At 50.2% G+C, this 115,343-nt stretch carries 95 protein-coding genes and 1 tRNA gene; 83 read left to right on the top strand and 13 right to left on the bottom strand.

Annotation, left to right across the window (positions count from 1 at the left end; translation table 11 throughout):
* Nucleotides 1-131 precede the first annotated feature (131 nt).
* From KTH89_RS03965 to KTH89_RS03940, 6 genes are read left to right on the top strand one after another with little or no spacing between them, the layout of a single operon-like run.
* Nucleotides 132-998 (top strand): class II fructose-bisphosphate aldolase, encoded by an 867-nt coding sequence (locus KTH89_RS03965; RefSeq protein ID WP_158342312.1) that lies wholly within the window; start codon nt 132-134, stop codon nt 996-998.
* 28 nt (nt 999-1,026) lie between these two features.
* Entirely contained in the window at nt 1,027-2,502 is a 1,476-nt protein-coding gene (locus KTH89_RS03960) for a rhamnulokinase (RefSeq protein ID WP_158342311.1), read from the top strand.
* A 59-nt stretch (nt 2,503-2,561) separates the two neighbouring features.
* On the top strand, nt 2,562-4,010 hold the full coding sequence (locus tag KTH89_RS03955) for an L-fucose/L-arabinose isomerase family protein (protein ID WP_158342310.1): 1,449 nt from the start codon (nt 2,562-2,564) through the stop codon (nt 4,008-4,010).
* Between the two features lies 1 nt (nt 4,011).
* Nucleotides 4,012-6,276, top strand: a complete 2,265-nt coding sequence (locus KTH89_RS03950; protein ID WP_158342309.1) for a glycoside hydrolase family 3 N-terminal domain-containing protein — start codon at nt 4,012-4,014, stop codon at nt 6,274-6,276.
* 25 nt (nt 6,277-6,301) lie between these two features.
* A complete protein-coding gene (locus KTH89_RS03945; RefSeq protein WP_158342308.1) occupies nt 6,302-7,018 on the top strand; it encodes a sulfite exporter TauE/SafE family protein in 717 nt (238 codons plus the stop codon).
* A 32-nt stretch (nt 7,019-7,050) separates the two neighbouring features.
* Complete coding sequence (locus KTH89_RS03940; RefSeq protein WP_238720700.1) at nt 7,051-8,559, top strand: alpha-L-fucosidase; 1,509 nt, start codon at nt 7,051-7,053, stop codon at nt 8,557-8,559.
* A 221-nt stretch (nt 8,560-8,780) separates the two neighbouring features.
* Here the strand turns inward: KTH89_RS03940 and KTH89_RS03935 are convergent, their stop codons facing one another.
* From KTH89_RS03935 to KTH89_RS03925, 3 genes are all read right to left on the bottom strand, one after another.
* Nucleotides 8,781-9,533, bottom strand: a complete 753-nt coding sequence (locus tag KTH89_RS03935; RefSeq protein ID WP_158342307.1) for a hypothetical protein — start codon at nt 9,531-9,533, stop codon at nt 8,781-8,783.
* 230 nt (nt 9,534-9,763) lie between these two features.
* A tRNA-Ser gene (locus KTH89_RS03930) sits at nt 9,764-9,851 on the bottom strand.
* 115 nt (nt 9,852-9,966) lie between these two features.
* Nucleotides 9,967-13,380 (bottom strand): UvrD-helicase domain-containing protein, encoded by a 3,414-nt coding sequence (locus tag KTH89_RS03925; RefSeq protein WP_158342306.1) that lies wholly within the window; start codon nt 13,378-13,380, stop codon nt 9,967-9,969.
* Nucleotides 13,381-13,860: 480 nt separating this feature from the next.
* Between KTH89_RS03925 and KTH89_RS03920 the strand changes: the two genes are divergently transcribed.
* Together KTH89_RS03920 and KTH89_RS03915 are read left to right on the top strand one after the other, a co-directional pair.
* Nucleotides 13,861-14,439 carry a sigma-70 family RNA polymerase sigma factor gene (locus KTH89_RS03920; protein ID WP_158342305.1) on the top strand — a complete coding sequence of 193 codons (579 nt, stop codon included), beginning with the start codon at nt 13,861-13,863 and terminating at the stop codon, nt 14,437-14,439.
* Nucleotides 14,420-15,442: a DUF4179 domain-containing protein gene (locus KTH89_RS03915; RefSeq protein ID WP_238720699.1), complete on the top strand. Its 1,023-nt coding sequence runs from the start codon at nt 14,420-14,422 to the stop codon at nt 15,440-15,442. The genes KTH89_RS03920 and KTH89_RS03915 overlap by 20 nt, the downstream gene beginning before the upstream one ends.
* 98 nt (nt 15,443-15,540) lie before the next feature.
* Here the strand turns inward: KTH89_RS03915 and KTH89_RS03910 are convergent, their stop codons facing one another.
* Complete coding sequence (locus KTH89_RS03910) at nt 15,541-16,245, bottom strand: helix-turn-helix domain-containing protein (RefSeq protein WP_158342303.1); 705 nt, start codon at nt 16,243-16,245, stop codon at nt 15,541-15,543.
* Between the two features lie 219 nt (nt 16,246-16,464).
* Between KTH89_RS03910 and KTH89_RS03905 the strand changes: the two genes are divergently transcribed.
* From KTH89_RS03905 to KTH89_RS03885, 5 genes are all read left to right on the top strand, one after another.
* The gene (locus KTH89_RS03905; RefSeq protein ID WP_158342302.1) at nt 16,465-17,541 is read left to right on the top strand and encodes a 6-phosphofructokinase; all 1,077 of its coding nucleotides are present in this window, start codon (nt 16,465-16,467) and stop codon (nt 17,539-17,541) included.
* Nucleotides 17,542-17,677: 136 nt separating this feature from the next.
* Nucleotides 17,678-19,249, top strand: a complete 1,572-nt coding sequence (gene dnaX / locus KTH89_RS03900) for a DNA polymerase III subunit gamma/tau (protein ID WP_158342301.1) — start codon at nt 17,678-17,680, stop codon at nt 19,247-19,249.
* A 13-nt stretch (nt 19,250-19,262) separates the two neighbouring features.
* The gene (locus KTH89_RS03895) at nt 19,263-19,619 is read left to right on the top strand and encodes a YbaB/EbfC family nucleoid-associated protein (protein WP_158342300.1); all 357 of its coding nucleotides are present in this window, start codon (nt 19,263-19,265) and stop codon (nt 19,617-19,619) included.
* Between the two features lie 89 nt (nt 19,620-19,708).
* Nucleotides 19,709-20,305, top strand: coding sequence for a recombination mediator RecR (recR, locus tag KTH89_RS03890; RefSeq protein WP_158342299.1), 597 nt, complete (start codon nt 19,709-19,711; stop codon nt 20,303-20,305).
* A 763-nt stretch (nt 20,306-21,068) separates the two neighbouring features.
* On the top strand, nt 21,069-21,986 hold the full coding sequence (locus tag KTH89_RS03885; protein ID WP_238720697.1) for a penicillin-binding transpeptidase domain-containing protein: 918 nt from the start codon (nt 21,069-21,071) through the stop codon (nt 21,984-21,986).
* Between the two features lie 73 nt (nt 21,987-22,059).
* On the opposite strand, the gene KTH89_RS03880 is transcribed toward KTH89_RS03885, so the two are convergent.
* Nucleotides 22,060-23,889 carry a BlaR1 family beta-lactam sensor/signal transducer gene (locus KTH89_RS03880; protein WP_158342297.1) on the bottom strand — a complete coding sequence of 610 codons (1,830 nt, stop codon included), beginning with the start codon at nt 23,887-23,889 and terminating at the stop codon, nt 22,060-22,062.
* 81 nt (nt 23,890-23,970) lie between these two features.
* A complete protein-coding gene (locus KTH89_RS03875) occupies nt 23,971-24,387 on the bottom strand; it encodes a BlaI/MecI/CopY family transcriptional regulator (protein WP_158342296.1) in 417 nt (138 codons plus the stop codon).
* Between the two features lie 238 nt (nt 24,388-24,625).
* On the opposite strand from KTH89_RS03875, the gene KTH89_RS03870 reads away from it, so the two are divergent.
* From KTH89_RS03870 to KTH89_RS03820, 11 genes are all read left to right on the top strand, one after another.
* Nucleotides 24,626-25,990, top strand: coding sequence for an ABC transporter substrate-binding protein (locus tag KTH89_RS03870; RefSeq protein ID WP_238720696.1), 1,365 nt, complete (start codon nt 24,626-24,628; stop codon nt 25,988-25,990).
* Between the two features lie 97 nt (nt 25,991-26,087).
* Entirely contained in the window at nt 26,088-26,963 is an 876-nt protein-coding gene (locus KTH89_RS03865) for a carbohydrate ABC transporter permease (protein WP_238720694.1), read from the top strand.
* Entirely contained in the window at nt 26,963-27,796 is an 834-nt protein-coding gene (locus KTH89_RS03860; RefSeq protein WP_158342295.1) for a carbohydrate ABC transporter permease, read from the top strand. Before KTH89_RS03865 ends, KTH89_RS03860 begins: the two co-directional genes overlap by 1 nt.
* A gap of 93 nt (nt 27,797-27,889) precedes the next feature.
* A complete protein-coding gene (locus KTH89_RS03855) occupies nt 27,890-29,662 on the top strand; it encodes a sensor histidine kinase (RefSeq protein ID WP_158342294.1) in 1,773 nt (590 codons plus the stop codon).
* A 49-nt stretch (nt 29,663-29,711) separates the two neighbouring features.
* Nucleotides 29,712-31,247, top strand: coding sequence for a response regulator transcription factor (locus KTH89_RS03850; protein WP_158342293.1), 1,536 nt, complete (start codon nt 29,712-29,714; stop codon nt 31,245-31,247).
* 105 nt (nt 31,248-31,352) lie between these two features.
* Nucleotides 31,353-34,523: a type 1 glutamine amidotransferase family protein gene (locus tag KTH89_RS03845; protein ID WP_158342292.1), complete on the top strand. Its 3,171-nt coding sequence runs from the start codon at nt 31,353-31,355 to the stop codon at nt 34,521-34,523.
* 10 nt (nt 34,524-34,533) lie between these two features.
* Nucleotides 34,534-35,553: a sialidase family protein gene (locus KTH89_RS03840; protein ID WP_158342291.1), complete on the top strand. Its 1,020-nt coding sequence runs from the start codon at nt 34,534-34,536 to the stop codon at nt 35,551-35,553.
* Nucleotides 35,554-35,600: 47 nt separating this feature from the next.
* Nucleotides 35,601-36,521, top strand: a complete 921-nt coding sequence (locus tag KTH89_RS03835; protein WP_158342290.1) for a dihydrodipicolinate synthase family protein — start codon at nt 35,601-35,603, stop codon at nt 36,519-36,521.
* A gap of 23 nt (nt 36,522-36,544) precedes the next feature.
* A complete protein-coding gene (locus KTH89_RS03830; RefSeq protein ID WP_275061747.1) occupies nt 36,545-39,766 on the top strand; it encodes a glycosyl hydrolase in 3,222 nt (1,073 codons plus the stop codon).
* Complete coding sequence (locus KTH89_RS03825; protein WP_158342289.1) at nt 39,756-40,226, top strand: YhcH/YjgK/YiaL family protein; 471 nt, start codon at nt 39,756-39,758, stop codon at nt 40,224-40,226. The genes KTH89_RS03830 and KTH89_RS03825 overlap by 11 nt, the downstream gene beginning before the upstream one ends.
* A gap of 99 nt (nt 40,227-40,325) precedes the next feature.
* Nucleotides 40,326-41,279 (top strand): phosphoglycerate dehydrogenase, encoded by a 954-nt coding sequence (locus KTH89_RS03820; protein ID WP_158342288.1) that lies wholly within the window; start codon nt 40,326-40,328, stop codon nt 41,277-41,279.
* A 28-nt stretch (nt 41,280-41,307) separates the two neighbouring features.
* Here KTH89_RS03820 and KTH89_RS03815 read toward each other — a convergent pair whose 3' ends face one another.
* Nucleotides 41,308-41,799: a helix-turn-helix domain-containing protein gene (locus KTH89_RS03815; protein ID WP_158342287.1), complete on the bottom strand. Its 492-nt coding sequence runs from the start codon at nt 41,797-41,799 to the stop codon at nt 41,308-41,310.
* A gap of 305 nt (nt 41,800-42,104) precedes the next feature.
* On the opposite strand from KTH89_RS03815, the gene KTH89_RS03810 reads away from it, so the two are divergent.
* Nucleotides 42,105-42,458: a hypothetical protein gene (locus KTH89_RS03810; protein WP_238720691.1), complete on the top strand. Its 354-nt coding sequence runs from the start codon at nt 42,105-42,107 to the stop codon at nt 42,456-42,458.
* A 37-nt stretch (nt 42,459-42,495) separates the two neighbouring features.
* On the opposite strand, the gene KTH89_RS03805 is transcribed toward KTH89_RS03810, so the two are convergent.
* Nucleotides 42,496-42,858 carry a helix-turn-helix domain-containing protein gene (locus KTH89_RS03805; protein WP_158342285.1) on the bottom strand — a complete coding sequence of 121 codons (363 nt, stop codon included), beginning with the start codon at nt 42,856-42,858 and terminating at the stop codon, nt 42,496-42,498.
* Nucleotides 42,859-42,983: 125 nt separating this feature from the next.
* Between KTH89_RS03805 and KTH89_RS03800 the strand changes: the two genes are divergently transcribed.
* From KTH89_RS03800 to KTH89_RS03740, 13 genes are all read left to right on the top strand, one after another.
* On the top strand, nt 42,984-43,157 hold the full coding sequence (locus KTH89_RS03800; protein ID WP_238720690.1) for a hypothetical protein: 174 nt from the start codon (nt 42,984-42,986) through the stop codon (nt 43,155-43,157).
* A 48-nt stretch (nt 43,158-43,205) separates the two neighbouring features.
* Nucleotides 43,206-44,084 (top strand): class II fructose-bisphosphate aldolase, encoded by an 879-nt coding sequence (locus KTH89_RS03795; protein WP_158342284.1) that lies wholly within the window; start codon nt 43,206-43,208, stop codon nt 44,082-44,084.
* Nucleotides 44,085-44,102: 18 nt separating this feature from the next.
* A complete protein-coding gene (locus KTH89_RS03790; RefSeq protein WP_158342283.1) occupies nt 44,103-45,047 on the top strand; it encodes a carbohydrate kinase family protein in 945 nt (314 codons plus the stop codon).
* On the top strand, nt 45,037-45,978 hold the full coding sequence (locus KTH89_RS03785) for an aldo/keto reductase (RefSeq protein WP_158342282.1): 942 nt from the start codon (nt 45,037-45,039) through the stop codon (nt 45,976-45,978). The genes KTH89_RS03790 and KTH89_RS03785 overlap by 11 nt, the downstream gene beginning before the upstream one ends.
* A 16-nt stretch (nt 45,979-45,994) precedes the next feature.
* Nucleotides 45,995-47,038, top strand: coding sequence for an NAD(P)-dependent alcohol dehydrogenase (locus KTH89_RS03780; protein WP_238720688.1), 1,044 nt, complete (start codon nt 45,995-45,997; stop codon nt 47,036-47,038).
* Nucleotides 47,039-47,052: 14 nt separating this feature from the next.
* The gene (locus KTH89_RS03775) at nt 47,053-48,234 is read left to right on the top strand and encodes an iron-containing alcohol dehydrogenase (RefSeq protein ID WP_158342280.1); all 1,182 of its coding nucleotides are present in this window, start codon (nt 47,053-47,055) and stop codon (nt 48,232-48,234) included.
* Nucleotides 48,235-48,322: 88 nt separating this feature from the next.
* Nucleotides 48,323-48,733 (top strand): VOC family protein, encoded by a 411-nt coding sequence (locus KTH89_RS03770; RefSeq protein ID WP_238720687.1) that lies wholly within the window; start codon nt 48,323-48,325, stop codon nt 48,731-48,733.
* An 87-nt stretch (nt 48,734-48,820) separates the two neighbouring features.
* Nucleotides 48,821-49,189, top strand: coding sequence for an alcohol dehydrogenase catalytic domain-containing protein (locus tag KTH89_RS03765; RefSeq protein WP_158342278.1), 369 nt, complete (start codon nt 48,821-48,823; stop codon nt 49,187-49,189).
* Nucleotides 49,190-49,216: 27 nt separating this feature from the next.
* Complete coding sequence (locus KTH89_RS03760; RefSeq protein WP_238720685.1) at nt 49,217-49,879, top strand: zinc-dependent alcohol dehydrogenase; 663 nt, start codon at nt 49,217-49,219, stop codon at nt 49,877-49,879.
* A gap of 30 nt (nt 49,880-49,909) precedes the next feature.
* Nucleotides 49,910-51,412: a sugar ABC transporter ATP-binding protein gene (locus KTH89_RS03755; protein ID WP_158342276.1), complete on the top strand. Its 1,503-nt coding sequence runs from the start codon at nt 49,910-49,912 to the stop codon at nt 51,410-51,412.
* Nucleotides 51,409-52,389, top strand: coding sequence for an ABC transporter permease (locus KTH89_RS03750; protein WP_158342275.1), 981 nt, complete (start codon nt 51,409-51,411; stop codon nt 52,387-52,389). The genes KTH89_RS03755 and KTH89_RS03750 overlap by 4 nt, the downstream gene beginning before the upstream one ends.
* Nucleotides 52,389-53,381, top strand: coding sequence for an ABC transporter permease (locus KTH89_RS03745; RefSeq protein ID WP_158342274.1), 993 nt, complete (start codon nt 52,389-52,391; stop codon nt 53,379-53,381). The genes KTH89_RS03750 and KTH89_RS03745 overlap by 1 nt, the downstream gene beginning before the upstream one ends.
* A gap of 66 nt (nt 53,382-53,447) precedes the next feature.
* The gene (locus KTH89_RS03740; RefSeq protein ID WP_158342273.1) at nt 53,448-54,692 is read left to right on the top strand and encodes a substrate-binding domain-containing protein; all 1,245 of its coding nucleotides are present in this window, start codon (nt 53,448-53,450) and stop codon (nt 54,690-54,692) included.
* Between the two features lie 201 nt (nt 54,693-54,893).
* Here KTH89_RS03740 and KTH89_RS03735 read toward each other — a convergent pair whose 3' ends face one another.
* Both KTH89_RS03735 and KTH89_RS03730 read right to left on the bottom strand, forming a co-directional pair.
* Complete coding sequence (locus tag KTH89_RS03735) at nt 54,894-55,649, bottom strand: DUF3307 domain-containing protein (protein WP_158342272.1); 756 nt, start codon at nt 55,647-55,649, stop codon at nt 54,894-54,896.
* Nucleotides 55,639-56,325, bottom strand: coding sequence for a SatD family protein (locus KTH89_RS03730; protein WP_238720681.1), 687 nt, complete (start codon nt 56,323-56,325; stop codon nt 55,639-55,641). The genes KTH89_RS03735 and KTH89_RS03730 overlap by 11 nt, the downstream gene beginning before the upstream one ends.
* Nucleotides 56,326-57,123: 798 nt before the next feature.
* Between KTH89_RS03730 and KTH89_RS03725 the strand changes: the two genes are divergently transcribed.
* The 7 genes from KTH89_RS03725 to KTH89_RS03695 all read left to right on the top strand — a co-directional run bounded on the left by KTH89_RS03725 (nt 57,124) and on the right by KTH89_RS03695 (nt 65,355).
* A complete protein-coding gene (locus KTH89_RS03725) occupies nt 57,124-58,461 on the top strand; it encodes a putative ABC transporter permease (RefSeq protein WP_158342271.1) in 1,338 nt (445 codons plus the stop codon).
* 729 nt (nt 58,462-59,190) lie between these two features.
* A complete protein-coding gene (locus tag KTH89_RS03720) occupies nt 59,191-60,276 on the top strand; it encodes a LacI family DNA-binding transcriptional regulator (RefSeq protein ID WP_158342270.1) in 1,086 nt (361 codons plus the stop codon).
* 248 nt (nt 60,277-60,524) lie between these two features.
* Nucleotides 60,525-62,201 (top strand): ribulokinase, encoded by a 1,677-nt coding sequence (locus tag KTH89_RS03715; protein ID WP_158342269.1) that lies wholly within the window; start codon nt 60,525-60,527, stop codon nt 62,199-62,201.
* Nucleotides 62,202-62,268: 67 nt separating this feature from the next.
* Entirely contained in the window at nt 62,269-62,922 is a 654-nt protein-coding gene (gene fsa / locus KTH89_RS03710; RefSeq protein ID WP_158342268.1) for a fructose-6-phosphate aldolase, read from the top strand.
* Between the two features lie 19 nt (nt 62,923-62,941).
* Nucleotides 62,942-63,778, top strand: coding sequence for a transketolase (locus tag KTH89_RS03705; RefSeq protein WP_158342267.1), 837 nt, complete (start codon nt 62,942-62,944; stop codon nt 63,776-63,778).
* On the top strand, nt 63,766-64,701 hold the full coding sequence (locus KTH89_RS03700; RefSeq protein ID WP_158342266.1) for a transketolase family protein: 936 nt from the start codon (nt 63,766-63,768) through the stop codon (nt 64,699-64,701). Before KTH89_RS03705 ends, KTH89_RS03700 begins: the two co-directional genes overlap by 13 nt.
* A gap of 132 nt (nt 64,702-64,833) precedes the next feature.
* On the top strand, nt 64,834-65,355 hold the full coding sequence (locus KTH89_RS03695) for an HD domain-containing protein (RefSeq protein WP_158342265.1): 522 nt from the start codon (nt 64,834-64,836) through the stop codon (nt 65,353-65,355).
* Here the strand turns inward: KTH89_RS03695 and yyaC are convergent.
* Nucleotides 65,310-65,930, bottom strand: coding sequence for a spore protease YyaC (gene yyaC / locus KTH89_RS03690; RefSeq protein WP_158342264.1), 621 nt, complete (start codon nt 65,928-65,930; stop codon nt 65,310-65,312). The two genes, KTH89_RS03695 and yyaC, sit on opposite strands and share 46 nt — an antisense overlap.
* A 288-nt stretch (nt 65,931-66,218) precedes the next feature.
* Here yyaC and KTH89_RS03685 point away from each other — a divergent pair, with 288 nt between their 5' ends.
* The 6 genes from KTH89_RS03685 to KTH89_RS03660 all read left to right on the top strand — a co-directional run bounded on the left by KTH89_RS03685 (nt 66,219) and on the right by KTH89_RS03660 (nt 72,252).
* Nucleotides 66,219-67,349 carry an alpha/beta hydrolase gene (locus tag KTH89_RS03685; protein ID WP_158342263.1) on the top strand — a complete coding sequence of 377 codons (1,131 nt, stop codon included), beginning with the start codon at nt 66,219-66,221 and terminating at the stop codon, nt 67,347-67,349.
* Nucleotides 67,350-67,363: 14 nt separating this feature from the next.
* On the top strand, nt 67,364-68,170 hold the full coding sequence (locus tag KTH89_RS03680) for an alpha/beta hydrolase (RefSeq protein WP_158342262.1): 807 nt from the start codon (nt 67,364-67,366) through the stop codon (nt 68,168-68,170).
* Nucleotides 68,171-68,180: 10 nt separating this feature from the next.
* Entirely contained in the window at nt 68,181-68,927 is a 747-nt protein-coding gene (locus KTH89_RS03675) for an MBL fold metallo-hydrolase (RefSeq protein WP_158342261.1), read from the top strand.
* 143 nt (nt 68,928-69,070) lie between these two features.
* Nucleotides 69,071-70,447, top strand: coding sequence for an ABC transporter substrate-binding protein (locus tag KTH89_RS03670; RefSeq protein WP_158342260.1), 1,377 nt, complete (start codon nt 69,071-69,073; stop codon nt 70,445-70,447).
* Between the two features lie 96 nt (nt 70,448-70,543).
* Entirely contained in the window at nt 70,544-71,425 is an 882-nt protein-coding gene (locus KTH89_RS03665; RefSeq protein WP_158342259.1) for a carbohydrate ABC transporter permease, read from the top strand.
* Nucleotides 71,422-72,252, top strand: a complete 831-nt coding sequence (locus KTH89_RS03660) for a carbohydrate ABC transporter permease (RefSeq protein ID WP_158342258.1) — start codon at nt 71,422-71,424, stop codon at nt 72,250-72,252. Before KTH89_RS03665 ends, KTH89_RS03660 begins: the two co-directional genes overlap by 4 nt.
* On the opposite strand, the gene KTH89_RS03655 is transcribed toward KTH89_RS03660, so the two are convergent.
* Nucleotides 72,249-73,076, bottom strand: a complete 828-nt coding sequence (locus KTH89_RS03655; RefSeq protein WP_158342257.1) for a helix-turn-helix transcriptional regulator — start codon at nt 73,074-73,076, stop codon at nt 72,249-72,251. The genes KTH89_RS03660 and KTH89_RS03655 overlap by 4 nt on opposite strands.
* A 115-nt stretch (nt 73,077-73,191) precedes the next feature.
* Between KTH89_RS03655 and KTH89_RS03650 the strand changes: the two genes are divergently transcribed.
* From KTH89_RS03650 to KTH89_RS03615, 7 genes are all read left to right on the top strand, one after another.
* A complete protein-coding gene (locus KTH89_RS03650; protein WP_158342256.1) occupies nt 73,192-74,001 on the top strand; it encodes an alpha/beta hydrolase in 810 nt (269 codons plus the stop codon).
* A 15-nt stretch (nt 74,002-74,016) separates the two neighbouring features.
* On the top strand, nt 74,017-75,000 hold the full coding sequence (locus KTH89_RS03645; RefSeq protein ID WP_158342255.1) for a nucleoside/nucleotide kinase family protein: 984 nt from the start codon (nt 74,017-74,019) through the stop codon (nt 74,998-75,000).
* Entirely contained in the window at nt 74,997-76,700 is a 1,704-nt protein-coding gene (locus KTH89_RS03640) for an alpha-amylase family protein (RefSeq protein ID WP_238720680.1), read from the top strand. Before KTH89_RS03645 ends, KTH89_RS03640 begins: the two co-directional genes overlap by 4 nt.
* A gap of 185 nt (nt 76,701-76,885) precedes the next feature.
* Nucleotides 76,886-78,253: a LysM peptidoglycan-binding domain-containing protein gene (locus tag KTH89_RS24855; RefSeq protein ID WP_275061746.1), complete on the top strand. Its 1,368-nt coding sequence runs from the start codon at nt 76,886-76,888 to the stop codon at nt 78,251-78,253.
* Nucleotides 78,254-78,265: 12 nt separating this feature from the next.
* Nucleotides 78,266-79,621, top strand: coding sequence for a DUF5711 family protein (locus KTH89_RS03625; protein WP_238720679.1), 1,356 nt, complete (start codon nt 78,266-78,268; stop codon nt 79,619-79,621).
* A 230-nt stretch (nt 79,622-79,851) separates the two neighbouring features.
* Nucleotides 79,852-81,081 (top strand): DUF5711 family protein, encoded by a 1,230-nt coding sequence (locus KTH89_RS03620; protein WP_238720678.1) that lies wholly within the window; start codon nt 79,852-79,854, stop codon nt 81,079-81,081.
* A gap of 14 nt (nt 81,082-81,095) precedes the next feature.
* Nucleotides 81,096-81,839 (top strand): CvpA family protein, encoded by a 744-nt coding sequence (locus KTH89_RS03615; RefSeq protein WP_158342250.1) that lies wholly within the window; start codon nt 81,096-81,098, stop codon nt 81,837-81,839.
* Between the two features lie 90 nt (nt 81,840-81,929).
* Here the strand turns inward: KTH89_RS03615 and KTH89_RS03610 are convergent, their stop codons facing one another.
* On the bottom strand, nt 81,930-82,688 hold the full coding sequence (locus tag KTH89_RS03610) for a DeoR/GlpR family DNA-binding transcription regulator (RefSeq protein ID WP_238720677.1): 759 nt from the start codon (nt 82,686-82,688) through the stop codon (nt 81,930-81,932).
* A gap of 478 nt (nt 82,689-83,166) precedes the next feature.
* On the opposite strand from KTH89_RS03610, the gene KTH89_RS03605 reads away from it, so the two are divergent.
* From KTH89_RS03605 to KTH89_RS03485, 25 genes are all read left to right on the top strand, one after another.
* Complete coding sequence (locus KTH89_RS03605; RefSeq protein WP_238720675.1) at nt 83,167-84,564, top strand: SLC13 family permease; 1,398 nt, start codon at nt 83,167-83,169, stop codon at nt 84,562-84,564.
* Nucleotides 84,565-84,593: 29 nt separating this feature from the next.
* Nucleotides 84,594-86,186, top strand: a complete 1,593-nt coding sequence (locus tag KTH89_RS03600) for an aryl-sulfate sulfotransferase (protein WP_238720673.1) — start codon at nt 84,594-84,596, stop codon at nt 86,184-86,186.
* 36 nt (nt 86,187-86,222) lie between these two features.
* Nucleotides 86,223-88,094, top strand: a complete 1,872-nt coding sequence (locus KTH89_RS03595; RefSeq protein ID WP_238720671.1) for an aryl-sulfate sulfotransferase — start codon at nt 86,223-86,225, stop codon at nt 88,092-88,094.
* A 62-nt stretch (nt 88,095-88,156) separates the two neighbouring features.
* Nucleotides 88,157-89,434 carry a RuBisCO large subunit C-terminal-like domain-containing protein gene (locus tag KTH89_RS03590; RefSeq protein ID WP_238720669.1) on the top strand — a complete coding sequence of 426 codons (1,278 nt, stop codon included), beginning with the start codon at nt 88,157-88,159 and terminating at the stop codon, nt 89,432-89,434.
* A gap of 12 nt (nt 89,435-89,446) precedes the next feature.
* On the top strand, nt 89,447-90,310 hold the full coding sequence (locus tag KTH89_RS03585) for an amidohydrolase family protein (protein ID WP_238720667.1): 864 nt from the start codon (nt 89,447-89,449) through the stop codon (nt 90,308-90,310).
* An 18-nt stretch (nt 90,311-90,328) separates the two neighbouring features.
* Complete coding sequence (locus KTH89_RS03580; RefSeq protein WP_158342244.1) at nt 90,329-91,168, top strand: phosphoenolpyruvate hydrolase family protein; 840 nt, start codon at nt 90,329-90,331, stop codon at nt 91,166-91,168.
* 43 nt (nt 91,169-91,211) lie between these two features.
* Complete coding sequence (locus tag KTH89_RS03575; RefSeq protein ID WP_238720666.1) at nt 91,212-92,591, top strand: Tm-1-like ATP-binding domain-containing protein; 1,380 nt, start codon at nt 91,212-91,214, stop codon at nt 92,589-92,591.
* A 91-nt stretch (nt 92,592-92,682) separates the two neighbouring features.
* Nucleotides 92,683-93,495, top strand: coding sequence for an MBL fold metallo-hydrolase (locus KTH89_RS03570; RefSeq protein WP_238720662.1), 813 nt, complete (start codon nt 92,683-92,685; stop codon nt 93,493-93,495).
* A gap of 94 nt (nt 93,496-93,589) precedes the next feature.
* A complete protein-coding gene (gene rpiB / locus KTH89_RS03565) occupies nt 93,590-94,057 on the top strand; it encodes a ribose 5-phosphate isomerase B (protein ID WP_238720661.1) in 468 nt (155 codons plus the stop codon).
* Nucleotides 94,058-94,063: 6 nt separating this feature from the next.
* The gene (locus KTH89_RS03560; protein ID WP_238720660.1) at nt 94,064-94,843 is read left to right on the top strand and encodes a triose-phosphate isomerase; all 780 of its coding nucleotides are present in this window, start codon (nt 94,064-94,066) and stop codon (nt 94,841-94,843) included.
* A 415-nt stretch (nt 94,844-95,258) separates the two neighbouring features.
* Complete coding sequence (gene tdh, locus KTH89_RS03555) at nt 95,259-96,296, top strand: L-threonine 3-dehydrogenase (RefSeq protein WP_238720659.1); 1,038 nt, start codon at nt 95,259-95,261, stop codon at nt 96,294-96,296.
* A gap of 45 nt (nt 96,297-96,341) precedes the next feature.
* Nucleotides 96,342-97,529, top strand: a complete 1,188-nt coding sequence (locus KTH89_RS03550; RefSeq protein ID WP_238720658.1) for a glycine C-acetyltransferase — start codon at nt 96,342-96,344, stop codon at nt 97,527-97,529.
* A gap of 20 nt (nt 97,530-97,549) precedes the next feature.
* On the top strand, nt 97,550-98,491 hold the full coding sequence (locus KTH89_RS03545) for an ABC transporter permease (protein WP_238720657.1): 942 nt from the start codon (nt 97,550-97,552) through the stop codon (nt 98,489-98,491).
* Between the two features lie 3 nt (nt 98,492-98,494).
* Complete coding sequence (locus tag KTH89_RS03540; protein WP_238720656.1) at nt 98,495-99,868, top strand: ABC transporter permease; 1,374 nt, start codon at nt 98,495-98,497, stop codon at nt 99,866-99,868.
* Nucleotides 99,869-99,880: 12 nt separating this feature from the next.
* A complete protein-coding gene (locus KTH89_RS03535; protein WP_238720655.1) occupies nt 99,881-100,891 on the top strand; it encodes an ABC transporter ATP-binding protein in 1,011 nt (336 codons plus the stop codon).
* Nucleotides 100,843-101,877, top strand: coding sequence for an ABC transporter ATP-binding protein (locus KTH89_RS03530; RefSeq protein ID WP_238720654.1), 1,035 nt, complete (start codon nt 100,843-100,845; stop codon nt 101,875-101,877). Before KTH89_RS03535 ends, KTH89_RS03530 begins: the two co-directional genes overlap by 49 nt.
* A 127-nt stretch (nt 101,878-102,004) precedes the next feature.
* Nucleotides 102,005-103,762, top strand: coding sequence for a peptide ABC transporter substrate-binding protein (locus tag KTH89_RS03525; protein ID WP_238720653.1), 1,758 nt, complete (start codon nt 102,005-102,007; stop codon nt 103,760-103,762).
* Between the two features lie 117 nt (nt 103,763-103,879).
* Nucleotides 103,880-105,967 (top strand): alpha-L-fucosidase, encoded by a 2,088-nt coding sequence (locus KTH89_RS03520; protein ID WP_238720652.1) that lies wholly within the window; start codon nt 103,880-103,882, stop codon nt 105,965-105,967.
* Nucleotides 105,968-106,067: 100 nt separating this feature from the next.
* Nucleotides 106,068-108,890: a glycosyl hydrolase gene (locus KTH89_RS03515; RefSeq protein WP_238720651.1), complete on the top strand. Its 2,823-nt coding sequence runs from the start codon at nt 106,068-106,070 to the stop codon at nt 108,888-108,890.
* A gap of 10 nt (nt 108,891-108,900) precedes the next feature.
* The gene (locus KTH89_RS03510; protein WP_238720650.1) at nt 108,901-109,947 is read left to right on the top strand and encodes a M42 family metallopeptidase; all 1,047 of its coding nucleotides are present in this window, start codon (nt 108,901-108,903) and stop codon (nt 109,945-109,947) included.
* Between the two features lie 34 nt (nt 109,948-109,981).
* On the top strand, nt 109,982-111,208 hold the full coding sequence (gene pepT / locus KTH89_RS03505) for a peptidase T (protein ID WP_238720649.1): 1,227 nt from the start codon (nt 109,982-109,984) through the stop codon (nt 111,206-111,208).
* 298 nt (nt 111,209-111,506) lie between these two features.
* Nucleotides 111,507-111,965 (top strand): hypothetical protein, encoded by a 459-nt coding sequence (locus KTH89_RS03500; protein ID WP_238720648.1) that lies wholly within the window; start codon nt 111,507-111,509, stop codon nt 111,963-111,965.
* A gap of 25 nt (nt 111,966-111,990) precedes the next feature.
* Nucleotides 111,991-112,350 (top strand): YccF domain-containing protein, encoded by a 360-nt coding sequence (locus KTH89_RS03495; RefSeq protein ID WP_238720647.1) that lies wholly within the window; start codon nt 111,991-111,993, stop codon nt 112,348-112,350.
* 466 nt (nt 112,351-112,816) lie between these two features.
* Entirely contained in the window at nt 112,817-114,355 is a 1,539-nt protein-coding gene (locus KTH89_RS03490) for a DUF1538 domain-containing protein (RefSeq protein ID WP_238720646.1), read from the top strand.
* A 14-nt stretch (nt 114,356-114,369) separates the two neighbouring features.
* Nucleotides 114,370-115,050 (top strand): P-II family nitrogen regulator, encoded by a 681-nt coding sequence (locus tag KTH89_RS03485; RefSeq protein ID WP_238720645.1) that lies wholly within the window; start codon nt 114,370-114,372, stop codon nt 115,048-115,050.
* Nucleotides 115,051-115,343 lie beyond the last annotated feature (293 nt).

Raw genomic sequence — 115,343 nt, 5'->3', positions numbered from 1 at the left:
ACGCAGGTGGAAATTAGCCGGATTTTGGATGATAATCATGGTTCTTACACTTTATCCACTAAATATAGACTTTTCATAGTTTTTTGAGCTTGCTATACTCCGTACTATCAAATGGACAGGAGGAAGGCAGATTGATTGTTAATCCAAGAGAATTAATGGAAGATGCGCAGCGCAACAATTATGCGGTTGCGGGTATAAACGCAACAACGCTGGAAGGGATTCAGGCGGTATTAAGTGCAGCGGAGGAATTAGGAGCGCCTGTTATACTAAGCCATGCGCAGGTGCATGAAAAGTATGCGCCAATTGACGTGTTTGGTCCGCTGCTGGCTGCTTTTGCAGAGAAGGCTAAGATTCCGGTGGTTTTGCATCTGGACCACGGAACCCAGTATTCTTATATTTTAAAAGCAATCCGCTATGGATTCAATTCCATCATGTATGATTGTGCACATCTTCCGCTGGAAGAAAATATTCAAAGGGTTAAGGCGTTTACAGAATCCGCACATGAGATCGGAATCAGTGTGGAGGCAGAGGTGGGAACAATGCCCAGCAATATAGTAGGGATGGGAGGCTGCACAGAGTACGGTAAAAAAATCGACCGCATAGAAGACTACTTTACGGATCCGGACATAGCGGGAAGATTCTGCCGTGAGACGAAGATAGACATGCTCACGGCATCCTTCGGAACCGTACACGGTTTCTACATAGAAAAACCGGTGCTGGACTTTGAAAGACTCAGGAAAATCAAAGAAGCTTCTGGGATCCCACTGGTTATGCACGGGACTACCGGTGTAGAGGAAGAACAGATAAAAAGGGCTGTAAAGGGAGGAGTAAGAAAATTTAACTACTTTACAGGAGTGGCAACTTCAGCGTCGCTGCCGATAGAAAATAAAATAAGAAACGCAGAAGGCCCCCTGTATTATCATGAGATTGCGCAGTGCGCCGCAGATGTGATGAAGGTTCAGGCAAAGCATATGATCGCTCTGTTGCAAAGTGTATAAAAAAGAATGGATAGATGAGGTGGAAGGATTGAAGAACAAAGGTGTACTGGCTTTTGACATTGGGGCCTCCTCCGGGCGTGCTGTGCTGGGGTTGTTTGATCAAGGCAGTATCAGGCTGAAAGAAATTCACAGATTCCAGAACACGCCGGTAGAAGTAAGAGGCGTTCTTTACTGGGATATTCTCAGCCTCTTTCATGAGATTAAGAATGGCATTCGGATGGCTCAGTCAGAAGGTACAATTGTAAGTCTTGGAATTGATACATGGGGACTGGACTTTGGGCTGCTGGATAAGCAGGGCAGACTTCTGGAAAACCCAATACATTACCGTGACAGCAGAACAGGAGGGATGAAAGAGGCTGGCGATGGATTGCTGGGGAATTCCGTCTCTTTGTATAAGACGACGGGAATCCAGTTTCTGGAGAACAATACGGTCTATCAGCTGCTGTCTCTCGTGCTGGAACGGCCGGATTTCCTGGAAAATGCAGAAACATTGTTGATGATTCCTGATCTTTTGGAATATATGCTGACGAATAACATACATGCGGAATACTCCGCAGCTATGACGACGCAATTGGTAAACACACATACGGGTATGTGGTCGGAAAGGATCTTGGACAAATTGGGGATCCCGGCCAGGCTTTTCCCGCCAATTATACCGTCCGGAAGTATAGCCGGAAAGTTGAGTCCAATGGTACAAAAAGAACTGGGTGTGGATGAAATTACAGTGATGGCGGTAGCTTCCCATGATTCTCAGAGCGCGGTTCTCGCAGTACCTGCCGGGGAAAAGGAATTTATTTTTATTAGTTGCGGGACCTGGTCTTTTATAGGTACAGAACTGGATGCTCCGGTTATCTCCCGGAAGGCGGAGCTATATAACATGACGAACGAGCGCGGATATAAGGAAAAGGTTACATTTGCGACCAATATTACGGGACTGTGGGTACTGCAGGAATGCCGAAGACAATGGGAAAAAGAAGGTTCTTGTTTCAGTTATGAACAATTGGAGGAAATGGGTACAAAAGCAGTGTCTGCCGGATGTTTTATAGATACAGATCACGAATGTTTCACCGGAGTGGGAGATATGCCGGAAAATGTGAGGGAATATTGTGCCCGGACTAATCAGTCCGTGCCCGGGACGCCTGGAGAATTTATCCGATGCATCTATGAAAGTTTGGCTATGAAGTACCGGCTGGCGATCGAACGTATTAGTGAATGTACCGGTAATCATTATTCGTGTATCTATGTGGTAGGAGGCGGTTCTAAGAGCGGCCTGTTATGCCAGCTGACGGCCGATATATGTAAAACGCGTGTCATATCGGGTCCGGCCGAGGCCACAGCCATGGGAAATGTATTGCTTCAGCTTATGGCGTCCAAAGAGATCAAAGATATAGAGGAAGGCAGGGCAATCATAAGAAATACTCAGGATGTAAGGATATTCGATCCGGATACGCTAAAGGATTGGGAACTGGAATATAAGAAATTTATCCAAACCATGCCGGCGTGAACTGGGAAAAGTAATAAACAGTAAGCAAAACAGGAAATTGGAAAAGAAAGGGGATTACTATGAACAAAAACAAAATCGTGTTGGGAGTGGCATCAACCAGAAGAGAAGTATTTTCACGGGAAGAAGCTATTCGTTATAAGAACCTGGTATTAGATAAATTAAAGGATTTTGATGTCAAAGTGATTGATATTGAGGATATCAACGAGGAGGGGCTGCTGTTCGAGGAAGCTCATGTGGAGGAGATCGTAAAAAAATTTGTTCAGGCTGGTGTGGATGGCGTGTTTTTCCCGCACACCAATTTTGGTACGGAATATCTCGTTGCCAGAGTGGCCAAACAGGTTGGAAAACCGGTATTGATCTGGGGGCCCCGGGATGATGCGCCGCTGGAAAATGGTGTCAGAAGCCGGGATACCCAATGCGGCCTGTTTGCTACAGGTAAAGTGCTGCGGAGGTTTCATGTACCATTTACCTATCTTGTGAACGTAACAATGCAAGATCCGCAGTTTGACAAGGGAATATCAGATTTTCTGTCGGTGTGCGCGGTAGTAAAGGCATTTCGCAGTACCCGAATTCTGCAGATATCCACCAGGCCTTCCTCTTTTTGGACGATGATCGTCAATGAGGGGGAGCTTCTGGAAAAATTCGGGATAGAGGTGGTACCGGTCAGCATGTCTGAACTGATCAGCCAGGTCAAACAGGAGAAAGAGATGAAAAGCGACCGTTATAATGAAGCGGTTGAAAAGCTCCGGAAGATTGACTGTTCGGTATTTGAGAAGACGGACGGCTTAGAGACCATGGCGGCCTTGAACAGCGTTATCAGGCAGTACTGCTCACGGCTTGGATGTAATGCGGTCTGCATACAGTGCTGGACACAGATGCAGGAAGAGATCGGGATCATGCCATGCCTTTCCAACGGCCTTCTCTGCGAGGAAGGTATTCCGGCTGTCTGTGAAACAGATATCCATGGAGCCATATCAGCCATCATGATACAGGAAGCGCTTCTGCAAACCTCCCCGATCTTTTTTGCAGATCTGACAGTGAGACACCCGTATAATGAGAATGCCGAGCTTTTATGGCATTGCGGGAATTTCCCGCCTTCTCTGGCAAAGAAACCGGAGGAAGCCATTGCAGACAAACATTTTGTGTTCCCCACACATAAGCCGGGCACCGGTAATTGGGAACTGAAGAAAGGTGATATTACCGTTTGCAGATTCGACGGAGACAATGGAAAATATTCCCTCTTTCTGGGGGAAGGAAAGGCGGTGGACGGTCCGCATACGCTGGGTACCTATGTGTGGCTGGAAGTTCCGGACTGGAAGGCATGGGAACATAAACTGGTGACCGGACCATATGTACATCATTGTGCCTGCGGGTATGGGAAGGTATCGTCCATATTATACGAGGCATGCAAATATATTCCGGGTCTAACGCCGGATCCTGCAACACCGGATGAGGAAGAGATCAAATACGAACTGATTCATGGGGCGGCACAGCAGGAGGACATTTGATATGGAAATCTATAAAGACAGTACGCAGCCGGTTCAGGACCGGGTAGAAGATTTATTGAAAAGGATGACGCTGCGGGAAAAAGTGGGTCAATTGAACCAAACTATATATGGTTGGGAAGGATATATAAAAAAGGGCACCGGATTCGAATTGACAGATACCTTTCGGAAAGAAGTGGCCTTTGGTGACGGAGTAGGCGCCATATATGCCCCGTTCCGGGCGGATGGATGGAATATAAAGGATTTTCCGGGGGTAACGGCCAAAGAAAGCGCCATGGTCGTTAATCTGTTTCAGAAATATCTGATAGAGAATACAAGACTTGGGATACCGGCATTGATCAGTGAGGAATGCCCTCACGGACATGAAGCTCTGGAAGGAACTTCCATACCGGTAAATGTAGGAATAGGCAGTACATTTAACCCAGCGCTGTATCAGGAAGCGGCAAAAGGTGTCGCAGCACAGATAAGAATCAGAGGATGTACACTTGGCCTGGTATCCTGTCTGGATATTTTACAGGAACCCAGATGGGGGAGATCGGAGGAATCTTTTGGAGAAGATCCCTACCTGGCGGCCCGTATGTGTGAAAATGCAGTATGGGGATTTCAGGGAGAACAGTTGGAGGATCTGAAAAATAATAATAAGATAGTAGCTGTATTAAAGCATTTATGTGGATTTGGAGCTCCGATTGGAGCTCATAGCGGAATCTGCAGCAATATCGGAGAACGGGAGATGCGCGAAATTCATCTTCCGGGTATGAAAGCCGGGGTACGGGCGGGGGCTCTCGCATGCATGGCGGCGTATAACGATATTGACGGCGTCCCCTGCCATATGAATGCGAAGCTGTTAAAAGATATCATACGTAATGAATACGGTTTTCAGGGAATCGTCATGTCCGACGGATGTGCGATAGATATGTTGGAGGAACAGTACGGCGGCTATGAAAATGCGGGAGCCGCATCTTTAAGTGCCGGTGTAGATCTGAATCTGTGGAACCAATCATTCCTAAAATTACAAGAAGCGGTTGAAAATAAAAAAGTGCGGGAGGAAGATATCGATCAAGCTGTGCGGCATATTCTGTATGTAAAATTTATTCTGGGGCTGTTTGAAAACCCTTATGCACAGGAAGAACTGGTGGATCAGGTCATCCATGACAGGCGCATGAAAGAAATTAATTTGCAATTGGCAGAGGAATCAGCCGTGCTGCTGGAAAATAAGAATCAGCTGTTGCCGCTTGGCAAAGATATTGGAACCATTGCGGTGATTGGGCCGAATGCCCATAGTATCTATAATATGCTGGGTGATTTTACATCCTGGAAAAAAGAAGAAGATGTATATACAATACTGGATGGAATTCGTGAGGTTTTCAGCAATTCCCAAATCTTGTATGAAAAAGGATGCGGGATCAGAAACGAAGCCCGGGACGGATTTGCCGCTGCGGTCAAGGCGGCAGAAAAGGCAGATGTAGTAATTCTGGCATTGGGCGGCAGCAGTGCCAGAAATCCGGAAGTGGTTTATGGAAAGAACGGCGCTGCGGAAATCGTGCGTTATAACACAGAAGTGGATACCGGAGAAGGCAGAGATATCGCGGAGCTGAATATAGGCGCCGTACAGAGGGAACTGGCGGAAGAAATATTTAAAATTGGTAAACCGGTTATTGTGTTAAACATCAGCGGACGTCCCTTTTCCCTGGATTGGGCAAAACAGGCCGATGCACTTCTTCAGGTCTGGTATCCCGGAGAGATGGGCGGGTTGGCCATTGCAAAGATTCTCAGCGGCGAGACCTGTCCAAGCGGACGTCTGAGCGTATCCATACCCAGAAGCTCAGGACAGTTACCTGTGTATTACAACCATAAAGGCCACAGGAATTTTACCGATATGTCCCCGGAACCGGCATATCCTTTCGGATACGGACTGAGCTATACCACATTTTCCTACACGAAACTGACAGCCGGGAATATAAGCCGGGCGGAGCTTCAAAATGGGGGCCGGATCCGTGTGTCCGTGGATGTAACCAATACCGGAACTGTCGCAGGCAAAGAGACCGTGCTTTTGTTTGTAAGAGACCTGCAGTCCTGTGTGACAAGAAGAGTAAAGGAATTGAAAGGATTTGATAAAATCGATCTGATGCCGGGGGAGACCAAAACCGTGAGTTTGTTCCTTGGAGAGGAAGAGCTTTCCATCTGGGATCTCAATATGAATTTTGTGGTTGAACCGGGGGAACTTCTTCTTATGGTGGGCACGGAAGAGATCAAGGTGGTTATCGAGTAAAATATAGGAACAGAGGAGAGAGGCTTTGACCATAGTATATATTTTTCTGACGGCTGTCTTATCGGCTACAGCCCAGTCGGTGACCGGTTTCGGATATGGAGTGGTTTCCATGGCGGCTCTGCCCCTGGTAATGTCCCCTGTCAGTGCGGTAGCCATATCAGGCCTGATCGGGAATGTCCAGTCTGTATATCTGTCACTGAAAAGCCGAAGACATATAAATTTTAGAATTATGTTAATCCCACTGATATCCTCTGTGATTAGTGCGTGGATTACGATTCGAATAGTAGTCAGACAGCCTGATGAGTTGATGAAGAAAGTGCTGGGCGTATTTCTGATCGGAATGGCCTTGTATTTACTATTTTTAAACAACCGTATTAAAATCAGAGCTAACGTAAAAACAGGGCTGATATCCGGTATTGTGAGCGGAGTGGCAAATGGACTGTTTGGTATGGGCGGTCCGGTGACAGTAATGTATATGATGGCGGCCACGAAAGATAAGGAGGAGTATTTGTCGACTACCCAGTGCCTGTTTCTGTTATCCGGTATTTTTACTACGATAGCCAGACTCTTTAGCGGAGTATTTACCGTACAGGTATGGAAATATAGTGCATTGTCCATTCTTGGCATGTTGATTGGTTTAGTATTAGGAAATTATATCTTTAAGAAGATCACACAGAAACAGTTAAATTTCTTTGTTTACGGATTTATGATGTGCATGGGCCTTATCATCATAGTCACATAATTTGCCCCAAATAAGAAAGGAATTCTAAGCGTATGATCAACGAGAAATATTATCATGTGATGAAAGACTATCAGAAAAAAATTCAGGAGGTGATTGAACGAGGGCCATACAAGGATAACTGGGAATCGCTGTCCGGTTACAAGGTACCGGATTGGCTGGAAAAATCTAAATTCGGGATTTTTATCCACTGGGGAATTTACAGTGTACCCGCATATGGAGACGAGTGGTATCCAACCTGGATGTATCAGGAAGGACGACCTGAATATGAGCATCATATAAAGACTTATGGACCACATAAGAATTTTGGGTACAAGGATTTTATTCCGTTGTTTCGGGGGGAAAAATTCAGCGCCAAAGAATGGGTTGAGCTATTCAAAAAAGCAGGAGCCAAATATGTTATGCCGGTAGCCGAGCATCACGATGGGTTTCAGATGTATGAAAGTAATCTGTCGAATTTTAATTCTGTGGAAATGGGACCGTGCAGAGATGTGCTGAAAGAATTAAAAGAGGAATTGGAGCAAAATGATATGGTGTTTACTGTGTCCAGCCACAGGATGGAACACCTCTGGTATTTTGGTGGAGGACTGGCTTTTGATTCGGATGTCAGAGATGAGCGTAATAATATGTTGTATGGGGGCTGCTATGGACCTTGTTTGCCTTTCCTTGAAGACCGGGGAAGCCTGGATGCGGTAACGCTAGACAATCCGGATTTTATGGAAGACTGGTTGGCAAGAACCTGTGAACTCGTAGACCGATATCATCCCCGGTCTGTCTATTTTGACTGGTGGATCGAAAGTGCGTGTGCAAAACCATATTTGAAAAAATTCGCTGCCTATTATTATAATCGTGCTCTGGAATGGGGAATCGAAGTTGCGATTCATTCAAAATATGATTCGTATGTACACAGCTCCTCTGTGTTTGATATAGAGAGGGGACAATTGAATAGTATTTATCCAAGAACCTGGCAGACGGACACCGCAATTGCAAAAAAATCCTGGGGGTATACGGTCGACAATGAATACAAGGAGGCAAGAGAAATTATTTGTGATCTGGTGGACATTGTAAGTAAAAATGGCTGTATGTTACTCAATGTCGGTCCAAAGGCGGACGGCACCATCACGGAAGAAGAGACGCAGGTGCTGCTGGAAATCGGGAGATGGCTTGAAGTCAATGGGGAAGGCATATACAATTCCACTTACTGGAAGATATTTGGGGAAGGACCGACGCAAATCTTACAGGGAACCTCCACGGATGATAAACGTTCCGCATTCACATGTGAGGATATTCGTTATACCTACCGTGCCGGATATCTATATGCTTTCGTAATGCAGGCGCCGGAAAACGGCGAGGTGATACGACTTCGCAATTTGAAAAAATATAAATATACGGATAATGCCTATCAGGGGCTCATCGAGCAGATAGACTTGTTAGGATTTGATAATCCGTTTGAAGTGGAGAGACTGGATGAGTTTATGGAGATCAGGATTCAGGGAAAACCGGATACGAATTGCCCGATCTGTTTCCGGTTTAAACTGCTGTAAATTGGTTTTATGTTCGCCGGAGCTCAGCAAAGGTTAACATCAACAGTGGGGAGCGGCTTTAGGGCTGCTCCTTTTCATTTGGAATACGAAACAGCGCCCCATAAAGGTAGGTACACTATCCGGGAATTCAAAAGGATTGCTCTAAAAAAATGCATCCCGGACAGAATATATAATTTGAAGTTGGCGAAGCCAAAGGCCAGCCGGCAGAGTTTGCCGGAATTTTAAATTAACAAAGTATCTAACTGGGATTCCTCTAACAATTTTTCATATAAATCTTCAATTGATTCATATATTTTATCTGAAGTAATTATATATTCACGAGTTATAATAATTCTATTTTCTTTCGTTTCATTAAGAAAATTAAGAATTAAAGCTCCCTGTAATGAAATAGCTTCTTTAGTTATATCGATAGGATAATCAAACCATCGATTACTTGCATAACACCATTTAAGAATTGCTTCTGTGTCTAAGCCTTGTTCCCATGATTTTATTTTATATGGATTATCAATTGGACTCAATTCCACTCTTTCTATACTACGGGCCTGAAAACATGCCGATATAAAAGATATCAGCTTAGGATCTGCTTCATAGTATTTTTTGCCATCAAACATATATTTGTCAGACAATTTGTAAATTACAGTTTGTTTGTCATTATTATAACCGCGTACCTCATATAGCCATACATTGTTCACAGGGGCGGAAATTATATCCCCCTTTTTTTGAAGAAGCTCGAATTCTTGTTGATAATCTGGTAATAATATTGACGTTTGTAAAATAATAGCACTTGAGTCATCGTATTGTCTATCAGAATATAGAGATATTCTAAATTCGTTTGGGATGGTTGACGAATCGGATAAATTATGAAGATTTTCAGTTTCTCTGTCAACAAGACTATCGTTTTCAACAAGCGGTGTATTACAGCCTGCTAAAGCAAGTATTAAGAAACATAATATGATCAAAACATTTAACTTCATAATATCATCTCCTAAGTATTATCTATAAATATTTTATAATATTTGGAAGTGCGTGTAAAGTTGTCTGATGGACAAGGATAGTGCTATTTATAAATGCTGAAGGAATAACATTTGAATAATTTCTATAAAGAACAACTAAGAGAGCGAGAAAAATGAAATATAGTCTTGGTTTATCAAGTACTAAAAAAATAAAAAGCTATCGATTTAATCGAAAGCTTTCTATTGCATAGCGGAGACGGTGGGATTCGAACCCACGTACCGGTTGCCCGATAACCGCATTTCGAGTGCGGCGCGTTACAGCCACTTCGCTACGTCTCCCCGGTGTGCCATCCGGTCACATCGCCCATTATAACATAATTGTAATAAGAAAAAAAGTATTAATTTTGAAAAAGAAACCCGAATTATTCCGATGGTTATACTTGTTCCAAGGATATCATAAATCAAAGAGACTCAACTGCTCCATAGCATTCCCATCTTTTCTTTTATGGACATCCCCTTTTTCTACGCAGCCCTCCGGAATATCCTCCAGAAACTCGGATGGCTCCCGGGAAGTCAGTATAATCAGCTCTTCCCTGGCCCGCGTCATCCCCACATAGAACAGCCGCCGTTCTTCATCCGGATCGGCCGGATGTGTGACGGACTCATAGGGCAGACAGCCCTTTTTCACTCCGCACAGGAAGACCACCGGGAATTCCAGCCCTTTCGAGCCGTGCAGAGTCATCAACGTAACCGCGCCGGAAGCATAAACTTTATCCGCGCTTCTTTGCAGATCCCCTTCCTGGCCCAGTAACAAAGTTTGAAGAAACTCAGGCATATCCTTGTGAAGCACGGCCATATTCAGCAGACGGCGAAGCGGCTCCGACATACCGATCTCATTGGCCTCCAGCCACTTATCGATCAATGAAGCCGGTTTTTCCCTTCGGACGGTGGGAAGGAAAAGCCGGACCATCTGCCAGCAGGAGGCCAGCTCCAGCGCGGGCGACAGCTGGCTGTCCAGTTTCCGCAGCTGTCTGGCGTCTAATTCCTTTACCTGGTTCTGCCTCAGAACATCCAAAAACTCCCCGATTAATCCGTCATCATAATTCCATACATTTTTTAGACAGATTTTCACGGAAGCCTCATCCTCCGGGTTTAACAGAAACCGGAAGAAAGCCAGGACGCCGCGTACGGTTTCATCCGCCAGAAAATCATCCCGGCCCGTTACCACATAGGGAATCCCTTCTTTGCGCAGACAGCTTTCCAGCACCTTTGCCTGCCGGTGGGTGCGGTAGAGGATGGCGATGTCCTGGAAACTGCGGGGCTTATCCGTATGGATGGCATACTGCTGGGCATCCAGCATATCGATCCCGCCCGTCATGCGGTTGATCTCTTTGGCAATAAAGATACCCTCGGACAGATCGCTTTCCGCTGTCAGCAGACTGACCGGGATACCGGAGGGCTGCTGCGCGATTAAGATCCGGTTTTCTCCCGGATTCCGGTTGATTACGGGCAGCGCACAGGAAAGAATCTCAGGAGCGGACCGGTAATTCCTGGTCAGCCGGATATCCCGGACATGGGCAAATTGTTCTTTTAACAAATGAAAACATTCGGCGTTCGAGCCGCGGAATCCGTAGATGGACTGGTCGGGATCCCCTATGACGAACAGGCTCTCATGTCCTTTGGCCCAGGCTCTTACCAGCTGATATTGAATATTGTTAATGTCCTGGTACTCGTCTACGAGCAGATAGGAAAAAGAAAGCAAAGCCTGTTCCATATCCGGGTCGGATATCTGATTATCCGGATTGCCGCCTGCGTCTATCATTTTAAGCACCTGCAAAAGCAGATCATCAAAGTCCATCAGCCCTTCCCGTTCCAGCTGTTCCTGATAGAGTGCGATTGTGTTGTCTGGCAATATATGTTCAGAGGCCAGGCCATTTTTCAGGCGGGAGATCTCCTGTACCAGCTGAGCCGGGCGCAGTTTCAGGCCGGTCTGGCGGATGACCTGCTCCGCGGCATCCCGGCACTGGTATTCATCCGCCAGCACGACTTCCCTCTTCCGGCTCTTCAGAAGGTTCAGACATATGGAGTGGAACGTACCGATCGTCATGGGGCGCACCGCCCGTTTGCCGCCCAGTTCTTTTTCCAGCCTGGTGCGCATTTCAGCGGCGGCTTTGTTGGTAAAGGTCACAGCCGTGATACGGGAGGGGTCCACCTGCTGTTCCTTTACGAGCCAGGCGATTCGGGAAACCAATGTTTTGGTCTTGCCGGTACCGGGGCCTGCGATTACAGCTACCACAGGGTCGGCTGCGGTTACGGCGTCATATTGCTCCTGGTTTAAGCCGTCAGGGAACTTGGGAAGGGCGGCAGAGGATTCACTTTTTTTGGCCTCTGCTGCTAACAAGGATCCTTTTATACCGGTCGCTCTCATGCCTGATGCCTCTTCGTTTCCGGTTGATCTATCTACCGATCCTTCTGTAACGGACATATTATTCTCGGGCCCTTCGCTTAGTCTTGGACGGCCAGAAGCCGCTATTATCCCGCTGCCCTCGTTGTCCGAAGCCTGGGATGCAGCTGTCTCAGCCGCCGGCTCCATATAATTCTCAAACAGGCTGATCTGCCCGTATAATTCATCGATCTCATCCTTGTTTACGATCATGACCGTTCCATACTCGCCGTCATATCCGGGAATCCGTGTCACATCGCCGGAGCGCAGCCTTTTGATCCCCTCTTCCACACAAGGCCCCGCCGCCCGCCGGATATCCTCCAGCGGGATATCCCGGAGTATGGAAAATTCAGATCCCAGCTTCCCAAGCATACTCTCGTACTCAGCGGCCACCTTAGCGCTTCCTGAAGATTTTCCCGTGGAGGCGGCGATCACCTCTGTCAGCGGAACGAGACTTTCATAGTGCCTGCCGTTTTCGGATACAAAGCCTTCCTCCCGGTCGGCCAGTTCCTCCACCCTGTGCAGGACGCCTATGGTGATTTTTTTGCCGCAGACCGGACATTTCCCGCCGTATGCCGCTGTCTCGGACGGATTTAGTGAGAGATTGCATTTCCGGTGTCCGTCCAGATGATATTTCCCTTCTTCCGGAAAGAATTCCAACGTACCGGCCAGCCCCTGTCCCTGCTGGATGGCCCGTGACAAATGGGTATAGCCAAGTTCCGTATCCAGCAGATTGGCCTCCCGCCCCAGTTTGCCGGGAGAATGGGCGTCGGAATTAGAGACCAGCTGATAGCCGTCCAGAGCGGAGACTCTCCAGTTCATCGGAGGATCGGAAGACAATCCGGTCTCCAGCGCGTGAATATGCGGGGTCAGATCCTCAAAACATTCCTCGATGGTATCGAAGCCGGAAAATGCGCCGAACAGGGAAAAATGCGGTGTCCAGATATGGGCCGGTATGAAAATGGCCTCCGGGCAGATATCCAGCGTGATTTCCAGAAGATCCCGGCTGTCTAATCCAAGGATGGGCCTGCCGTCGGAGTGGATATTGCCGACAGTCTCAAGCTTACAGGACAGCGCTTCCGCAGCCTCCAGCCCCGGCAGCAGAATCAGGTTATGGACCTTCCTGGTTTTGCCGTTCTTTTTATAGATAGAACTGATCTCGCCGGATATCACGAACCGGGGCTTCTTCTCACCGGAAGTAATCTCATCGCTGATCCGGTATTCTTCCTTTAATACGTAAAGTCCGTCTTCGGCCGGTTCCAGTTTGGCATTTAACTGCGCCCTCCAGGCCGGATGTGTGAAATCGCCGGTTCCCAGCAGGTCGATGCCTTTGCGCCGGCTCCACAGATCCAGAGCCTCCGGTTCACAATCCCGGCTGGTAGCCCGGGAATATTTTGAATGAATATGAAGATCCGCTATGTACATAATTTCCTCCAGAGCCGCATGAACTGCGGCATAAATTCAGGTATAATGTAATTATTTCCTCCAGGGCCGCAAGAACTGCGGCATAAATTCAGGTATGGTGTAAAATTGGTAATTAATCCCATTATACTCCAGAATCCGACAAAGTGTCCAGAATACTTGTCTTCTCTGATCTCCTCAGATTATCCTCAGATTCATCACCGGTCCGCCCATGACAACAGATCGCAACCGACCATATCAGGTCAGCCACACCTCGCTACTTGTTTTACAAGATGCACATAAACGGCCAACAAGCATCCATTAAGTATTCATTACCAGAATAAACAACATCCCCCCAAAACAAATTTAAGAAAAAGCAGTCCATAAAATTTAAAAATCTTTAAAAAATATTTGCTAAAATGATAGAAATCAGTACCACACGACCGAAGTATATAGTGTAACGAAACATTTGTAAGCTTACAAACCGCATCAGGAGTATTCATTATGAAAATAAACCAGGAAAACTTTGTGAAAGAGCTGAGACGGGGCAATGAAAAAGCGCTGCTGTACGTGATTGACGAATACGGCGGACTGCTCCGCTCAGTCATTCGAAGGCATCTGTTCGCCCTGCCGGACCGGCAGGAAGAGTGTATGAACGACGTGCTGCTGGGCATCTGGAATTACAGCCGGGACTTCGACGAGTCCAGGAATACCTTTCAAAACTGGGCGGCCGGAGTAGCCCGGTACAAATCCATCGACTATCTGCGAAAATACAAGCGGGAGCTGGAACAGCTAAGCTGGGAAGAGGTGGTTATCTCCGCAGAAGACGAAAAACTCTCAGCCGCCGTGGAACAGGAACTATCGGAAGAGGTTGGCCGGATGTTAGACTGCCTGAATGAAACCGATAAAAAGTTATTTTTAGACATCTACGGGGAAGACATGGATATCGAACAGGTCAGCCGGAATACCGGCATGAAAAAAGAAGTAATCTACAACCGATTATCCAGAGGAAAAAAGAAAATACGCCAATTATTCAGCCGAAATGGAAAGGAGAAGTCCGCATATGAAACCCAACATCTATGAACTTCTAAATAATATAGAAACCGACTGTCAAGCTTATGACTCCGCCCCTTTGCCGAAAGCGGAAGCCGACGGTTATAAACGGCAATTCCGCAGCCGGACCCAAACCGGGCGTCAAGGATTCCCGGGCAGAGGACTCGCTGTGGCCGCCTGTATCGCCGTCTGCCTTCTGGCCCTGGGCACAGGACCCTTCCGCACGGAAGTCCGCGCCGCTGCCAAAACATTAACGTACAACATCGGGGAACTGCTTGGGACCAATGAGAATCTTACCCCTTACGAAAACATCGTAAATTATTCGGTTACCAACGCAGATGTAACGATTACCCTCAACTCCGTGATCCTGGAGGATGATGTCCTGTACGTATCTACCACAGAGACCAAAGAGCCCCAATCGGATCTGAACATGGAAGAAGTATCCCTCCTGGGCAGTCTCTTCGTCAACGGAAAATACATCGAAAATTCGAGCAGCGGCGTCTTAGAGCCGTCGGAAGATGGAAATGGGCGGGAATCCCTGATCGGCTATAACCTGGGACGCCATTTTAAAAAAGAAGATATGGACGTGGAGCTGATTCTGGAGGATGCCTCCCATACCCTGGACGGCAATTGGAAATTCGAATTCCACGCGAATGGGGAACAGCTCTCCGAACAAACCCAGGAAATCGCTACCGATATTCATTACAGCCTTCCGGACGGAACCCAGGTCGACCTGACCGCCTACACTTCAAGTCCCATAGGCCAGAAAATATATTATAAAACAGCCGGTTCCAGTGACTATGACATGAAGCTGGAAGGAACCGACGATCTCGGCAACCCGGTGTCCTTCTATGTATCACACGCCACAAAATCCGAAGGACGTTTCAACATAGACCGGCTCACGGGCCTGATTTCTCCGGATGCCGGCGCCTTAACCCTTACGCCCTATATATCTCCAAGCCCCAAAAAGAGCGGCCGCACAGAAAGCAGCTGGCAGCAAGCGGGGGAAGCCTTTACCATAGGCCTGAAATAACAGCACCATGCGGCGTTTTGCAGCCGGCAATAGGTCCATAAAATGAAAATCCGAACACATTCTCCGGATCGGGGATGTGTTCGGATTCGTCTTTTTCGCTATTCCTCACTATTGTTTGCTTCATGCAGGAGCATCGGATCGTAAAGTACATTATATAAATTGTCCGTAACAATTACCTGACCGCCTCCAAAATGAAGTTCAAAATACAGGTGCCCCATCAAACTGTCACGGTGCAGCGAATCCGCAGAAAGTAACAGCGCAGATTCTCCGTCGGCAGGAGCTTTCACCTCTAACAATTCTGTTTGATCCGCGGTTTCGGATCCAGACGGAGTGAAGAACATTTTCACGGTTTCCGGAGTATCCCCGGTCCATTGAATTAGAATGCTTTCGATCCCCGCCATGTTGTACCACAACGCTTCCGGAAATACTTCTTCCTGTATCCCATCATAAAAGTGAATACTGAGTAAAGCCGGTTCGGAAGAATCCAAATCGGATTCCGTCCCTGTGTTCAAGGGAAACAAACGGTATACCAATAGAACCAGCAAAACCGCGGCAAGTCCCCATCCCGCTACGCATAGAATCCGCTGCCATTTTGATACTCCGGTTTCCGCAGCTTCGGCGGCTTCCGGTACATCTAAAGGAAGGACCTGATACAATAATCTTCTGTTCGCTCCCGTGGGTACCGAGAGATCGCTTTCCCATTTGGATACGGCCTGCCGGCTGACTCCAATCTGTTCGGCAAGCTCCTCCTGGGAAAGATTTTTTTCTTCCCGTTTCTGTTTAATCTGTTCACCTAATGTCATTTAATCCTCCACCTCTCATTGGCATAAGCCCATTTTACATGCAACCTTAGTTGCGGACAACCAATTTTGCGCAACTTCCCGGTTGCATTTCTTATATACGGACCTGCCGGGCCTCTCCACTTTAGCCCTTTACGATCCCAGGCAAATAATATATAATAAATGAGGACAAGTTACAGGATGCACCAAACAATATAAATCTAAAAGATAGGGTGTGAGTCAATGAAAAAGAGAATTGGTATGTTAACCAGCGGCGGTGACTGCCAGGCGTTGAACGCGGCCATGCGGGGAGTAGTCAAGGGGCTGTGCAGCAACCTGGACGATGTGGAAATTTTTGGTTTTGACGACGGATATAAAGGACTGATTTACAGTAAATACAGAATGCTTGGATCTTCGGATTTCTCCGGTATCCTTACCAGAGGAGGAACGATTCTGGGCAGCTCCCGCCAGCCGTTTAAACTGATGCGTGTGCCGGATGAGAACGGGCTGGACAAAGTGGAGGGAATGAAACACACCTATTACAAATTAGGGCTGGACTGCCTGGTCATACTGGGCGGAAACGGCACCCATAAGACGGCGAACCTGCTCCGGGAGGAAGGCTTGAACATAGTAACCCTTCCCAAAACCATCGACAACGACCTGTGGGGCACCGACATGACGTTCGGATTCACCAGCGCGGTCAACATAGCCACGGACGCCATCGATTGTATCCACACCACGGCAGCTTCCCACGGACGGGTATTCATCGTGGAAGTCATGGGCCATAAGGTCGGCTGGCTGACCTTACATTCCGGTATCGCGGGCGGCGCGGACATCATTCTGCTGCCGGAGATCCCCTATGATATCAAGAAGGTGGTCAATGCCATCGAGGCAAGGAATAAAGCCGGAAAGAGATTTACAATCCTGGCTGTGGCGGAAGGCGCTATTTCCGAGGAGGATGCCAAATTATCCAAGAAAGAATTCCGGGAGAAGCAGAAGAAGAACAAATACCCTTCCGTGTCCTATGAGATCGCCGCGAAGATAGAGGAGGCCACAGGCTCAGAGGTCAGAATTACCGTTCCCGGACACACCCAGAGGGGCGGAAGCCCATGTCCTTATGACAGGGTACTGGCCACCAGGCTGGGATCGGCAGCGGCCAAGCTGATCATGAATGAAGACTACGGCTATATGGTCGGCATGGTAAATGGAGAAACAAAGAAAGTCCCGCTGCAGGAAGTAGCCGGCAAGCTGAAAATGGTGGATCCCCAGTCGTCTATTATCAAGGAAGCGAAAAGAATCGGAATCAGCTTCGGCGACTGACCGGCGGGTTAAGACCGGAAGCAGAATGCCGATGGCAGAAGGTCGACAGCAGAATGCCGACGGCAGATGCCAGGAGCGGCAGACCGGGAATGACAGCCAAAACAGGAAAATGACAGCTTAGAACAGGAGTAAACTTATGTCTTATACTGCGTTATACCGGAAATTCCGTCCCGACAGCTTTGAGGATGTGAAGGGCCAGGACGCAATCGTTACAACTTTAAAGAACCAGGTCCGCACCGGGAGGATCGGACACGCCTATCTGTTCTGCGGTACGCGGGGCACAGGTAAGACCACGGTGGCGAAGATCCTTGCAAAGACCGTGAACTGTGAGAATCCGGTGGACGGGAGTCCCTGCGGCGAGTGCGCCTCCTGCAAGGCCATTGCCTCCGGGACCAGCATGAACGTGATCGAAATCGACGCGGCCTCCAACAACGGCGTGGACAATATCCGCGAAATCCGGGAGGAAGTGGCGTATTCGCCCACGGAAGGAAAGTACAAAGTATACATCATTGATGAAGTGCATATGTTATCGATAGGTGCGTTTAATGCGCTCTTAAAGACGTTGGAGGAACCGCCGTCCTATGTGATCTTTATCCTGGCGACCACGGAGGTTCACAAGATACCCATTACCATTCTCTCCAGATGCCAGAGATATGATTTTAAGCGGATTTCCATAGAAACCATATCCGCCCGGCTGATGGACCTGATGGAACAGGAGGGCGCCCAGGTAGAGGAAAAGGCGATTCGATATGTGGCGAAAGCTGCCGACGGGTCCATGCGTGATGCCCTGAGTCTGCTGGATCAGTGTCTTGCCTTCTATCTGGGACAGAAACTTACCTATGAAAATGTGCTGGAAGTGCTGGGCGCTGTGGATACCGAAGTATTCGGCAGCCTGCTGGAACAGATTATCGGGCAGGACGTGACCGGTGTCATGAAATCCATAGAAGCTCTGGTCATGGACGGACGGGAAATGGGGCAGTTTGTCACGGATCTGATCTGGTATCTGCGGAATCTGCTGCTGGTGAAGACGTCGGACCAGGCGGGGGATGTCATCGACGCGTCCAAGGAATCTCTGGCCCGTATGAGTGAGATGGCGCAGAAACTGGACGCGGAGACCCTGATGCGCTATATCCGGGTGCTGTCGGACCTGTCCAATCAGATCCGCTACGCCTCACAGAAGAGGATATTAATAGAGATCGCGTTGATTAAGTTGTGTAAGCCGGCCATGGAAAAGGACAGCGGATCTTTGCTGGACCGTCTGCGGGTGGTGGAAGAAAAACTGGAAAAAGGTGTTACCGTCACAGCGGCGCAGGCTCCTGTGAGTGCACAGCCGAACGCGCAGCCCGCTGCGGTGGAGAGGCCAAAACCGCCGATGCCAAAGGCGATTCCCGAGGATATCAAACAGGTGGTTTCCAACTGGCGAAGTATTGTAAACGAGGCTTCCGGACCTGACAAAGTATTCCTTAAAGGGGCCAGGCTAAGTCTGGGCGGCGGCAATAAACTGCAGATTGTATTTGAAAATGAACTGGGAGCTGCCTATGTGGGCTCCAAAGAACATAAAGAAGAGCTGGAAGCGTTGATTTCCAACAGGATTGGCAAAGAAGTGGAAGTCGATATGAAAATGCTTGATACAGGGCGTTCCTTTGAGGACAGCTTTGTTGATTTAGAGAAAATCATCCACATGGATATTACCGTTGAGGAAGAATAAGGAGGACATGAATATGGCAAAGCGTGGAGGATTTCCGGGCGGAGGTATGCCCGGCAATATGAATAATCTGATGAAGCAGGCGCAGAAGATGCAGCGTCAGATGGAAGAGAACCAGAAAGAACTGGAAACGAAGGAATTTACCGCGGCTGCCGGCGGCGGAGCGGTGGAAGTGACCATTTCCGGTAAAAGAGAAGTCGTTAAGGTAAAACTGGCCGAAGAAGTGGTGGATCCGGAAGATATCGAAATGCTGGAGGATCTGATCGTAGCCGCTACCAATGAGGCGCTGCGCCAGGTAGAAGAGGCTAACGGAGCAGTCATGTCGAAGCTGACCGGCGGCATGGGCGGCATGGGCGGCGGTTTTCCTTTCTAGGGATAGCCGGTACATCACTCTATAAGTGAAAAGGTTTCCCGAATTTTCGCGGAATTTATGGCGCGGTGAAAGCGCCGTTGGGAGAAAATATGGACATCTACAGCAATCAGATAAACCGTTTAATTGAAGAACTCTCCCGGCTTCCGGGAATTGGTGCAAAGTCAGCCGGTCGGCTGGCTTTTCATCTGATCCATATGCCGGTGGAGGATGTGCAGCGGCTGGCCAACACCATGGTGGACGCCAGAAATAACGTGCGTTACTGCAAACAGTGCTATACGCTGACCGATCAGGAACTGTGCCCGATCTGCAGCAATCCGAAGAGAGACCAGCACACGATCATGGTCGTTGAGAATACCAGGGATCTGGCAGCGTATGAGAAGACCGGAAAATACGATGGGGTCTACCACGTACTTCACGGCGCGATCTCCCCGATGCTGGGAATCGGCCCCGGTGATATCAAGCTAAAGGAACTGATGGCCAGGCTGCAGGGGGATGTGGACGAGGTGATTATCGCCACGAATTCCAGTCTGGAAGGGGAGACGACAGCGATGTATATCAGCAAGCTGGTCAAGCCTTCCGGCGTGAAGGTGAGCCGTATTGCCAGCGGAGTGCCGGTAGGAGGCGACCTGGAATACATTGATGAGGTGACGCTTTTGCGGGCTCTTGAGGGAAGAGTGGAGCTTTGATATGCGAAATGGAACGGCAGAGTACGTTTCATCCGTTAAGAGGAATCAAAAACCGGGTTCAGGAACCGAGCTTATTCACCAGGAGGACATGATGTGTTACCGGTGAGTAGGCTCTTGTCCGTCGGACGTGAAGTCCGTCGTGGGTTCCTGAATCCGGTTTTTTATTTTATTGAGAAATGTACAGCTTCCTATGCGCTTTCAGGTAGACGCCAAAGTGTCTGCTTGCGAAAAGCCTCCCAGGATGCCGGCGCTCCCCGGTCGAAGCAGCGGGTATACGCAACCCGAGAAAATATCCACCTCGGGGCATACGCAATCCGAGAACATATCCACCCCGGGGCATACGCAATCCGAGAACACACTCAACCCCGGAACACCCAAACTCGAGGACATACCTAATCCCGGAGAATTACCCTAACCTGGGTAAGAACCGGAAATTAAGGTTGACTTATATAACTTACAGATGTAATATTTTAATAGTAGATTTATATCAGAAATAATAAACACGGCTTCTTTTAATAATATTTATTACAATATGAAATCTTGGTTAAAAGTTTCTAATACAACGCAATAGACACGGAAATTCAGATTACATAACTATACCGGCAAAAGGGGAAAGGGACGTAGGATGAAAATATTTAGAAAGAAAATAGGTTTTATATTTATAGCAGTAATGCTGCTTATTAGCCTTGGGATATTTGGCTGGGGGTGCGGCCGGAAACATGCAGATACCGAGGCCCCTTCTGTTGCGGAATCTGAGGCAAATTTGGAGAAGGACAAGGGAATCTTATCTATAGATGGGGAAGCGGCAAAAGCAGAAGACGAGAAACAGCCAGATCCGATAGACGGGGGAAAATCAGATCAGGCGGATAAGGGAAAAGTAAATCCGGCGCACACTTCAGAGAATGGGGAATCCGTCTCGGAAAGTCCGGTGATTATAAAGGAAGATTACAGCAGATATTTTGACGGAATAAACGGGTGCGCCGTCTTTTATAACAGCAGGGCCAACACGTTTCACATCTACCAGGAAGAGATGGCTTCCGTCCGTGTTTCTCCGTGTTCCACATTTAAGGTGATTTCCACGCTGATCGGGCTGGAAGAGGGCCTGGTAGATTCAGAAGAATCGAGGATGGGTTATGACGGTACTATTTACGAGAATACTACCTGGAATCAGGACTTAAATCTAAAGGAGGCTTTTCAAAAATCCTGTGTCTGGTATTACCGGAAGCTTCTGGATCAGGTTGGAGAAGAAAAGGTCAAAAAATGGGTGGATGCGCTCGATTACGGCAACTGTGATATCAGCCAATGGAAGGGCGACGGATCCGTAAACGGAGGAGCAGAGGAATTGAATGGCTTTTGGCTTGAATCCTCCCTGGAGATATCCGCCCGGGAACAGACAGAGGTTCTGGCCAGGATCTTTGATGGAAATACGGAATTCCAGGAGAAGTATGTATCGATGCTTCGTGACATGATGAAGACCGAGGATGAGGACACGTGCGGAATTGAGATCTATGGAAAAACCGGAACAGGCCAAAACGGCAACCATGCCGACGCCTGGTACGTGGGCATGACTGTAGATGGGGAGGAAACCAACTACTTTGCAGTCCGTCTGGCTGCGGCTAAGGAAAGCCGCATTACCGGTGCTGATGCGAAAAACATTGCTTTGCGCATCATCCACAAATAAGTCTCTGACAGTCTGCCCCGCCTACCGCTATGAAAAAGGGGCAAATCTGATTTTTCATCAAATGCCCCCTCTGTTAATCTGGGGTATAGAGCCCCATATCTTCCAGTACCTGTAAAGTAATCATCGCCGAAGTATTCCCAGCGGTATTATCGGCGTTGGATATATTTGTGGCAAAGAACCAGGTGTTATCAGGAGTTTCCACATAACCGACAAACCAGGTGGATACATAGACACCGTTAATCATCGCGGTGCCGGTCTTACCGGACAGCGTGCCCAGGGAACCGGAAGAAAGCATGAGGGCTTTTTTTACGGCAGCGACATTTTCCGGTTGAAAGCCGAATTCATTCAGGTAGAAGGACTTAAGCAGTTCAGTCTGCTCAAGCGGCGATATAGCAAGCGAAGTCTCTAGCCAGTAGCGGTCAATGCCGCCGGAGAGGTCCTGATTGCCATAGCCGATTCTATGATAAAAGTTTTTCAGATTCTCAAGACCGGCTTCCTGATCCAGATCCTGAAAGTACCAATTAACACTGTACTGCATAGCGGATTGCAGGGAGTGATCGCTCTCCCAATCCGGGAAAGGATAGGACTGCCCATTCCAGGGCAGAGTGTTTTGTTCCGGGGTGATGATCCCCGCTTCCAGGGCGTTGAGCGCGGAATATATCTTATAAGTGGAGTCCGGCGGAATGCGCCGGGTACTTTTTTCTTCATTATAGATCCTGTATTGACTGGAATTCAGATCGGTCAGTACCATACAGCCGTCCAGACCCTGGAAATAGCCGTGCACATCCAAAGCGGAAGAGCCGGATACCGGGACGGAAGGAACGGTCGAACCGCCGGCTAAAGCCGGTACGGGGGCAGAAGCAGATACTGGGGAACCGGCTGCCTGGGCATTCAGTAACGGAAGCTGGATGACCAGGAAAAGAGCGATCAACAGAAACGAAACCGTGTCCCTGAGCCGGTCATGGCCGGACGGTACCCGATAAGCGGCGATCTGTTTGATTCTGCGGGTAAGCTGTTTTTTTGTGCCGGAGAAACCGGTAGTGACCGGACCATAGAGAATGCGTCCGGCTCCGGCTGCGAAATTCAGAATTGTATGGCCATATTTCAAACGGTCGCCGGGCAGCATTCCATGTAAAAGGCAGGCATCACAGTATAATTCACGGTCGGACCGAAATTCCCGGGAAATGACGTGGATCATGGGGTTGAACCAATAGGGAAGCTTAAGCAGCAACAGGATTTGATTATAAATCAGGTCATGATTTTTATAATGAGTCAGTTCATGGAGCAAAATAAAACCGATTTCGCCGTTATTTTTCTTACCACCCTTATCAACAAGAGCGGCAGGTAAAATCAGGCAGGGACGCGAAATGCCATAAATCAGCGGAGTGGATACCTGCCCGGAAACCAATAAGGTAATGTTTCTTCGGATGCCCAGCTTTGATTTGATGTCGCAATAGAGCGCCCTGACGCAAGGATCAGGAGCGTGGGCATGACGGCAGATCTTTTTTAGCTGCATATGAGCCAATAGATAAAAACCCAAGGCGGCCGCCATACCGAAACACCACAGGACCGTAATCATCTGATTCAAGCCTTCTAAGTCTGGCCGCTCCAGAGCTTCCGTAAAATCCTGAATCCAACTGCCGTCCGCTGCAGGCGTCTGCGTAAGGGCGGCCGAAACCGCAGCGGTACCTGCCTGATACTCGATTCGTGCGCCGGATTCATTCGAAGATGGGAACAGGCGGAAGGGAAGCAGAGCAATCAGAAGAGCAGCTGCCGGAATAATCCAGACCGCATAGCGGCAGCCCGCGGTCCAATAACGGGACAGAAGCCCCCGGATTCCCAGAAAAGCAAGTAATAAGACACTTATTAACAGATTCGTCATCAGAAAACGCAGGATATACATATTTCCTCCATTTGTGCGTATTTTTGCACATACAGATAAGGGTGAACGTTGTTCAACCGTTCCTCCATGTGTGGGGTTGGTTTAACCCTGATTCTCTCCGCTGTCGTTATCATATTTCCTGCTGCGGGCCTGGTTCTGTTCCAAAAGCTGCCGCAGTTCTTCAATCTCGTCCTGGGATAACCGTTCTTCTTCCAGGAAATTGACAACCATAGAACGCAGCGTGCCTCCGTAAAAGCGATGGAGAAACGATTCGCTTTCCCGGTTTACGTAATCCTCCCTGGCGACGGCCGAAGAATATACGAATACGCGGCTGCTTTTCTCATAGGAGAGGGCGCCTTTTTTAACCAGCCGCAGAAGCATGGTCTGAATGGTCTTCGGGCTCCATTTGGTGGTGGCGGTGAGGCGCTCGATCACTTCCGTAGTGCTGATCGGGGCACAGTTCCATACGATCTTCATGACTTCTAATTCGGCATCGGATATCCTTGGCAAATCTTTCATTCTGGGGCCTCCTGAATAATGATTACATATGTAATATATAATATTGTAAGCCTAATAAAAGAGACAGTCAAGAAGGTTTTATTAAAGGTTTGTACATAAAATATTCACAAAATCAGAAAAAGTTACTATAACTCATGTAGAAAAGTTACTCCACCCTATGATAACCTTAGACCATGATAAAGGAAGTCCTGCAGGCCCCTTAAAAGATCAAAAAAAGATCAGGAGGATTCAATTAAGAATGAAAAAGAAAATAGTCAGTATATTATTAGCAGCTGTTATGACATTATCCCTGGCAGCATGCGGAAGCGGAAACGACAGTAAAGCAGACAACGCAAACGCGGACGCATCCGCTGCACCGGCGGCAACCGCAGCGGGAGAGGCGGACCAAGACGCGGCGCCCGCACAGGACAGCGGCGAAGAGGTAACCTTATCCTTAATGGTAACCACAAGACCGACCACCGACAACAAAGACTTTTATCTGGACTGGCTGCCGGAACTGGTAAAAGAAAAATACCCCAACATCAACATTGAGGTAGAACAGCTCCCCACCGACCAGTACAAACAAACTGTAAAATTAAAATTCGCCAGCGGACAGGGCCCTGACATCTTCACCTGGTGGGCCGGGCTTCAGGCACAGGATCTGGTAGACGCCGGTTATGTAAGAGACATGTCCGATTTCTCCCAGTTAGGAAAATTCAGCAAATCCATCGCGGATTCCTACAGCTTTGACGGAAAGACCTACGCGATTCCTCTGGGCTCCAGCTTCCTGACCACCTGGTACAACAAAGATGCCTTTACCGATGCCGGTATCGACAAGATCCCTGAAAACTGGGACGAGTTCCTGGCAGCCTGCGATAAGTTAAAAGCAAAAGGCTACACACCGATTACCATGGGTGACAAGCAGTCCTTCGTAATCCAGTTCGGTGTATATCAGGTCGGCGCATCCGCGATCTATGCAGACAACTATGACTTTGACAAACAGTTATTCACAGGCGAAACCAAATTTACAGATCCGGCCTGGATCGACACGATCAATAAATATAAATCGCTGTATGACAATGGATATATCATTGAAAACTCATTAGGTTTATCTCAGGAGCAGAGCCGTCAGGCTTACCTGGACGGAAAAGCTGCCATGATTATCGACGGAAGCTTTGGCTATGACGCGCTGAACAAACAGGGCGCGGTAGAGTTCGAAAAAGGTATGTTCGCAATTCCTTCCAATGAGGCAGGAAAAGAATTCGTATACAACTTAACACCGTCTAACGGTATCTTCGTAAGCGCCAACTCCAAGAATCAGGAAGCCATCGACCAAGTTCTGGAATACTGGTTCACGGAAGGGACTCCCTTATTCGAGAAATGGGTAGAGTTAAGCTCTGACATCCCCTGCTACGAAGGCGTAGAAGATAAGAGACCTCTGATTCAGGAATATCTGGACCGTTACAAAGACTATAAGAATATCTATAACCTGAACAATGCATGGCCGGAAGGTGTCAGCGATATGATGTGCACGAAGTTCCAGGAAGTAATTGCCGGTGATGCAACCGCAGAAGATGTCTGCAACGCAATGCAAAGTAAATTTGAAGAGCTTACGGACAAATAGACCGATAAGTCGATAAGATAAAACGGGCACAGATGGCATTTGCAAACAGTGAGTTCACTTTTGTAAATGCCTTTCTGAATATAATAGGAGGCTATCCATGATCAATAAGAAGAAAAGAAATATTCTGCTTGCGTTCTTGATTCCTGCGCTGCTGTTTTACGTCATCTTCTGGATTTCCCCGGTTTTGATGTCATTCTTTTACGGACTGACTAACTGGAGCGGTATGGGAGATTATGATTTTGTGGGACTTAAGAACTTCAAGTATCTGTTCCAGGAGGGTACACTGACCAATGCCATGAAGAATACCATCATTTATGCGATATTCGTCGTGGTATGGGGAAATATACAGGCGCTTACACTGGCCTTAATCCTGAATATGAAGATACGGGCAAAAGGCGTGTTCCGTACAATTTTTTACCTGCCTGCCCTGTTCAGCACCATTGTGGTGGCGTTCCTTTGGAGCTATGTCTACGCTCCCTACTACGGAATGATCTCCGAAGTGCTGAGTGCGCTTGGATCCGGCGCCGTACCCAACCTGCTGGGAAGCAAAGGAACTGCGCTGCTGGCGGTGGCATTTGTGGAAACCTGGAAGACGTCCGGTACCATGACAATCATCTACCTGGCCGGTCTTCAGGGAATCGATGAGGAAATCATTGAAGCAGCCAGAATCGACGGCTGTTCGGCATGGCAGACCACCACCAAAGTACGTATCCCCATGCTGGCCAATACCATCACAGTCAACGTCATGCTGGGACTGATCGGCGGGTTCAAATCCTTCGACTATGTATTCGCATTGACGGGCGGCGGCCCTGGAAGCTCTTCCAGCACGCTTATGTATACCATCTATAAGATGGCGTTTGTGGAGGGGCAGTTCGGCAAAGCAGAAGCATTGGCGGCCTTCGCCTTTGTATTCATTCTAATTATTTCTGTAGTTGTACTGTTCTTTATGAGGAGAAAGGAGATAGAGGCATAATGAGAAAAAGTGTAAGAAAAGAAATTATTATCACCATCTGCCTGGCATTATTTTTCCTGCTGTTCCTTTCCCCTATTATTATCGCTTTGTCAGGGTCTTTCCGGCCGCTCAAAGATTCGAGCTCTTATCTGAACCTGTTCCAGAATTTTTCCCTGGAGAGTTACGGGCTGGCGTTTGACAAGATGAATTATTTCCGGTCGCTTAAGAACAGCGTTCTGATTACCTTTATCAGTGCGGTTCTGTTGCTGCTATTTACCTCTATGGCAGGTTATGCGATCGCCAGACTGAGAGGAAAATTAGGACCTTTTTTCCAGATCTTTTTCCTGGCCGGTATGATCGTGTCCGCCCAGATGTCCATCATTCCCATGTACCGGATCGTAAATGGAATCGGAATCGGCAATACGATCGCAGCGCCTATTGCCCTGTACGTGACCTCGGCCCTGCCGTTTTCCATTTTCCTGTACACGAATTTCATAAAATCCAGTGTGCCCTATGCGTTAGAGGAAGCGGCGACGATAGACGGAGCCGGAACAATCAGAACCTTCGGACAGATCGTAATCCCGCTGACCAAACCGGCCCTTACGTCGATTGTGATCACGCAGGGAGTTCCCATCTGGAATGATTTCTTCTTCAGCATGCTGTTTTTGTCCGCTCCGGAAAAGAAGACCTTGCCATTGACGATGTTAAACTTCATCGGCGACATGGAAAATGCAACCCAGTGGAATATGCTATTCGCGGCCTGCTTCCTAAGCGCGATCCCGATTCTTATTATTTACATATTCCTGCAGCGGTATTTTGTCAGCGGTCTGACCGTGGGAGCGGTCAAAGGCTGAGTGCGGCCGATGTGACAGCGGCAGTGTGACAGCGTCGGTGTTTGTATAATTACGGCTAATACGGTAGAATGGAGAACAGTTGGAGGTGCGTTTATGAAACGTTCAAAAAGTATCCGCTTTAAAATATTAGGATGCCTGCTGGCCATATCCATTCTGCCCATCGTCGTACTGTTTATCTTTACCTTAAGAAATATCACACAGTTTTACCAGGCGCAGATATCGACGGCCAGCAACAATGAAGTGAAAGTGGTTACCTCAAGGATAAACAATATTTTTGAAAACCTGGACGGCGTGATGACGTCCCTGATCTTCAGTGAGTACGACGGCCGCAATTGTATGCTGTATATCTGTGAGAATGAGACCCGGGAAAATCTTCTGACTGCCGGCCAGCGGCTGAAAAATTACCGCATGTATGAGTATGTATGCAGTAATCTGATCGGAAATAACCAGTACGCGGAGGGCGTGTATCTATTTAACGAAAGCGGGTATACCTATTCCTTCGTAAGAAACAGGGAGCTGGGGCTGGAAAAGGATTACGAGGAATCGGTCTGGTATCAGGACCTGATGAAAAGCGAAAGCCTCCAGGTTACGAAAATGTACCGGCCCGACAATTTCCCGCCGGACCAGCAGAAAATCGTGATCGCCAGACGGTTCACGGATGTGAAGGGCGAGCATTCGGCCGTATTGGCCCTGGTCTGTAACGACGATATTTTTGACAATATCCAGGACAACAGCCTGCCCTGGGGAAAGAACTTTGTCATGGACGCGGAAGGCGCCATTCTCTACGGGGATTCCGGGGATGTCAGCTTAAAAGAAAGTGAAATCCAGGAAATTATCGGGAATGAAAGCGGCGTGATCATCAAAAAGGGAAGCAATGACGCTTATATATACGGAACCTTGAACGTGGAGGACTGGAACATAGTCAATGAGGTGTCCTTTGAGACGCTGGCCCAGGTTTCCAACAAGAGTACGGTGTACCTGATTGCGATTATCGTGGCCATCCTGGTCTTTATCATCGTCCTGCTTTTATTTACGGAAAAGGTGCTGCTGACGCCGCTGGTATCACTGGCCAGTATCATGAGCAATACGAAAGACATCAAACAGTGCTTTGAGAATAAATACCGGACCCGTCAGGATGAGATCGGTGTGCTCTACCGTTGCTATGAAAATATGTTAAAGCAGATCAATCAGCTGATCGAGGAAAAATATGTCAGCGAGATCCAATTCCTGAAAAGCAGGCTTAGGAACCTGATGTCACAAATTAACGCGCATTTTATTTTCAATACGTTGGAAAATATTAATTGTCTGGCCCAGATCGAGAATAACCAGCAGATCGTCACCATGTCAAAATCCCTTGGCGATATGCTGCGCTACAGTATCGAGTACGAGCGGGACGAAGAGAAACTGAAAACCGAGGTTAAGCACATCCGCCAGTATATCAATATCCAGGAGATCCGGTTCGGGAATCAGATCCAGGTGGATCTGGATATTACCGAAGAGCTGCTGGAAGCCAAAGTGCTGAAGTTTATGCTCCAGCCTGTGGTGGAAAATGCCATAGAACACGGGCTGACCGGCCAGGAGATGCCCTGGAAGATCTCCATAAGGGCAATCCGGGAAAACGGCAGCCTGATGATTCAGGTGAAAGACAACGGAAGAGGAATGGACGGCGAGACGCTCGTTCAGGTCCGGGAGAGGATCTATCATCCCGACACGATTTCCGAAGACGCCAGATACAGCAGTATCGGATTGTCGAATATTCATAAGCGGATTCAGCTGCTCTACTGCGACAAGTTCGGACTGGCCATAGACAGCCGGCCGGGCGAAGGTGTGACCGTAACCATGACCCTGCCGTTTCATATTTCATAAACAGGGTCCGGATCAATGAATTACGATTGGAAAGGGGCTTTAGAACTATATGTACCGTTATATTATTGTAGATGATGAAGTCCTGATCAGAAAAGGGTTAATCAGCAAGATCAAAGACATAACTTCCATACAGATAGCCTGCGCGGGGGAAGCGGCCAATGGGATCGAGGGCCTGGCGCTCATAGAGGCGGAGGATCCGGATATTATCATTACCGACATGAAAATGACGAAAATGGACGGAATGGAATTCCTGGAGAAGATCGCCGAGCGCTATCCCGACAAACCGATTATTGTCATCAGCGGATACAAGGCCTTTGACTATGTCAGCAAGGCCATAGAGAAAAAAGCGGTCGGATACGTGCTGAAGCCGTTCTCCACCGAAGAGATCGAAAAGCAGCTGGCCAAGGCGATCGCACAGATCGAACAACAGAAAAATCTGATTAAGCTGGAAGAAAAAGTCGCCTTTTTTGAACTAAAACAGGAGCAGGACGTGCTGATCCAGGCGCTGCTGGAGCCGTGGAACGATACCACGGAGGAAGAACTGGCCTCCAGGAATTATAACTTAAAAAGCTGCAATCTCCTGATATCCGTGAACAGCAAGGACCAGGAAAGTATCCGCAAGGCCCGGGAGATCTGCGGGGAACATCTGAACGACATTAATTACATTATCCTGGAAAACCCGACGAATAAATTCCAGTATTTTATCCTGATGGAAACCGCCCGGGAAGATTTGCAGGAGAAAATGGAAGGGAAAGCGCAGCATATCGCCCGCTATCTGGAGAAAGCCACTCCGGCAGGCAAGCTGTTTATCTTCATCAGCGATCCGGTTCAGGGCTTTGAGAAGCTGAACCGCTGTTACCTGATAAACGAGAGGCTGAACCGCCAGATCTTCTTAAACGACCGGGTGCGGATTCTTCCGGCAAAAGCCATTTCCGATCAGAAGGGCATGGCTTATTCCGAGGACCATATGAAGAATCTGTTTCGCCGCCTGAAATATCAGAATCAGGATACAAAAGAATTGCTGGATGATTTTTTCGGCGGAATGGATCTGTCCAAACACACATTGGGCGTGATCGGGAATACCTGTGAAAATCTGATAGACAAAGTAAATGATTACGCGGTGCAGAACAACACGGAAACCGATGATATCATGAGCGTCTTCTACCGCCGCTACATGTTCCAGCCAAACCTCGAAAAGATGCAAAAAGAGATTTCCGGCTATGTGATCCTCATCCTGAATTCCATACGGATGGCCTCCCAGGAGAGCGATCTGCTGTTCGGCCGGATACAGGAGTACATCCTGAACAATTATCACCGGAAGCTGACCCTTCAGGTGCTGGCGTCCCAGTTCTATGTCCCGTCGGCCGCCTGCAGCAGCCTGATCAAAGAAAAATTGAACATGAGTTTCAATGAATATCTGGCGGATATCCGGCTGGAAAAGGCCAAGCAGCTTCTGCAGGAGACAGACCTGAGCGCGGAGCGGATATCGGATGAGATCGGCTATTCCAATCCCAAGTACTTTTTCAAAATATTCAAGAAAATGACCAACTTAACGCCGGTGGAATACCGCAACCAACACCGGTAGTTTCAATTTGGGACATGTCCATTCCAGTTTGGGACATGTCCAGAATGAAATGGACATGTCCCAAACTGGAATGGACATGTCCCCAACTGAAACGGAGGGCATTACATGTTATACAAGAAAGCACAGGAACCGGAGCTGTCAAAGTCTCTGTTCCGGAATCCGACCAGCGAGTACCGGGCGGCCCCTTTCTGGGCCTGGAACTGCGGCCTGGAGGATGAGCTTTTGTTAAAGGAGATCGGACAGTTAAAGGAGATGGGAATGGGCGGCTTTCACATGCACTGCCGTGTGGGCCTGGACACCCGCTACCTGGGAGAAGATTTCTTTCAGAAAATCAAGATGTGTGAGGAAGAGGCCAAGAAGCAGAATATGCTCTGCTGGCTCTACGACGAGGACCGCTGGCCCTCCGGCAGCGCCGGCGGTTTTGTGACCCGGGATCAGCAGTACCGCACCAGATTCCTGGTTTTCGCGCCGGACGACGCGCCGGACCCGGAGGAGGGGGCCTATATGGCCGCGGCCAAGGCGGTGCGCAGTAAGAACCGGACGGGGATTGGAAAATACCGGATTCATCTGGACGAAGAGGGATATATGACATCCTACGAAAAAGTGGATGATGAGGAAGAGGCAGGCAGCGAAGCAACCGGAGACCTGTGGAAAGCCTATCTGGAAATCTCGGGCGATACCCCTTGGTTTAATAATCAGGCTTATGTAAATACACTGGATAAAAAGGCCATTGACCGTTTTATTGAACTGACCCATGAAAAATATTATGAAGAGTTAAAAGAAGATTTTGGAACAAAGATTCCGGCAATTTTTACCGACGAACCCCAGACCAGCCATAAAGAAATGCTGCGGGAGCCGTTCTCCAGAGAACCGGTTATCTTTCCTTTCACCGATGACTTTGAAGACACTTTCCGGGAAAAATATGGCTTTTCTATTATTGAACATCTGCCGGAGCTGATCTGGGAACAGAAGGATATCCCGGTATCCCACGCCCGTTATCTCTATCATGTCCATGTCAGTGAACGTTTTTCGGAGGCCTTCGGAGACAATATCGGTAATTGGTGCCGGGAACATGGCATCGCCCTGACCGGCCATATGATGAATGAATGGACGCTGCACTCCCAGACGCTGGCCATCGGGGAAGTGATGCGCCCCATGAAGAATTTCGGCCTGCCCGGAATCGACATGCTGTGCGACCGCCGGGAATATTCCACGGCCAAGCAGGCGCAGAGCATCGCCCGCCAGGAGGGCCGGGAAGGGGTCATGAGCGAGCTGTACGGAGTGACCGGCTGGGACTTTGACCTCCGGAACCACAAACTGGCGGGGGACTGGCAGGCCGCGCTGGGAGTCACCGTGCGCGTGCCTCATTTGAGCTGGGTCTCCATGGAAGGGGAAGCCAAGCGGGATTATCCCGCCAGCATCGGTTACCAGTCCCCGTGGTACAAAGAATACCCCTACATAGAGAATCACTTTGCCAGACTGAACACGGCCCTGACCCGGGGAACGCCCCATGTGCGGGTCGGCGTCATCCACCCGGTGGAATCCTATTGGATTCATTGGGGAAATAAAGAACAGACCTCCTTAATCCGTCAGGTATTGGAACATAATTTTGAAACCCTGATCGAGTGGCTTCTGTTCGGTCTGATCGACTTTGACTTCCTGTCGGAATCCGTTCTGGAGGAGGAACAGGCGCAGACCCAGGATTCGAAATTCCATATGGGAGCAATGGCCTATGACGTGGTAATCGTACCCGAATGCCACACACTGAGAAAGCATACCGTTGACCTGCTGGAAGCATTCGCGGACAGGGGCGGCGAAGTGCTGTTTATGGGAAATCTGCCGCGCTATATGGACGCCAGAGTGAGCGGGGCGCCGGAAAAGCTGGCCTTACGCTGTACGAGAATCCCCTTTAACCGGGGAAATCTGCTGGAAGCGCTGGAGAAATACCGGGATATCGACATTACGGTACGGGGTGTCGACGGAGACGATCCCACCAGAATGAAACACAAAGAGACCGGAAACCGGGCCTCCAACCTGTTCTATCAGCTGCGGGACGACGGCAGCGGCCAGTGGCTGTTCATCTGCCATGTGAATAAGCCAAGAAACGAGCATATTACCTACACGGAGGAATGGACCATCCGGCTCAACCGGCGCTGCCGTCCGGTGGTTTACGATACCATGACGGGAGAAATATATCCCATAGATGCAAAATACCAAAACGGCAGAACCCTCATTACCTATTACGGTTCACAGCACGACAGCCTGCTTCTTCGGCTGGAACCGGTTCCTAAGGGACAGGAAGTACCGGCGAAGACCGGGCTTGGAAAACAAGTCTGTCATCTGCCCAAAGAGACCTCCGAATTACCGGAACCCAGCGGATATGAGCTGGAGGAGGAAAACGCGCTGCTGTTAGATCTGGCGGAATATGCGTTTGACGGGGAGGCATGGCAGCCGGAAGAAGAGATCCTGAGAATCGACAACAAGTTCCGGGAAAAGCTGGGACTGCCCCTGCGGATGGAAGCCCTGGCCCAGCCCTGGATATACGAAGAGGAAGAAAAGGCTGACCACACCCTGCGGCTGCGGTTTACGATCAGCTCGGAGGTGGAGGTAAACGCTCCGGTTCTTGCGATGGAACACCCGGAGCAGGCCCAAATCCGGCTGAATGGCCGGCCGGTTCCCCTGCAGGACACCGGCTGGTACGTGGATGAGTGCATCCGCAAGACAGCGCTGCCCCCGATCTGCGCCGGAAAAAATATTCTGGAGATAACCCTTCCCTTCGGCCGAAAGACCAATGTGGAATGGTGTTATCTGCTGGGAGGCTTCGGCGTTCAGGTCAGCGGCCGGAAAAAGAAGCTGATCCCCCTTCCGGAAAAGATTCAGTTCGGAGACTTCACCAGGCAGGGTCTGCCGTTCTATGCGGGGAATCTGGTCTATGAGGTTCCGTTAACCTGCGGCGAAGGTGAGCTTCATCTGGAGTTCTCCCACTACCGCGGGGCGCTGATACAGGTGGAACTGGACGGGAAAAAGGCTGGAAATGTGGTGCTGGCCCCGTATCGGATCAACTGCGGCCATGTGAAAAAGGGAGCGCACCAATTGAGAATAAAGATCTTCGGAAACCGGCATAACGCCTTCGGGCCGGTTCACAACGCGGACGCCGCGGAAACCTGGTATGGGCCGAATCTGTGGCGGACACAGGGGAACAAGTGGAGCTATGAATACCAGCTGAAAGAGATGGGAATCCTGACCACTCCTGTCTGCTGGCTGGAAGAGGAATAGAGGAAAAAGTATGTATCGGGTGATAGAGAGACAACTCATTTCCCTGGAGGGAAAAACACAGATGTGCCATGCCTCCACCCTTCTGAGAGCAGAAGAAGACCGCATGCTGGCCGCCTGGTTCGGAGGCAGCGCGGAAGGCGCGCCGGACACGGGAATCTGGATGGCCGCCCGGGAAGCAGGAACCTTCAGCAGTCCATGGCTCATAGAAGCCACGGAGGAACCCCACTGGAATCCGGTACTGTTCCGTTACAGTGAACAGGTGATCGGCCTCTGCTTTAAGGTCGGACATAAGATCAGCCAATGGAGGACCATGGTCGTGCAATCCACGGATGGCGGCCGGACCTGGACGAAATCCAGAGAACTGGTTCCCGGCGATCTGGGAGGCCGCGGGCCTGTGAAGAATAAAATGATCCGTTTATCCGACGGAAGTATCCTGGCGCCGGCATCCCTGGAAACAGATGTGTGGACAGCCTTTGTAGACAGGAGCGTGGACGAAGGCGGTCATTGGATCAGGAGCAAGGATATCTGCATACCACAGAGCGGCTATCTGCCCCAACAGGAAATAACCGGCAGCGGCATACCGGTAACCGAACAGTCTTTTGCGGGCAGAGGGGTGATACAGCCCTCTCTGTGGGAATCCGCCCCGGGAAATGTGCATATGCTGCTGAGAAGTTCGGAAGGCCGGGTATTCCGGAGCGATTCCGAAGATTACGGGCAGAGCTGGTGTCCGGCCTATGCCACGGGGCTGCCCAATAATAACAGCGGTCTGGATCTGGTGCGGATGGAGGATGGCCGGCTGGTTCTGGCGTGCAATCCGGTCGCTGAAAACTGGGGCAGGCGGTCCCCCATTTCGCTGCTGACCTCAGATGACAACGGAATCCACTGGGATAAACTGTTGGATATGGAGACCGGACAGGGAGAATTCTCCTATCCGGCGGTGATCGCGGAAGGCCGCCGTATTCATGTCACATACACCTATAAACGCGAAGCCGTCGCTTACTGGTGTCTGGAACTGGACGGATTTAAATAATTGTAAATAAAAAATAAAAAGAGAAAAGATTCAGGAGGAATAAAGTTATGAGAACAGAATTTCCAAAGGGTGTATATCCGGTTATGTTAACGCCATTCACAGAGGACAATAAGGTAGACTATGAATCCCTCGGCAGACTGATCGAGTGGTATATCGACGCAGGGGTAGCCGGTTTATTTGCCGTCTGCCAGTCCAGCGAGATGTTCTTCTTATCCCTGGAAGAGCGCGTCGAGATTACCCGCTTCGTGGTGGAAAAAGCAGCCGGAAGAGTCGCTGTGGTTTCCTCCGGCCATATATCCGATTCTCTTGAGGATCAGGCGAAAGAACTGAACGAAATCGCAAAAGCCGGCGCGGATGCGGTGATCATGTTAACGAACCGTCTGGCAAAAGAAGAGGAAAGCGATGAAATCTGGCTCTCCAATCTGAAGAAATTGTTAAAAGAGCTTCCCGAAGATCTTCCTCTGGGCTTTTACGAGTGCCCCTATCCCTACAAGAGGGTCATGACGCCCGAGCTGTTGAAGTGGTGCGCCCAGACCGGCCGGTTCTATTTCACCAAAGATACCAGCTGCGACATGGAAAATATTAAAGGAAAACTGGAAGCCATCAAGGGCAGCAAATTAAAACTATTCAACGCCAACACCTCCACCCTTTTGGATTCCCTCCGGGAAGGAGCCGGCGGCTTCAGCGGGGTAATGGCCAACTTCCATCCCGAACTCTATGTATGGCTGACGGAGAATTTCGAGAAAGAGCCGGAGAAAGCCGGAATCATGGCGGACTTCCTGACCATGGCCTCCTTCATTGAGCGCCAGGTATATCCGATCAATGCGAAATATTATCAGCGCAAGATCGGGAATTTCCGGACAATCGTATCCCGTACGAAAGACCCGGCCCTGCTCAATGACACCTGCGTGTCGGAAGTGGAACAGTTTATCCGGATGACCGAGTACATGAAAGGCATACTGCTTTAAGATGGGTTTTTTGAGGTGATAGATTGAGAACGATTGAAGAATTGAAGCTGGAGTTATCGAATCCTTCGGAAGCTTACCGGAGCGCCCCGTTCTGGGCCTGGAACGACCGGCTGGAGGAAGGGGAGCTGGCCCGGCAGATCGACGGGATGCAGGAACAGGGAATGGGAGGCTTTTTTATTCATTCCCGGGAAGGGCTGGAGACGGAATATCTGTCGGAAGAATGGATGCAGGCGGTAGGCACGGCGGTTAAAAGAGCCGCCGGGCAGCGTATGGAGGCATGGATCTATGATGAGGACAAATGGCCGTCCGGCAGCGCCGGCGGGCTGGTAAGCAAAACAGACCCCGGGAAGTATACGGCCAAGGCAATCAGCCTGGAAATATTTGATGCGGGGCATTTGCCGGAACACACGATACGGGTGGGAGATGCCTGTGAGGATGGTACGGTAGTAGCTCTGATGTCTGCCCGGATCGAAGGGCGGACGGTCGGGAAGTATACGCGGGAAGAGACGCTTAAGACCGGGCAGGAGATACCCAAGGGGTATGCCTGGCTGGTGTTCCGGGTGGAGATCTCAGGAGAGAGTGAATGGTATAATGGTTTCGCGCCGTCGGATAATCTGAATCCGGCTGCGGTCAGAACGTTTCTCGATCTGACCCATGAGCGCTATAAGGAGCGCTTTCAGAGCGAGTTCGGACGCACGGTGAAAGGCTTTTTTACCGATGAACCGAATTTTTGCGACTTTTTTAGCGTGTTCACCAAGGGGAGGCCCTGGATTCCCTGGGGAGAGGGAATGGACGAATATTTCCGGGAGAAGAGGGGCTATTCTTTTTATGACTATTTACCCTACCTGTATTATGACGGGGAAGGGTGCGAAAAGATAAGGCATGATTACTGGCATACGCTGACCGAACGGTTCAGCGAGTGTTATGCGAAGCAGCTCTATGACTGGTGTGATGCGAACCGACTGCTGATGACGGGACACATGCTGTATGAAAATGACCTGGGTTACGGGGCCCGGGTATGCGGCGCGGCCATGCCCCACTACCGGTATATGCATGCGCCCGGGATTGATATTCTGGGAGAGCAGACCCGGGAATATCTGACGGTCAAGCAATGTACCAGCGTGGCCAACCAGTATAACCGGGATATGGTTTTGACGGAAACGTATGGCTGTACGGGCTGGGACTTTACGTTTGAAGGGCAGAAATGGCTGGGAGACTGGCAGTTCGTGCTGGGCGTGAACCGCAGGTGCCAGCATCTGGCGCTGTATTCCATAACCGGCTGCCGTAAACGGGACTACCCTCCGGTATTCAACTACCAGACGACCTGGTGGGAGAATAACAGGATTCTGGAGGATTACTTCGGAAGAGTGTCCGCCTGCGTCCGAACCGGGGAAGTGGTGCGGGATATTCTGGTCATACATCCCATGTCGACGATCTGGACCATGTGCGCGAGCGCGCCGGACGAGGATCTGAATCATGTGGAAATGAATATGGGATGGCTGGATGAACATATTTTCCGCCTGAACCGGGTTGGGGAAGAGTATAACCGTTTGGCAAAAACGCTGATGGGGATTCATCAGGATTTTGATTTCGGCGATGAGATGATACTGGAAGAAGCGGGCCGGGTGCAGGAAGGGAAGCTTTTCGTGCAGGAGCGCTCTTATAGCATAGTGATTGTGCCCAGAGTAGCTACGCTGTTTTCCGGCACAGTGAAACTTCTGAACGATTTTATGGATCAGGGCGGCAAGGTAATCTGGACCGGGCCCATGATCTCCATGGTCAATGGACGATATATCCCGGAAATATCCGAGCCCGGCGCGGACGCAGACCGCTGTGAGTTAAGAAGGCTTGCGCAGCATCCCAATCTGCAGCGGGCGGAAGATTATGAGCAGGCGGTTTCCCGTCTGAACCATATCCATCCACGCTTGCTGCGGGTTAAAAATGACCGGATGCAGGAAGATACGGACATTCTGGCTATGATCCGGAAAACGGAGGACGGCTATCTGATATTTGCCGCGAACAACGACCGGGAACATCAGCACCGGGTAATGCTGCGGTTCGCTGCCCCGGGGGCGGTGCAGAGCTACGACCCGCTTGACGATGTGACACGTCCGGCTGCGGTCAGAGTCCTGGAGCAAGGCGGAATCGAATTTGTAGAAACTTTCACGCCCGCCATGAGCCGGGTATATTTCATCCGCACCGGGCAAAAACCTCTGGAAGGCGGCGCTGCGTTCCCTTACGAGCATCCCCACCGGGCGGACAGGGTATGGGCGTGCCTGGGGCCGGAAGCTATGATTACCAGAGATATGGAAAATGTGCTGACGCTGGACCGGTGCAGTTACCGGCTGGCGGATACGGAGCAGGACATCTGCGCACTCCCCTGGTCGCCGGACATGGAAGTCTGGCAGGCCCAGCGGCAGATGCGGGATGCCATGGGGCTCCGGCAGATCTACTATAACGGCGCTCCGCAGCGGTACAGCTGGATCGGCGAGGAGTGCGGCGCCGACGGCAAAGTCTTTGAACTAAAATTTACGTTTGAGGTAAATGAGATCCCGGACGGTCCCCTGTATGCGGCTATTGAAAAGCCCCTGGACTATAGCCTGACCTGTAACCGGAAGGCTTGTCAGGAGACGCAGGAATATTTCCTGGACCGGAAGATTATACGCTTCCGGGTGAACGGATTAAAGAAGGGTGTAAATGAGCTGATCCTGAAAGGAATCTACAGGAATACAACCGAATTGGAGGATATCTACCTTCTGGGAGATTTTATGGTGGATTCGGAGCGCCGGATGATACAAGATCGCGGAAGGCTGCATTTCGGGGACTGGACGATGCAGGGCCTGTACCATTATCCGGGCAGCGTTGTCTATCATTTTCAGGTGGAACAGCCGCCGGAGAGGCAAAAGCGCTACGAGCTTAAGCTGGGTGACTACCGGGGAACCCTCGGGAAAGTCACGGTCAACGGTAAAAACGCCGGGATTCTGATTGGAAATACCAGGAAAAACGTGGACATTACGGACTTTTTAACCACGGGAAGCAATGCCATAGATATTCAGATCATCGGAAGTCCCAGAAATATGTTCGGGCCATTCCACCAGAAATATACCGGATGCAGCCGGATCAGCTGGGAGGATTTTCGGACCGCCGGCGAATTCCACACGGATTCCTATGTTCTGAAGCCCTATGGTCTTCAGGGACAGATCGTGATAGCGGAGCTGGAAGGAGAGAGCGCGTATGATTATTGATAAAATAGAACACCTTCAGGCCTACGGGCTGACGGAGCGCCAGTGCGGCCTGATTCAGGATTTTATCCGGGAAGCAGGCGCAAAAATGCCGCCGGAAGGCAGGTATGAACTGGACGGCGATAAGCTTTTTGTCCTGGTCCAGTGCTATGAGACCCGGGAAAAGTCAGCCGGGAAAATGGAATCCCATAAGGCTCATCTGGATCTGCAATACATGATGGACGGGGAAGAACTGGTCTTCCTTAATTTTGCGGACGAGTTAAACGTAATAGAGGATCAGACGCCGGAGGGGGATTTTGTCTTTTACCGGACACCGGACGAATCTGTCTGCGCAAAACTGAAAACAGGAATGTTTATGCTGATGTATCCGTGGGATGCGCATCTCCCCTGCTGCCGGATCAATAGCCCTTCCCCGGTAAAAAAGCTCGTATTCAAGATCCGGCTGGATAAAACTGAAAAATAACGAAATGGACATCACGAAATGGACATGTCCCAAATTGATCGTAATAGACATGATCGAAATGGACATGTCCCCAATCGAACAGAAAGGACTCAAACGGTAATGAAAAAAATATTAGTAACCGCCACCAACTATTCAAAATATTGTCTGGAAGGCAAAAAAATCCTGGAAGACTATGGGTGCGAAATTGTGGAGAACCCTCATGACCGTCCCTATACCCCGGAAGAGTTAAAGGAAGTCATAGCAGACATTGACGGTGTGGTAGCAGGCGTCGATACATGGAACCAGGAAATCTTCGGCCTGGCTCCGAAGCTGAAAGCCATTGCGCGCTTTGGCGTGGGAGTCGACAATATAGATCTGGACGCTGCCAAAGCCCACGGAATCACGGTCAGCAACTGCCCGGGCGTGAATACCTCCGCGGTTGCGGAGCAGGCGGTCGGCCTGATACTAAGCCTCACCAGACGAATCCCGTTCCTGAATGCGGCCATCCGCCGGGGAGAATGGGTCCGCCCTATGGCCCACGAGCTGAAAAGCCAGACCGTCGGCTTCCTGGGGTTCGGGGCTATCGCCCGGAATGTAGCGGAAAAGCTGCAGGGCTTTCATCCGGCAATGATCGCGTACGACAAATATCCGAATCAGGAAAAGGCGGATGAGCTTGGCGTACGGCTTTGCAGTCTCGAAGAAGTATTGGAGCAGAGCGATATCATCTCCATCCACCTGCCCGCAACGCCTGAGACCGCACAGCTGATCAACCGGGAAACCATCGCCCGCATGAAAGACGGAGTATGCCTGATTAATACCGCCCGTGGAACCATAGTGGACGAAAAAGCGCTCTGTGAAGCTCTGGAGTCCGGAAAAATCGCGGGCGCAGGCACCGATGTATTTGCCTCAGAGCCGGTATTGCCCGACAATCCGCTGTTTGCTTTTGAACAGTATGTAGCTACGCCCCATACTTCGGCAGAGACCTATGAAAACTGCGCGACTACATCGGTCGTTACAGCGGAAGCGCTGATTGCCGTATTTGAGGGCAAAGAGCCGGTAAACAGGCTGGTTTAAGGCTGCGGATCTTCCGCGGGACTTTCCTCTAATCCTTCTCTCCCTTTTCCCTGAATTCAGGAATCCTGCCCAAAAGCTCCAGCTGTTCCAGAGCCTTTAGAAGGCCGTCCCGGTTTAAAGCCAGGAGATGCCGGAGCGCCTCGTCAATCAGCTCCTGGTTCTCCCCGTACGCAGGAAAGGACAGGTCCTGCGTACGAGAGGAAAGATTTGACAGAGAGGAGGACAGGACCGGGCCGGGGGAATAGGTGGTATCCTCCTGAATACAGGAGGCTGCATCGGAGCCTGGATCCCCCGACTCTGAAGTCGGAGGATCCAGGATGTCTTCCGGACGAAGGCCGAGCACTTTACATAAACTGCAGACCTTGTCATAGCGCGGCCGGTATTTTCCGGCTTCATAACAGCGCAGAGTCACTTCATTGATGCCGGCTGATTCAGCCAGCTGTTTCTGAGTCAATTTCTGAATATTCCGATAGTATCGGATTCGTGATCCGATGGTATTCTGATGATCGATAAGAACCACCTCCTGTGATGTTCATCGCACCCTTTTCTTTCCCAATTGCCGAGAGGTAAAGTGAATTCAAAAATAGAACATATGTTCTTGACAGAGCGCAGATGTATTGCTATAATAAGTATACAGAGTTATTTAACTCTGTAATATTTTAAAAATATTCATATCCCTTCTTATCCTTCCCATCCGAAGGAATTCCAGTAATTTCTCTGTGTAGTTCCAACACAGAAAATCCATTTAGAAAATAGAAACTGCAGTATTGATAATGTAAGAATTTGAAATGCCGGGAGGAGGATTCCGGAAAGGAGCTGTATGCTTTGAATGATATGAACATAATCCGTGTAGATAAAAACGGGCTGACAGAGGCTATGAAACTTCTGCTGTATGAAAGGTATACGATGGAGCCGGATGATTTTGTGGTTCTGTATGACTTAAATGCGGATACCCTCTTTGTAGATCCGATGGTGCCGGAGCAGGAGGTAAGCCTGTTTGCCAGGATCGCCGGAGCCGGCATTCCCTGTATAAACGACCCGGACAGCGAGCTGGCTCCGGTAAGCGAACAGATCATCCGTACTTATGGTTTTACGGTCTGGCTGATCCTCTTCGACTGCTATCAGGACAGAAGAAAATGGAAAACGGATCGAAAGAGCCGGGAGGATTTCCGGAGGTAACTCTCCGGCTGAAATCCCGGCCTTCGCTCCGGGAATCTCAGCTTTGCGTTTCCGGCGCGGCCATTCCGTACTGCCGTTTAAAACTGGCGAAGGTTTCCGCAAATGCCAGCATCGCCAAAACTTCTTCATCCGGCATTTTCCTGATTTTACGGATGAATTCTTTTTTAATTGCCGATAGGGTAGGAGATGCCATTTTGCTGCCACTTTCGTTTATGATCCATTCTGCTGAATATCCAAAACGTTCTTCGATTAATTTTGCCAATGTCTCTGAGATATTTGTCTTCTTTCCATTGACCAGCTGATTCACATAGTTGGCGCTTATCCCCAGAGTGGAAGCAAATTCCACCTGCTTCATATTTTTTTCCGACAGGATACATTTTATCCGATCACCCAGTGTCATACTATACCACCTCAATTCTTGAAGCTAGCATATCATAAAAGTATCACTTGGTCAAATAAAAATTAGCTTGACATTTGACTTTGTTCGATACATACTTTGCTTAAGTCAAAGAAAGGAGGCGGATTATGAAGATTCAGTATGATAATCGAAGAGCGCTGATTCATGTGCTGGATTGCCTGGATGAATCGGAAACAAAACAACTGCTGGCATTCGCCGCGGGTTATGAAGCCTGTAGAAAGCAGCTGCAGACAGAGGAATTCCCGGATGAGACGCAGAAGCCTCCGGTGGATCACTCATAACCACCTGACTGATTAAGGAACCGATACAGAAGAAGGAGGAGAAGGAAAATGTCACTAGTTACACTCAAAGAGGTACTTCGCGAATCTGTGGAACGAAGATACGCCGTCGGGGCCTTTGACACTGCGAGCTATCAGAACACAGCGGCGATACTGAAGGCGGCGGAACAGACCGGAACCCCTATGATCCTGATGGTTACATGGGGGATGATCGAGGAGCAGGAGAAACCCGGGGAATATGTAAAGCTGACGCTGGAAATGATCCGCAATGCCGGTGTACCGGTCGCGCTCCATCTGGATCATGGGGGAAGCTTCGAGGATTGCATGAAGGCGATTCACGCCGGTTTTTCAGGAGTGATGTTTGACGGTTCGTCTCTGCCCATGGAAGAGAACATCCGCATCACGAAAAAAGTTACGGAGGCCGCCCATGCTTGCGGTGTCAGCGTGGAAGCGGAGATCGGACATGTGGGCGGCGCAGAGGGGGGAGCGCTTCTCAAGGATGGGGCGGTCGCTGACAGCGCGAATTTCACCACGCCGGAAGAAGCCGTGAGATTTGTGGAAGCCACCGGGGTGGACGCTTTGGCCGTTGCGATCGGTACGGTCCACGGAATATACCGGGGGACGCCGAAGCTGGATCTGAAGCGGCTGTCCGATATCCGCAGCCAGGTGGACATTCCTCTGGTGATGCACGGGGGTTCCGGTTTGACACCGGAGGCTTTCCGGGGAGCCGTGGAACATGGAATTAACAAGATCAACTTTTTTACCGGCATGTCCCTGGCCGCCGCAGGCGCAGTGAAGGAGACTGTCGCCAAAGCGGGTGACCGTCCGATTCACATGCAGGAGATTCAGGAAGCGGCAGATCAGGCGGTTACAAAGATCGTCAGGGAGCATATTGAGATTTTTCAAACACAGCCGTTAATCGGATGTTGAAACGATGGAGGGAGTAAGATGCCAGATAAAGTAATATGCGTCGGGTTCTGCTGCGTGGATGTATGCATTCGCGGAGTTGCGCAGATAGATTTCAGCAAAGAGCTGATTCCGGTAAAGGAGACCTCTATCTGGATCGGCGGCGATGCGGTGAATGAGTCCTATGTGCTGAACAAGCTGGGGAAAAAGGTGGAATTGATCACCGGCCTTGGGGGAGATCCCACCGCGGACTTTATCCGTATGGTGCTGGATGAGGCCGGCGTGGATTATTCCAAAAGCGTCACGAATCCGGACAGCCCCTCCATGTTGTCGGTGCCTTTGATCCGGGAAGATGCGGAGCGCAGCTTTTTCAATGCAGCCCGCCCGGAATCACTGAGCTTCCGGGTGGACCCGGAGAAGGTCCGGGGGGCGCGGGTCGTATCGCTGGCCAGCCTCTACTTCCCGCCCTTTGATGACGTGGACAATGCGCTGGCAGTGGCAAGGGCGGCCAAGGAAAGCGGAGCCATTGTCTGCGCCGACATGATGTATTCCGAGGGATGCAGACTGGAAACCTACCGGGATCTCTGGCCCTGTATCGATTATTTCTTTCCCAACCAGGAGGAAGCCCGGGGACTGACCGGTGAAGATGATCCGGACCGGATGGCGGAGCGGATACTCTCCTTCGGGGTGTCCAATGTCATAATCAAGATCGGAAAGAGAGGCTGTCTGGCCAGAAACCGGGATACCCGCATGATCGTGCCGCCTTTCCTGGTGGAAGCGGTGGACACGACAGGAGCCGGGGATAATTTTGCGGCAGGATTTATTACGGGTCTGATGGAAGGCCAGGACCTGTATCATTGCTGCCGATACGCCAATGCGGCAGCTTCGATCGCGGTCGCTCACATAGGGGCTTCCACCGGTGTTCGGAGCCGGGAACAACTGCAGGAGGTTTTGGATTCGGAGAAGGAGGTTTCACATGCGTTATAAAAAATTCGGAAAAACTGGATTGGATGTATCCGTTCTGACAACAGGCACCTGGGCCATTGGCGGCGCCAACTGGGGCGAGGTCAATGAAGTGGACAGCATCGCGGCGATACAGGAGATGGCCGCCCAGGGAGTCAACCTGATCGACACGGCGCCCGGTTATAATGCCGGACATTCGGAACGGGTAGTGGGAGAGGCAGTCCGAAGCATTCGGGATAAGGTGTATCTGACGACAAAGACGGCGCTCTACACCGGACCCGACGGCAGCTATATCAAGGACGGCAGAGCGGCAAATATCTTGCGTCAGTGCGAGGAATCGCTCAAGAATCTGGGCACGGACTATATCGATATTTACCTGATCCATTGGCCGGACCCGAAGGTGGAGATCGGAGAGTCTATGGGAGCCATGGTAAAACTGCTGGATCAGGGGAAGATCCGCCATATCGGCGTATCGAATTTTTCCGAAGCACAGATCCTGGAAGCGGAAAAGTACGGGCCGGTGGAGGTGATCCAGCCGCCCTTCTCCATGGTAAACCGTGTGGAAACCGATCTGATGAACTGGTGCGCGCGGCGTGAGATCGGAATCATGACTTACGGGTCTCTGGGAGCCGGGATTCTGACCGGAGCGATCCGGGCCATGCCGGATTTCCCGCCGGAGGATACCCGGAGAACCTTCTATCCGTATTTTGAAGAACCCATGTTTACACAGATCATGGAGCTCCTGAAAACTCTGGATATAGTGGCGGGGAACCACCATGCGCCGGTCGCCCAGGTGGCGCTGAACTGGAGTATACAAAAGGAGTATGTACATACGGCCATTGTAGGCGTGAGAAATGAAAAAGAAGCGGCGGAAAACTGCCGTGGAATGGATTGGGAATTGTCACCGGAAGAGATCGCGATGATCGATGCGGCCATCGCGGATAATCTGGATTGAAAGGGGGATTTTTGCTATGCAGAATCAGAGTGCCTATCTGTTAAAAGCGTTTGAATTTGAGATCAGGGATGTACCTATGCCGGAGTGCGGGCCGGACGATGTTATGATTGAGATCAAACATGTGGGAGTCTGCGGTTCCGATGTGGGTTTCTTTGAAGATCCCACCTATGGGGGATTTGTGAAAGAACCGCCTCTGCCTTTTATTTTGGGACATGAATGCGCCGGAGTCGTCACCCGGACGGGGAAAAATGTGAAACATCTGAAAGAGGGGGACCGTGTGGCTGTGGAACCAGGTATCCCCTGCGGAAAATGTGACTATTGCCTGGAAGGACGTTATAACCTCTGCGATAACATGATTTTCATGGCTTCCCCGCCGTTTCAGACGGCGGCGCTGAGCCGTTACATATCCTATCCGGCTTTTATGGCGTTCCGGCTTCCGGACTCCGTTTCCACTTTGGAAGGAGCGATGTTCGAGCCGTTCGCCGTAGGTATGCACGCGGCCAAGCGCAGCGGTATCTTTCTTGGCAAGACTGCGGTCGTGCTGGGGTCCGGCTGTATCGGCCTGATGACGCTGCTGGCCTGCCGGGCGCTGGGAGCTTCCGCCGTGATCATAGCCGACCTGTATGACAACCGTCTGGCGAAGGCGAAGGAGCTGGGAGCAACTGCGGTGATCAATTCCTCCAGACAGAATCTGATGGAGGAAGTCCTGCGGCTTACCGGCGGGAAAGGCGCGGATTTCGTATTTGAGACGGCGGGCAGTAAAGTTACCGCCGCGATGACGCCGGATCTGGTGAAGAAGGGCGGAAAGATCGTCCTGGTGGGCAATGTCCATGAGGATGTTCCGATTAATCAGCTGCAGCTGAACAACAATGAGGTGGATCTCCTGAGCGTATTCCGCTATCACGGGATCTATCCGCTGGTACTGGATGCGGTGGCGTCCGGCAAGGTGGACGTATCCGGGGTGGTGTCCCATACTTTCAAATTTGAGGAAGTGCAGAAAGCCTTCGAATGCGCGTTAAATGAGAAACAGACAGCGGTGAAGGTAGCCATAGAGTTCTAAGGGAGGGACAGGCCATGAGACCATTTAATTTCTGTATTCCTACAGAGATGATATACGGTAAGGGAAGAGTGAATGAGGCAGGCGAACAGGTAAAGATGCGGGGCCATAAAGCTCTGCTGTTGTCCTACGACAAAGAGGTGCTGGAACAGATCGGGATCTATGAACAGCTGCATCAGTCCTTAAACGGGGCGGGAGTGCAGACCGTGGAGCACCTGGGGGTCAAATCCAATCCCGATGTTGCGCATGCCAGGGAAGGAATCCAAAAGGTTCTGGAGAACGGGATCGGCGTCATCCTGGCCGTGGGCGGAGGAAGTGTGATAGACGAGGGCAAATGCATTGCCGCCGGCGCGCTCTATGACGGGGATGTCTGGGACCTGTACGAGGGAAAAGGAGAACTCTCGGATGCGCTGCCTCTGGTTACGGTCTGCACCATACCGGCCACCAGCTCGGAGATGAACTGTATCTCGGTCATGAATAATGAGGAGAAAAAACAAAAATCCGCACTGTCCGGACCGGAGATCTATCCCAGGGCTTCCATCCTGGACCCGGAGCTGACCTACGGCATTCCGATCCGGAATACGGCCTACTCCGCCGCGGATATTATATCCCATCTTTCGGAGGCTTACTTTACGGAGCAGGAGCGCTGGACGCCGATTCAGGACGGATATTGCGAGAGCCTGATGCGTACAGTAATGGAATGTATGGAATGCCTGCTGGAGAATCCGAAGGATGAGGAGGCGCGGGACACCATGATGTGGGCTGCATCCATTTCCTGGAATGAATTTTACCGCTGCGGTCTTGGAAAGACTTACGTGCCCTGTCATATTCTGTCCCATCCGCTCAGCGGACGTTATGATACGCCTCATGGCGCTGCGGTCTCCATTGTCACTACCGGTTGGATGCGCTACATGCTGGACAAAAAGGATGAGCGCCTGATCGGAAGATTTGCAAAATTCGCGCGGCAGGTATTCGGAATCCGGATGTTCCCGGAGGAATTTCAGGCGCGGCTGGGTATGAAAGCCCTGCAGGAGTGGTACCACCGGATCGGTGTCCCGGCCTCCTTTCGGGAAGGGGAGATACCGACCAGGGAGGTGGATCTTCTGGTGGAAGCGGCTTACAGAGACTGCCTGGACAACGGGATAGAAGATGAGTATAACAAAACCGCGCTGAAGGCGATGTATGAATACTGTTTTTAGACATCGGATTACCGGGATCTTATGTGTAAATTACAGGGAGCACGCAGCTGCGTGCAGTAAGCAAAAATACAGATGGGAGGAAGGATTCATGCAGGAGAAGGAATGGAAAGATCTGGCCCACATCGGCCTCTGGGTCACAGACATGGAGGAGACGAAGAAATTCTATCAGGATATCTTGGGATTTGAGGCCCCCACTGCGAAAACCGTAGTGGATCCGGAATCAGGCGTCAAGACGGAGATCGTATTTTTACAGAAAGGGAATCTGATTCTGGAATGTATCTGCCAGCCCGGGACAAATCTCCCGGACAGAGGCAGGATTGAACATATCGCCATCGCGGCAGGTAACATAGAACAGGCCGTGGAAGTTCTCTTAGCCAAGGGAATCGTATTTGACGGTCCGATTGTGGAGGACAAAGAGCTTTGGGACAAAGGGGTAAAATACGTTACCTTCCGGGGACCCAGCGGAGAACGGCTGGAGCTAAACGAGGTAATCCGTTAAGAAGGAAAAATAGACGGTGCGGCTCCCCATCGGAATTGAGATACGGGAGCGGCATCGGTGGAGGTATCTAAGAAAGGAGTGTGTAAAATGAAAGCGGTTGTTTTGTGCGGAAAAGGACAGGTGGAGTTCCGGGAGGTACCGGAACCGGTGATCGGCGACGACGATATTCTGCTGGAAGTGAAAGCATGCGGAATCTGCGGAAGTGATCTGCATTTTTACTATGGCCGGCTGGAGCCCATGGGCCAGGTCCCGTTTATCATGGGACACGAATTTGCCGGCGTCATAGCAGGAATTGGTAAAAATGTCTCGGACTATTGGAAGATCGGGGACCGGGTGGTATCGGAGAATACGGGAGACGCCTGCGGGCGCTGCCCCTCCTGTGCCGCAGGTAACTTCGTGGCCTGTGCACACCGGCAGACCATGGGCTGTTCCATGGACGGAGGATTTACAAAATAAGTGCGGATACCGGGCCGGCTGTTACAGATGTACCCAAATTGCCTGTACCACATCCCGGACAACTTAAGCTTTTCGGAAGCTACCCTGATGGATCCGGCGGCGAACGGTTACAACGCCGTCATCCAGCAGGCAGGTTTCCGGTCGGGCGAGACTGCCGTCGTATTCGGTGTCGGGGCCCTGGGGCTTATGTCCATCCAGCAGGCTTATATCGGCGGCGCGTCTAAAGTGATTGCCGTCGGTATGTCCTCCGACCGCAGAAGCCGGGAGGCCACCGCCAGAAAATTCGGAGCTACTGATTTTTTGGCATCGGATGAGGAAGCGGATCTGGCGGAAAGCGTTCTTAAGATAGCGGGCGGGAACGGTGTGGCCTTAGTGGTGGATGCCGCCGGCGTTCCCATGATCACGGAACAGGCGATCCGGATCGTAAGAAATGAAGGGGCGATTGTCAGAATCGGAATGAGCGATAAGACCTATAACCGCGGTCTGGACGATTTCGCCCTGAAAAATGTCCGGATTATCGGACATATGGGTTATAACGCGGAATCTTGGAGAAACAGCCTGGCCCTGGCTGCCGCCGGCCGTCTGGATCTCAAATCCATCATCACCTGCGAACTGCCGTTGGAACAATATCACCAGGGGTTTGAAATGTCCAGAACACAGGAAGCCTCCAAAGTAATACTGATTCCATAGAAAACGGCGGAGGAAAGGAGACTTTAACCAATGGGTGACTATATATTGGAGCTGAAAGATGTAGTTAAGACGTTTGGAGGCGTACAGGCGCTGAAAGGGGTCAGCTTTCAGCTGAAACCAGGGGAGATTCATGCCCTGATGGGGGAGAACGGAGCAGGAAAATCCACATTTATCAAAGTGATCACCGGCGTGCATCAGCCGGACAGCGGTACCATGCTGTTAGAGGGGGAACAGGTTACCTTCCGTTCCCCGCTGGAATCCGCCCGTATGGGAATAGCGGCGATCTATCAGCACGTGACCGCATTCCCGGATCTGACGGTTACGGAAAATATATTTATGGGGCAGGAGATCAAGAATAAGATGGGCTTCTATAACTGGAAGCTTATGAATCAGAAGGCAAAAGAACTGATCGCGCCCCTGAGTCCGACTCTGGATGTACGTAAGCCTATGTCCGCCCTTTCTGTGGCAGAACAGCAGCTGGTGGAGATCGCCAAAGCCCTGTCCAGGAATGCGCGTATCATGATCATGGACGAGCCGACCGCGTCTTTGACGAACCACGAATGCGAGGAACTCTACCGGATCACGGAGAATCTGCGGGACCAGGGAGTATCGATTATCTTTATTACCCATAAGTTTGAGGACATGTACCGGCTGGCCTCCCGGGTTACCGTATTCCGGGATGCGGAGTATATCGGCTGCTGGGATGTGGACCAGATCACGAATCACGACCTGATCTCGAAGATGGTAGGACGGGAACTGAATCAGATGTATCCGGAGAAAACCGCGCAGATCGGGCAGGTTGTCTTTGAGGTGGAGGGAATATCCAAGGAAGGATATTTCAAAGATGTGTCCTTCGACGTCCGACAGGGTGAGATTGTAGCGCTGACCGGACTGGTGGGGGCCGGACGGACCGAAGTCTGTCAGAGTATTTTTGGCATTATGCCCCCGGATACCGGGAGCCTTAAGCTGAACGGACAAACGATCCATGTCAGGAGTCCCAAGGACGCATTCCGCTTCGGGATCGGCATGCTGCCGGAAGACCGGCAGATCCAGGGGCTTATCAATGAGCTTCCGATCTATCAGAATGTGACCTCGGCCGCAATGGATAAATTTCAAAGATATGGAATCATAAATGTGGAGCAGGAAAAAGAAGCGGCGCTGGGTTTTTGCCAAAAGATTCAGCTGAAGGCGGAAAGCATCCAGGCCCCTCCCTCTTCCCTGTCCGGCGGGAACCAGCAGAAGGTGGTCTTTGCGAAGCTTCTGAACTGCGACCTGAAAGTGCTGATCCTGGACGAACCGACCAAGGGGATCGATGTGGGAGCCAAATCCTCGATCTACGAGATTATGAACGAACTGGCGTCCGGAGGCTACGCGATCATTATGGTCTCATCCGAAATGCCGGAAGTGCTGGGCATGGCGGACCGTATCGTGGTGATGAAAGCCGGTCGGGTGACCGGGACGTTTGATAAGGGGGAGGCCACGCAGGAAATGATCCTGGAGGCTTCCCTGAGACAGAAGGAGGCGGGCGCATGAGAAAAATTACCGGAAACAAGAATTTCGGCCTGATCGTAGGTTTAATCGTCCTGATGATTCTGGCGGCGGTCATCACCCCGGATCTGTATTCCGTGGGATCGCTGATGAATATGCTCCGCAACAACTGTGTGTTTGTCTTTCTGGCTGTGGGAGAGATGATCGTGATTATCAGCGGAGGGATCGATATCTCCATTGCCTGCATCATGGCCCTGTCGGGGTGCGTGTGCTCGCTGCTTCAATTCAACCATCCGCAGGTGCCGGTATTCCTCTGGCTGATCGTTGCGGTTCTGATCGGGATGGTATGCGGCATGTTCAACGGTTTTGTGGTGGGAACTCTAAAAGTCACGCCCATGATTGCCACGCTTGGCACCAATTACATATTCCGGGGCCTGGCATTTATCATCTCCTCCGGCGCCTGGTGGTATCCGCATCAGTATCAGATGACCTTTCAGAACTTTTCCATCGGGAAAACTGCGGGAATCTACAATATAATCTGGTTCGCCGGTCTGATCCTGATTCTGGCGGCGGTGTTCCTGAACTATACCACCCCGGGGCGGAGGATTTACGCGGTAGGAACCAATAAAGAATCCGCAAAAGTTTCGGGTATCCGGGAATCCCGCGTCATGCTGATGTCTTATACCATCTGCGGAGCGATATGCGGGCTTTCGGGGATGCTCTATGTGGCTAACTTCGCGGTGGGTAATTTTGCTATCGGAGACGGTTTCGAGATGACGGCTATCGCAATCTGCATCCTGGGAGGAGTAAGCATCATCGGAGGCCAGGGAAAAGTCGGGGGAGTATTTATCGCTATTCTGATGATGAGCATCATCACGTCCTTTATCAGCATGCTTCCCGGATTAAGTGTCTGGCAGGATGCCATCAAGGGAGCGATTATCATTATAGCCGTAGGGATCAATATCTGGACGGCCCGCTCCACCAGAAGACAAGATTTAAAGGAGAGGGGGGCGCTGCTGTAATGAACGAAAAGAAAAAATGGAAGCTCACAGGTTTCCTCGTTCAATGGGAAATGATTTTGATCTATCTGCTGCTCCTGATCAATATATTGCTGATGCTTGCGAGGCCGAATCTGTATTTTGCGTCCGGGACGATCACATCCATTATCCAGTCCGGTATGGATCTTTGCCCGCTGGTTCTGGGGATGGCGCTGGTTATGATGATGGGGGAGATCGATGTATCCTGCGCGGCCAACATGATTTTCTGTTCCATGACAACCGGACTGCTGATGGACCGGGGAGTGCCCGCAGTGGTCTGTGTCCTGGCAGGAATCGCCACGGGAGTCTTACTGGGAATGTTCAACGGTGTTTTGGTTGGCTATGTGGGAATGCCCTCCGTTATTGTAACGATCTCCAATTCCCTGCTCTATCGGGGAGTGGTAAAGATCATATTGGATGTAAATGTGCTGAGAAATTTCCCGGACTTCTATACGAAGCTGGCCTGGAACCAGATCGCGGGTATCCCGCTGGCCATGATCATTTTCCTGCTGATGGCAGCCGTATTTGTGGTGATTCTTCAGAAGACCGGATTTGGCCGGAAACTCTATATTATAGGAAATAACGCCGTAACTGCGGAATATTCCGGTATCAATGTGCGGAAAACCAAACTGGCCGTCTATCTGATCATGGGCGTGATGTGCGGGATTGCCTCTATCTTCTTCGTCGGGAGAATGGGCGGCGGTGTAAGCTCCACCATGGGTGTGGGCTACGAGATGAACGCCATCGCCATCTGCGCTCTGGGAGGAATCTCCACCAGCGGCGGCAAAGGCAAGATGTACGGGCCGATAATCTCTACCTTTATCATGGCTTTTCTGATCTATACGCTGGGCCTGATGGGTGTGGACGCCAACGCAAAAAAGACGCTGACGGGGCTGGTTCTGCTGATCGCCGTCCTGATTCCCAACATCAACAAGGATTTGTTCGCGTCGGTGAGACGAAAATTCCGGAAAATATAGGGGTGTATATAAGGTATGAACAGCAAAGCTGTTTATATAAATAAAATTCTATTGGGAGGTAGAAACATGAAGAAAAAACTATTGGCAATCACTCTGTGCCTGGCCATGACGGTCAGCGCAATGGCAGGCTGCGGTTCCAAACAGGATGCGGCTCCTGCGGACACGGGAAGCCAAAGCACGGATGCGTCCGCGCAAAGCGGGGGAGAGAAGGACGCAGCACCGGCTTCCAGCGACAGCGCGGCTCCGGCGGATGCCTCTGGCTCCGGCGGCGGGGATCTGGAAGGCGCTCATGTATTGCTGCTTAAGGCGGCGGGGACATTTACCACAAAGATCTACGAAGGCTACTCGGATTACATGGAAAGCCATGGGTATAAGACCGCGGAAAAGAGCCCCACAGAGACAACGGTGGCAGCCCAGGTCCAGATTATTGACGAGCTGATCACTCAAAAAGTGGCATCCATTACCATAGCCACCAACGGGGACGCCGGCTATGACGAAGTGTTCAAGAAAGCAAAGGAGGCAGGAGTCATTATTAACTCCGTGGATTCCGCCTGTAACCCCGAATTCCGGACGATCCATGTAAATCAGGCATCCTCCGAAGCTCTGGGCGCTTATCAGGTGCGGGCGGCGGTCCTTCAGGCGCTGGGAGTGGATTATCCCGGAGACAACATGGAGAAAGCGGTGGATGACGCGCTGGCAGCCTATACCGGTGATGAACTTCGCATCGGTGTGCTTTCCGCTTCCATCGACACCCCGGTACAGAACGGCTGGATCGCGGATATGGAAAAAGAACTGCAGCGTCCCTGCTATCAGGGAAAAGTAAGCCATGATCTGGACAAGAAATACGGAAACGACGACCTGACCGCTTCCACCACTCAGGCTCAGGCATTCATGTCCGAGAACAAAGTGGACGTTATCATCGCGCCGACCACCGTGGGTCTTGCCGCGCAGGGCCAGGTGCTGAAGCAGGCCGGAAGCGACATGAAAGTAACCGGGCTGGGCGTGCCTTCGGAAATGCAGGCGTTCATGCCTCTGTCATCGGATGAGAATGCGTTTGACTATGTGTGCCCGTACATGATGCTGTGGGATCTGGGACATCTGGGAGCACTCTCCGCGGCAGCCACTCTGGCAGTCATGAACGATGGTTATGACGGCAAAGAGGGATCTACGTTTACCATGGACGCCTGGGGAGATTATCCCGAGACTACCTTTACGGCTATCCCGGCTTCCGACGGCGGCACAGAAGTGATCATGGATGATCCCTATGTGTTCTATAAAGATAATATGGCGGACTGGATTAACAAAATGTAAGAAACAAACCGTTAAAAACAAACCGTTAAAAACAAACCGCACCAGCCGTACGGGTCTACAGATGTACCTGAGTGCGTAACCTAGAAGAGAAGAAATTTGGTAAAGCAGGTCCCCGGGGTAAACTCACCGCAATACAGCTTTGAGAGTGCCCCGGGGATTCCTGTCTGTACCATGTAAAGTTCGCCTTCTGCCGCGGGCTGATCAGAGGACAAATGAAATTATAATCACGGATACTGTACTTAGCAGAGTTCCCAACAGGTAATATTCCGCGAATGCAGGTTCCTTTACGATCTTATCATATCTTGCGATTGATTTCGCAGTCAGCACCAGGCCTATGGCGGCGTATTGCCCCAGAGATATAAAAATCAGCATAATAAGCCGTTCGATGGTTCCAATCAACCTTCCGGCATTGTGAACCTGCTCTCTGTCGGCATCTTTATTTTCCGGCTTAAAAACAATTAAAATTTTGGATATGGCGATATTTACGGGTTTATGTATAAGCAGGAGTGCTGTGATCCAGGAGATACAGGCTGTTTTTGACAACCCGGTCACAGAAAAAATTCCGGTCAGACTGTGGCTCAAGGGCAGGCTTGCGACATGTACCGTATAATAGTAGGCCATAAAAAATAATACGCTGATATGCAGCAGCTGATCGGTTAAAAAGATATATTGTTCCCGCCGCAGAGCGCGCACCTTCTTTTTGGACAAGGAAGTGTATGCATATTTTGCCATATCTATGCCCATGTGCAGCAGGGCTGCCAGGAATCCGTACAGGACAAGGCTCCAGTTGAATACCGGCAGAATAACGATCACGAATGCCGCCCAGTAGACCAGACAATGAATAAGAACCCAGCGTACATGATCCGTTTTATTCTCTGCCATTTTCTCTGTTTGGAGATAAAAATCCCCTATCACATGAGCTAATAGTAATAAAAGAAAGATTTCTTTAAAGTACATCCTGTGTAATTTCCTCCAATGCTTTTTCAAGCGTATCGAATGCTTCCCTGTATGCGTAATAATTTCCGTTTGCCAGTATACTGTGAACGGTAGGCTGCCGTATCTGCAGGCGTTTTGCAGTATTTGTCTGACTGTCCTGATGTTCCAGGATATCTTCGATCACCTCTCTTTGGCGGTCGCTCCAGGATTCTTTGATAACAGTCATCAAGGTCAAAATAGTATTGAGCATGGTCACAATGCCCTGGTTGTCCCCATCGGCCTCAAACCGGATGTCGGCGGCCTGCGTGCCGTTCCTTTTTTCAATGACCCGCAGATATTCGACAGCCTCCCGGGCCTTGTAATAACCAGGCCCATCCGCCCCGATGGCCATCTCCGAATTGATACCGGTAGTGATGGAACCGATGCCGATGCCGAACCGTATTTTTACCGGGTGCATCCTTCGTTGAATTTCGGAAGTAATCCGCATCGCGTTCACTCCGCAGTTTAATAGACCCTGAAATTCATCGCCCAATGTAATAGTAAACTTGGATGACAGATCCTTGGAATAAGATTCATTTATATCACCTAACACGTTGTTCAATTTTTCCTGAACCACGTACCGGTCCGATATATCCCGCGATTGTTTCAGGTCGCCAATAATTGCCACATATGGTTTAAAAGAAAAGGAAAAATACATCTGGCACCCCCAGGTCTTTTTCACCATTATATAGCAAAAGGAACCGATAATCAATTATTATGCATCCCACAAGCTATAATTACATATTATAGCTTTATAAAGCTATATTTTCTTATTATAGATAATACTAGCTATATTTACACATTATAGATTTATAATACTATAATCCCATATTATAGATTATATAAGCTATATTTAAATATTATAGACAATAAAGGCTATAAGTGCTAACTATAGATTATATAGGCTATAAACTAAAGAAATAAGAATATTCCAGAGCAGCAGAAAATGATACCCCGGATATTAAATATTAATAATAATAGGCATCCCCCCAAGCAATTGCAAAACAAATATTGATTTTGAGGCCGAACCGGCCAGGTACGGTGCACTTATGCACGAAAGAATGAGATGATCAGACAAATTTTCCTTCCATAGAAACAGCAGAAAACGCCACAGAACTTGGTGCCGTTTCCGGGACCCCGCAATACATGTCCTTCGAGCGGGAACGCTGCTTAGTGCCTTCATAAGACGTTATTTATTATATCACAACCGGTTCGGGATGTTCAAGAGCTAATCCCTGTAAAGCTAATCCCCGTAACGCTTATCTTTGAAACACCCGGCTGCCATGCTCCCTGATTAGACAAAGCAACAGAGGACTTTCAAAATATAGGATTGTTCTTTTGCTGCGTTATGTTATAATCCCTTTTAACATCTTACAATAGGACATAGCACATACAACAAGGGCGCACAGGGATGTCGGCGGGGCTGCATCCGGCCCGGATACGGAGGATTCATAACATGTACAATACGCTATACCAACTATTCTGGTACTTTCTCATATATTCCTTTGCGGGATGGTGCGCCGGGGTCATCTATTCCGCAGCCAAAAAGCATAGGTTTGTCAACAACGGGTTTTTGAACCTTCCATTTTGTCCCATATACGGATTCGGAGGCATTTTATTTACCATATTCCTGTCGGAACTAAAAAGCAATCTGTTCTTTTTATTCATCGGCGGAATTATCCTTTCATCAGCGCTCATGTACATAACCGGTTTGCTTCTGGAACGGTTCTTCCAGCGAAAGTGGTGGGATTTCAGCAAAAACCGGTTTCAATTTGAAGGCTACATAAGTTTCCCTTTGGCGGTCATATTTGGACTGCTGGGCGTGCTCTGCATCCGGGTAACAAACCCGCTGCTTTTGACCTTACTGGGCCTGATCCCCCGCTGGATCGGCAGGATCATATTATTAGCGGCCCTGATCCTTCTGACGCTTGATTTTGTAAGCGCCCTGACCGCTGCGCTCCAGCTGAAAATCCGTATCCGCAGACTGAATGAGATGACGCAGGACATGCAGCGCATCTCCGACTCATTCGGAAACGCCATAACCGGCAGGATACAGCGCAGAATGATGAAAGCTTATCCGAACCTTGAGGCCTCAAAGCTGCTGGCGGAACAGGCAGAAACAAAAAAGACACAAAAAGAGAAGGCAGAAAAAGAGACATTTGCCAAAGGATGCGGCTTCTATAAACTAACCGCCCTGTTCTTTATCGGCGCATTCCTGGGAGATGTGGTGGAGACGATCTTCTGCAGGATCACAGCCGGCATCTGGATGAGCAGGAGCAGCGTAGTCTACGGCGCATTCAGCATCGTGTGGGGCCTGGCCTGCGCGATTCTCACCGCCCTGTTGTACAAATACAAAGATAAAAGTGACCGGTATCTATTCATCTGCGGCACAGTGTTGGGGGGAGCCTACGAATACATATGCAGCGTATTTACGGAGCTGGCCTTCGGAACCGTATTCTGGGACTACAGTGACATCCCGTTCAATCTGGGCGGCAGAATTAATCTCCTTTACTGTTTCTTCTGGGGAATCGCCGCGGTAGTCTGGTTAAAAGGAATATATCCGTTCCTATCCAGACTGATTGAAAAAATACCCAAAAAAGCAGGCGTACCGGTCACATGGTTTCTGATAATATTTATGATATGCAACATGCTTCTCTCCGCCATGGCCCTGGGACGCTACACACAACGCCAGAGCGAGCCCCAAGCGCAGACCACATGGGAACAATTCCTGGACAGCCATTTCCCGGACGACAGAATCGAAAAAATATATCCAAACCTAAAGGTGGTTGATTAAATTACTTCCGCTGGGGAGTGGACGGTATCCGCAACCGGCCCTATGCACGTTGTCATTCGTGTTGCAAATGACGGAGATAATATCTACCATCCGATATTGCTCAGTTAGCGTCGCCGTACTCCTCAGACTCGTCGTAACCATAATTTCCATTGTCTGCATAGTCCGTATCAGGGTCAGGTTTCGTCCTATTACCAATCCCTCCAAGCCCAAAACGACCAGCCAGTAACACAAAATAAAAATTATTAAAACCACCGCCTTAAACCGCTTCACCTTATGGTTAAAGCGCCCTAAACCGAATACACATGAATCTCAGCTAATACCAAAGAAGGAGAGGGCAGGGGCGGGGCGCGGTACCGGAGGGGAGCTGCACGTATCGGGCGCCAAATCACTCGAGGACAGGCCTTAGAACGGGTTACGCAGATGACGGGAGAACCTCGCAGGGCCCGGAACACTGTCCGAGCCGTTTTTCTGGCGAGTTTGTTCCGGGCCCTGCCAATAAGAGGTTCTCCCGCCATCGGAGTTATCCGTTCTTAGGCCTGTCCGAAGTGATTTGGCGCCCGATACGTGCAGCTCCCCTCCGGTACCGCGCCCCGCCCCTGCCCTCTCCGGCCCCAGCAATTAACACAAAATTCATTGTACAAAACCCCAACATCGTCTATAATAATGTATGGGTATGAGAAAAATCATCCTGAGAGGAAAAATGGAAAAAATGGGCTTGCGGAGGTAGGCATGGGGAAGAATAAAGTCACTTCTTCGGATGTTGCCAAGGCGGCAGGAGTGTCGCAGGCGACGGTCTCGATGGTATTGAATAAAAAGTATAATGTCTCATTTTCGAAGGAGACCGTGGAGAAGGTGGAGCAGGCGGCCTCGAAACTGGGCTATAAAGTGCCCCGCCGCAGGATTCGAAAAGACAGCAAAGGCGGAAAACTGATCGTGGTATTCTGCCCGACGCTTACAAATCCCTATTATGTCATGCTGCTGCAGGGGATCGAGGAAGTGGCCAAAGAAAACGGATATGGGGTATTCGTCTGCAATACACAGCGGGATCTGAAGCTGGAAGACCAATACTTGAAGATGATGAAGTCTATCCAGCCCATGGGTATCATCTATACATCCAGCCCCAGTTTCTGCAGACAGGTGGACGAGCTGTCCGCCAGCATTCCCATCGTGATCATCGGGAATCGGGATGAAACCATGAGCGTGGACACGGTGGAGTTAAACAACACCAAGCCCGGACGTCTGATGGCCAGACATCTGCTGGAATTGGGACACCGCAAAGTAGCCTTCGTGACGACGCCGCTTCTGAAACGCCTTCCGGCCAGAATCAAACGGGTAGATGGTTTTGTCGGTGAGTTCGAGGGCATGGGGCCTGGCTATCAGGTAATTATCAAAAGCCCGGATGAGCGGTGGAATGAGCAGATGCCCAGCATAGATTCCGAATACCGGATGGGTTATGATATGACTAAGGAACTGATCCGGGATGAGAAGGGAATCACAGCCATCGTTGGGCTGGACGATATGATCGCGGTGGGCATTATGGACGCTCTCTTGGAGGCGAAATATAAGATACCTGCCGATATTTCGGTTATGGGCTGTGATAATACGCTGATATCCAGCCTGCAGGGGGTGTCCCTGACGACGCTGGAACATTTCGTGGTGCTCAAAGGCCGGGACGCCTGCGACATTGTGGTTAAAAAGATCGCCTCCCTGAATACGTATAACAGCGAGATTCAGCCCACTAGTATTTACCATGTGGAATATGAACCGAAACTGATTATCCGCGGCAGTACCTCTTATGCGAAGATCCGTTCCTGAGCAGCGCAGCGATTCTTAAAAATAAATGCGAAGTTCAAAATTATTAATAATAAAATTGCGAAAATCCAAGGCGGCATTTGGAAAATGAACAGAAATTCAAGCAGATTAGCGGAAAAATCCAAAAATTCTGGGAAAACCGTTAATAAAATAAAAATTATAAGTAAATTTATTTATTAATAATACTTCTGTTTCTTGACTGATAAGATACCTTACAGTATTCTAAAAATATAAAATTGGAGGGTTATGTTATGGGCAGTAAAAAATACGCAATTGGACTTGATTATGGAACACAATCCGGCCGTGCCGTACTGGTGGAAGTGGAGACCGGAAATGTTGTGGCGCAGGCAGTGAAACCTTACACCCACGGTGTGATGGATGAGTACCTTCCGGACGGAAAGACAAAGCTTCCGATGGACTGGGCGCTTCAGCATCCGGCCGATTATATGGAGGTTGTGGAGATAACGATACCGGAGGTTTTAAAAGCGGCAGGGATCGACGGGGAGGATGTCATCGGACTTTCCACCGATTTTACCGCATGCACGATACTTCCGACAGATAAAGACGGGGAGCCTCTGTGCTACAAAGAGGATTTGAAATCGGAGCCTCACGCTTATGTAAAACTGTGGAAGCATCACGCGGCCCAGCCCGAGGCGAATAAGATAACCGAGATCGCAGAACAAAGAGGCGAAGTTTTCTTAAACCGTTACGGCGGAAAGATTTCTTCCGAGTGGATGGAACCCAAAGTGCTTCAGATCCTGAACGAAGCCCCTGAGATCTACGACCGTGCGGAGAAGATCATGGAGGTCGGCGACTGGGTGAATTACATGCTGACCGGAGTGGAAAAACGCTCCAGCTGTTACGCAGGGTATAAGGAGATCTGGCATAAGCAGGACGGCTATCCCTCCAAAGATTTCTTCAAAGCGTTAGACTCCAGAATGGAAAATCTGGTCGAAGAGAAAATGTCCGATAAAATCTATCCGCTTGGTATGAAAGCGGGAGAGTTAAACGAAGAGTGGGCGGCGAAAACCGGCCTGAAACCAGGAACCGCGGTAGGCGTTGGTATCATAGACGCACATGCAGGGGTGCCTGGTATCGGAATCACGAAACCGGGACAGCTGCTGATGGTAATGGGAACTTCCACCTGCCATATACTGTTGGGCGAGACCGAAGAGATCGTGCCCGGCATGTGCGGCGTGGTAGAGGACGGCGTTATGCCCGGCTACTTTGCCTACGAGGCCGGACAGGCGTGCGTGGGAGATCATTTCGAATGGCTGGTTGAAAACTGCGTGCCCGCGGCCTACACTGAGGAAGCGAAGGAGAGAGGGATCGGCATTCACCAGCTGCTGACCGAAAAAGCGCAGAAATTAAAACCCGGAGAGAGCGGATTACTGGCTTTGGACTGGTGGAACGGCAACCGGACCCCATATGTGGATTACGACCTGACCGGCATGATGTTAGGCTGTACGCTGCTGACCAAACCGGAAGAGATGTACCGGGCGCTGATTGAGGCGACCGCTTACGGTACCAACCTGGTGATCGAAACGTTCGAGAAGAATGGCGTGAAGATCGATGAGCTGTTCGCCTGCGGCGGTATCGCTGAGAAAAATAAAATGATGATGCAGATCTATGCCGATGTCACGAACCGGGAGATCAGGATCTCCGCTTCCGACCAGACTCCGGCCCTTGGGGCGGCTATGTTCGGAGCCGTGGCGGCGGGAAAAGCAAACGGCGGATATGACTCCATCTTTGAGGCTGCAAAAGTGATGGGTAAGGTGAAAGACGAATATTACAAACCAATCCCGGAAAATGTGGCGGTATATAAGAAGCTCTATGAAGAATACAAGACGCTCAGCGACTATTTTGCGGCCGGCGGAAACGATGTGATGAAGCGGCTGAAAGCGCTGAAAGCCCAGGTTATGGAATAGAGAGTTGTTTCAGGCAGCTGAGACCGGAAGGCGTTCCGGTTGTAACAAGCACAGAAATGGAGGGAATATGAAATTTTTTATCGACACAGCGAATGTGGAAGACATCCGCAAGGCTAACGATATGGGCGTCATCTGCGGCGTTACCACGAATCCGTCGCTGATCGCCAAGGAAGGCCGGGACTTCAATGAAGTGATTCAAGAGATTGCCGCTATCGTTGACGGCCCCATCAGCGGCGAAGTCAAAGCGACGACCACAGACGCGGAAGGCATGATCCGGGAAGGCCGGGAGATCGCGGCGATTCATCCTAACATGGTGGTTAAGATCCCGATGACCATGGAAGGGTTAAAAGCGACGAAAGCCCTCACGGCCATGGGAATCAAGACCAACGTCACCCTGATCTTTTCCGCCAACCAGGCGCTGTTAGCGGCCAGGGCAGGCGCGACCTATGTATCGCCCTTCGTGGGAAGGCTGGATGATATCAACATGCCGGGGGTTGATCTGATCGGCACCATCGCTGAGATGTTTGATATCCATGGGATAGAGAGCGAGATTATCGCGGCCAGCATCCGAAATCCGATCCATGTAATCGACTGTGCGCTGGCGGGGGCGGATATCGCGACCGTTCCGTTTAAAGTAATTGAGCAGATGTGCAAGCATCCGCTGACCGATCAGGGTATTGAGAAATTCCAGGCAGATTATAAAGCTGTCTTTGGAGAATAAAGGAAAAGGTGGTTAGAACATGAACAAATTAGAGTTACAGAAAACTGCCAATGAGATCCGCAAAGGTATTGTAACTGCCGTACACAGTGCAAAATCGGGACATCCCGGCGGATCCTTGAGCGCAGCAGACCTATTTACGTATCTGTATTTTGAAGAATTAAACGTAGATCCGAAAGAACCGGACAAGGCGGACAGAGACCGTTTCGTCCTTTCCAAAGGACACTGCGCCCCCGGCCTGTATTCCACGCTGGCTTACAGAGGATTCTTCCCGGTAGAGGATCTGAAGACCCTCCGCCATGTAGGCTCCTATCTGCAGGGACATCCGGATAAAAAACACATTCCGGGCGTTGACATGTCCAGCGGTTCCCTGGGACAGGGAATCTCCGCCGCGGTAGGTATGGCCCTCTCCGCGAAACTTAGCGGCGACGATTACCGCGTATACACCCTGCTGGGCGACGGTGAGATTCAGGAAGGCCAGGTATGGGAGGCTTCCATGTTCGCAGGCGCCAGAAAGCTGGATAATCTGGTTGTAATTGTAGACAACAACGGCCTGCAGATCGACGGTTCGGTAGCCGATGTGTGCTCCCCTTATCCCATCGATAAGAAATTCGAAGCGTTTAATTTCCATGTAATCAATATAGATGCCCATGATTTCGATCAGATCGCCGCTGCTTTCAACGAGGCGAAAGAGACCAAGGGATGCCCCACCGCGATTATCGCTCACAGCGTAAAAGGAAAAGGCGTATCCTTTATGGAAAACCAGGCATCCTGGCACGGTTCCGCTCCCAACGATGAGCAGTACGCCGTGGCAATGGCAGATTTGGAAAAGGTAGGTGAAGCGTTATGTCAGAAGTAAAGAAGATCGCAACGAGAGAAAGCTATGGTAATGCATTAGTAGAACTTGGAGCCGAGTACCCGAATCTGGTAGTCTTAGATGCCGACCTGGCAGCAGCTACCAAGACCGGAGTATTCAAGAAAGCGTATCCCGACCGTCATATCGACTGCGGTATCGCAGAGTCCAACATGATGGGGATAGCCGCCGGCCTTGCGGCCACCGGCAAGATTCCTTTCGCCAGCACCTTTGCCATGTTCGCGGCAGGCCGCGCGTTTGAGCAGGTCCGCAACTCCATCTGCTATCCGCAGTTAAATGTAAAAATCGGCGCTACCCATGCCGGCATCTCCGTAGGGGAAGACGGCGCTACCCATCAGTGCAACGAGGATATCGCGCTGATGAGAACACTGCCCGGAATGGTAGTGATCAGCCCGGCAGATGATATCGAGGCAAAGGCGGCTGTCCGCGCAGCGATGGAGCATGTGGGTCCGGTCTATCTAAGATTCGGCAGACTGGCCGTGCCGGTGATCAATGACAATCCGGATTACAAATTCGAGATTGGAAAAGGCGTCGTCTTAAGAGAAGGAAAGGACTTAACCATCGTGGCTACCGGCCTGTGCGTTTCCGAATCTCTGGCGGCAGCGGAAATGCTTGCGGCGGACGGAATCCAGGCGAAAGTCATCAACATCCATACGATCAAACCGTTAGACGAAGACCTGATCGTGGCGGCTGCTAAGGAAACCGGAAAAGTGGTTACCGTAGAAGAGCACTCCGTCATCGGCGGACTGGGAAGCGCTGTCTGCGACGCTCTCGCAGCAAAAGCCCCGACTCCCGTATTGAAGATCGGCGTCAACGATGTATTCGGTGAATCCGGTCCCGCTACGGCTCTGATTCACAAATATGGACTGGATGCGGAAGGCATCTACAAAAAAATTAGAAATTCTTAAGGAAAATTAGGTTTTTTTCCTTAGAAATGCGTATTATAATGGGAATAGAAGTGAAGAGCTTCTATTCCCTTTTTCGTTCAACAGATAAGAATGGTTTGTTGAATAAAAAGATATGTAAAGTAGGTGATTCCAATGCACAAGCTAATTAAAAACGTAGAACAAGCGGCTACGGAGGAAGACAAAAGAGAGTTTTACGAGGTCATACGGGATATCGCGGAACATCCGGTCGTACTTCAGATGAAAGAATTCCCGCATCACTGCGACACGTCCTGCTATGACCACTGCCTTCACGTGGCGTACTATAATTACTGTATCTGCAAATCTCTGCATCTGGACGCCCGCTCAGCGGCTAGAGCGGGAATGCTGCATGATCTGTTCCTCTATGACTGGCGTACCCACGCCAGGGAAACCGGCGAACATTTTCATGCCATGACCCATCCCAGAGCGGCGCTTTTAAATGCGGAAAAATATTTTGAGCTGAATGATCTGGAGCGGGAGATCATCCTGAAACATATGTGGCCGGTAACGTTACCGATTCCCACGAACCCGGAAGTGCTGGTCATCGCGTATACGGACAAATACTGCGGCTTTGTGGAGATCGCGCGGGCTTACTCGGAAAAGTGCAAGTCCTGGATGCCCCACACCTCATCATAAATCGCTGTGGCTAATAATGGCTTCTTCGCTGCCGCCAGAATACCCGAGCTGATAAAATCCGCCATCTGCATCACAACGGACAGCCGGGTAGTCTGGAGCAGCAGCTGTTCCATGGAACCGGATACATTTACAATTCCGGTAATAAAGATATCCCCGATTTCCGCCAGATCCTTATCTACCCCGGCTCCGGGCCGCAAAGATCCCTTGCCCAGTGTGACATACCCCAAATGTCCCGGAGACCCAAGAGAAGCATCGATGGCAATCACCAGCGCACCCGGATGGGTGCTTTTTATATGCCCGATGGTCTCATCCAGGTTCAGCGCGTGAACCGGGTACTCCAGCGTCCCGTAGATAATAAAACGGGAAGCAAACGGGCTCTTATTCAGCTTATAACCGATCAAAGGCCCCAGGCTGTCCCCGGTGACCCGGTCGCTCCCGATACAAACAAAAACGATGGGCCTTCCGCTGCCCCCCGTCTCTTTCACTAATTTCTGCAGGGTACCGCAAAAACGGTTCACCGCCCGCATCCCTTTCGGATTTATATAATAAACCGTATCTGAAGATTTTGGTCTCATTGAATCCTCCATATATGCTCTTTTGTCCCACAACTTGCTGTTTTAAGTTTTACCTATTTTTCCGGTATTATTCTCTGCGTCCATGCGCTTCTGAAAGAAAGGTGAATCAAATGTAAAAAACTTACCATAAAGTGAGCAAAAAGGGAAAAGTAAATGTAGGAATCTATATTATAATTATAGTACACTTACAGATAGTCGGAAATCGCGTGCACCGGCGGAGCAAAGAAGGATATAAAAGGCTGCATCCGGTTTCTGTATCTACCGATAAACAAATGCTTGGAGGAATATATGGAACGAATACGGAATTTGATGCCGCAGGATTTGACGTCACAAGCGCTGTCCTTTGACCCGGTATTGCCGTGGGAGGGACAGGAGGAAGCGGTCACGAGAAGGGAAGACGGGAGTATTTATTTGAGAATCAAGGCGCCGCAGGCCAAACGGGTGGTTTTTGTGATCGGAGAAAAAGAATATGACTGTGTGCAGGACGGACAAGGCGTTTGGGGGCTTCGGTTTCCCTACCGCTTTGGTTTTCATTTTGTGCAGCTGGTAATCGATGGAGCCGAGGTTCTCACGCCTCTTCTGCCCATAGGCTATGGGTACAGCCGTCCCTATAACTTTGTCTCCCTTGAGAGGGAAGGGGAGGATTTTTACCGGCTGAAAGAGGTCCCTCACGGAAGCGTGCGCCGGGAGTATTATTATTCGACGGTGACAGACACCTGGGAAAGCTGCCTGGTATATACGCCTCCCGAGTATGAGGAGGCGGAGCGGGAATACCCCGTTTTGTATCTGCAGCATGGGCACGGAGAAAATGAGGTGGGATGGATCACGGCGGGAAGAGTGAATTTCATTATGGACAATCTATTGGCGGAACACAGGGCGGTCCCGTTTCTGATTGTGATGAATAACGGAATGGTCCAGACCGAAAATTCACAGGGAAAACGGATGGTGGATTATCAACTGTTCGGCTCCCGCCTGATCCGCGATGTAATACCGTTTATTGAGAAGCGGTTTCGGGTGAAAAAGGATAAAATAAACCGCGCTATGGCGGGATTGTCCATGGGGTCCATACAGACCTGTCTGACCGGTTTTTGCCACCCGGATTATTTTGCCTGGCTGGGCGTGTTCAGCGGCTTTATGCATGACTTTATACAGGGATCTGAATTGGATATGGTGCAGCGGGAAAATAGTACCAATGAACATTTGGCTCTGTTGGAGGATAAGGAGAGATTCCATAGGGAGTTCCGGTTGCTTTTCCGGGCGATCGGTGAGGAAGATCCCTTCCTGAACCACTTTTATCAGGATGACGCCCTATGCAGGGATAAGGGGATTCGTCATATCCGAAAAACCTATGGCGGCGGACATGACTGGAATGTGTGGCGGTATTGTATCTATGATTTTGCACAGTATCTATTTCGTTAGGAGAGGAAGCAAAGATGGCTTTTATAAAATTGAATTATAAATCAAAGGAGCTTGGAAGGGAGATCTCGGCGCAGGTATTTTTACCTGCGGATTTACTGGGAGAGGAAGCGGAGCCACCCTACCGGACTTGCTATTTCCTGCCTGGTTACAGCGCGGGCGGGACGGAACTCTATACGTATCTTGGATTCCGTATGCAGTGTGATCTAAAAGGAATCGCCGTGGTTATTCCGGAAGGGGAGAACTCATTTTATATCGACCATCCGGAACGGGGGATGAATTATAGCAGCTACGTGGGTGCGGAGCTGGTGGAAATGACCCGAAAACTTCTCCCCCTATCGGATAAAAGGGAAGATACCTATATCGGGGGCATCTCCATGGGCGGATTCGGGGCCCTTTACAACGGCCTTCGTTATCGGGATACGTTTTCCAAGATAGCGGTCATGTCTCCGGTGGTGGACTGCCTGGAACTGACCTCAAAAGACACATGTGCAGACGCCGGTTTCCCGGAGGGATTATTTCACTATTTATTCGGGGAGGAAAAAGAGTATCTTAAGAGCGATGCCAACCTGAAGAAATTTTATCTGGAGGCGGATAAAGATAAAATGCCGGAAACATTCCTGTGCTGCGGACGGCAGGATCGGCTGGTCTATCGGCAGGTAAAGGCTTTTGTGGATGTTCTTCGGGAAAATGGAAAAGCTGTCTCCTATAAAGAGACGGACGGGGATCATGAACTGGAATTCTGGGGAAATATGATGGACCCTGTATTTTCTTTTTTGGCGGGAATTAAAGAAGGAGAGAAAAACAGGATGGTGTTAAAATAGGAGAGTTTTCATGAAATATCAGATTGAAAAAATCGGAACGGGGACATGGCTCATTGAGGAATATGACGAGAACGTAAAGGTCTATATGTACCTGTTGGCGGGAAACCGGGAGGCTGTTCTGATTGACGCCGGGATGGGGATGATACCGTTAAAAGAAGCGGTTTCCTCGTTGACGGATCTTCCGGTAAAAGTACTGCTGACTCACGGGCATATCGATCATATCGGGGGCACGGGCGCTTTTCCTGAGGTCTATCTGCATGAGAAGGATATGGCTACGTACCGGCTGCACGACTCCGACTACAGGGGGCTGTTAGGGAACTATGACATTCCGGCCCTGCAGAAGTCGCTTCGGCCCGTTCGCGACGGCACAATATTTGACCTGGGAGGCAGATCCCTGCGGGTCATTCACACACCCGGTCACAGCGTTGGGTCTGTCTGCGTACTGGATCAGGAAAATGGCTGGCTGTTCACAGGGGACACCTGCTGCAGGGGACATGTACTGCTGCATATGGACTACTCGGCCTCCGTGGAGGTTTATGAGGAATCCGTGAAAAAATTGTTGGAAGAAAGAGAAAATTACAATCTCACATGGCCGGCGCATCATGACAAACCGGTACAGCCGGAGATACTCTGTCAGTATCTGGAGGCGGCGCAAGGGATTATAAGCGGGAATATGTGCGCAGAGAAGACGGTAAACCAGGGACGGTGCGCCCGTCTGCTCACGTATCATGACATTGGTATCGTCTATCCGGTATAAAGGATTGCGGCACAGGTAAAAAAATAACCATAAAAACAACAAAAAATGAAAAGTAATATTGGAAAATAAACAATATAATAAAATTACTTCAAACATAGGTAGTGTAAATTGTACACTGTCAATCAAATACAGGAGGAGAAGGTATGAAAAGAAAATGGATAAGTGTTTTACTGATGATCGTCATGACAGCGTCAATGCTGGCGGGATGCGGTTCCAAGCAGGACAGCGGGACTCCCGGGGCAGAGCCGGATAATAAAGCGGCCGCGGAGAAAACGGATGAGAGCGCGCCCGCAGACGCGAAAGAGGTGAATATTTCCTTTTATTCGACCCAGACCGGGATCGACGATACCTATTTGGACATCATCGATCATTTCGAGGCGGATAATCCGGGAATTACCGTAGAGTACATCGCAGCGGGGGATGACCAGCTGCAGAAATGGATGTCTTTGTACGCCAGCAATGAAGGACCGACCGTATCCCTGATGGACCCGATCAATATCTGGGAGAACCAGGACAGAATGAGGGAAATGACAAAGGAAGATTGTCCGTGGCTCGACAACATCTTAGAGGAGTCGCTGGTAAGCTACATCTACAACGACAAATTATATGGCATCCCTATGTCCGCTGCGGGATACGGGCTTTTATATAATCAGAAAGTGCTGGATGAAGCGGTTGGAGGAACCTTCGATCCCGCTTCCATCAAAACCAGAAGTGACCTGGAGGCTTTATTTAAAAAGATCGAAGCTACCGGAGCGGCAGGATCTATGTTTACCGGCGTGAACTGGTCGTTGGGTTCCCACTACCTGGGAGCTTTGGTCTACGGACCGGCCAGAGGGGATGTGGCGACCAGAGATGCTTTTGTGCAGGCGCAAAAAAGCGGGGAAGCTAATTTGATCGATGATTCGCTTTTTAACGGTTTGATGGATACCTTTGACTTAATTGCGGAATATAATTACAACAAAAAAGATCCGCTGGTTGGAAATGTCAATATGGATGCCGAAGCGCTGGTTACCGGCAAAGCGGGCACCTGGTTTATGGGAGACTGGGCCTGGGTATATCTGGCAGACCTGGTAGCGGAGGGAGATTCTTTCGGAATTATCCCCATCCCTTATTCCGATGACCCGGATGATAAATTCAATACCTCCATTCCCTTATCCTATCCGAAGGGCTACTGTGTAGATGCCAGCCAGAATACGGAGGAACAGCAGGAAGCAGGCCTTAAGTTCATCGAATACATCACATCCAACGAATATGCGCAGAAGGTAAGTATCGATGTGGGCGGCCAGGCCCTGCCGTATAAGAATTGCACCGCAGAAATCAAGAGCCCGTTAGGACAGGCTACGCAGAAATACATCAGCGAGGGTAAAGCGTATGATATTTATGACGGTTCCGTGAATGGACTTCCCTCGGATTTCTGGTATGAGTGCGGCGCTTACACCTGTGAGTATCTGGCCGGCGCCTGCGACAGAAAACAATTGTCGGAAAAAGTAGGCAGTTACTGGAAGGCGTTAGAGAACTAGCAGGTTGAGAAGGCCGGAGCGGACCGTATCTTACCCATCCCCGCTCCGGCCGCTTATTTGCAGCAAAATGGAATGTACGAATGGAGGAGAAAATGAATGAATGCGACAAAAAAGATTAAGAACCTTCGCCTTTTTGCGCTGTTTGTAGTTCCGTCTGTGTTTATATGGATGACAGTCGTGATTATTCCGCTGCTATATGGAGTGGCGATCACTTTCACGGACTGGAACGGCCTGTCTATGGATATTCACTTTATAGGCATCAAAAATTATATTGCGGTCTTTCGGGACACGGCGTTTCTTACCTCCATGTTGAAAACGGTTCTCTATGTGTTTTTGAGCGTACTGGGAAGTAATCTGATCGCTTTTTTACTGGCGTTAGCGGTAACCAGCGGGATGAAGGGCCAGAGCCTGTTCCGGACCGGCTTTTTTACGCCGAATATCATCGGCGGCATTATCCTGGGCTATATCTGGAATTTCATATTTTCTTATGCGATCACCGGGATCGGAGAAAGAATGGGGATCGAAGGCTTGTCCACTTCCATGCTGACGCATCCGACCAAAGCGCTGACGGCGCTGATTATCGTTACAATATGGCAGATGAGCGGGTACCTGATGGTTATATATATAGCCGGACTTACGAATGTATCGCAGGAGTTGATCGAGGCGGCCCGGATCGACGGGGCATCTCCCTGGCAGATTGTGCGCAATGTGAAATTTCCGCTGATTCGGAATTCTGTGACCATCTGCATATTTTTGTCTATTACGCGGACATTTATGTCGTTTGACCTGAACCTGTCGCTGACCTCAGGAGGGCCTTATAAGTCCACGGAATTGATTGCTTATAAAATATACCAGACTGCGTTTTCAAGTATGGAATTTGGCAAGGGACAGGCGCAGGCGCTGGTGCTGTTTGTGATCGTGGTAACCGTATCGCTGCTGCAGGTTTATTTTACCAGAAGGGGGGCGGTTGAGGAATGAGACAAAGACAGATGAACAAAAGGGTCCTGTTTGTTGTCATTTTATTTATATTACTGCTGTTTATGATTCCTTTTTTTATTCTGATTCTGAACACGTTTAAGCCGACGGCGGAATTTACCCGGAATCCTTTTTCATGGCCCGCTGCGTTTAACCTGGATAACTACAGAAGCGCCATTGATACGATGAAATTCTGGTCCGCCTTTAAAAACACCGCGGTGATTACGGTACTTGCGACCGTGCTCAATACCTTGCTTGCTTCGATGACCGGGTATTTTTTCTCAAGAAAAAAATGGAGGATTAACAGCGTTTTGTTTATGCTGCTTCTGGCCTCTATGGTGGCGCCCTTCCAGGTGTATATGATACCTCTGGTGAAACTGTACGGAGGGCTTTTGGGAATGTCCAACCGGATTATTACGGTTGTCTATGTGGCGGCCGGATTAAACGTACCGTTTGCTGTTTTCTTATACCATGGCTTTGTTTCGGGGATTCCAAGAGAACTGGATGAGGCGGCGGAGATTGACGGATGCGGATTTACCAGAACTTTCTTTGAGATTATATTTCCGCTTTTAAAACCAATCATGATTACGGTCATGGTGTTTGTGGCCCTGGCTGTATGGAATGATTATCTGATGACCAGCCTGTTTATGACAAAAATAGAAACCAGAACCCTGGCCATCGCCGCCTTTGCTTTCCTGACGAACCATACGGCGGACTATTCCCCCATGATGGCAGGTTTGGTTCTGGGGATCATACCGGTGCTGGTGTTCTATCTCTTTGGACAAAAGTACATTATCGAAGGAGTAGTGGCGGGCAGCGTGAAGGGTTAATGATTATTCAAGAATTGTTTGGGCGTGCATCCGTACAGTTTTTTGAAGATCGTGATAAAGGACTTGGTATTTGGAAATCCATTATCCATGGCGCATTCCGTGAGGCTTGATTTGTTTTTTAACAGCTGCTGCGCCGCGTGATGCACCCGCACGAAGTTCAGGTAAGAAAAATAATTAACGCCGATGCACTTTTTGAAAAAACGGGAAAAATAGCTGGAAGAATACTGGAAATGGGACGCGATATCATCCAGCGAGAGATCGTTTTTGTAATTGGCCTCTATGTATTCTAATATATCTGCGGCCTGCACGGATTCTTTTGAAAAAGGAACCGAGTATTTCACATCCTCTTTGATACAATCGGAGGACAAAAGGAGCAGAAGGTCATAGAGCCTGCGCATGAGGATCAGCGCATAATGGGGCTCATTTTCGTCCAATGCATAGAGTTCCAGACCGATCTCCTGTAATTGGCGGGTGACGGTCTGTCTGTGGGGGTTGTGGAAAAACAGATCCTTGCCGATCCAGGTTTCTAAAAAAGGGTAGGAGATCATGATCGTGATGCCCTTAAAATGATCCGAAGGACTTGTGTACCGCAGGGAATGCAGTTCGCTGCTGTTTACAATCAGCCATTCATCTTCGAAAAAGTCAAAGTTTTCACTGCCTACGTTAAAAGACAGGCGGCCTTCGAACGCAATCAGAATCTCTAAACTTCGATGCCAATGCAGAGGAGCCCAAATATCACTGCCAATACGATCGTGTCTGTACAGTAATGCGGGTATTTTATCAAACGTATCATTAAAAGCCTCGTATAAAGAAGTAGAGTTCATAATTATTTCACCGGGATACCTTTCTGCATAAACGTCGGATCGTTAAGATAAATTCATTATAGCATAAGCACTCTGAGCGCTACAAGCTGCAATTACATCACTGGAGAGGGAGAAAATGGCAAATATTGAGATTACTTTTCACGCGGATTCAATCATGAGGCTGACTACATTTCAGCTGTTTCTGCCGAATGATGTGTCAGCGGAAATAATAGACGGAAACCCCGCGTACAAAAGAAAGACCAAAACCTTATTTTTGCTGCACGGATATTCCGGAATATATAAAGACTGGGCTCTTGGAAGCCTGGCCCATGAGATGTCCTTAAAGTATAACCTGGCGGTGGTTATGCCGTCGGGGGATAATAGTTTTTACGTGGACGGAAAAGGGAGCGGACATGCTTACGCCCAATATGTGGGAAGAGAACTGGTGGATTATGTCCGCGGTACCTTCGGTCTGGCAAAGAAAACGGAGGATACGTTTATCGGCGGCTTCTCCATGGGAGGATTCGGAGCGATACATCTGGGAATGCTGTTTCCGCAGAATTTTGGGAAGATAGCCGCGCTTTCCTCGGCGATGATTATAGAAGATATCGCAGGATTACAACCGGGGGAAGAAAATGCGATCGCAGATTATGATTATTATACCTCCGTGTTTGGAGAGTTAAGCGCGCTTAAGACCAGCAGAAACAATCCGGAACATCAGATAAAGCTGCGAATTCAGGGACAGGAACGTATTCAGCCCATCTTCATGGCGTGCGGGACAGAAGATTATCTGCTCCCGAATAACCGGAGATTTCATCAATTTCTGGTAAGCGAAGGAGTGGATGTGACTTACCGGGAAAGTCCGGGCTGCCATGACTGGAAATTCTGGAATGAGTACCTGGAACCGGCTATTTTGTGGATGCTGAATACCTGCGGCCAACCATAATGGAGGTAATATCTTATGAACGTACATACTTTAGAACAAGAGCCCGGCCATATAATTGAACAACACCTTTTATCGTGGACCCCTCCCGCCATTGAGGGAGAGATCCCCCATGGAGATATGCCGGGCGACAAAGTGGAAATCAACGATATGCATATCTGTAAGGCAAACACCATATTCCCTGAGCTGCTTGACAAGCTGTATCCGATAGTCCGGGCGAATCCTCATCAAAGAGCCGTAGCCGCGGTGTGCGGCGGCTCCGGGGTGGGAAAATCGGAGATCGCTTCGATTCTTTCCTGGTATTTAAAGCAGATCGGGATCGGCAGTTATATCCTGTCCGGAGATAATTATCCTTACCGGATTCCCATGTACAATGACGCGGAGCGTCTGCGGATATTCAGGACCTGCGCGCTGCGGGGGATGATTGCGGATGGGGAGTATACGCGGGAACGCTTTGAAACCATTCATCAGCTGCAGCTAGACGGAACCGACGCGGACCCAAAGCACGGTAAAGAATATCCGTGGTTTTCATCGTATCTGTCCGCGGGCAAGAGCGGGCTGAAAGGGTATCTGGGGACAGAAAAAGAGATTGATTTCGCCGAAGTCACAAAAATAACGGAAGCCTTTCACCAGGGCGCCGGACAGATCTGGCTGAAACGAATGGGACGCGCGGATACGGAACTGTGGTATGAGGAAGTGGATTTCCGACAGATATCCATCCTGCTGATTGAGTGGACCCACGGGAACAGCGATTATTATAAGGGAGTTGATGTGCCGGTACTGCTTAACAGCACTCCACAGGAAACGTATGCCCATCGGAAAGCGAGAAACCGGGATACCGGCACCGACAGTCCGTTTACGTCGCTGGTACTGGAGATTGAACAGGAACTTTTGCGTTCACAGGCCCATAAGGCACAGATTATTCTGTCTAAAAACGGTGACCTGTTAAGCCATGAGCAGTATTTCGCGCTGATGGGGGAAAATACGGAGGCGGCCTTATGAGGGGCGTTAACGGGATGACGGATAACGGTCCTATGCTGAATGCCTATCCCGACAGCATCGGAGAAAATCTGTCGGGCACGGTAAGCTTATTGGAAAATCCGGAGGTAAAAGGGGCGTTTCAATCTTTTTATCTATTGCCGAGCGTTTTCAATACGGATCTGGACCGAGGATTTTCGGTGATCGATTATGGGCTGAACCGGCAGCTGGCCGGTCCACAGGACCTGGAGCGGCTTAAGAAGCTGGGAATCGGTCTGAAACTGGATTTTATACTGAACCATGCCTCGGTGTTGTCGGAACAATTTCAGGATATTTTAAAAAACGGAGAAAACTCCCGGTACAGGGACTTCTTTATCGATTGGAATAAATTCTGGGATGGTCACGGAACCATGACAAAGGAGGGATATATCCGGCCGGACGAGGAACTGATCCGTGATATGTTCTTTCGGAAACCCGGGCTGCCGATTCTGATGGTTCCTATGCCCGACGGAAAAAAAGTACCCTACTGGAATACTTTTTATCAGGAAGTGCGGTATCCCCGGGTAGACGCCTGGGATCTGATGGACGCTATGGAGATTCAGTACCTGTCCGCACAGCTTCTGGCGAAACTTATAAACGCCGGCCTGAACAGAGGGGAGAAACCGGAAGAACTGTCCCTTGGGGAATTTGAGGAATACAAGGAGCGCGTAACCAGGCTGTTGGAAAGCCGCTGCAGATATCTGGGGCAGATGGATCTGAATATACGCTCCCCTCTCGTATGGGAATTTTACGAGCATACCTTAAGCACTCTCGCCGGGTATGGGGCCGGAATCATCCGGCTGGACGCGTTCGCCTATGCGCCCAAAGAACCTGGAGCCAGAAACTTTTTAAATGATCCCGGGACGTGGGATCTGCTGGCAAAAGTGCGGAAGCTGGCGGATAGATACGGTCTTGAACTGCTTCCGGAGATCCATGCCGCATATGAGGAAAAAATCTATGCCCGGCTGGCGGAGGAAGGATACATGACTTATGATTTCTTCCTGCCCGGTCTTTTAATCGACGCGCTGGAGAGAGGAGAAGGAGAAGTCCTCCTGTCCTGGGCCAGGGAACTTACGGAGAAGAAAATCCGGACCGTGAATATGCTGGGATGTCATGACGGCATACCGCTGCTGGATCTGAAGGGCCTGATCGGGGAGGCGCAGATAGAAAAGCTTATAGATATCGTTGTGGAGCGGGGCGGCTATGTAAAGAACCTGCATGGGCAGAAGAACCTGTATTATCAGGTGAATGCCACCTACTACAGCGCGCTTGGGGAGGATGACAGGAAACTTCTCCTGGCGCGGGCGGTCCAATTGTTCATGCCCGGCAAGCCGCAGGTCTGGTATCTGGATCTGTTGGCGGGCAGTAATGACTATGAAGCGGTAAAGCGGGCAGGCGCCGGGGGACATAAGGAGATAAACCGGACGAATTTCACTTTGGAAGAAGCGGAGGAAAAATTAGAGTCCGATGTGGTGCGGAAACAATTGGAAATGCTAAAATTCCGAAATGGGTTTCCGGCTTTTGGATTTGATGCGGAGCTTGAAACGGAAGGGAAAGGCCCGGAAATCCTGTTCAGGTGGAAAAGAAGAGGCTGCCTGGCGGAATTAAAAGCGGATTTAAGACAACTGGAATTTACTATTTCAGGATTCGATCAGAAGGGAAACCTGGCATTTCAACTTTCATAAATTACATAGAAATTCGGAGTCGGTGAAGGAACATAGAATGGCGGAACCGGCTCCGGATTTTTTTGCGCTTGCGAAGGATGAGAAAAAATGTCGGTAAGAACTTAGGTTTTGGTGACATAAAACGATAAAATCTGTTCGGTGGTTTGTGGTAATATGCTGGAAAAGGGTTGAAGCGAGGTGTGAGTATGATCGAGGTAATATATAATGAAGAAGAGCAGACCGGCGGCGGGGAGACGGAACCGGTCAGGCTTCCTAAGAACGTAAGACAAATTGGGGTTATAGATGATAAAAAGAAAATATATGTGGAAGATTATGTGATTACATACCTGAATCAGCTGGCGGATACGGAGGATGCCGAGTCGAAAACGGCGGTGCTCCTGGGGGAAGCGAAAAGACAGGAGGGATGCCAGTATCTATTTATCAACAGTGCCATCGAAGCGGAACACGTGGAGAAGGATGAAGAGGGCATCCGGTTCACGGAGGATACCTGGACAGGCATCTATGAGACCATCAAGAAGTTTTTTGATAACCGGGAGATCGTGGGATGGTATCGGTCGATGCCGGGCTTTGCCCTGGAGGCCGGTGAGGATATCTTAAGCGCCCACACGAAGAACTTCGCCGGCAATCAAAAAGTATTTTTTATGAGAGAGCCTCTGGAAAAGGAAGATGCTTTCTTTTTCTATGAAAACGGACAACTGGTAAAACAGCACGGCTATTATATTTATTATGAAAAGAATGAACCAATGCAGGAATACATGATTTATAAACATGAGGGGGTAGGCATCGAACCGGTAGAGACGGTGCCGGATACCGCGGCGGTGAGTTTCCGCACGGTTATGCAGGATAAGAAGGATACCGGGCATCAGAAACGGATCATGACCTTTATGTATACGGCCAGCACGTTCCTGGTGCTGATCGTCTTTGTGATCGGAATCAATATGATTAATAATTATGATAAGATGCAGAACATCGAGGCGACTTTGAATAATATTAACGATACCATCACCGCGGAGAATGGAGGGACAAGCCAGAATACGGAAGGGATTCCGGTCCAGAGCGTTGCGGGCAATGTGGCGCCGCAGACAGCCCCGCAGAGCCAGGAGAATCCGGCGGGACAGCAGCAGGCCGGTGAAAACCAGCCGGAGGGACAGGCCCCTGCAGAGCAGCCGGCTGATCCCAACGCGGCGGCCCCGGCAGAGCAGCCGGCTGATCCCAACGCGGCAGCCCCCGCGGAGCAGCCGGTTGATCCGGCAGGAGAACAGCCGGGCGGCCAGCCGGAGGATCAGCCGGGAGAACAGCCCGCCGATCCGGCAGGGGAGCAGCCGGCAGAACAGGAACCGACGGAACAGCCGGCCGGACAGCCGGAGACTCCGGCGGAGCCCGCGTCGAATTCTCTGACCGGTCAGTATTACACCGTACAGAAAGGGGACACACTGGCGAAAATCAGCAAGAAATTATATGGAACTTATAGTAAGGTGGATGAGATCTGCCAGCTAAACGGCATTGACAACGGAGACCGTATTCTGGCGGGTGATAAGATCCAGCTTCCCTGAAGGTGAAAGCGATTGTCGAACGCGAGGGAGTATTTCAGAAAAAAGAAGAAGGTCAGGAAAAACAGATTATTTAAAACGATCAGAGCAGGCGGGAAAAAATACGCAGGTAAGAGGAATAGGACAACCCCCACAAAAGCCGGCCATGGACAAGCAGCCTATATAAAAGCGGACCGTATAAAAGCAGAGCGTGTAAAAGCGTCCCCCATAAAGACGGACGGGAAAAGAGCTGTTAGACGAAGAAGAGGGAAGCGTCTTGGGACGGCGGCGGTTTTATGCGTTCTCACGATAGCTATAGCGGCCGCGGCCGCCGGACTCGCGGGCCATACTTACGAAGCCTATGAGGTGCAGTCGAATCAGGTGCTGAACGGCTCCAAGGAAATGGAATACCTGGAGTTTAACGGCGGAATACTGCAATATGACTCCCAGGGCGTCACCTATATCAATAAAGAGAACCAACGCGAGTGGAATTATAGCTTTCAGATGCAGGAACCTTTTTCGGACACCTGCGGTTCCATGGCGGCAATTGGCGACATCCGGGGAAATCGGATACTTCTGTTTGATCCGTCCGGTAAGAGAGGAGAGATACATACACAGCTGCCAATCCGGCGGTACCGGGTTTCGGACCGAGGGCTGGCGGCTGTTATTCTTGCCAAGGGAGAAGACAGCCGCCTGGAGATCTACGACGGCCTTGTCGGTGATCTTCTGAGCGGCCATGATATACCGGAAGACAGTATGGGATACCCTGCCGACCTGGATATCTCGCCCGAAGGCACGAAACTCATAGTCTCCTATATGCAGTTGACTATGGGACCGGAAGAAGCTGTATCCGCCAGCCACATTGCGTTTTACCGCTTACAGAAAGTAGGTTCAGAGACGGTAAGCCAGCTGGTTAGCAGTAAAATTATACAAGAGGACATATTTCCGCAGGTGGTCTTCCTGGATTCCTCTCATGCGGCAGCTCTCGGAAGCGGCGGCATGCTCCTGTTTGAGGGGAATGAAATACCGGAGCTTTTGGAACAGATCGATCTTCCGGAAGAAGAGAGAGCGGAGGCTTATTTCTCGAATGACCATTATGTGGGAATGACAGTGGCAGGACAGAAGGAAGAAGCCCCCTTGTTAAAAATTTACAGCGCAAACGGGGAACTTCAGTTCACAAAAAAACTGGAGGAGGGCTATGATAGAATCAAACTATACAAGGAGCAGGTGCTCGTTTACAGGTCTGCGTCCCTTCGAATCTATGAGTTTGACGGCCGGCTCCGATACAGCGGAAACATGCCGCTGCCGATCCTGGAAATCCTTCCGGGAAGTAAGAAATATGAATATGTGGTAATAGACTCCGCCAGCATCCGCCAAATCCGCCTGCACTGATGCGGGGAACCGGGACGTGCAGGCGGGCTTGCCTTAATGCCGGAGGAGAGTCTGCGCTCCGAAATATACAATTATCAGCACAATTTGATAGAGTCATACAAATTTCACATTTATTTTTTTGATTACGGGTTTTATATGTGATATAATGTCGTAGACATTATATCTGCGCCGGAGCGCCTGCCTTGGCACCGACAGACACGGGCTTAAAATATAAAAGGGTGAGTAGAACTTTGCCGAACGCAAGGGAATATTTTAAAAAGAAAAAAGAACTGGAAAGCAAGGGGAAGATCGTCTCCGTAGATGAGGCGGCTTCCGTAAAAAAAGAAATCCGGCGCTACCGGATTTTGAAATTTTATAAGATACTGGCGGTACTGGTAGTGCTGGGCATTATTGGAACAGCCGCCTATTTTTATCTGCAGAACCGGGAATATAAAGAGTACGAGGTACAGACCGACGTAAAGCGAGAAGATACCGTGACGACTCAGTACATGGAATTTCAGGGGAAAATCCTGAAATACAATAAGGATGGAGTCTCTTATTGTGATGCCCAGAATAATACATTGTGGGCCTATACGTATGAAATGCAGTCCCCCACGGTGGATATATGCGAAAATATGGCGGCTGTCGGCGATATCAAGGGGACAAAGCTGTTTATCTTTGACTCGGACGGAAATCAGGGAGAGATCAACACGAATTTTCCGATTCAGAAGTTTCGGGTCTCGGAGCTTGGAACTGTGGCCGTAGTGCTGGAAGACGGCGATACCACCTGGATCAATATCTATGACAAGAGCGGCGGGGAAGCGCTTGCCAAGAATAAGACCTCCCTGGACATATCCGGTTATCCGGTTGACATTGATATCTCCAATGACAATACCAGGGTCATCGTATCCTATCTGCAGCTGGACGGAGGGGCGCTGAAAACCCATGTGGCCTTTTATAATTTCGGTTCGGTGGGGCAAAATTATACGGATAAGCTGGTGAGTGGTAAGATTGTGGACGGGGTGCTGTTCCCACGTACTGCGTTTATAGACAATGAACATGCGGTGGCTTTCGGCGACGACCGGTTTCTTATATTTGAGGGAAAACAGATCCCGGAGCTTCTGGCGGAGGTGCCGCTGGAGGAAGGCGAACAGCTGGTGGATATTTTTTATGATAAAACCCATATCGGAATCGTGGTGACCTCTGCGGATAATGCCAGCAAATACAGCTTAAGGATCTATAATCCGCAGGGGAACCTGCTGCTGACCCAGAAGCTGGCCACAGATTTTGACCGGATTAAAATATATGACGACCAGCTTCTGATGTTTTATCAAAAACAGTTCTCCGTATTTAATCTGAAGGGTGTGGAAAAATTTACGGGAACCATGACAAGAAATATACTGGATATCATTCCAAAGAACAAAGGGAGTCAATTTATTGTGGTGGATTCCTCGAACACGCGGCAGATTAAACTGAAATAAAAGAGGTGGCACACATGAACTGGTTATTGATTGCGGTTGTGATCGTGCTGGCCGGCTTGACGGTCAACGGTTATCACAAAGGTTTTATTCGGATTCTCATATCCTTTTTGTCTCTGATCGTAACGCTGGTGGTAGTCTGGTTTGTCACTCCCTATGTGAGTGATTTTCTCAAAGATCACACGCCCCTGTATGGCACGGTGAAGGAAAATATAGCGGAAGTGGTGGCGCAGCTGGGAGAGACGGATGCGGAACATGAAGATAATGAGGGGGAGAGCGGTTCCGGCGGCAGCGCCTCTGTAGAACTGCCTTCCATTATTCAGAATATGCTGGCGCAGATCGGGCAGGAGCCGGAATCCGCGGATGGAGGCGGCGCACAGGCGGATACGGATTTGCCGGAGGGCAGTTCGTTCCTGGAAGCCACAGGACTGAATGAAACGATAGCCGCTTATCTTGCGGGAGCGATTATCAACCTAATCGCATTTGTTGCGGTTTTTCTGATATTAACACTGGTACTTAGATTTACGCTGTTTACATTTGATTTTATCGCGAATCTGCCGGTGCTGCGGGGAGTGAATAAAACCGCAGGTCTGGTGCTGGGAGCGGCGGAAGGACTTCTGGTCATCTGGATCGGGTTCCTGCTGCTGACCGTATTTGCGGGAACGCAGACCGGACAGGGATTCTTTGCCATGATCGGACGCAGTTCCTTCCTGACCTGGCTGTATAACCATAATTATCTTTTGATCTGGCTGCTGAAATAGCTGAAATGCAAAACGTTACCGTTTCCAGTTCCTGAAAGGAGCTGAACAGTAACGTTTGTCATTTCAGCTGTTTTTGTCTTACCGGTCTCATTATACCATAACCAGCTCGATTCCCAGCCGTTCCAGATATTCCTGCCATTCCTGCGATAATCCGGTGTCGGTGATAATCATGTCCACATCTTCTAAAGTGGCAAAATAAGCCGGCCTTATTTTTCCGAATTTGCTGGAATCCGCCACGATGATCCGGGTCCTGGCGGACTGGATGGCGCTTCGCTTGGTCAGCACCTCATAATTGTTGGAGCAGGTGATGCCGAGCGTTTTGTGTATCCCGGATACGGAGAGAAACATCTTGGTCACGCGGGTTTCCTCGATTAACTTGATACCGTGCAGGGATTCAAAAAACTGACCGTTCGGGTGATAATAGCCTCCGGGAAATATGAGATTTACATAAGGCTTGTGAACCAGGTAAGCCAGCGTATTGTAGTTATAACACATAACCGTCAGATCCATGTCGTCCGGTATATATTTGGCTATTCTCTCTGTGGTGGAACCGGTATCCAGGATCAGAATATCACCCGGCTTTACCAAAGTGGCCGCGTATTTGCCGATCCTCTCTTTCTCGTCATTATGCTTCGTTTTCGCTGAAAGCAGTTCATAATTTTCATCTTTAAAGTCTTCCCGTGGTGTCTCTTTCAAGGTGGCCTTTCCATAGCCACGATTGATCACGTCATTTTCCTCCAATGATTTCAGATCACGCCGGATTGTCATTTCTGAGACATTTAACATTTCAGACAATTTTCTGATCGATATGGATTCCTGCTCCTTGAGCAATTCAATTAAACGGTTCATCCGTTCACTCTTTTTTCCCAAGTTAATACCCCTTTATCGTATTATTTTCGATACCATATGTCGGTCTAATTATAACGGTTTTATGGCATAAAATCAATATGATGCTGCTATAAAATGAACATATTAACAAAATTCGTTAAATGTTAACAAATTAATAACAAAAATGTGTTATATCAAACATTAAAAAGTGAAAAACATTAGTAAAATGTAACAAAATTGGGGATTGACATTTATTTGCTATCACGAAATGAATAAAATGTAAGAAAAAATGTTGTAAATGTGAGAGTTAAATGTTAAGATTTGTTTGTAAAATGTTAGAAAAGAGGAAACGTGAACATTATTTGGGCGGAGGTGAAGCAAATGATTGTGAACATAAGAAAAAGACTGAGAAAATGTTAGGTCTAAACAGCGTTCATTAAGTAATCGCGGTGCTTTTTCAGTGAAGCTGCAGAGGAAATTTAAAATTGGAGGAAAAGGGATGACAGCAAAAACGAATCAAAACAATGTATTACAGATTTTAAAATGGGTAATTTCCTTAGGGGTTCCACTCCTAATATTTTTACTGGTACCGACCACGGAAGTGGTGACTTTGCAGATGAAAGGATTTATGGCCATTACCCTGTGGGCGATCCTGGTATGGGTGATGGACCTCATCCAGGTGTACATAGCCGGAATTCTGCTGAACCTGTTCTATATCCTGTTCGGGATAGCGGGAGCGGATGTGGTATTTTCGCCGTGGACGGGTTCCATTATCTGGTTGATCCTGGGCGGCCTGATTATCGCCGTGGTGTTTGATAAGAGCGGATTGATGAAAAGAATGGCATATTTTTGCATCCGGAAAACCGGAGGATCCTACAAAGGGATCGTGATCGGAATGGCAGTTGCGGGTATTATAGCAGCCCTGCTGGTTCCCAATATCACCGGCCGTGTTACCATCTTCTGCGCGATTTCCTTCGGAATCTGTAAAGCCATGGATTTAAAACCCGGAACCAAGACCGGGATCGGCATCATGTTCGCGGGCTTTAACGCCGGGATCGGCCCCCGCTGGATATGGATGTCCGGAGATGACAATATTATGATTATCGCCCAGCATCTGAAAAATGCGGGCATCGAAGTAACCTGGATGCAGCATCTGATCTCCAACGCGCTGCCCGCCCTGCTCTGGCTGGTCGTCAGTACCGGACTGATCCTGATCCTGTTCAAGCAGGATGTACAGTTCTCCAGCAAAGACCATCTGGAACAAGAATCCAAAGCGTTAGGCGCCATGCAGATCAGAGAGAAGAAGATGCTGGTTATCATCGCGCTTGTATTGCTTGGGATGCTGTTTACGAAGATCGATCCCGGCTGGCTGTTTATGCTGGGCGCGGCTGCCTGTTTCCTTCCGGGAATTCACATTTCCCCCATCGAGGATCTTCAGGCGACGAATTTTCCGATTATTATTTTCACCGCTTCCTGTATGGCTATCGGCAGCGTATCTAACGCGGTAGGTTTCAGCTCCATGATCGGCGATATGACGCTGCCGCTGCTGGGCGGAGCCAATAACTTCGGAATGATTCTGGTGGCTTACGCGTTTGGCGTGATTTTCAATATGTTCATGACCCCTATGGCCGCTACGGCCGCATTGGTACCGTCTATCATCGAGATAGCGGGCAAGCTGGGCCTGTCGGCGGTAGGCGCGTCCTACGGTTTCGTATGGGGCGTTCAGCAGCTTTTCTTCCCGTATGAGTGGGTATTGTTCCTGATTCTGTTCAGCTACGGCATGTTCGATAATAAGACCACGTTAAAATGGGGGAGCATCCGGTTCGTACTGGCCACGGTCTTCCTGTGTATTATTATCATACCATTCTGGATGCTGACCGGTTTTCTGAAAATATAGAAATTAAAGTTAAGGAGGAGTAAGAAAAAATGAGTGAGAAAAAAGTTTATGAGGATCTGAAACCCGCCCAGAGAATACGCAGAGAACAGCTCATAAAAGAATTTGAGGCTGGAAACTATACATTTGACGCCCCTTATCTGACGGTGGATCCGTTCGGACAATCCCCCTTGAGCGCTTTGCTCATGTTCCGGACGGATCAGGAGACCAGAATCGTGATGAAAACCCCCGGAAAGGACAGGGAGAGCACATTTACCCAAGTGTTCGGGGAATATTCCAAAGTACATTATATCCCGGTTTACGCCTTGTATGCCGGCTGTGACAACGAAGTGCGCCTGACGGCCATCGGCAGGGACGGAAGGAAAGCCTATCAAACCGTACATATTAAGACCGCTCCGCTGCCTGCAGATATGCAGAAAATAGAGATCCAGGAGATCAAACGGGAAAAACTGGCGGACGGCCTGATCTTCGTAAACGGCAATTACGCGCTGCCGATGCATCTGACGGATGCCGGCAAGGCTGCGGGACAGAAGCCTTCCTATACGGCGGCCTTTGACCGGAACGGCGACATCCGCTGGTATCTGTCCGATATTATCCTGGGCAATGTGGGCCCCATGACGCCTCTTAAAAACGGCAACATGATGATCGGTTCCGAGAAGGCGGAGACCGGATACTATACCCAGAGTTGTTATGAAATCAACCTGATGGGTGAATTTGTCCATGAATATTTCTGCGACGGCATCCATCATGACATCATCGAGATGCCCGACGGCAAGATCGTGGCGCTGACCCGGGAGCCGGGCAGCCACCGGGAAGAAGACTATATCGTGGAATTCGACCGGGAGACCTGCGAGATCGTCCGGGAATGGGATGCCAAGAAAATATTCCCGATCCCGGAATCCGTATTCCATTACCGCAGCCGGAAACATCCGGAGCGCCCGGAGACATTAGACTGGTGTCATATGAACTCCATCGTCTACGATGCTTCCGACGACAGCTTTATCTTCTCCGCCCGGAACCAGGACGCTTTGGTGAAATACGACGCGGCCACCGGGGAGGTAAAGTGGATTCTCACCGAGCCGGCGGACGATCCGCAGAAAGAATTAATACCGGAAGAGCTTCGGGGCAAGATTTTGAAAGCGCAGGGAGATCTGTTCTTCTATCCGCATGGACAGCATAAGGTAACCCTTCTTCCCAACGGCGACCTGCTGATCTTTGACAATATGGTTTCCTATCACAAATATCGGGAGAACCTGGGGATCGAAGTGATTAACAAATCTTCCAGAGCCGTTCTCTACCGTGTGGACGAAGATCAGATGACCGTGGAAAAGCTCTGGGCCTCCGACCGGGATCTGGGCATCGAAGGAAACTCCGCCGTTATGGGGAACGCGGATTATCTGGGGACCGGGCATTACTGGATCGATTTCTCAGCCACCATGTTTGATAACGAGGGACGCCAGACGCAGGGGTACTGGGATTTCCTGACAGCGCCGGTTCAAAACTGTCTGTTCGTGGAACTCTTAAACGACGAAGTGGTATTCAAGGCCCGCTACAACGGCAACTTCTGCACCTGCTACCGAAGCCATGTCTACATGCCTTACTGGGCTGGAAATGAGTGGAAATAAAAGGGCGGATTCCGAGACAACAGGAAGTGAATAGAAATGAAATATAGAAAGAAAAAACATATCATTACCGCCCAGCGGGAGAATGAGCAGGCTTTCCTGAAAGAATTTTCCGAAGGAGACTGGACGCTTCAGAATCCCCTGGTAAAATTAAACCCTTACCTGCTGGCGCCGTTAACCGCTATAGTTCTGTTCCGGACCGGCGTTCCGGCGGAGGTGACGGTTACCGTGTGCGGCAGGGAGGCGGCCGGAAATGTGGTTCACACATTTCCGGTACAGTGTGAACATATTCTGCCGGTCTATGGGCTTTATGCGGACACGGCCAACCGGGTTCTATTGACCCTGTCTACCGGGGAGCGCAGCGAAGTGCTCATTCAGACCGGCCCCATGAACGAACGGGTGCCAAAGCCCACGCGCTGCGAGACGGACCCGGGATATATGGGGGATCAGATGATGTTTCTCACCGCGGCGGTGAGATCCAAACCGGTGGCGGTGGATTACCGGGGAGATATCCGCTGGTATTCCGACGCGAATCTGAACTTTGCGCTGAAACGGCTGCCGAACGGCCATCTGCTGGTGGGAACGGAGCGCCTGACGGGCCTCCCTTACTATACTACGGGTCTCTATGAGATGGCGGTAAGCGGCAAGGTGTTCCGGGAATACCGGCTGCCCGGCGGCTACCATCACGACCAGTTTGAGATGGAGGACGGCAATATCCTGGTGCTGACGCAGGACGCGGATGCCCCTACGGTGGAGGATGTCTGCGCACTCATCCACAAGGACACGGGAGAGATCTTAAAACGCTGGGACTACAAATCCGTTCTGCCCCAGGACTGCGGAAAATCGGGCAGCTGGGACGAGAGGGACTGGTTCCACAACAACTCCATCTGGTATGACAAAGAGACCGACAGCCTGACCATCTCCGGACGGCATCAGGATGCGGTGATCAATCTGGACTATGACACCGGCGCGCTGAATTGGGTGCTGGGAGACCCGGACCAGTGGCCGGAGGATTTTGTCAGGAAATATTTTCTGAAACCCGAGGGAGAACCGTTTGAATACCAGTACGAACAGCACGGCGTGATCTATACCCCGGACGGGGATCTGATGCTTTTTGACAACGGGCATTTCCGGAGTAAATATCCGGAGAAATACCAGAAGGCCGCTGACAGCTATTCCAGGGGAGTCCGGTACCGGATCGACCATAAGAAGCACACGGTGCGCCAGGTCTGGGAGTACGGCAGAGAACGGGGAAGCGATTTCTTTTCGCCCTATATATCCAACGTGGAATATTACGGCGAAGGCCGCTACATGGTTCACTCGGGCGGGATCGCCTATATTGACGGGAAACCCAGCGAGGAACTTGGTTCCATGGCGCTGATGGGACCGGACAAAGACAAACTGACGCTTAATTCCATCACCTGTGAACTGGCCGGCGGAAAGGTGGTCTATGAGCTGGAGGTCCCGGCCAACTGCTACCGGGCCAGAAAACTGCCCCTTTATTACGCGGGAGAGGCCACCGAACTAGGGGAAGGCCAACTTCTGGGGACACTGGGGATTACGGAAGAATTCGATACGGAGATACCTGCCGAGGCAGCCGGGGAGCAGCTGCCGGAAAGCTGTCAGGCCTCCGTTACGGAGGAAGAAGACCGGATCCGGTTTAACGCGAAATTTGAAAAGGGCGAACTGGTTATGCTGCTGCTGACCGAGGACAGCGGTAAAGTGCACCGGTATTACATTTCCACGGCGGCGGCCAGCTTTAAGGCCATGTGTGTCGGAACGTTTCAGAAGAGCGATTCCCGGGAGATTGATAAATTCATCAGTAAAGAAGGACTGCATGGGGAGATGAAAGTACAGGTAATACGGGACGGGATATTATATGAGACAGGAATTACGGTAACCGGGGAGTAAGGGGCTGCATATCATGTTCCCCGCCCATATCTAGGTTGGAAAATGCGCAAAGGGAGGTAAACATGAAACAGGAAGAATTATTCTGCCTGCCGGAGGAGATACAGGGACAGGACTATGTGCTGGCCATCTATTATATCAGGCTTCCCCGGGGAACGGATATAACGGCTAAGGCGTCGGCGATGGCGGTGGGGCAGACCATCGGCACCTGGGTGCCCGTGCCGGGCATCGATGAGGCTATGCGGAGGAATCATATGGGAAAAGTAGTGCGGATTCTGAAAGCGCCGCCCAATGATCTGTCTACGCAAAGCGTTGGGGAGCAGGAAGACTATTTGATCCAGATCGCGTATCCTTACGTGAATTTCCAGGGATCGCTGCCGATGTTATTGACTACCCTGCTGGGCAACGACGCCTCCACCTCCGCCCAGGTAAAGCTGGTGGATCTGAAGCTGCCCGATGTATTCGTGAAGCAGTTTCGCGGGCCCAATTATGGGATCGAGGGGCTTCGCAGGCTGACCGGAGTACAGGACCGGCCGCTGCTCTTGAATATGATCAAACCGTGTACGGGCCACAGCCCGAAGACCGGCGCAGGCATTTTCTATGAAACGGCCCTGGGCGGCGTGGATTTTATCAAGGATGATGAACTCCTGGGGAATCCGGATTTCTCTCCGGCCGCGGAACGGGTCAAAGCCTATAACGAGGCGGCAAAAGCCGCTTATGAAAAGACAGGAAAAGAAACCATCTATGTGGTAAACGCAACGGAAAGCGCGTCCGTACAGGAAGACCATGTGAAACGGCTTCTGGAGGCGGGAGCCAAAGCGCTGATGTTGAATTTCGCAACCATCGGCTACAGTATGCTGCAGCATATCGCCAGCACCTGCCCGGTTCCGATTCTCGGCCACTATGCAGGTTCCGGCATGTTCTACGAAGGGGTGAACAGCGGCATGGGCAGCGATATCGCCATCGGAAAGCTGCCCAGGTTGTGCGGAGCGGACATTGTGATGATGAACACCCCCTACGGAGGCTATCCGCTGGAGCGGTTGAAATATATGCAGACCGCCCACCAGCTGTCCCTGCCCTGGGGGACGATCAGACCGACGCTTCCCTCTATGGGCGGCGGCGTCCATCCGGGTGTGGTGGAACGCTACATAAAAGACTGCGGGACAGATATTATGCTGGCGCCCGGCGGGGCTATCCAGGGGCATCCCATGGGAGCGGCGGCCGGAGTGCGGGCAATGCTCCAAGCGGTGGAATATGTGCAGCAGGGGCGGCCGCTTGAAGAAGCGATGAAAGAACACGAAGAACTGAGAACAGCAATCGAACGTTTTGGATATGTGGAATAAGAGGTGAATCCTGTGGTAATTGATATACATTCCCATTTGTGGCCCATGGACAGGAACCCGGAAGCGATGCGCCAATATTTTCAGAACAGAAACAGCCGTTTCGCCTTCGACGCGGACGGACTGTTAGCCTCCATGGAGGCGGCCGGGATCGATCTGACCGTAGTCAGCGCCCTGGCCTTCGGACCGGAACTGACGAACCGGGATATACGCGGCCTGAACCAATATGTGGCGGACGCGGTGCGGCATTCGCAAGGGAAACTTCAGGGATTCTGTACTCTGAATCCCTTTGAAGAGGGAAGCGTGGATTTCCTGAGAAGCTGCATCGAGGATGAAGGCTTTGTGGGATTGAAGCTGCACTGTAATATGCAGCGGTTTTATCCGAACGATGAGCGGCTGGACCCGGTCTACCGGCAGATGCAGGAGTATGGGAAACCGATCCTGTTCCACAGCGGGGGAATCGGTGTCAGGCCTTACGGGGATATCTACGGACGCCCCGTCTATATGGATGAGACGGCGCTTAAATTTCCTGGACTTATGATCATCCTGGGCCACGCCGGCCGGATCTGGTACGAGGAGACGGCGATGCTGCTTCGCAAGCATCCGAACATCTATGCGGACATAAGCACCAACTTTGGAAAGACAGGGGAAACCCTGAACTGGCCCATGCAGCAGCTGTTACAGACGGTGAAAGGCTGGGCAGGCAGTACGGGGCATCTGCTATTCGGAAGTGATTTTCCTTTCTATGAGCAGACGGCCACCAGAGAGAATCTGGAAGCCCTGGCGGATCAGCTGCCGGACGGCGGCTTGGTGAAGCCGGCGGAGGTACGGCAGATTATCACTACGAACACGGAAGCATTTTTTCATAAATTCATATAAATCAGGAGGTAATGTAAAATGGCAAAGCGTTTTAAAGAAGATGAGGTAGTGAATCTCTTAAAAGCGAAAATCGAGAAAAAAGAGGTATTGTTCATGCCCAACTGCGGCAGCGGACTGACTGCGAAATTACAGGAAAAGGGCGGCGCGGATTTGATCTGCGTGTCGGCTACCAGCTACTGGAGAATGAAAGGGCAGGGGTCCCTGGCGCCGTTAATGCCCTACTCCGATATTAACGAAGTGATCTTCAGCCTGGCTCCGGAAATCGTGGCAAATGTAAAGGATACGCCGGTGCTGTCCCTGTCGGGCGGAACGAATCCTCTGTTCCCCCACAGAGAACACTTGAAGAAACTCTGGGAAGCCGGAATCTCAGGAATCAACCCGTTCATGATGAAGATCTACGGCGATTCCATTATGGAACAGATGGCGGCCATCGGAATGGGCTGGGACCGGGAAGTTGATTTTGTAGCTGAGGCGCACCGGATGGAAATGTTCTCCCTGGCCTATGCCTTTACCCCTGATGAGGCGAGAATCCTGGCGGAAACCGGATGCCCGGCGATCTCCTCCCACGTAGGTTCCACGGTGGGCGGCCTGATGGGAGCTAAGAGTAACCTGACCCTGGATGAGGCGTGCGAACTGAGCCAGCAGATCTTTGACGCGGCCAGAGCGGTGAATCCGGACGTGATCCTGTTCGCCCACGGCGGACCGATCAAGGGACCGGAAGAGGTCAAATATGTTCTGGAACGGACCAACGCCCAGGGCTTCATCGGCGGTTCCGCGGCGGAACGGATGCCTATTGAAAAAGCGGTGCTGGCGGCGACGCAGGAATACAAAGAGATCCGGATGCCCGCAGACCGATAAAGAGAGCGGATAATAAAAGGAAATAGAAAGGGAAGGTAAGAAAATGGAGAAAAAACCGAAAATTATCGTAGCAGGAATGTGTGATACAAAATTTACCGAGTTAAAGTTTCTGGCGGATGAGGTGACCAAAGCCGGCGGCGACGTCAAGATCCTGAACTGCGGCTGCGGCCATGACGTGGATTTTGCGGATATCTCGCTGGCGGAAGTCCTGAAAGCGGTGGGTAAGACCAAAGAAGAGATCTTTAAATCCCCGCGTTCGACAGCGGTTAAGACGGTGGGAGAAGCCGGAGCCGTCAAGATCATGCAGATGTATGACGCAGGAGAAGTGGATGGAATCATCTCCTGGGCCGGTTCCATGGGTACCACCACGGTGACCTATCTGATGCGTGCGCTTCCTTTTGGAGTGCCGAAGATCATGATGACAGACATGGCCTCCAGCGATGTCAGCATGTGGCTGGGAAATAAAGATATTTACATCATGAATCCCACGGCGGAACAGGGAATCAATATCGTTACCCGTAAGATGGTAGCCAATGCGGCGGCCGCTATCGTAGCCATGGGCAAAGTGGGAGAGATCGACGCTTCCACGTCCAGGCCGCTGATGGCCATCACCGCCTACGGCACCACGACCCAGAATGTAAACCGCTGCAGCGCGTACTGGGATGCCCATGGATGGGATACCATCATCATCCACCAGGTGGGAACCGGAGCTACGATGGAAGACCTGATCCGTTCCGGCCAGATCACCGCGATCATCGATCTGACCACCGGAGAACTGACCAACAACATGTACCACAGCGTTTACGGCACACCGGAGACCTGGACCGGGGAGCGGGTAACAGCCGCCGCCGATGTGGGCATACCGCAGATCGTCACTCCCGGCGGCTGCGACCAGTCCGCGTTCGGCGCGCTTTCCTCGCTGCCCCAGGAATACCTGGATGATTTTAAAGCCGGCAAGAGGAAACCGTATAAGGATACGAAGCTTCCCTATCAGCACAACGAAGGGGTAACCATCATGGTTCCCACGCTGGATGAGATCGAAGATCTGTCCCACTATTTTGCGGAGAAATTAAACAGCACTAAGGGCCCCACTGCTTTTGTCATCCCGATGCAGGGCTGGTCCGCATATGACCAGAGAGAAGAGATCTGTACCAAGGAACGCGGCTGGTCGGAAGGTAATGGAGACGGCCCGGTATGGGAACCGGATGACAAAGAAACCCGCTGGTCCAGACGCGCCACGCTGATGCGCAGCATTCTGGAAAAAGAATTCGATCAGAAAAATGAAAATCTGGATCTGATCATTGCGGATATGCATATCGTTGATCCGGAATTCGGGGATCTGCTGAATCAGATTATGGCCGACATGCTGGATGGAAAATGGAAAAAGGGCATGTACCGGGATCAGAAAGGCGTAGTGGCATAGAAACCGTGTAGTGTCATCAAAACGGTGCAGCGGCATAAGAACGGAATAGAAACGGTAAAGAATGGAAATCAAAAGTTCAGGGAGGCAAAGAATGGAAAATCTGATTGTTCTGGGTACCGGGACGGCGCTGGTAACGAGATATTATAACACCTGTTACGCTATTTACGACGGAGAGAATTATTTTCTGACGGACGGCGGGGGAGGCGATGGTATCTACCGCCAATTCAAAGAAGCGGGCATTTCCTGGAATCGGGTCCACCATATCTTTGTCTCTCATGAACATACGGATCATCTGCTGGGAATCATCTGTGCCATACGGATGATTACCTACCGGATGAGCCAGGATAAGTACGAGGGAGTATTGCATTTATATGCGCACCCGGAACTGCTGGAGAAAATCAGGACGATCTGCGACCTCACGCTGCGGGCCGTGGAACAAAAGCTGATGAAGGAGAGAATACGCTGGATCCCTGTGGCGGACGGGGAGCAGAAAACCATCATGGGATACCAGGTTACCTTCTTCGATCTGTGTTCCACGAAAGCAAAACAATTCGGATACCGGATGCAGTTAAAATGCGGGAAAGCGCTGACGTTTCTGGGAGATGAACCCTGCAATGAGAGCCGGGAGGGCTATGCGGAAAACGCCGACTGGCTGCTGTCGGAGGCATTCTGCCTCTATAGCCAGAGGGAGATCTTTCATCCTTATGAATATCACCACAGTACGGTAAAGGACGCATGCACTCTGGCCGAGAAAAGACAGGTGAAGAATCTGGTCCTTTGGCATACCGAAGATCAGACTTATGGCCAAAGACAGGAAAAATACCTGGAAGAAGGGCGCGGGTTTTATCACGGGAACCTGTATATACCCAACGACCTGGATGTGATACGGTTGGATGCTTTGTGATACCGGGAACGGTTTGAGGCGGTTATAAGTGTGGACATAAGGATGTTCACCTGTACCTATATGTGCAAAAAACATGCACGTTTGGAGGAAAGCTATGAGAACGATTGTAATTGGTTGCGATAATGCTGCGGTTCATCTTAAAAATGAACTGATGAAATTTATGGAACAAAAGGGTTATACCGTTGAAAATATGGGATGCGACAGTGAAAAGGACGATATCTACTATCCCTATATTGCTAAAAAAGCATGTCAGGAAATTATAGACAGCGGCTATGAGAAGCGCGGCGTGCTGATCTGCGGGACGGGTCTTGGCATGGCCATGACAGCCAATAAGTTCCCGGGAATCCGTGCGGGGGTCTGTCATGATATCTTTTCGGCGGAACGGTTAATACTCAGCAATGACGGAAACGTGCTGTGTATGGGCGAACGGGTGATCGGGGTGGAACTGGCCAAATGTATTCTGGAACGATGGCTATCCCTGGAATTCAAGGATTCTCCGTCGACACCGAAGGTGGAAGCGATCAAAGAGATCGAGTCCGAGAACCTGATTGAATGCGGGTGACCAAATATGGGTGAAATGAAAAAAAGATACCTGGGAACAAATTTGAAGATGTACAAAACCATAGAAGAGACGAAGGTGTATCTGCAGAGGCTCCGGGAACTGACCGAGGATCTTCCGCAGGAACTTCTGGAGCTCTTTGTGATACCGTCGTACACGACCCTGGAAGCCGCCCGCCAGGTGACGGAAGGTTCCCGTGTGAAACTGGGCGCCCAGAACATGTGCTGGGAAAAAGAAGGACAGTTCACCGGCGAGATATCTCCGCTGATGTTAAAAGAGGTTGGAGTGGACATTGTGGAGATCGGGCATTCCGAGCGCAGGCACATCTTCGGTGAATCGGATCAGGAAGAGAACCGGAAGGTTAAGGCTGCCCTGGAATATGATTTTACACCGCTTCTGTGCGTGGGGGAAACTCTGGAACAGCGGAATTACCGCATCAGCGATGAGACGCTGAGCACGCAGCTGAAGGTGGCGTTTCATGGGCTTGACCGGAACGAGGCCGGGAAAGTATGGGTAGCGTACGAACCGGTATGGGCCATTGGAATCAATGGGATTCCGGCTTCGGTGGAATATGTGTCGGCGAGGCACAGACATATGCGCAAGGTGCTGGTGGAACTTTTTGGTGAGGATACGGGGAGCCGGATTCCTATCCTGTACGGCGGCAGCGTCAATCTGGAAAATGCGGTTGGCCTGATCCGGATTCCGTGGGTGGACGGTTTGTTTATCGGTCGCAGTGCCTGGGACGCGGAAAATTTTAATAAGATTATACGCAGGGTACTTGAATGCTAAGTGTAAGTAAAAATATATGGAGTATGGAACAGAAGGCCTGGATTTTGGCCTGGGAAAAAAGCATATGGAAGAAGAAAAAATGCGGACCTGTACAGCACACCGGTCCGTATTTTAGTTGGATAGGAATTCTTAAATATAGTTTATAGCGGTCACCAATCTGGTTGACATAAAAGTACGGTCACAATCAACAAAACGTGCTGGAAAAAGTGAAAAAATATAGGATTTTTTAAGTAATTCTGAAATAAGTTAAACAATTCGACGAAAGATGTGTGAAAATATTGACAAATAAATTTGAAAAAATATGAAAAAAACATTGCATATTATACTAAAATTATATATAATGTCCTTGTAACAAAGACGAAAATTAACAAATGTCTTTGTGGGGAAGACGTTTGTGTAAAATTGAGGGATTAATATGGCAAACACAATGGATGCTTTGGTGAAAAGTGAATGTGGTAAAGGTTTGACACTGGTTAAGAAGCCGATCCCGGAGCCCGGACCTGGTGAAGTTCTGATTAAGATTCACAAGACAGCGATCTGCGGCACAGATGTACATATATACAACTGGGATCCCTGGGCGCAGCTTCATATCAAACCGCCCATGACGATCGGACATGAATATGTGGGCGAGGTTGCGGGTTTAGGAGTAGGGGTGAAGGGATTGAAGGTAGGGCAGCGCGTATCCGGAGAGGGGCATATCACCTGCCACCGGTGCCGGAACTGCCATACCGGCAACATCCAGTGGTGCAGGGACACCATTGGGGTGGGAGTGGACCGGGATGGCGCTTTTGCAGAATATGTCTGTATCCCCTCTACCAATGTCATTGAGATCGATGAGCGGATACCGGAGGATATTGTATCGTTTTTCGATGCCTTTGGAAATGCCACGCATACTGCCTTGATGTTTCCTCTGGTGGGGGAAGATGTCCTGATAACCGGAGCGGGGCCGATCGGGATCATCGCGGCGGGGATTTGCAAGTTTTCCGGAGCCAGACGGGTGATTATCACAGACGTCAACGAATACCGGCTTGAACTGGCACGCAGGATTGGAGCCGATGCCGCGGTGAATGTGGCGAAGGACAATCTGGAGACCGTGATGCGGGAGCAGGGTCTGTGCGAGGGGTTTGATGTGGGTCTTGAGATGTCAGGAAGCAGGGATGCATTTGCGCAGATGTTAGGTGTTATGCGAAACGGCGGTATGATCTCTCTTCTGGGCCTGGCGAATAAGCCGATTGAGGTGGATATGAATGAGGTTATTTGTAAGGGCCTGACACTTCGCGGGATATATGGAAGAAAGATGGACAACTGGCATCAAATGTCCTATATGATCCAGGGGGGACTGGATCTGTCGCCTGTGATTACGCACCGGTTCCATTATACGGAGTATGAGAAGGGTTTTGAAGCCATGATAAGCGGAAACTCCGGCAAGGTAATCCTGGACTGGACTCATTGACGCTAAATGAACAGGACAATACGTAAAAAAGGAAAGGATGACGCTATGAAAACTGCACTGAAAATATATGATAAAATGCTGGAGGACATACGGGAGTCCGGAACATGGAGAGAGGAACGTATCATCACAACTCCTCAGTATTCCAGGATTGATACTACCCAGGCCAGCCGTGTTGTCAATATGTGTGCCAATAACTATCTGGGTCTCTCCACCAACCAGGATTTGATCGAGGCAGCTAAGGCCAGTTACGACAAATGGGGATTCGGACTCTCCTCCGTACGTTTCATCTGCGGGACCCAGGAGATCCATAAGGAGTTGGAACACAAGATCGCGGAATTTGTCGGAACTGAAGATGCCATCCTGTACTCCTCCTGTTTTGACGCCAACGGCGGACTTTTCGAGACGCTTCTCACCGAGAACGACGCGGTGATCTCCGATGAGCTGAACCACGCTTCTATCATTGACGGTATCCGGTTATGTAAGGCAAAGCGGTACAGGTATAAAAATAGTGACATGGAGGATCTGCGCAGGCAATTACAGGCAGCGCAGGAGGCAGGGGCAGGAATCAAGCTGATTGCCACCGACGGGGTCTTTTCCATGGACGGTTACATAGCGAAACTAAAAGAAATCTGCGATCTGGCAGACGAATATGACGCTCTGGTGATGGTAGATGACAGCCACGCATCCGGCTTTATGGGGGCACATGGAAGGGGAACGCCCGAGCACTGCGGTGTGATAGGCCGGGTGGATATCGTCACCGGAACATTTGGGAAGGCTTTGGGAGGTGCGTCCGGAGGCTTTACCGCGGCGAAGCGGCAGATAGTTGATCTGCTCCGGCAGCGTTCGAGACCCTATTTGTTCTCCAACACCGTGGCGCCTGCCATCTGTGCGGCGACCATCAAGACCATTGATCTTCTCACTGAGTCCACAGAACTTCGGGATAAGGTGCACGACAATGCCCGCTATTTCCGTATACAGATGGAGGAGGCCGGTTTTGACCTGCTTCCGGGTGAACATCCCATTGTCCCGGTTATGCTCTATGATTCCCGCATTGCCCAGGAGTTCGCGGCCAGGATGCTGGAAAAAGGAGTCTACGTAGTGGGCTTTTGCTATCCGGTTGTGCCAAAGGGAAGGGATCGGATCCGGACCCAGATATCAGCCGGACACACGAAGGAAGATCTGGACTTTGCAGTGAAATGTTTTAAGGAAGTTCGTTCTGCCATGAAACTTTAGTACGGTGATAGGAGGAAGCTATGTTCGGATATGTAGTTAAGAGAATTGCAGCGTCAGTCTGTACATTGTTTTTCGTGGCGGCCATCACATTCCTGGTTATGAATGCGATACCCGGAAGCCCATTTCTGGAGGAGAACACCACGGTGGAACAGATGGAGCTGGCCAATGAGAAGTATGGCCTGGATAAGCCGCTGATTGTCCAATTGAAGAATTATCTGGAAGGTTATCTGCACGGGGACCTGGGAACTTCCCTGAAAATGCAGAAAGGCACGCCGGTGGCGGATCTTATTTTCCATCAGGGGAAATTTGAACTCTCGATCAAGCTTGGAGTGCCGGCATTGCTGATTACGGTGCTGGTGGGTGTTCCGCTGGGATGTATCGCAGCTTATTTCAGGGGGAAATGGATCGACAATTTGCTAAGCGTGTTCAGCACGCTGGGGATCGCCATACCGAACTTTGTGGTGGCGACGCTGCTGCTGGAGGTCTTTGCCATACGGCTGGGGATACTGCCATCGGTATCCGGCAGTCTGACGGATGTAAAATCCTACATTATGCCGGTTATTTCATTGGGCTTATATTATGCCTGTTATGTGGCGAAGCTTACGAGAACCAGCATGCTGGACGCGATCAATCAGGATTATGTAAGAACAGCCAGGGCAAAGGGCCTGAAGACCGGCAAGATTATCTTTAAGCATGCGCTGCGCAACTCCCTGATTCCTGTGGTTACCTACCTGGGGCCGCTGACGGCCGGCCTTATGTGCGGCGGATTCGTTATAGAGACTACGTTCGGCATTCCAGGACTGGGAAAATATTTTGTTTCCAGCATTATAGAAAGGGATTATCCCGTCATCATGGCCACGACCATCGTGCTGTCGGCCCTGGTGATCGGTATGAATCTACTGGTGGACATCATCTACAAGTTTGTAGATCCCCGCATTACGCTGACAGGAAAGGGGGAATAAAGGGTGGATAAAGAAACAAAGAGACAGGCACTGCCGATCATTCACCTGAACAATCCCAAGGATCTGGATTTTCTGAAGATCCCGGAGGACGGATTTTCCGCAGCCAGCGACAGCGAGAAGGAAAATCTCATTGAAAAAAGAAAAAGTATCTCCTATTGGAGGGATGCCTGGAGGAGGTTCCGGTCCAACAAGGTAGCGATGGCAGCTCTAATCGTGTTCCTGGTAATTGTGGTCTTTGCCTTTGTGGGACCTCTGATCGTACCTTACAGTTATGAGAGCCAGTACCGGAACAGCGCAAAGCTTGGCCCCATGGAATATTCAAAAAGTGAAGAGATGGAGCAGGCCGTGCTTGAGGAGGCGGATGCCGTATTCTTTACGGAGACGATCATGGGCTCCCTGTTATCCCTGTCCAAAGGTGATTATTACATAGAGCAGAATAACACGACCTACTGCTTTACACTTGAGAAGGCCCTGGAAAAGGCCATGATTATCTATGATAAGGATGCAGCGGATATTCTGACTATTGGACGTACGAAAGACTATAAGAACGGTGAATTTACTACAGTTACTCCGCTGGAGTACACGGTGGGCGAGCCGGCGCCGGACGCTACAGAGGTGGAGTTGATCAAGTCCGTTTTCCCTCATGTGTTCGGCACAGATTCCGCCGGCAGAGACATTATGTCCCGGAGTATGTATGGAACCCGGGTATCCCTGATTATCGGTATTGTGGCTGCGTTGATTGTATTGGTTATCGGAGCGGCCATCGGAGCCATATCAGGACTTTGCGGAGGCGTGGTTGACTTTGTGATCATGCGGATTATCGATTTGATTATCTCCATTCCCAGTACCCTGATGGTACTTCTTCTGCAGGTGGTTATATCCGAGCCGCTGCAAAAGTGGTTCGACACGTCCAACTGGGGACTTGCCAGGGCCATGAGCGATCTCGGCGCCGGAATCGTGAGTATTTTCATCGTGTTCGCCCTGTTATACTGGGTCAGCATGGCCCGTATCGTAAGAGGCCAGGTACTGCAGTTAAAAAGCATGGAATTCATTACGGCGGAAAAGGTACTGGGAGCCGGCAATAAGCGGATCATCACACGGCATCTGCTGCCCAACTGTGTGGGTCAGCTGGTCATAGCCACCTGCCTGCAGATTCCGTCGGCGATCTTCATGGAATCCTTCCTTTCCTATCTGGGAATAGGAGTCGCGGCCCCCATGGCCAGTCTGGGTTCCATGTGCTCCGATGCTTTAAGCGCGTTGTCACTATATCCGTACCGTCTGCTCTGTCCTGCCATCATATTGAGTGTTCTGGTTTTGACACTGAACCTTATCGGCGACGGGCTGCGGGATGCTCTGGATCCCAGGCTGAAGAAATAAGGAGGTGCCATTATGGATGAACACAAGAAATTGATTGAAATTAATAATCTCCAGGTATCGTTCTTCACCCCCGCCGGGGAAGTGAAAGCTGTGGACGGAATCTCCTATTCCCTGGGTTACAATGAAGTGATGGGGATCGTGGGGGAATCCGGCTCCGGTAAAAGCGTGGAGGCCTACTCGATCATGGGCCTGCTTCAGAGTCCTGGAAAAGTAATAGGCGGCTCCATTCTTCTGGAGGGGAAAAACCTGCTGGACTACAGCAGAAAGCAGATGATGGATATCTGCGGGAAGGAAATCAGCATGATCTTCCAGAATCCCATGACCTGTATGAATCCTGTGTATACCGTGGGTGACCAGCTTATGGAGGCGGTAACCTGTCATGATAAGTCTGTATCCAAGAAAGAAGCCCGGAACCGGGCGATCGAGATGCTGAACATGGTCGGCATTAACAATGCGGAAAAACGGATTGACCAGTATCCCCACGAATTCTCCGGCGGAATGCGTCAGCGTGCCATGATCGCCATGGGGCTGATCTGCCATCCGAAACTTCTCATCGCGGATGAACCTACCACGGCGCTGGACGTAACGACTCAGGCACAGATACTGGAGCTCATGAAAGAACTGCAGGCAAAGAACAACATGTCCATCATTTTCATCACCCATAACCTGGGAGTGGTGGCTGAGATATGCGACAGGGTCTCGGTGATGTACGCCGGACATATCGTGGAACAAGGGGAAGTAAATGACATCTTCTACCATCCCAAGCATCCCTACACCAAAGGGCTGCTGGCCTCTATGCCGAGGCTGGACAGTGAGGGAAGGGAAAGACTGATTCCCATTGAGGGGACGCCGGTGGATATGCTGGATACCCCGAAGGGCTGCCGGTTCGCGCCCCGCTGCACAGAATGTATGAAAGTGTGCGTGGAGCAGGAACCGCCCGCGGTTTGTATCAACGAAAGCGGGCATATATCCTCATGCTGGCAGCACATACGCCAGATGAAAGAGGAGGTGGGGAACCGGTGAGTGATAAGAAAAAGTTGGTGGAGGTTGAGAACCTCCGGAAATATTTCCCGGTTAAGTCCGGTTTGATGAAGAAAAACTATGTGCAGGCTGTGGAGGATGCTTCCTTTTATATTTACAAGGGAGAAACACTTGGGCTGGTGGGAGAGTCCGGGTGCGGAAAGACGACGCTTGGAAGAAGCGTAATCCGTCTCCATGAGCCTACGTCCGGGAAAATCGTATACGATGGAACCCCGATCTACGACAGCAAGGAAGGGATTGCGGTCCCCATGTTTGATTACCGGCGCAGGATGCAGTTAATCTTTCAGGACCCTTCCGCTTCCCTGGATCCCCGGATGACCGTGGGAGAGATCATAGGGGAGGCCCTGGACATTCACAAGATTGCCACGAATAAGGGCGAGAGACAGGAGCGTATCCGCTATCTGCTGGATGAAGTGGGATTGAACACGGAGCATGCCAACCGGTTCCCCCACGAATTTTCGGGCGGTCAGCAGCAGCGTATCGGGATAGCCAGGGCGATGGCGGTGGAACCGGAATTTATCGTCTGTGATGAGCCTATTTCCGCGCTGGATGTATCCATTCAGTCTCAGGTGGTCAATATGATGGAAGACCTGCAGCAGGAGAAAGGGCTGACTTATCTGTTTATCGCCCACGATCTGTCTGTGGTGCGCCATATATCCGACCGGATAGGGGTTATGTATCTGGGATTTATCGTAGAACTGGCGGAGAGCTATGAACTCTGCAAAAAGCCTGTGCACCCCTATACCAAGTCTCTGATCTCGGCGGTTCCCCTTCCTGATCCGGAACTGAGCAAAAGCCGGACCCGTATTACTTTGGAGGGGGATATTCCAAGCCCTATCAATCCGCCTTCCGGCTGCCGCTTCCATACCAGGTGTCCTTATGCCAAGGAGCGGTGTAAGGAGGAAGTTCCCGCTCTGCGGGAATGCTCGCCGGGTCATTACGTTGCCTGTCATCTGTACGACCAGTAGAGCCTAAAGACCGGATGGATTTTATTATTTTGATATTACGCAAGCGGATCCGTTCTGCTGTGCCTAATATAAACAGTGAAAACAGGGGGCATCTAAGCAAACCTGAAGAAAAAGGAGGAAAAGAAGTATGAAAAAAGTGATTTCTTTGTTTTTGGCATTGGTACTCTGCCTGTCTGTGACAGCGTGCGGTTCCAAGGCTGCAACCGAAAGCGACACAGGTAAGACCGACGCGGGGAATACGGATACCGCGAAGGGAGAAGAGCAGGATAAGGATACCTCCGGCAGCGGGGACGAGTTAGCCATCGACGTGGCGCTGGGATACTCGGAGCCTCACTCCATGGATCCTACATTGGCAACCGGAGCGGATCAGTTTGAGATTCTGTTCCACATGTCCGAAGGCCTTATGAAGTTCGCGGCGATTGAGGATACCGTAAGCGGAAATGACAATCAGTACAGTTCCGAGGTGGTCTGCGGACAGGCGGAATCTTATGATTTTGACGAGGCAAGCCTGACCTATACCTTCCATCTCAGAGATGATATCTTCTGGAGCGACGGGGAAAAAGTCACGGCGGATAACTTTGTCTATGCATGGCAGAGACTGGTAGATCCCAAAACGGCGGCTTCCAACGGCACGCTGCTGAACAACATCGTTAAGAATGCTACGGCTATCACAGAAGGAACCATGGAGCCCTCTGAGCTTGGGATTACGGCAGTGGATGAGAAAACGCTGACCATAACGCTGGAAAACAGCTGCTCTTATTTCCTGGATATGTGTACCCATTACGGCCTGTACCCTCTGCGCCAGGATGTGATCGAGGCAAACGGCGATACCTGGACCGAGGCTGAGACTTTCATCAGTAACGGCGCTTATGTGATGACTGACTGGGTTCATGACAGTTATATCGAGCTGACAAAGAATGAGAAATATTATGATTATGCGAATCTGGGACCCTCCAAGATTACCTTCCATCTGTCTGACAGTGAAACCTCCAACATGGCGGCTTACCAGTCAGGGGAATATAATTTCGTCAGCGGGATTCCCACAGATCAGATCGAAAGCCTGATCGCATCGGGAGATGCTTACTCGAATCCCAGATTAAATGTGACCTATCTATATCTGAACTGTAAGACAATTCCGGACTGGCGGGTGAGAGCAGCGATTACCCTGGCCATTGATAAGGAAAACCTGGTTACCAATGTTACCCAGGACGGATCTACAGCCGCTACGGGCCTCATCCCCAACGGTGTTACCAACAGTGAGAATAAAGTCTGGACCGATGCAGTGGGTGAAGTGATGTATGCTTGGCTTCAGGAAAAATATCCGGACTATGATCTGAGCACGTACTCCGGACGCTGTGAATTAGCGAAGGTTCTCTATGATGAAGCGGTAGCAGACGGATGGGACGGCAGCGCTACCATGGAATACAAATTTAATACCTCCGATACCAACAAAGCTGTGGCAGAGGCAGTTCAGTCGGATCTCTCCGGTATATTAGAGGCTAAAGTAACCCTGGGCAATATCGATTCCGCCGGTTATACGGAGACCATCTCCAAAGGAGGCTTCCATCTGGCTCGTCTGGGTTACGGTATCACGTTCAACGATGCGATCGGATACTACCAGCTGTTCGGTACCAACGGTAACTTTGAGTACTCCGGATGGAGCGATGCCAACTATGATAAGCTGGTAGAGCAGGCGTCCACCATGCAGAACGGACCGGAACGGGATAAAGTCCTGGAAGAGATCGAGCAGATCATGTATTCTGAGAATGGATTCTCCGTGTGCCCGTTATATTATGCCAGCTATGTTTACTGTATGAAAGATCTGCAGAACACATTCTATTCCGCTATCAGCAACCTGACCTATTTTGGATATGCAACCAAATAAACAGCAGCCCAATCGCTGAATGACAACGCATTCCCCGCATTTGCAGGCCATCCAAGGGCGTGCGGATGCGGGGGATTTTAAATTTATGGCGCGTCATACGCGCCGCTGGAGGATAATATGTCAGAAAAATACAAACACAGTTACCGGGGATACCTGATCGACCATCACTCCCCGGATCCGCCCGTGGTGACACTTGAAAATCTGGACCCGGATGAATGGGAACGCTTTTTCGAGGAAGCAAATATCAACCACTTGATGCTTTACTGCAAGGATCACTGGGGAAGCAGCTATTATAATACGAAAATCGGCAGAAAGCACCCCGGACTTAAGGATAAGGACTGGGTCGGGACCATAGTGCCCATCCTGAAAAAGCACGGAATCGAATTCAACGCCTATTACTGCTTTGAATACGATACCTATGCGCCGAAAGCTCATCCGGAGTGGGCGGTGCGCAGGAAAGACGGACAGCCGCTCAAGTGCGGGATGCCCGCTAATACAAGCAACGCCAAGTGGGGTATGCCCTGCTATGAGACCGGATACCGGGAATACATACTTGGGCAGATAAAGGAAATCGTAGAGAATTACCACCCGGACAGCCTGTTCATCGATATATTCGGCAGGGCGCTGTGCTATTGCGATACTTGTAAAGAACTGTACCGGAAGGAATTCGGCTATGAGATGCCCGAGGATGACGAAGAGATGATGGCGAAGAACCGGGATCTGGAACGTTTCCTGAATGAGGGCGCGGAACGGATGCTGGATGATCTGCGCAGTACGATCAGGCAGATAGATCCGGAACTGGCATTGACCATCAATTTTGCGGCTCACTATCCCAGACAGATCCGCAACAAGCTGGACTATCTGTTCACGGAGCCCTGGGCGGGTAACTGGCTCTCCGGCGCATACGCCAGGGATACCTCCGCAGGAAAGTACCCGCAGCTGGGGCCGGGGGATGTGTCACACGTATACAATTATCAGCCCGACAGCATATACCGTCTGGCCGCGGCAGAGATTGCCGCGCAGGGGTGCCGCGTATTCATGTACAGCGAACCTATGCACCGGGACGGAACCCTGGAATTCGAGGAAGCCAGGAAGGTGGGAGCGGCGTTCCGGGATGTGGAGAAGTTCGAGACTTATCTGGAAGACAACCGTTTGGTGGCGGATATCGCCATCGTGCAGAGCGACGTGGCGGACACTCTGCATGTGGAGCATCCCATTCTGGCAAGCTCCATCAGCCGCGCCAAGGTAAGCGGGGCGCACCGGGAAGCACTTCTGGGAGCCATGAAGCTGTGCGATTACAGCAAACGGACCTGGAGAGTTGTGCCGGAGCTTGAATTAAGCTATGACCGTATGAAGGAATTCCGAATGATCCTGATCCCCAATCTGTTCTGGGTAAATCCCGATTTAAAGGCAGATCTTAAGCGTTATGCGGAGGATGGCGGAACTGTCCTGGTCTCAGGCGAGACCGGCCTTTGTGACGATCAGGGTAACGCTCTGGAAGATTTTGCCCTGGCGGAGCTGAGCGGATGCCATTTCACCGCCAAAGATGAGACGTATAAGAAGAATCACTGGTGCGCCTATATCAGACCGGAGGAGGAGCCTGTATGGAAGCGTTCCCCGAAGACGACGCCGCCGGTGGGGGAATATGTGCTAAAGACCAGGGCTGACGGAGCCAAAGTTCTGGGAACTTTCCTGGAGCCCGCCGTCCTGCTGACGGATACCACCTGGGTGAACTGGGGGAATCCCCTGCCCGGACGGGATACCGGCCTGCCGGCTCTGTACGAGAACAACTATGGAAAGGGCTGTGTTCTGACCGCCTGCTTTGATTTATTTACCATGATAAATAAGGATTTTCTATGGGTTAAGGACTTTTTCGTCGGAATTGCGGAGACGTACTTTGTCCCCCGGATTTCCCTTCAGACGGATCTGATGAACAGTCTGGAATTCACCTGTTATGAGCGGGAGGAGGGCAGAGAACTGCTGGTACATGAACTCTCCGCACTTGCAAGGCTTACCGGAGGAGATACCCCTCTGATCGACGGAGGCCGGCTGATGGTGAATCGGGATTATATGCAGGTAAGCAAAGCGGAAATGGTATATCCTGAGCATAAGCAGGTGCCCGTAACTTATCATGAAGAGAGCGGTCTTAGTGAGATAGCTCTGGATCCGCTGCGCATCCACGCGGTCTATCGGATCGTCGGTTAAGCGTTATCATTTTATGAGCAGGTAAAATTCGGTAAAACGGTTTGCGCGTTCAGACGCGCCCCGGTAAAACGCCGGGGCGCCCAACAGGAGGAGCGGTAGAATGGATTGGCATATTCAAAGACTCGAGCATCCGGGTCCGGAGACCAAAGGGTGGACCCGCTGGTGGTGGTATGGCTGCGCGGTTCAAAGAGAAGAGATAGACAGAGAACTGCAGTTTATGCAGGAGGCCGGAATCGGCGGTGTGGAGATCCAGACGCTGTATCCGTTGGCCGCGGACGATGCAGAGGCCGGAATATATAACATCCCGTACTTTTCGCCGGAATTTTTCAATATACTTGATTACACGTTAAAAAAAGCGGAGGAGCTGGGGCTGGGAGTGGATTTTACGCTTGGCTCCTCCTGGCCCTACGGCGGTCCCCATGTTCCGCAGGAACTGTCGGTCCAGTGCGCGATTCCGTATCAGATCGACGTGACCGGACCCTGCAGCTTCTCCTATGATTTCACAAGCCGTGTTACCGGAAAGATTGAGCGGGCTGTGATGGGGAGGATGAAGGAAAGTAGAATGCTGGAGGAGACGATCGTGGATCTGACCCCGTTTCTGCAGGAGAAGCTTCTCTTCGGCTGGCCCTGGGGTAAGGTGCTTGAAGATATCCACATTCCGGAAGGAGACTGGAAGATTGTGGTCTTTGTGACCCATCTGTATCACCAGCAGGCGGCCATCCCGGCCAGAGATGCCGGAGGGTATGTGGTCGATCACTGCAGGAAGGATGCCGTGGACCTCTTTTTGAAAAACGGCGGCGATCCCCTGATCGAACGGCTGGGCAGGGGAAGCTTTTGCTGTTTCTTCTGCGACTCCATTGAGCTGCTGGGCAATAACTGGACGGGGATTCTGGAGGAAGAGTTCTTTAGACGGCGCGGATACGGGCTTGACAGGTACATTTATGGGCTGTGGGGCGAGATCGATGACATCTCAGACCGGATTCGGTACGATTATTTCCTGACGATGTCGGAGCTTACCATTGAAAATTTCTTTGAAAATTTGACCTCATGGTGTGAAAGCCATGGTTCCAAAGCGCGGATACAGGCCCACGGGACCTGGGCGGATATACTCAAAGCTTATGGCAGCGCCCATATACCGGAGGGGGAGACCTTCGGGCTCCAGGATAAACTGGAGGTAAATTCCATACACAGGCGCTTTGCATCCTCTGCCGCGCACTTGTACAACAAGCCGGTTGTTTCCTGCGAATCCTTTACCTGGCTTCGGGTTCCCCGGTTTCTGGAAACCCTGGAAATGATGAAGGCGGAGGTGGATGCAATCTTCCTGGACGGCATAAATTCCATCTACAACCATGGATATGCCTACTCCCCGCCGGATGCGGGCAGGCTGGGCTGGCCGTTCTACGCATCCTCCCAGATTAATCACACGAACACCTATTGGCCATTTTACAGGCACCTGAGCGAATACATACAGAGGGTATCCGGCATGCTTCGCATCGGCAGGCCCAAGTGCGATATCGCGGTCTATCTGCCTCAGGCCGACATCTGGTCTGAAAATCAGATGGCGGATCTGCACATGGGAATGAAGCTGCAAGAATACATGGGCTGGGGTGTGACGGACAAGATTAGTAAAAGGGGATATTGTTTTGATTATGTAAATGATGATATTTTGAACCATCACGCAGATTTTGATGACGCAATGACGGTGAACGGCAACACCTACCGGGTGATTCTGCTCATAGGATGTAAACGTCTGCCGCCCGAAACGGCTGAAAAGCTGAAAAGTTTTGTGAAAAGCGGAGGAATCCTGATCGCGTCGGAGGCAGCTCCCTATCTGAGCTGCGGACTGCTCCGGAGAGAAGAACAGGATGATGCAGTGCGCAAATGCATGGCGCGTATCTTCCCGGAGAAGACAGGGAGCTGGCGCTTTAGCGGCAGGGGTGCGGCGGCCATAGCCCCCGACCGGGGAGAAGGACTGATAACGCTGCTGGAGCAGCGGTTCCGGCCGGATGTAAGGATCACAGGAGGCGGAGACTGCGTAGGATATGTACACAGAGTGGACGGTCTTACGGATATTTACTTTATCGCCAATATATCTCCGCAAAGCCGTAAGGTGGCCTTCGACTTTTCCGTCCACGGAAAAGAGATGAAAGTATTCGATGCCGCTGACGCCAGGCCCTATGCGGTGGAGGCGGAGGCCGGATATAATAATTCCACGGAACTGGTGTTGCATATGGAAGCTTTTGATTCCGTTTTTGTATTTTTTGATGAAGGTACTAAGAACCCTGTGAAAGATCCGGTTTTGGCCGGGAAGGGCGTATTTATGCGGCAAGCCCCAAAGGAGATAACTTGTCCGCAGCCGGGAGCGCGGCAGGAAAAAACCTATGTACTGCCGGGTCCGTGGCGGCTCGAGATTCCGGAGATGAATTACACCTGCCAGTGGGATCGGCCGGAATTCTGGCAGCAGTATGAGCAGGTGAGATATTACAGCGGTACGGGAATCTATAGCAGCTCTTTTGTATTAAAGGAAGTTCCGGAAGGACGTGCGGTATTACACCTGGAAGAACTGCAGGAGACGGCGCAGGTGCGGATCAATGGCAGGACCTGCGGGGATATTTGGCGGCGGCCATGGAAGCTGGAAGTGACGGGGGCTTTAAGAGCCGGCCAAAATACGATCGAGATATACTGCTCGAACCGGCTGATCAATTATGCCATAGACCCGGAGAATGAAATAACAGATTACCCCGCCGAGATGGTGGATGGATGGCCTTATTTCTCACAGGCGATTAACCAGATCAGGCACAGGCGGATAGGTCTTAACCGGGAAAGGCAGGCCATAAAGGAGCCGATTCCATCGGGACTGCGTGGTAAGGTATGGATTACATTTTTGGACAATCAGGGGGATGAAGCCCCAACGACAGAATAGAGGAGATTAAATGATGAATTTGGATATGGATTATACGCTGGAGTTTATGAAGGAACTGTTGGCGATTCCCAGCGTGGGGGGAGACTGCGAGGCGGCAATGGAGAGAATTCGCCGTGAATTCGCTTCTCTTCATATTCCTGTAAAGACCACCAAGAAGGGAGCAGTCTTTGGCACTCTTACAGGGGAGGACAACCAGGATCAGGTTCTGGTAAACGCGCATATAGATACTTTGGGAGCGATGGTCAAAGAGATCCTGCCAAACGGAAGGCTGAGGGTGGCTCAGATCGGAGGTTATACGTGGACGACCTATGAAGGGGAGAACCTGGTGGTGCGCACTTTGGATGGTACGGAATATACCGGAACGCTGCTCTACGAGAAACCATCCGTCCACAATTTTCCGGAGGAGGCCCGGCATGAGGTGCGCACGGAGGACAATATGGAGATCCGTCTGGACGAAGACTTTTGCTCTGCGCAGGATGTGGCGGATGCGGGGATCTGCGTGGGGGACTACGTGTTTTATGATCCCAGGACCGTGATCACACCAAAAGGCTTCATCAAATCCAGGTACATCGATGACAAGGCCTGTGTGGCGGTTATGTTTGCAGTAATCAAGTATCTGACGGAGAACGGAATCCGGCCCAGGCACACCACCCATTTCTATGTGGCTAATTATGAGGAGATCGGACATGGGGTGTCCTACATTCCGGAGAACACCAAGGAGATGCTGTCCATCGACATTGGCACGGCGGGAATCGGCCATACTTCGGACGAGCACAGTGTCACGATCTGCGCAAAGGACAGCCGCACCCCTTATGACTACGGATTCCGCAAGCGCCTGACTGAGCTTGCCCGACAGGCGGGGATCGAATACCGGGTGGAGGTACATAACCGTTACGGCAGCGATGCCAGTCTGTGTGTAGTGCGCGGGGCTGACGTGAATTTTGCCTGCATCGGTCCCGGAACCGACGCTTCACATCACTATGAGAGGACCCACGTAGACGCCCTCAGAAATACGGCGGAATTACTGAAGGAATATCTGATAAGATCAACGGGATGAAAAATTATATCGATCGGCAGAAGGAGGTATAGAATTGCGAGCTTATGAACGGTTTTTGAATTATGTAGTGGTTCACACCACCAGTGATGATACCAGTACTACAGTGCCCTCATCCCAGTGTCAGTTCGACCTGGCTAATTTGCTAGTGGATGAGATGAAAGAGATGGGCATTGAGGATGCCCATGTGGATGAGAAATGTTATGTATACGGCACGATTCCGGCTACACCGGGATACGAGGAGGTTCCGGCTCTGGGCTTTTGCGCCCATCTGGATACAGCTGCCTTCAATGGAAAGAATGTAAAACCCCGGATCATAGAAAACTATGACAGTAAAGATGTGACGCTGGGGGACAGCGGCCGTACGCTGACGGTAGAGCAGTTTCCGCACCTGGCCTCCATGAAGGGCAAGACGCTGATCGTCACCGATGGAACTACGCTTCTGGGAGGGGACGATAAGGCAGGCATAGCAGAGATCATGACCCTGGCAGAGCGGCTGATGAAGGGGGAGATCTCCCACGGAAAGATCTGTCTGAGTTTCCCGCCTGATGAGGAAATCGGCGCCGGCGCAAAAGATCTGGATATCGCTAAATACGGCGCCACATACGCATACACTGTGGACGGAAGCCAGGTTGGTCTCATTGATTATGAGAATTTCAATGCGGCGCTGGCCAAAATCCATATCACGGGTCTTGGAGTACATCCAGGTTCTTCCAAAAATACCATGATCAATGCGCTGCTGGTGGCAAATGAGCTGAACAATATGCTTCCCTCCGGTGAGACGCCGCGGGACACGGAAGGTTACGAGGGATTTTTCCATATGACCAAGTTAAACGGGACACCGGATGACACGGATATGGAATACATTATCCGGGATCATAACCGGGGGCTGTTCGAGGGGCGTAAAAAGACTCTGGAACACATATGCGTGCTTCTCAACGACAAGTACGGGGAAGGGACAGTCAATCTCCATATCCGGGATCAGTATTATAATATGGAGGAGGTTATCCGTCAGCATTTCCATCTGGTGGAAAATGCGATCGAAGCTATTCACCGGGCCGGCCTTACCCATATCACCAGACCGATCCGCGGCGGCACAGACGGTTCGCAGCTCAGTTTTAGGGGGCTTCCCTGCCCGAACCTGGGGGCTGGTTACTACGCCTGTCACGGACCCTATGAGCATGTGGCGGCGGAGGATATGGATACAGTTGTAGAGATTCTCATGAATCTGACGGGGTTGTACGCAGACGGACGTAAGGCATAAGATGCACGATTTTCTTCCCGTAAGAATGAAGCGGGTAAGTGTTTAAATTAGGTTAAAAAAATAACGAAGATACATTGACTTTTCTCCCCGGCTATGGTATCATCCAAACTATAAAAGGGAGTAGCCTACACCGCAAGGTGATTTCGAAACCGTCAAGACGATGCCGAGAGGTATCCGTATCGAAATGAAATGTGCAAGACTTTTATTGTGGCAGAGTGCCAGAATAAAAGTCTTTTTTAATCCTCTGCCACAGAACAACGGAACTACAAACGCTGTTTAAAGGAGAGAGGTAAAGAGTATGTACAACAGAGAAGAGAATGTCAGAGAAATCAACGAAGCTTTGATGGCGGGACACAGAGCGCTGGAATGTCTGCAGGATGCGGAGAAATGCTTATCAAATGCAAAAGACCTGGGACTCTGGGACATGATCGGCGGCGGCCTCCTGATCGGTCTGTTAAAACATTCCCGGCTGGATGATGCAAGTGCCAGTATCGAGGAGGCCAAGCGTCTGCTCCTGCGTTTTCAGAAAGAGCTGAAAGATGTATTTATTCCGACGAATCTGAAAATGGAAATCGACGGATTCATTACATTTGCAGACTTCTTTCTGGACGGGGTGATCGCAGACTGGTATGTGCAAAAGAAGATCGACCAGGCCCTGGAAGAGGTGCAGGATGCGCGTGTGCGGGTAGGCGTAGTTTTAAGCGAACTGGAAGATATGAAGCAATGTGAAATGAAACAATGCGGTTTCGGAGGATAAGAACAGTAGGAGGAGGTAAGAGCATATGTCGTTTTTGGGTAATATCATATGGTTTATATTCGGAGGACTAATCAGCGGTTTGAGCTGGGCGCTGGCGGGATGCCTGTGGTGCATCACGATCGTCGGCATCCCCATCGGTTTACAGTGTTTCAAGTTTGCGGGATTGAGTATGTGTCCCTTCGGAAAAGAAGTGCATTATGGCGGAGGAGCCGTATCCTTTCTGGTGAATCTGATCTGGCTGCTGATCTCCGGGATTCCTTTGGCACTGGAATCTGTGATTTTCGGAATCATTTTCTGTATCACGATTGTAGGAATCCCGTTTGGACTCCAACACTTCAAGATGGCCAAACTGGCCTTGATGCCATTCGGCGCAACCGTAGATTAAACACAAAAGGGGACATGTCCATTTCAGTTTGGGACATGTCCATTTCGGTTTGGGACATGTCTATTTTGATTTGGGACATGTCCATTTTGTTCATTTTGTTATCCGTAGTGTTTGGTAGCTATTTACACGATTTCTTTTTTGACAAATTGTCTTCTGACTATAGATTTTGATTTAGCGCCTGTTTATATCGTGTTAAGATTTTATTTATTTCTTATAAATCTTGCGGTTTTTATGTTATACTTAACAATATCCCATTCATACATGCCCTTCGGGCGGGTTCGCAGCATTCGCTGCTCAATAATGTATAATCAAAAAATAAATATAATATGATAAAATAACCTGTCACTCGTATTTTTATAGAACCTTCTTAGTTTATCCATACCAATCCGCCTTTATTAAAAGTAAATATAAAATTTTATTACCATAAAATCTTGAATTTCCATTCATTAAAAACCAGAAAGGGAGAATGCTATTGTACCGAACAAAATTGCAGGAAAAGCTAAAAGAATCGCTGGACGCGGTTCTGCCAATTATGGGTATCGTGTTGCTTTTATGCTTTACCATCGTGCCCACCTCGCCCAGTATTCTGATGGCCTTTATCATAGGCGCGGTATTGCTGGTGGTGGGAATGACATTTTTTTCATTGGGAGCGGAACTGGCCATGACTCCTATGGGAGAACGGGTCGGCAGCTGCATGACAAAAACGAAACGGCTCTATATTATGATTGTATTGGGCTTTGTATTAGGGTTCATTATTACAATCTCTGAACCGGACCTCCAGGTGTTGGCAAATCAGGTTCCTTCGATTGCAAATGCGGTGCTGATTATTGCGGTAGCCTTCGGGGTGGGGATTTTTCTGATCTTCGCACTTTTGCGGATGCTGTTTGGCATTCCGCTGTCTTATATGCTGTTCTTTTTCTATATTATTGTGTTTGGCCTTGCGTTTTTTGTCCCAAAGGATTTTCTTGCGGTCGCTTTTGATTCCGGCGGTGTCACTACAGGGCCTATGACAGTGCCTTTTATCATGGCGCTGGGCATCGGTATATCGACGATCCGGAGTGATAAGCATGCGGCGGATGACAGTTTCGGACTTGTTGCGCTGTGTTCCATAGGGCCGATTATGGCGGTTCTTTTGCTGGGCCTCGTTTTTCATCCGTCCGGCGGAGAATATATTCCGGTGACCATTCCGGAGATAGAAAATTCGATTGTTTTGCGGCAATTATTCTCCGGCGCGCTCCCAACCTATATGATGGAAATCGCGGTTTCTCTCCTGCCGATTGTCGTGTTCTTTGGAATTTTCCAGATTGTCTCTCTGCGGCTGAGTAAGAAAGCATTGATTAAAATATTAATCGGTCTGGTCTACACTTATGTGGGTCTTGTCTTATTCCTGACAGGCGTGAATGTGGGCTTTATGCCTGCGGGTAATTATCTGGGCCAGATGATTGCGGCGCTGCCTTATCGTTTTATCATTATACCCATTGGCATGGTCATTGGATATTTTATTGTAATGGCGGAGCCGGCGGTATATGTGCTGACCAAGCAGGTGGAAGAGCTGACGGATTCTGCAATTCCGGCCTCTGATATGAAGCACGGTTTGTCCATCAGTGTGGCCTGTTCGGTTGGTCTTGCCATGCTTCGCGTGCTGACCGGAATCTCCATCTTCTGGTTTATCATTCCGGGTTATGCGATTGCGCTCGGGTTATCATTTTTCGTACCAAAAATATTCACAGCTATTGCGTTTGACTCCGGCGGGGTGGCCTCCGGTCCTATGACCGCTACCTTTCTGCTTCCGTTTGCAATGGGCGCCTGTGTCCGTGTGGGAGGTAATATTGTTACGGACGCGTTTGGGGTAGTGGCTATGGTAGCCATGACGCCTCTTATAACCATTCAGATTCTGGGACTTATTTACCGCATGAAGGAGAAAAACTCTAAGATATCACTGGTTACGGCTCCGGCCTCAGCAGAGTTTGAATCGCTGGATGATTATGATATTATTGAGTTGTAGTAAAGGAGGCTTCTATGAGTGAGCTTTATTTAATGGTTACTATTACGAATCGAAATATGTTACCGAAATTTCTATCCTTTTATCAAGAGAGAAATATGGAAATTTCCCTGATTACGCTGGGCAAAGGTACGGCCAATAGTGAAATGCTGGATTACTTTGGGCTGGAGGATTCTGAGAAAGCGGTTATCTTCGGGGTTGTGACGGACTCGGTCTGGCTTACCTTGAAAAAAGGACTGCAGAGTAAGCTTCAGATCGATATTCCCGGTACAGGGATCGCTTTTACCATACCGCTCAGCAGTATTGGCGGGAAGCGGGAGTTGCTATTTTTAACGGAAAATCAGGCCTATGAGAAGGGAGCGGAATCCACATTGACAGGTTGCACACATGATTTACTACTGGTTATTGCGAACCAGGGTTATAGTGAGTTGGTTATGGAAGCGGCGAGGAGCGCAGGGGCAGCCGGGGGCACGATTATCCACGCCAAAGGCACGGGCATGGAACAGGCGGAGAAGTTTCTTGGGGTTTCGCTGGCATCGGAAAAAGAAATGATCTTTATTATTACAAAGACGGAAGAGAAGAATCAGATTATGCAGGCGGTTATGCGCCAGGCGGGAATGCAGAGCAAGGCGAAATCCATAGTTATTTCTCTGCCGGTAACCAGTACGGCCGGTCTTCGGCTGGTGGAAGAGGAGTAATCTGGCTGTGGGGGCTTTTGGCTGAGGGCAGGGCTGGGAGGGAAGAGGCGTTAGCCGGCTAAGCTGGGCATGCCTGCCGCTTCAGACTGGAAATCAAGGGGGCGGTCTCCTGGGGTGTTCCAGGCAGCCGGGATCTTTGGTGTCTCCCCGGGAGCACAGAGGGCTTGCGCTTAGATCCGCTAAGTGAAATCGGGAAGCCGGGTTCAGGAACCGAGCCTATTCACCAGGAACACGTGATGTGTTCCCGGTTCAGAGGCTCTTGCCCGTCGGACGTGAAGTCCGCCGGTCATCCT

The organism is Diplocloster agilis, assembly GCF_019042275.1.
Lineage (GTDB): Bacteria > Bacillota > Clostridia > Lachnospirales > Lachnospiraceae > Diplocloster > Diplocloster agilis.
Note: the sequence above shows the minus strand (reverse complement) of the source record. Positions and strands in the feature narration are given on the sequence as shown.

Excerpts from the sequence above, each read along its gene's own strand:
- KTH89_RS03955 (WP_158342310.1), top strand. The coding sequence starts at position 2,562 with ATGAACAAAAACAAAATCGTGTTGGGAGTGGCATCAACCAGAAGAGAA.
- KTH89_RS03950 (WP_158342309.1), top strand. The coding sequence starts at position 4,012 with ATGGAAATCTATAAAGACAGTACGCAGCCGGTTCAGGACCGGGTAGAA.
- KTH89_RS03940 (WP_238720700.1), top strand. The coding sequence starts at position 7,051 with ATGATCAACGAGAAATATTATCATGTGATGAAAGACTATCAGAAAAAA.
- KTH89_RS03935 (WP_158342307.1), bottom strand. The coding sequence starts at position 9,533 with ATGAAGTTAAATGTTTTGATCATATTATGTTTCTTAATACTTGCTTTA.
- KTH89_RS03925 (WP_158342306.1), bottom strand. The coding sequence starts at position 13,380 with ATGTACATAGCGGATCTTCATATTCATTCAAAATATTCCCGGGCTACC.
- KTH89_RS03920 (WP_158342305.1), top strand. The coding sequence starts at position 13,861 with ATGAAAATAAACCAGGAAAACTTTGTGAAAGAGCTGAGACGGGGCAAT.
- KTH89_RS03915 (WP_238720699.1), top strand. The coding sequence starts at position 14,420 with ATGAAACCCAACATCTATGAACTTCTAAATAATATAGAAACCGACTGT.
- KTH89_RS03910 (WP_158342303.1), bottom strand. The coding sequence starts at position 16,245 with ATGACATTAGGTGAACAGATTAAACAGAAACGGGAAGAAAAAAATCTT.
- KTH89_RS03905 (WP_158342302.1), top strand. The coding sequence starts at position 16,465 with ATGAAAAAGAGAATTGGTATGTTAACCAGCGGCGGTGACTGCCAGGCG.
- dnaX (WP_158342301.1), top strand. The coding sequence starts at position 17,678 with ATGTCTTATACTGCGTTATACCGGAAATTCCGTCCCGACAGCTTTGAG.
- KTH89_RS03895 (WP_158342300.1), top strand. The coding sequence starts at position 19,263 with ATGGCAAAGCGTGGAGGATTTCCGGGCGGAGGTATGCCCGGCAATATG.
- recR (WP_158342299.1), top strand. The coding sequence starts at position 19,709 with ATGGACATCTACAGCAATCAGATAAACCGTTTAATTGAAGAACTCTCC.
- KTH89_RS03880 (WP_158342297.1), bottom strand. The coding sequence starts at position 23,889 with ATGTATATCCTGCGTTTTCTGATGACGAATCTGTTAATAAGTGTCTTA.
- KTH89_RS03875 (WP_158342296.1), bottom strand. The coding sequence starts at position 24,387 with ATGAAAGATTTGCCAAGGATATCCGATGCCGAATTAGAAGTCATGAAG.
- KTH89_RS03870 (WP_238720696.1), top strand. The coding sequence starts at position 24,626 with ATGAAAAAGAAAATAGTCAGTATATTATTAGCAGCTGTTATGACATTA.
- KTH89_RS03865 (WP_238720694.1), top strand. The coding sequence starts at position 26,088 with ATGATCAATAAGAAGAAAAGAAATATTCTGCTTGCGTTCTTGATTCCT.
- KTH89_RS03860 (WP_158342295.1), top strand. The coding sequence starts at position 26,963 with ATGAGAAAAAGTGTAAGAAAAGAAATTATTATCACCATCTGCCTGGCA.
- KTH89_RS03855 (WP_158342294.1), top strand. The coding sequence starts at position 27,890 with ATGAAACGTTCAAAAAGTATCCGCTTTAAAATATTAGGATGCCTGCTG.
- KTH89_RS03850 (WP_158342293.1), top strand. The coding sequence starts at position 29,712 with ATGTACCGTTATATTATTGTAGATGATGAAGTCCTGATCAGAAAAGGG.
- KTH89_RS03845 (WP_158342292.1), top strand. The coding sequence starts at position 31,353 with ATGTTATACAAGAAAGCACAGGAACCGGAGCTGTCAAAGTCTCTGTTC.
- KTH89_RS03840 (WP_158342291.1), top strand. The coding sequence starts at position 34,534 with ATGTATCGGGTGATAGAGAGACAACTCATTTCCCTGGAGGGAAAAACA.
- KTH89_RS03835 (WP_158342290.1), top strand. The coding sequence starts at position 35,601 with ATGAGAACAGAATTTCCAAAGGGTGTATATCCGGTTATGTTAACGCCA.
- KTH89_RS03825 (WP_158342289.1), top strand. The coding sequence starts at position 39,756 with ATGATTATTGATAAAATAGAACACCTTCAGGCCTACGGGCTGACGGAG.
- KTH89_RS03820 (WP_158342288.1), top strand. The coding sequence starts at position 40,326 with ATGAAAAAAATATTAGTAACCGCCACCAACTATTCAAAATATTGTCTG.
- KTH89_RS03805 (WP_158342285.1), bottom strand. The coding sequence starts at position 42,858 with ATGACACTGGGTGATCGGATAAAATGTATCCTGTCGGAAAAAAATATG.
- KTH89_RS03800 (WP_238720690.1), top strand. The coding sequence starts at position 42,984 with ATGAAGATTCAGTATGATAATCGAAGAGCGCTGATTCATGTGCTGGAT.
- KTH89_RS03795 (WP_158342284.1), top strand. The coding sequence starts at position 43,206 with ATGTCACTAGTTACACTCAAAGAGGTACTTCGCGAATCTGTGGAACGA.
- KTH89_RS03790 (WP_158342283.1), top strand. The coding sequence starts at position 44,103 with ATGCCAGATAAAGTAATATGCGTCGGGTTCTGCTGCGTGGATGTATGC.
- KTH89_RS03785 (WP_158342282.1), top strand. The coding sequence starts at position 45,037 with ATGCGTTATAAAAAATTCGGAAAAACTGGATTGGATGTATCCGTTCTG.
- KTH89_RS03780 (WP_238720688.1), top strand. The coding sequence starts at position 45,995 with ATGCAGAATCAGAGTGCCTATCTGTTAAAAGCGTTTGAATTTGAGATC.
- KTH89_RS03775 (WP_158342280.1), top strand. The coding sequence starts at position 47,053 with ATGAGACCATTTAATTTCTGTATTCCTACAGAGATGATATACGGTAAG.
- KTH89_RS03770 (WP_238720687.1), top strand. The coding sequence starts at position 48,323 with ATGCAGGAGAAGGAATGGAAAGATCTGGCCCACATCGGCCTCTGGGTC.
- KTH89_RS03765 (WP_158342278.1), top strand. The coding sequence starts at position 48,821 with ATGAAAGCGGTTGTTTTGTGCGGAAAAGGACAGGTGGAGTTCCGGGAG.
- KTH89_RS03760 (WP_238720685.1), top strand. The coding sequence starts at position 49,217 with ATGTACCCAAATTGCCTGTACCACATCCCGGACAACTTAAGCTTTTCG.
- KTH89_RS03755 (WP_158342276.1), top strand. The coding sequence starts at position 49,910 with ATGGGTGACTATATATTGGAGCTGAAAGATGTAGTTAAGACGTTTGGA.
- KTH89_RS03750 (WP_158342275.1), top strand. The coding sequence starts at position 51,409 with ATGAGAAAAATTACCGGAAACAAGAATTTCGGCCTGATCGTAGGTTTA.
- KTH89_RS03745 (WP_158342274.1), top strand. The coding sequence starts at position 52,389 with ATGAACGAAAAGAAAAAATGGAAGCTCACAGGTTTCCTCGTTCAATGG.
- KTH89_RS03740 (WP_158342273.1), top strand. The coding sequence starts at position 53,448 with ATGAAGAAAAAACTATTGGCAATCACTCTGTGCCTGGCCATGACGGTC.
- KTH89_RS03735 (WP_158342272.1), bottom strand. The coding sequence starts at position 55,649 with ATGTACTTTAAAGAAATCTTTCTTTTATTACTATTAGCTCATGTGATA.
- KTH89_RS03730 (WP_238720681.1), bottom strand. The coding sequence starts at position 56,325 with ATGTATTTTTCCTTTTCTTTTAAACCATATGTGGCAATTATTGGCGAC.
- KTH89_RS03725 (WP_158342271.1), top strand. The coding sequence starts at position 57,124 with ATGTACAATACGCTATACCAACTATTCTGGTACTTTCTCATATATTCC.
- KTH89_RS03720 (WP_158342270.1), top strand. The coding sequence starts at position 59,191 with ATGGGGAAGAATAAAGTCACTTCTTCGGATGTTGCCAAGGCGGCAGGA.
- KTH89_RS03715 (WP_158342269.1), top strand. The coding sequence starts at position 60,525 with ATGGGCAGTAAAAAATACGCAATTGGACTTGATTATGGAACACAATCC.
- fsa (WP_158342268.1), top strand. The coding sequence starts at position 62,269 with ATGAAATTTTTTATCGACACAGCGAATGTGGAAGACATCCGCAAGGCT.
- KTH89_RS03705 (WP_158342267.1), top strand. The coding sequence starts at position 62,942 with ATGAACAAATTAGAGTTACAGAAAACTGCCAATGAGATCCGCAAAGGT.
- KTH89_RS03700 (WP_158342266.1), top strand. The coding sequence starts at position 63,766 with ATGTCAGAAGTAAAGAAGATCGCAACGAGAGAAAGCTATGGTAATGCA.
- KTH89_RS03695 (WP_158342265.1), top strand. The coding sequence starts at position 64,834 with ATGCACAAGCTAATTAAAAACGTAGAACAAGCGGCTACGGAGGAAGAC.
- yyaC (WP_158342264.1), bottom strand. The coding sequence starts at position 65,930 with ATGAGACCAAAATCTTCAGATACGGTTTATTATATAAATCCGAAAGGG.
- KTH89_RS03685 (WP_158342263.1), top strand. The coding sequence starts at position 66,219 with ATGGAACGAATACGGAATTTGATGCCGCAGGATTTGACGTCACAAGCG.
- KTH89_RS03680 (WP_158342262.1), top strand. The coding sequence starts at position 67,364 with ATGGCTTTTATAAAATTGAATTATAAATCAAAGGAGCTTGGAAGGGAG.
- KTH89_RS03675 (WP_158342261.1), top strand. The coding sequence starts at position 68,181 with ATGAAATATCAGATTGAAAAAATCGGAACGGGGACATGGCTCATTGAG.
- KTH89_RS03670 (WP_158342260.1), top strand. The coding sequence starts at position 69,071 with ATGAAAAGAAAATGGATAAGTGTTTTACTGATGATCGTCATGACAGCG.
- KTH89_RS03665 (WP_158342259.1), top strand. The coding sequence starts at position 70,544 with ATGAATGCGACAAAAAAGATTAAGAACCTTCGCCTTTTTGCGCTGTTT.
- KTH89_RS03660 (WP_158342258.1), top strand. The coding sequence starts at position 71,422 with ATGAGACAAAGACAGATGAACAAAAGGGTCCTGTTTGTTGTCATTTTA.
- KTH89_RS03655 (WP_158342257.1), bottom strand. The coding sequence starts at position 73,076 with ATGAACTCTACTTCTTTATACGAGGCTTTTAATGATACGTTTGATAAA.
- KTH89_RS03650 (WP_158342256.1), top strand. The coding sequence starts at position 73,192 with ATGGCAAATATTGAGATTACTTTTCACGCGGATTCAATCATGAGGCTG.
- KTH89_RS03645 (WP_158342255.1), top strand. The coding sequence starts at position 74,017 with ATGAACGTACATACTTTAGAACAAGAGCCCGGCCATATAATTGAACAA.
- KTH89_RS03640 (WP_238720680.1), top strand. The coding sequence starts at position 74,997 with ATGAGGGGCGTTAACGGGATGACGGATAACGGTCCTATGCTGAATGCC.
- KTH89_RS24855 (WP_275061746.1), top strand. The coding sequence starts at position 76,886 with ATGATCGAGGTAATATATAATGAAGAAGAGCAGACCGGCGGCGGGGAG.
- KTH89_RS03615 (WP_158342250.1), top strand. The coding sequence starts at position 81,096 with ATGAACTGGTTATTGATTGCGGTTGTGATCGTGCTGGCCGGCTTGACG.
- KTH89_RS03610 (WP_238720677.1), bottom strand. The coding sequence starts at position 82,688 with ATGAACCGTTTAATTGAATTGCTCAAGGAGCAGGAATCCATATCGATC.
- KTH89_RS03605 (WP_238720675.1), top strand. The coding sequence starts at position 83,167 with ATGACAGCAAAAACGAATCAAAACAATGTATTACAGATTTTAAAATGG.
- KTH89_RS03600 (WP_238720673.1), top strand. The coding sequence starts at position 84,594 with ATGAGTGAGAAAAAAGTTTATGAGGATCTGAAACCCGCCCAGAGAATA.
- KTH89_RS03595 (WP_238720671.1), top strand. The coding sequence starts at position 86,223 with ATGAAATATAGAAAGAAAAAACATATCATTACCGCCCAGCGGGAGAAT.
- KTH89_RS03590 (WP_238720669.1), top strand. The coding sequence starts at position 88,157 with ATGAAACAGGAAGAATTATTCTGCCTGCCGGAGGAGATACAGGGACAG.
- KTH89_RS03580 (WP_158342244.1), top strand. The coding sequence starts at position 90,329 with ATGGCAAAGCGTTTTAAAGAAGATGAGGTAGTGAATCTCTTAAAAGCG.
- KTH89_RS03575 (WP_238720666.1), top strand. The coding sequence starts at position 91,212 with ATGGAGAAAAAACCGAAAATTATCGTAGCAGGAATGTGTGATACAAAA.
- KTH89_RS03570 (WP_238720662.1), top strand. The coding sequence starts at position 92,683 with ATGGAAAATCTGATTGTTCTGGGTACCGGGACGGCGCTGGTAACGAGA.
- rpiB (WP_238720661.1), top strand. The coding sequence starts at position 93,590 with ATGAGAACGATTGTAATTGGTTGCGATAATGCTGCGGTTCATCTTAAA.
- KTH89_RS03560 (WP_238720660.1), top strand. The coding sequence starts at position 94,064 with ATGGGTGAAATGAAAAAAAGATACCTGGGAACAAATTTGAAGATGTAC.
- tdh (WP_238720659.1), top strand. The coding sequence starts at position 95,259 with ATGGCAAACACAATGGATGCTTTGGTGAAAAGTGAATGTGGTAAAGGT.
- KTH89_RS03550 (WP_238720658.1), top strand. The coding sequence starts at position 96,342 with ATGAAAACTGCACTGAAAATATATGATAAAATGCTGGAGGACATACGG.
- KTH89_RS03545 (WP_238720657.1), top strand. The coding sequence starts at position 97,550 with ATGTTCGGATATGTAGTTAAGAGAATTGCAGCGTCAGTCTGTACATTG.
- KTH89_RS03535 (WP_238720655.1), top strand. The coding sequence starts at position 99,881 with ATGGATGAACACAAGAAATTGATTGAAATTAATAATCTCCAGGTATCG.
- KTH89_RS03530 (WP_238720654.1), top strand. The coding sequence starts at position 100,843 with ATGCTGGCAGCACATACGCCAGATGAAAGAGGAGGTGGGGAACCGGTG.
- KTH89_RS03525 (WP_238720653.1), top strand. The coding sequence starts at position 102,005 with ATGAAAAAAGTGATTTCTTTGTTTTTGGCATTGGTACTCTGCCTGTCT.
- KTH89_RS03520 (WP_238720652.1), top strand. The coding sequence starts at position 103,880 with ATGTCAGAAAAATACAAACACAGTTACCGGGGATACCTGATCGACCAT.
- KTH89_RS03515 (WP_238720651.1), top strand. The coding sequence starts at position 106,068 with ATGGATTGGCATATTCAAAGACTCGAGCATCCGGGTCCGGAGACCAAA.
- KTH89_RS03510 (WP_238720650.1), top strand. The coding sequence starts at position 108,901 with ATGATGAATTTGGATATGGATTATACGCTGGAGTTTATGAAGGAACTG.
- KTH89_RS03500 (WP_238720648.1), top strand. The coding sequence starts at position 111,507 with ATGTACAACAGAGAAGAGAATGTCAGAGAAATCAACGAAGCTTTGATG.
- KTH89_RS03495 (WP_238720647.1), top strand. The coding sequence starts at position 111,991 with ATGTCGTTTTTGGGTAATATCATATGGTTTATATTCGGAGGACTAATC.
- KTH89_RS03490 (WP_238720646.1), top strand. The coding sequence starts at position 112,817 with ATGCTATTGTACCGAACAAAATTGCAGGAAAAGCTAAAAGAATCGCTG.
- KTH89_RS03485 (WP_238720645.1), top strand. The coding sequence starts at position 114,370 with ATGAGTGAGCTTTATTTAATGGTTACTATTACGAATCGAAATATGTTA.